Annotated in this window: 107 protein-coding genes, 2 tRNA genes and 1 riboswitch (1 of these 110 only partly in view); of the genes, 43 read left to right on the forward strand and 66 right to left on the reverse strand. The window is 63.8% G+C overall.

What is annotated here, in order from left to right:
• The 6 genes from AC4D2M_RS00005 to fabF form a co-directional block, all read left to right on the forward strand.
• Window positions 1-1,611, forward strand: a 1,611-nt coding sequence (locus tag AC4D2M_RS00005) for a transketolase-like TK C-terminal-containing protein (protein WP_490888861.1), incomplete at its 5' end; no start/stop codon positions are given.
• Window positions 1,612-1,739: 128 nt separating this feature from the next.
• A complete protein-coding gene (locus AC4D2M_RS00010) occupies window positions 1,740-2,978 on the forward strand; it encodes a PucR family transcriptional regulator (RefSeq protein WP_490888863.1) in 1,239 nt (412 codons plus the stop codon).
• Between the two features lie 78 nt (window positions 2,979-3,056).
• The gene (locus AC4D2M_RS00015; protein WP_490888865.1) at window positions 3,057-4,028 is read left to right on the forward strand and encodes an ACP S-malonyltransferase; all 972 of its coding nucleotides are present in this window, start codon (window positions 3,057-3,059) and stop codon (window positions 4,026-4,028) included.
• On the forward strand, window positions 4,025-5,080 hold the full coding sequence (locus AC4D2M_RS00020) for a beta-ketoacyl-ACP synthase III (RefSeq protein ID WP_490888866.1): 1,056 nt from the start codon (window positions 4,025-4,027) through the stop codon (window positions 5,078-5,080). The genes AC4D2M_RS00015 and AC4D2M_RS00020 overlap by 4 nt, the downstream gene beginning before the upstream one ends.
• Window positions 5,081-5,158: 78 nt before the next feature.
• Window positions 5,159-5,404 (forward strand): acyl carrier protein, encoded by a 246-nt coding sequence (locus AC4D2M_RS00025; RefSeq protein ID WP_490888870.1) that lies wholly within the window; start codon window positions 5,159-5,161, stop codon window positions 5,402-5,404.
• Window positions 5,405-5,517: 113 nt separating this feature from the next.
• On the forward strand, window positions 5,518-6,753 hold the full coding sequence (gene fabF / locus AC4D2M_RS00030) for a beta-ketoacyl-ACP synthase II (protein WP_490888873.1): 1,236 nt from the start codon (window positions 5,518-5,520) through the stop codon (window positions 6,751-6,753).
• A gap of 82 nt (window positions 6,754-6,835) precedes the next feature.
• On the opposite strand, the gene AC4D2M_RS00035 is transcribed toward fabF, so the two are convergent.
• From AC4D2M_RS00035 to ffh, 18 genes are all read right to left on the reverse strand, one after another.
• Window positions 6,836-7,339, reverse strand: coding sequence for a DUF3145 domain-containing protein (locus tag AC4D2M_RS00035; protein ID WP_490888876.1), 504 nt, complete (start codon window positions 7,337-7,339; stop codon window positions 6,836-6,838).
• A gap of 193 nt (window positions 7,340-7,532) precedes the next feature.
• Window positions 7,533-8,468, reverse strand: a complete 936-nt coding sequence (locus tag AC4D2M_RS00040; protein ID WP_490888879.1) for a tyrosine recombinase XerC — start codon at window positions 8,466-8,468, stop codon at window positions 7,533-7,535.
• A gap of 125 nt (window positions 8,469-8,593) precedes the next feature.
• On the reverse strand, window positions 8,594-9,160 hold the full coding sequence (locus tag AC4D2M_RS00045; RefSeq protein ID WP_490888882.1) for a methylated-DNA--[protein]-cysteine S-methyltransferase: 567 nt from the start codon (window positions 9,158-9,160) through the stop codon (window positions 8,594-8,596).
• A gap of 78 nt (window positions 9,161-9,238) precedes the next feature.
• Complete coding sequence (dprA, locus tag AC4D2M_RS00050; protein WP_490888886.1) at window positions 9,239-10,444, reverse strand: DNA-processing protein DprA; 1,206 nt, start codon at window positions 10,442-10,444, stop codon at window positions 9,239-9,241.
• Entirely contained in the window at window positions 10,441-11,979 is a 1,539-nt protein-coding gene (locus AC4D2M_RS00055) for a YifB family Mg chelatase-like AAA ATPase (RefSeq protein WP_490888888.1), read from the reverse strand. Before AC4D2M_RS00055 ends, dprA begins: the two co-directional genes overlap by 4 nt.
• Window positions 11,979-12,335: a YraN family protein gene (locus tag AC4D2M_RS00060; RefSeq protein ID WP_490888890.1), complete on the reverse strand. Its 357-nt coding sequence runs from the start codon at window positions 12,333-12,335 to the stop codon at window positions 11,979-11,981. Before AC4D2M_RS00060 ends, AC4D2M_RS00055 begins: the two co-directional genes overlap by 1 nt.
• 104 nt (window positions 12,336-12,439) lie before the next feature.
• On the reverse strand, window positions 12,440-12,766 hold the full coding sequence (locus AC4D2M_RS00065) for a DUF2469 domain-containing protein (protein ID WP_490888892.1): 327 nt from the start codon (window positions 12,764-12,766) through the stop codon (window positions 12,440-12,442).
• Window positions 12,767-12,773: 7 nt separating this feature from the next.
• The gene (rnhB, locus tag AC4D2M_RS00070) at window positions 12,774-13,487 is read right to left on the reverse strand and encodes a ribonuclease HII (protein ID WP_490888894.1); all 714 of its coding nucleotides are present in this window, start codon (window positions 13,485-13,487) and stop codon (window positions 12,774-12,776) included.
• Window positions 13,484-14,290 (reverse strand): signal peptidase I, encoded by an 807-nt coding sequence (gene lepB / locus AC4D2M_RS00075; protein ID WP_490888895.1) that lies wholly within the window; start codon window positions 14,288-14,290, stop codon window positions 13,484-13,486. Before lepB (AC4D2M_RS00075) ends, rnhB begins: the two co-directional genes overlap by 4 nt.
• Window positions 14,290-15,018, reverse strand: a complete 729-nt coding sequence (lepB, locus tag AC4D2M_RS00080) for a signal peptidase I (protein ID WP_490888897.1) — start codon at window positions 15,016-15,018, stop codon at window positions 14,290-14,292. Before lepB (AC4D2M_RS00080) ends, lepB (AC4D2M_RS00075) begins: the two co-directional genes overlap by 1 nt.
• A gap of 15 nt (window positions 15,019-15,033) precedes the next feature.
• Window positions 15,034-15,393 (reverse strand): 50S ribosomal protein L19, encoded by a 360-nt coding sequence (gene rplS, locus AC4D2M_RS00085; RefSeq protein WP_490888899.1) that lies wholly within the window; start codon window positions 15,391-15,393, stop codon window positions 15,034-15,036.
• Between the two features lie 197 nt (window positions 15,394-15,590).
• Complete coding sequence (gene trmD, locus AC4D2M_RS00090) at window positions 15,591-16,385, reverse strand: tRNA (guanosine(37)-N1)-methyltransferase TrmD (RefSeq protein WP_490888901.1); 795 nt, start codon at window positions 16,383-16,385, stop codon at window positions 15,591-15,593.
• On the reverse strand, window positions 16,385-17,023 hold the full coding sequence (rimM, locus tag AC4D2M_RS00095) for a ribosome maturation factor RimM (RefSeq protein ID WP_490890398.1): 639 nt from the start codon (window positions 17,021-17,023) through the stop codon (window positions 16,385-16,387). The genes trmD and rimM overlap by 1 nt, the downstream gene beginning before the upstream one ends.
• 97 nt (window positions 17,024-17,120) lie before the next feature.
• Window positions 17,121-17,363, reverse strand: a complete 243-nt coding sequence (locus AC4D2M_RS00100; RefSeq protein WP_026543804.1) for an RNA-binding protein — start codon at window positions 17,361-17,363, stop codon at window positions 17,121-17,123.
• 1 nt (window position 17,364) lies between these two features.
• Window positions 17,365-17,769, reverse strand: coding sequence for a 30S ribosomal protein S16 (gene rpsP, locus AC4D2M_RS00105; RefSeq protein WP_490888905.1), 405 nt, complete (start codon window positions 17,767-17,769; stop codon window positions 17,365-17,367).
• A 186-nt stretch (window positions 17,770-17,955) separates the two neighbouring features.
• Entirely contained in the window at window positions 17,956-18,840 is an 885-nt protein-coding gene (locus AC4D2M_RS00110) for a VOC family protein (RefSeq protein WP_490888907.1), read from the reverse strand.
• Between the two features lie 74 nt (window positions 18,841-18,914).
• Complete coding sequence (locus AC4D2M_RS00115; protein WP_490888909.1) at window positions 18,915-19,604, reverse strand: alpha/beta fold hydrolase; 690 nt, start codon at window positions 19,602-19,604, stop codon at window positions 18,915-18,917.
• Window positions 19,605-19,668: 64 nt separating this feature from the next.
• On the reverse strand, window positions 19,669-21,252 hold the full coding sequence (ffh, locus tag AC4D2M_RS00120) for a signal recognition particle protein (RefSeq protein ID WP_490888911.1): 1,584 nt from the start codon (window positions 21,250-21,252) through the stop codon (window positions 19,669-19,671).
• A gap of 111 nt (window positions 21,253-21,363) precedes the next feature.
• Between ffh and AC4D2M_RS00125 the strand changes: the two genes are divergently transcribed.
• On the forward strand, window positions 21,364-22,788 hold the full coding sequence (locus AC4D2M_RS00125; RefSeq protein WP_490888914.1) for a glucose-6-phosphate dehydrogenase: 1,425 nt from the start codon (window positions 21,364-21,366) through the stop codon (window positions 22,786-22,788).
• A gap of 91 nt (window positions 22,789-22,879) precedes the next feature.
• Here AC4D2M_RS00125 and AC4D2M_RS00130 read toward each other — a convergent pair whose 3' ends face one another.
• From AC4D2M_RS00130 to ftsY, 3 genes are all read right to left on the reverse strand, one after another.
• Complete coding sequence (locus AC4D2M_RS00130; RefSeq protein ID WP_490888917.1) at window positions 22,880-23,218, reverse strand: P-II family nitrogen regulator; 339 nt, start codon at window positions 23,216-23,218, stop codon at window positions 22,880-22,882.
• On the reverse strand, window positions 23,215-24,522 hold the full coding sequence (locus tag AC4D2M_RS00135) for an ammonium transporter (RefSeq protein WP_490888920.1): 1,308 nt from the start codon (window positions 24,520-24,522) through the stop codon (window positions 23,215-23,217). Before AC4D2M_RS00135 ends, AC4D2M_RS00130 begins: the two co-directional genes overlap by 4 nt.
• Window positions 24,523-24,786: 264 nt before the next feature.
• A complete protein-coding gene (ftsY, locus tag AC4D2M_RS00140) occupies window positions 24,787-25,992 on the reverse strand; it encodes a signal recognition particle-docking protein FtsY (protein WP_490888923.1) in 1,206 nt (401 codons plus the stop codon).
• 66 nt (window positions 25,993-26,058) lie between these two features.
• On the opposite strand from ftsY, the gene AC4D2M_RS00145 reads away from it, so the two are divergent.
• Window positions 26,059-27,321: an MFS transporter gene (locus AC4D2M_RS00145; protein WP_490888925.1), complete on the forward strand. Its 1,263-nt coding sequence runs from the start codon at window positions 26,059-26,061 to the stop codon at window positions 27,319-27,321.
• On the opposite strand, the gene smc is transcribed toward AC4D2M_RS00145, so the two are convergent.
• Complete coding sequence (gene smc, locus AC4D2M_RS00150) at window positions 27,296-30,892, reverse strand: chromosome segregation protein SMC (RefSeq protein WP_490888926.1); 3,597 nt, start codon at window positions 30,890-30,892, stop codon at window positions 27,296-27,298. The two genes, AC4D2M_RS00145 and smc, sit on opposite strands and share 26 nt — an antisense overlap.
• A 271-nt stretch (window positions 30,893-31,163) precedes the next feature.
• Between smc and AC4D2M_RS00155 the strand changes: the two genes are divergently transcribed.
• From AC4D2M_RS00155 to AC4D2M_RS00165, 3 genes are read left to right on the forward strand one after another with little or no spacing between them, the layout of a single operon-like run.
• Entirely contained in the window at window positions 31,164-32,186 is a 1,023-nt protein-coding gene (locus tag AC4D2M_RS00155; RefSeq protein WP_490888927.1) for a 3-oxoacyl-ACP synthase III, read from the forward strand.
• On the forward strand, window positions 32,180-34,780 hold the full coding sequence (locus AC4D2M_RS00160; protein WP_490888930.1) for an alpha/beta fold hydrolase: 2,601 nt from the start codon (window positions 32,180-32,182) through the stop codon (window positions 34,778-34,780). Before AC4D2M_RS00155 ends, AC4D2M_RS00160 begins: the two co-directional genes overlap by 7 nt.
• Window positions 34,777-35,772: an NAD-dependent epimerase/dehydratase family protein gene (locus AC4D2M_RS00165; protein WP_490888932.1), complete on the forward strand. Its 996-nt coding sequence runs from the start codon at window positions 34,777-34,779 to the stop codon at window positions 35,770-35,772. The genes AC4D2M_RS00160 and AC4D2M_RS00165 overlap by 4 nt, the downstream gene beginning before the upstream one ends.
• Window positions 35,773-35,786: 14 nt before the next feature.
• On the opposite strand, the gene AC4D2M_RS00170 is transcribed toward AC4D2M_RS00165, so the two are convergent.
• From AC4D2M_RS00170 to AC4D2M_RS00205, 8 genes are all read right to left on the reverse strand, one after another.
• Window positions 35,787-37,412, reverse strand: coding sequence for an ABC transporter permease (locus AC4D2M_RS00170; RefSeq protein ID WP_490888935.1), 1,626 nt, complete (start codon window positions 37,410-37,412; stop codon window positions 35,787-35,789).
• Complete coding sequence (locus AC4D2M_RS00175) at window positions 37,412-38,332, reverse strand: ABC transporter ATP-binding protein (protein WP_490888937.1); 921 nt, start codon at window positions 38,330-38,332, stop codon at window positions 37,412-37,414. The genes AC4D2M_RS00170 and AC4D2M_RS00175 overlap by 1 nt, the downstream gene beginning before the upstream one ends.
• Before the next feature lie 182 nt (window positions 38,333-38,514).
• Window positions 38,515-39,495 carry a C40 family peptidase gene (locus tag AC4D2M_RS00180; protein WP_490888938.1) on the reverse strand — a complete coding sequence of 327 codons (981 nt, stop codon included), beginning with the start codon at window positions 39,493-39,495 and terminating at the stop codon, window positions 38,515-38,517.
• Between the two features lie 4 nt (window positions 39,496-39,499).
• A riboswitch (cyclic di-AMP (ydaO/yuaA leader) is annotated at window positions 39,500-39,657 on the reverse strand.
• Window positions 39,658-39,796: 139 nt separating this feature from the next.
• The gene (locus AC4D2M_RS00185) at window positions 39,797-40,078 is read right to left on the reverse strand and encodes a YtxH domain-containing protein (protein WP_490888940.1); all 282 of its coding nucleotides are present in this window, start codon (window positions 40,076-40,078) and stop codon (window positions 39,797-39,799) included.
• 77 nt (window positions 40,079-40,155) lie between these two features.
• Window positions 40,156-41,160, reverse strand: a complete 1,005-nt coding sequence (mutM, locus tag AC4D2M_RS00190) for a bifunctional DNA-formamidopyrimidine glycosylase/DNA-(apurinic or apyrimidinic site) lyase (RefSeq protein ID WP_490888942.1) — start codon at window positions 41,158-41,160, stop codon at window positions 40,156-40,158.
• Window positions 41,161-41,175: 15 nt separating this feature from the next.
• Window positions 41,176-41,898, reverse strand: coding sequence for a ribonuclease III (gene rnc, locus AC4D2M_RS00195; RefSeq protein ID WP_490888943.1), 723 nt, complete (start codon window positions 41,896-41,898; stop codon window positions 41,176-41,178).
• 57 nt (window positions 41,899-41,955) lie between these two features.
• A complete protein-coding gene (gene rpmF, locus AC4D2M_RS00200; protein ID WP_056548281.1) occupies window positions 41,956-42,159 on the reverse strand; it encodes a 50S ribosomal protein L32 in 204 nt (67 codons plus the stop codon).
• A 2-nt stretch (window positions 42,160-42,161) separates the two neighbouring features.
• Entirely contained in the window at window positions 42,162-42,695 is a 534-nt protein-coding gene (locus AC4D2M_RS00205) for a YceD family protein (RefSeq protein ID WP_490888947.1), read from the reverse strand.
• A 217-nt stretch (window positions 42,696-42,912) separates the two neighbouring features.
• Here AC4D2M_RS00205 and AC4D2M_RS00210 point away from each other — a divergent pair, with 217 nt between their 5' ends.
• The 4 genes from AC4D2M_RS00210 to AC4D2M_RS00225 are packed head-to-tail and all read left to right on the forward strand — an operon-like array spanning window position 42,913 to window position 45,924.
• Complete coding sequence (locus AC4D2M_RS00210; protein ID WP_490888948.1) at window positions 42,913-43,347, forward strand: TOBE domain-containing protein; 435 nt, start codon at window positions 42,913-42,915, stop codon at window positions 43,345-43,347.
• Complete coding sequence (gene modA, locus AC4D2M_RS00215) at window positions 43,344-44,102, forward strand: molybdate ABC transporter substrate-binding protein (protein ID WP_490888950.1); 759 nt, start codon at window positions 43,344-43,346, stop codon at window positions 44,100-44,102. The genes AC4D2M_RS00210 and modA overlap by 4 nt, the downstream gene beginning before the upstream one ends.
• A complete protein-coding gene (locus tag AC4D2M_RS00220; RefSeq protein ID WP_490888952.1) occupies window positions 44,099-44,890 on the forward strand; it encodes an ABC transporter permease in 792 nt (263 codons plus the stop codon). The genes modA and AC4D2M_RS00220 overlap by 4 nt, the downstream gene beginning before the upstream one ends.
• Complete coding sequence (locus AC4D2M_RS00225) at window positions 44,887-45,924, forward strand: sulfate/molybdate ABC transporter ATP-binding protein (RefSeq protein ID WP_490888955.1); 1,038 nt, start codon at window positions 44,887-44,889, stop codon at window positions 45,922-45,924. The genes AC4D2M_RS00220 and AC4D2M_RS00225 overlap by 4 nt, the downstream gene beginning before the upstream one ends.
• Here the strand turns inward: AC4D2M_RS00225 and AC4D2M_RS00230 are convergent, their stop codons facing one another.
• Together AC4D2M_RS00230 and coaD are read right to left on the reverse strand one after the other, a co-directional pair.
• Window positions 45,925-46,269, reverse strand: a complete 345-nt coding sequence (locus AC4D2M_RS00230) for a hypothetical protein (RefSeq protein WP_490888957.1) — start codon at window positions 46,267-46,269, stop codon at window positions 45,925-45,927.
• 59 nt (window positions 46,270-46,328) lie between these two features.
• Window positions 46,329-46,805: a pantetheine-phosphate adenylyltransferase gene (coaD, locus tag AC4D2M_RS00235; protein WP_490888959.1), complete on the reverse strand. Its 477-nt coding sequence runs from the start codon at window positions 46,803-46,805 to the stop codon at window positions 46,329-46,331.
• A gap of 116 nt (window positions 46,806-46,921) precedes the next feature.
• Between coaD and AC4D2M_RS00240 the strand changes: the two genes are divergently transcribed.
• From AC4D2M_RS00240 to AC4D2M_RS00250, 3 genes are all read left to right on the forward strand, one after another.
• Window positions 46,922-48,148 carry an aminotransferase class I/II-fold pyridoxal phosphate-dependent enzyme gene (locus AC4D2M_RS00240; protein ID WP_490888960.1) on the forward strand — a complete coding sequence of 409 codons (1,227 nt, stop codon included), beginning with the start codon at window positions 46,922-46,924 and terminating at the stop codon, window positions 48,146-48,148.
• Window positions 48,145-48,921, forward strand: a complete 777-nt coding sequence (locus AC4D2M_RS00245; protein ID WP_490888963.1) for a spermidine synthase — start codon at window positions 48,145-48,147, stop codon at window positions 48,919-48,921. Before AC4D2M_RS00240 ends, AC4D2M_RS00245 begins: the two co-directional genes overlap by 4 nt.
• A gap of 113 nt (window positions 48,922-49,034) precedes the next feature.
• The gene (locus tag AC4D2M_RS00250; RefSeq protein WP_490888965.1) at window positions 49,035-49,325 is read left to right on the forward strand and encodes a DUF1540 domain-containing protein; all 291 of its coding nucleotides are present in this window, start codon (window positions 49,035-49,037) and stop codon (window positions 49,323-49,325) included.
• Window positions 49,326-49,769: 444 nt separating this feature from the next.
• On the opposite strand, the gene AC4D2M_RS00255 is transcribed toward AC4D2M_RS00250, so the two are convergent.
• Both AC4D2M_RS00255 and rsmD read right to left on the reverse strand, forming a co-directional pair.
• Window positions 49,770-51,194: a UDP-glucose dehydrogenase family protein gene (locus tag AC4D2M_RS00255; protein WP_490888966.1), complete on the reverse strand. Its 1,425-nt coding sequence runs from the start codon at window positions 51,192-51,194 to the stop codon at window positions 49,770-49,772.
• 136 nt (window positions 51,195-51,330) lie between these two features.
• The gene (rsmD, locus tag AC4D2M_RS00260; protein ID WP_490888968.1) at window positions 51,331-51,897 is read right to left on the reverse strand and encodes a 16S rRNA (guanine(966)-N(2))-methyltransferase RsmD; all 567 of its coding nucleotides are present in this window, start codon (window positions 51,895-51,897) and stop codon (window positions 51,331-51,333) included.
• A 144-nt stretch (window positions 51,898-52,041) separates the two neighbouring features.
• Here rsmD and AC4D2M_RS00265 point away from each other — a divergent pair, with 144 nt between their 5' ends.
• Complete coding sequence (locus AC4D2M_RS00265) at window positions 52,042-52,872, forward strand: hypothetical protein (protein WP_490888970.1); 831 nt, start codon at window positions 52,042-52,044, stop codon at window positions 52,870-52,872.
• Window positions 52,873-53,141: 269 nt separating this feature from the next.
• Here the strand turns inward: AC4D2M_RS00265 and AC4D2M_RS00270 are convergent, their stop codons facing one another.
• Entirely contained in the window at window positions 53,142-54,011 is an 870-nt protein-coding gene (locus tag AC4D2M_RS00270) for a YsnF/AvaK domain-containing protein (protein WP_490888974.1), read from the reverse strand.
• Window positions 54,012-54,295: 284 nt separating this feature from the next.
• Here AC4D2M_RS00270 and AC4D2M_RS00275 point away from each other — a divergent pair, with 284 nt between their 5' ends.
• Together AC4D2M_RS00275 and AC4D2M_RS00280 are read left to right on the forward strand one after the other, a co-directional pair.
• On the forward strand, window positions 54,296-54,556 hold the full coding sequence (locus tag AC4D2M_RS00275) for a hypothetical protein (RefSeq protein WP_490888977.1): 261 nt from the start codon (window positions 54,296-54,298) through the stop codon (window positions 54,554-54,556).
• Window positions 54,557-54,720: 164 nt separating this feature from the next.
• Entirely contained in the window at window positions 54,721-55,038 is a 318-nt protein-coding gene (locus AC4D2M_RS00280; RefSeq protein WP_490888979.1) for an N-acetyltransferase, read from the forward strand.
• A 16-nt stretch (window positions 55,039-55,054) separates the two neighbouring features.
• Here the strand turns inward: AC4D2M_RS00280 and AC4D2M_RS00285 are convergent, their stop codons facing one another.
• Window positions 55,055-57,268, reverse strand: coding sequence for an ATP-dependent DNA helicase RecG (locus AC4D2M_RS00285; protein ID WP_490888981.1), 2,214 nt, complete (start codon window positions 57,266-57,268; stop codon window positions 55,055-55,057).
• An 84-nt stretch (window positions 57,269-57,352) separates the two neighbouring features.
• The gene (locus AC4D2M_RS00290) at window positions 57,353-58,150 is read right to left on the reverse strand and encodes an ANTAR domain-containing protein (RefSeq protein WP_490888983.1); all 798 of its coding nucleotides are present in this window, start codon (window positions 58,148-58,150) and stop codon (window positions 57,353-57,355) included.
• Window positions 58,151-58,338: 188 nt separating this feature from the next.
• Here AC4D2M_RS00290 and AC4D2M_RS00295 point away from each other — a divergent pair, with 188 nt between their 5' ends.
• The gene (locus AC4D2M_RS00295; RefSeq protein WP_490888986.1) at window positions 58,339-58,800 is read left to right on the forward strand and encodes a MarR family winged helix-turn-helix transcriptional regulator; all 462 of its coding nucleotides are present in this window, start codon (window positions 58,339-58,341) and stop codon (window positions 58,798-58,800) included.
• Here AC4D2M_RS00295 and AC4D2M_RS00300 read toward each other — a convergent pair.
• The 3 genes from AC4D2M_RS00300 to thiL form a co-directional block, all read right to left on the reverse strand.
• Window positions 58,797-60,038 (reverse strand): MFS transporter, encoded by a 1,242-nt coding sequence (locus tag AC4D2M_RS00300; RefSeq protein WP_490888988.1) that lies wholly within the window; start codon window positions 60,036-60,038, stop codon window positions 58,797-58,799. The genes AC4D2M_RS00295 and AC4D2M_RS00300 overlap by 4 nt on opposite strands.
• Window positions 60,039-60,156: 118 nt before the next feature.
• Window positions 60,157-61,101: a DAK2 domain-containing protein gene (locus AC4D2M_RS00305; protein WP_490888990.1), complete on the reverse strand. Its 945-nt coding sequence runs from the start codon at window positions 61,099-61,101 to the stop codon at window positions 60,157-60,159.
• Window positions 61,102-61,123: 22 nt separating this feature from the next.
• A complete protein-coding gene (thiL, locus tag AC4D2M_RS00310; protein WP_490890399.1) occupies window positions 61,124-62,128 on the reverse strand; it encodes a thiamine-phosphate kinase in 1,005 nt (334 codons plus the stop codon).
• A 157-nt stretch (window positions 62,129-62,285) separates the two neighbouring features.
• Between thiL and AC4D2M_RS00315 the strand changes: the two genes are divergently transcribed.
• The 4 genes from AC4D2M_RS00315 to AC4D2M_RS00330 all read left to right on the forward strand — a co-directional run bounded on the left by AC4D2M_RS00315 (window position 62,286) and on the right by AC4D2M_RS00330 (window position 65,447).
• Window positions 62,286-63,536 carry an MFS transporter gene (locus AC4D2M_RS00315; protein WP_490888992.1) on the forward strand — a complete coding sequence of 417 codons (1,251 nt, stop codon included), beginning with the start codon at window positions 62,286-62,288 and terminating at the stop codon, window positions 63,534-63,536.
• Window positions 63,537-63,578: 42 nt separating this feature from the next.
• The gene (locus AC4D2M_RS00320) at window positions 63,579-63,893 is read left to right on the forward strand and encodes an MmcQ/YjbR family DNA-binding protein (protein ID WP_490888993.1); all 315 of its coding nucleotides are present in this window, start codon (window positions 63,579-63,581) and stop codon (window positions 63,891-63,893) included.
• Window positions 63,894-63,989: 96 nt separating this feature from the next.
• Window positions 63,990-64,487, forward strand: coding sequence for a DUF3515 domain-containing protein (locus AC4D2M_RS00325; RefSeq protein ID WP_490888995.1), 498 nt, complete (start codon window positions 63,990-63,992; stop codon window positions 64,485-64,487).
• A gap of 36 nt (window positions 64,488-64,523) precedes the next feature.
• Window positions 64,524-65,447 carry an aldose 1-epimerase family protein gene (locus AC4D2M_RS00330; protein WP_490888997.1) on the forward strand — a complete coding sequence of 308 codons (924 nt, stop codon included), beginning with the start codon at window positions 64,524-64,526 and terminating at the stop codon, window positions 65,445-65,447.
• A 3-nt stretch (window positions 65,448-65,450) separates the two neighbouring features.
• Here the strand turns inward: AC4D2M_RS00330 and AC4D2M_RS00335 are convergent, their stop codons facing one another.
• From AC4D2M_RS00335 to leuC, 7 genes are all read right to left on the reverse strand, one after another.
• The gene (locus AC4D2M_RS00335; protein WP_490888999.1) at window positions 65,451-66,446 is read right to left on the reverse strand and encodes a LacI family DNA-binding transcriptional regulator; all 996 of its coding nucleotides are present in this window, start codon (window positions 66,444-66,446) and stop codon (window positions 65,451-65,453) included.
• A gap of 19 nt (window positions 66,447-66,465) precedes the next feature.
• Window positions 66,466-67,608 (reverse strand): D-alanine--D-alanine ligase family protein, encoded by a 1,143-nt coding sequence (locus AC4D2M_RS00340; protein WP_490890400.1) that lies wholly within the window; start codon window positions 67,606-67,608, stop codon window positions 66,466-66,468.
• Window positions 67,596-68,621 (reverse strand): NAD(P)H-dependent glycerol-3-phosphate dehydrogenase, encoded by a 1,026-nt coding sequence (locus AC4D2M_RS00345; RefSeq protein ID WP_490889001.1) that lies wholly within the window; start codon window positions 68,619-68,621, stop codon window positions 67,596-67,598. The genes AC4D2M_RS00340 and AC4D2M_RS00345 overlap by 13 nt, the downstream gene beginning before the upstream one ends.
• Window positions 68,618-69,376 (reverse strand): lysophospholipid acyltransferase family protein, encoded by a 759-nt coding sequence (locus AC4D2M_RS00350; RefSeq protein ID WP_490889003.1) that lies wholly within the window; start codon window positions 69,374-69,376, stop codon window positions 68,618-68,620. The genes AC4D2M_RS00345 and AC4D2M_RS00350 overlap by 4 nt, the downstream gene beginning before the upstream one ends.
• Before the next feature lie 16 nt (window positions 69,377-69,392).
• Window positions 69,393-70,736 carry a UDP-N-acetylglucosamine 1-carboxyvinyltransferase gene (gene murA / locus AC4D2M_RS00355; protein ID WP_490889005.1) on the reverse strand — a complete coding sequence of 448 codons (1,344 nt, stop codon included), beginning with the start codon at window positions 70,734-70,736 and terminating at the stop codon, window positions 69,393-69,395.
• Between the two features lie 206 nt (window positions 70,737-70,942).
• Complete coding sequence (gene leuD / locus AC4D2M_RS00360; protein ID WP_490889007.1) at window positions 70,943-71,542, reverse strand: 3-isopropylmalate dehydratase small subunit; 600 nt, start codon at window positions 71,540-71,542, stop codon at window positions 70,943-70,945.
• 21 nt (window positions 71,543-71,563) lie between these two features.
• Entirely contained in the window at window positions 71,564-73,036 is a 1,473-nt protein-coding gene (gene leuC, locus AC4D2M_RS00365; RefSeq protein WP_490889009.1) for a 3-isopropylmalate dehydratase large subunit, read from the reverse strand.
• A gap of 115 nt (window positions 73,037-73,151) precedes the next feature.
• On the opposite strand from leuC, the gene AC4D2M_RS00370 reads away from it, so the two are divergent.
• Both AC4D2M_RS00370 and AC4D2M_RS00375 read left to right on the forward strand, forming a co-directional pair.
• On the forward strand, window positions 73,152-73,871 hold the full coding sequence (locus AC4D2M_RS00370; protein ID WP_490889010.1) for an IclR family transcriptional regulator: 720 nt from the start codon (window positions 73,152-73,154) through the stop codon (window positions 73,869-73,871).
• Between the two features lie 36 nt (window positions 73,872-73,907).
• On the forward strand, window positions 73,908-74,438 hold the full coding sequence (locus tag AC4D2M_RS00375) for a DUF1697 domain-containing protein (protein WP_490889012.1): 531 nt from the start codon (window positions 73,908-73,910) through the stop codon (window positions 74,436-74,438).
• On the opposite strand, the gene AC4D2M_RS00380 is transcribed toward AC4D2M_RS00375, so the two are convergent.
• The 8 genes from AC4D2M_RS00380 to AC4D2M_RS00415 form a co-directional block, all read right to left on the reverse strand.
• Window positions 74,439-76,097, reverse strand: coding sequence for a GTPase family protein (locus tag AC4D2M_RS00380; protein ID WP_490889014.1), 1,659 nt, complete (start codon window positions 76,095-76,097; stop codon window positions 74,439-74,441). It abuts the gene before it with no gap.
• A complete protein-coding gene (locus AC4D2M_RS00385; RefSeq protein WP_490889016.1) occupies window positions 76,094-77,899 on the reverse strand; it encodes a dynamin family protein in 1,806 nt (601 codons plus the stop codon). Before AC4D2M_RS00385 ends, AC4D2M_RS00380 begins: the two co-directional genes overlap by 4 nt.
• Window positions 77,900-77,993: 94 nt before the next feature.
• Window positions 77,994-78,066 (reverse strand) — tRNA-Glu (locus AC4D2M_RS00390).
• A 132-nt stretch (window positions 78,067-78,198) separates the two neighbouring features.
• A tRNA-Gln gene (locus AC4D2M_RS00395) sits at window positions 78,199-78,270 on the reverse strand.
• A gap of 65 nt (window positions 78,271-78,335) precedes the next feature.
• A complete protein-coding gene (locus AC4D2M_RS00400) occupies window positions 78,336-79,064 on the reverse strand; it encodes an HAD family hydrolase (RefSeq protein ID WP_490889019.1) in 729 nt (242 codons plus the stop codon).
• Entirely contained in the window at window positions 79,054-80,553 is a 1,500-nt protein-coding gene (gene gltX / locus AC4D2M_RS00405; RefSeq protein WP_490889020.1) for a glutamate--tRNA ligase, read from the reverse strand. Before gltX ends, AC4D2M_RS00400 begins: the two co-directional genes overlap by 11 nt.
• A gap of 47 nt (window positions 80,554-80,600) precedes the next feature.
• On the reverse strand, window positions 80,601-81,374 hold the full coding sequence (locus tag AC4D2M_RS00410) for a fumarylacetoacetate hydrolase family protein (protein WP_490889022.1): 774 nt from the start codon (window positions 81,372-81,374) through the stop codon (window positions 80,601-80,603).
• Window positions 81,375-81,473: 99 nt separating this feature from the next.
• Entirely contained in the window at window positions 81,474-81,617 is a 144-nt protein-coding gene (locus tag AC4D2M_RS00415; RefSeq protein WP_490889024.1) for a hypothetical protein, read from the reverse strand.
• Window positions 81,618-81,859: 242 nt separating this feature from the next.
• Between AC4D2M_RS00415 and AC4D2M_RS00420 the strand changes: the two genes are divergently transcribed.
• Entirely contained in the window at window positions 81,860-82,888 is a 1,029-nt protein-coding gene (locus tag AC4D2M_RS00420; protein WP_490889025.1) for a hypothetical protein, read from the forward strand.
• A 107-nt stretch (window positions 82,889-82,995) separates the two neighbouring features.
• Here the strand turns inward: AC4D2M_RS00420 and AC4D2M_RS00425 are convergent, their stop codons facing one another.
• Window positions 82,996-83,256, reverse strand: coding sequence for a hypothetical protein (locus AC4D2M_RS00425; RefSeq protein WP_490889026.1), 261 nt, complete (start codon window positions 83,254-83,256; stop codon window positions 82,996-82,998).
• 236 nt (window positions 83,257-83,492) lie between these two features.
• Between AC4D2M_RS00425 and AC4D2M_RS00430 the strand changes: the two genes are divergently transcribed.
• Genes AC4D2M_RS00430 through AC4D2M_RS00440 form a run of 3 tightly spaced genes read left to right on the forward strand, consistent with a single transcriptional unit; the run spans window position 83,493 to window position 86,468 of the window.
• On the forward strand, window positions 83,493-84,536 hold the full coding sequence (locus AC4D2M_RS00430; RefSeq protein WP_490889028.1) for a hypothetical protein: 1,044 nt from the start codon (window positions 83,493-83,495) through the stop codon (window positions 84,534-84,536).
• A 20-nt stretch (window positions 84,537-84,556) separates the two neighbouring features.
• The gene (locus AC4D2M_RS00435; RefSeq protein ID WP_490889029.1) at window positions 84,557-84,931 is read left to right on the forward strand and encodes a DUF7793 family protein; all 375 of its coding nucleotides are present in this window, start codon (window positions 84,557-84,559) and stop codon (window positions 84,929-84,931) included.
• Window positions 84,921-86,468, forward strand: a complete 1,548-nt coding sequence (locus AC4D2M_RS00440) for a putative bifunctional diguanylate cyclase/phosphodiesterase (protein WP_490889030.1) — start codon at window positions 84,921-84,923, stop codon at window positions 86,466-86,468. The genes AC4D2M_RS00435 and AC4D2M_RS00440 overlap by 11 nt, the downstream gene beginning before the upstream one ends.
• A gap of 79 nt (window positions 86,469-86,547) precedes the next feature.
• On the opposite strand, the gene AC4D2M_RS00445 is transcribed toward AC4D2M_RS00440, so the two are convergent.
• Together AC4D2M_RS00445 and AC4D2M_RS00450 are read right to left on the reverse strand one after the other, a co-directional pair.
• Entirely contained in the window at window positions 86,548-87,654 is a 1,107-nt protein-coding gene (locus AC4D2M_RS00445; protein WP_490889033.1) for a branched-chain amino acid aminotransferase, read from the reverse strand.
• A 118-nt stretch (window positions 87,655-87,772) separates the two neighbouring features.
• A complete protein-coding gene (locus tag AC4D2M_RS00450) occupies window positions 87,773-88,828 on the reverse strand; it encodes a 3-isopropylmalate dehydrogenase (RefSeq protein WP_490889034.1) in 1,056 nt (351 codons plus the stop codon).
• A gap of 192 nt (window positions 88,829-89,020) precedes the next feature.
• On the opposite strand from AC4D2M_RS00450, the gene AC4D2M_RS00455 reads away from it, so the two are divergent.
• From AC4D2M_RS00455 to AC4D2M_RS00475, 5 genes are all read left to right on the forward strand, one after another.
• Window positions 89,021-90,220 (forward strand): sensor histidine kinase, encoded by a 1,200-nt coding sequence (locus tag AC4D2M_RS00455; RefSeq protein ID WP_490889036.1) that lies wholly within the window; start codon window positions 89,021-89,023, stop codon window positions 90,218-90,220.
• Complete coding sequence (locus AC4D2M_RS00460; RefSeq protein ID WP_490889038.1) at window positions 90,221-90,913, forward strand: response regulator; 693 nt, start codon at window positions 90,221-90,223, stop codon at window positions 90,911-90,913. It abuts the gene before it with no gap.
• Window positions 90,914-91,024: 111 nt separating this feature from the next.
• Window positions 91,025-91,792, forward strand: coding sequence for an ABC transporter ATP-binding protein (locus AC4D2M_RS00465; protein WP_490889040.1), 768 nt, complete (start codon window positions 91,025-91,027; stop codon window positions 91,790-91,792).
• A gap of 2 nt (window positions 91,793-91,794) precedes the next feature.
• Window positions 91,795-94,278, forward strand: coding sequence for an ABC transporter permease (locus AC4D2M_RS00470; RefSeq protein WP_490889042.1), 2,484 nt, complete (start codon window positions 91,795-91,797; stop codon window positions 94,276-94,278).
• A gap of 58 nt (window positions 94,279-94,336) precedes the next feature.
• Window positions 94,337-94,846, forward strand: a complete 510-nt coding sequence (locus AC4D2M_RS00475) for a hypothetical protein (protein WP_490889044.1) — start codon at window positions 94,337-94,339, stop codon at window positions 94,844-94,846.
• A gap of 59 nt (window positions 94,847-94,905) precedes the next feature.
• On the opposite strand, the gene metG is transcribed toward AC4D2M_RS00475, so the two are convergent.
• Window positions 94,906-96,474: a methionine--tRNA ligase gene (gene metG, locus AC4D2M_RS00480; protein WP_490889045.1), complete on the reverse strand. Its 1,569-nt coding sequence runs from the start codon at window positions 96,472-96,474 to the stop codon at window positions 94,906-94,908.
• Window positions 96,475-96,572: 98 nt separating this feature from the next.
• Here metG and AC4D2M_RS00485 point away from each other — a divergent pair, with 98 nt between their 5' ends.
• Together AC4D2M_RS00485 and AC4D2M_RS00490 are read left to right on the forward strand one after the other, a co-directional pair.
• Window positions 96,573-97,115 (forward strand): hypothetical protein, encoded by a 543-nt coding sequence (locus tag AC4D2M_RS00485; protein ID WP_490889047.1) that lies wholly within the window; start codon window positions 96,573-96,575, stop codon window positions 97,113-97,115.
• Window positions 97,116-97,303: 188 nt separating this feature from the next.
• On the forward strand, window positions 97,304-98,293 hold the full coding sequence (locus tag AC4D2M_RS00490; protein ID WP_490889049.1) for an AfsR/SARP family transcriptional regulator: 990 nt from the start codon (window positions 97,304-97,306) through the stop codon (window positions 98,291-98,293).
• Between the two features lie 215 nt (window positions 98,294-98,508).
• Here the strand turns inward: AC4D2M_RS00490 and AC4D2M_RS00495 are convergent, their stop codons facing one another.
• The gene (locus AC4D2M_RS00495; RefSeq protein WP_490889050.1) at window positions 98,509-104,226 is read right to left on the reverse strand and encodes a peroxidase family protein; all 5,718 of its coding nucleotides are present in this window, start codon (window positions 104,224-104,226) and stop codon (window positions 98,509-98,511) included.
• A gap of 142 nt (window positions 104,227-104,368) precedes the next feature.
• On the opposite strand from AC4D2M_RS00495, the gene lepB (AC4D2M_RS00500) reads away from it, so the two are divergent.
• Window positions 104,369-104,875 carry a signal peptidase I gene (lepB, locus tag AC4D2M_RS00500; RefSeq protein ID WP_490889052.1) on the forward strand — a complete coding sequence of 169 codons (507 nt, stop codon included), beginning with the start codon at window positions 104,369-104,371 and terminating at the stop codon, window positions 104,873-104,875.
• An 85-nt stretch (window positions 104,876-104,960) separates the two neighbouring features.
• On the opposite strand, the gene serA is transcribed toward lepB (AC4D2M_RS00500), so the two are convergent.
• The 5 genes from serA to ilvD all read right to left on the reverse strand — a co-directional run bounded on the left by serA (window position 104,961) and on the right by ilvD (window position 112,339).
• Window positions 104,961-106,550, reverse strand: coding sequence for a phosphoglycerate dehydrogenase (gene serA, locus AC4D2M_RS00505; protein WP_490889054.1), 1,590 nt, complete (start codon window positions 106,548-106,550; stop codon window positions 104,961-104,963).
• Window positions 106,551-106,753: 203 nt separating this feature from the next.
• Window positions 106,754-107,779, reverse strand: a complete 1,026-nt coding sequence (gene ilvC, locus AC4D2M_RS00510) for a ketol-acid reductoisomerase (protein ID WP_490889056.1) — start codon at window positions 107,777-107,779, stop codon at window positions 106,754-106,756.
• Window positions 107,780-107,867: 88 nt separating this feature from the next.
• Window positions 107,868-108,380, reverse strand: a complete 513-nt coding sequence (gene ilvN / locus AC4D2M_RS00515) for an acetolactate synthase small subunit (protein WP_490889057.1) — start codon at window positions 108,378-108,380, stop codon at window positions 107,868-107,870.
• A gap of 2 nt (window positions 108,381-108,382) precedes the next feature.
• Window positions 108,383-110,272 carry an acetolactate synthase large subunit gene (locus AC4D2M_RS00520; protein ID WP_490889059.1) on the reverse strand — a complete coding sequence of 630 codons (1,890 nt, stop codon included), beginning with the start codon at window positions 110,270-110,272 and terminating at the stop codon, window positions 108,383-108,385.
• A 351-nt stretch (window positions 110,273-110,623) separates the two neighbouring features.
• Window positions 110,624-112,339 (reverse strand): dihydroxy-acid dehydratase, encoded by a 1,716-nt coding sequence (gene ilvD, locus AC4D2M_RS00525; protein WP_490889061.1) that lies wholly within the window; start codon window positions 112,337-112,339, stop codon window positions 110,624-110,626.
• A gap of 234 nt (window positions 112,340-112,573) precedes the next feature.
• On the opposite strand from ilvD, the gene AC4D2M_RS00530 reads away from it, so the two are divergent.
• Complete coding sequence (locus AC4D2M_RS00530; RefSeq protein ID WP_490889063.1) at window positions 112,574-113,050, forward strand: hypothetical protein; 477 nt, start codon at window positions 112,574-112,576, stop codon at window positions 113,048-113,050.
• 3 nt (window positions 113,051-113,053) lie between these two features.
• Here the strand turns inward: AC4D2M_RS00530 and AC4D2M_RS00535 are convergent, their stop codons facing one another.
• Window positions 113,054-114,022, reverse strand: coding sequence for a 2-hydroxyacid dehydrogenase (locus tag AC4D2M_RS00535; RefSeq protein WP_490889064.1), 969 nt, complete (start codon window positions 114,020-114,022; stop codon window positions 113,054-113,056).
• 152 nt (window positions 114,023-114,174) lie between these two features.
• Here AC4D2M_RS00535 and AC4D2M_RS00540 point away from each other — a divergent pair, with 152 nt between their 5' ends.
• Together AC4D2M_RS00540 and AC4D2M_RS00545 are read left to right on the forward strand one after the other, a co-directional pair.
• Entirely contained in the window at window positions 114,175-114,330 is a 156-nt protein-coding gene (locus AC4D2M_RS00540; protein ID WP_490889066.1) for a hypothetical protein, read from the forward strand.
• On the forward strand, window positions 114,327-114,633 hold the beginning of the coding sequence (locus AC4D2M_RS00545) for a PQQ-dependent sugar dehydrogenase (RefSeq protein WP_490889067.1). The gene runs 818 nt beyond the window's last position; only the first 307 of its 1,125 coding nucleotides appear in the window; it begins with the start codon at window positions 114,327-114,329; its stop codon lies beyond the right edge, outside the window. Before AC4D2M_RS00540 ends, AC4D2M_RS00545 begins: the two co-directional genes overlap by 4 nt.

The following is a 114,633-nucleotide window of genomic DNA, read 5'->3' on the forward strand; positions in this document are numbered from 1 at the left end:
TACGCGGCGTACAAGGCTGCCACGGAGTTCAAGGGCAAGCCCACCGTGATCCTGGCCAAGACCGTCAAGGGCTACGGCCTCGGGCCGCATTTCGAGGGCCGCAACGCGACCCACCAGATGAAGAAACTGACCAACGCCGACCTCAAGGCCTTCCGCGACCACCTCCGCATCCCCGTCACGGATGAGCAGATCGACGCCGATCTCTACAACGCCCCGTACTACCACCCGGGTCCGGACGCACCCGAGATCCAGTACCTGCACGAACGCCGCAAGGCGCTCGGCGGCTACCTGCCGGAGCGACGCTCCAAGCACACCGCGGTAACCCTCCCAGGGGATAAAACTTACGAGGTTGCCAAGCGCGGATCCGGGAAGCAGCAGGCTGCCACCACCATGGCCTTCGTGCGTCTGCTCAAGGACCTCATGCGGGACAAGGAGTTCGGTAAGCGAATCGTCCCCATCATTCCCGATGAGGCCCGCACGTTCGGTATGGACTCGTTCTTCCCCACGGCGAAGATCTACAACCCCAACGGACAGAACTACCTATCCGTGGACCGGGACCTTGTCCTCGCCTACAAGGAATCCATTGAAGGCCAAATTCTCCACGCCGGCATTAACGAGGCAGGGTCCGTTGCAGCTTTCACCGCCGCAGGCACCGCCTACGCGACGCAGGGTGAGCCGCTGATCCCGATCTACGTCTTCTACTCGATGTTCGGATTCCAGCGCACCGGTGACTCCTTCTGGGCCGCCGGTGACCAGATGACCCGCGGATTCATCATCGGTGCCACCGCCGGACGCACCACCCTCACCGGCGAAGGCCTGCAGCACGCAGACGGACACTCACCCATCCTCGCCGCCACCAACCCTGCCGTCATCACCTACGACCCTGCCTACGGCTACGAGATCGGGCACATTATTCAGGATGGCCTCGAGCGGATGTACGGGGACGGCCACGCTGTATCCGGGTCTGACCCGAACGTCATGTACTACATCACCGTCTACAACGAGCCCATCATCCAGCCCGCCGAGCCGGAGAACCTCGACGTGGATGGACTGCTTCGCGGCATCTACAAGCTCAAGGACGGACACGCGGCGGAGAACACTCCGAGGTCGCAGATCCTCGCCTCGGGCGTGGCTGTGCCGTGGGCGCTTGAAGCACAGCAAATTCTCGCGGACGAGTGGGGAGTATCTGCCGATGTGTGGTCGGTGACCTCCTGGAATGAACTTCGTCGCGATGCCCTTGCCGCCGAGGAAGAGGCATTCCTCAACCCCGGCGCAGAAACCCACGTCCCGTTCGTCACGCAGCAGCTGGGCGAAGCACCCGGACCGATCATCGCCGTCACGGACTACATGAAGGCCGTACCCGACCAGATCCGGCAGTTCCTCCCCCAGGACTTCGCCACCCTCGGCGCCGACGGCTTCGGCTTCTCCGACACCCGCGCCGCCGCCCGCCGCTACTTCAAGATCGACTCACACTCCGTCGTCGTACGCACCCTGGAACTGCTCGCCAAACGAGGAGAGGTCGACCAGGACGCACCACGCCAGGCGATCGAGAAGTACTCCCTCCTCGACGTCAATGCAGGCACGACGGGTAATACGGGCGGGGAGTCCTAACCAACACCGCCGTAGCAGGACCCGCCGGCTCACGAGATGAGCCGGCGGGTCCTGCTCGGAGTTTAAGCCCACCTTTGTAGCCTTCGTACAAAATGGAGCCAGACGTACCGGAGCCGTATGCTCGATTCATGGCATCGCCCAACCCCCCTCGCGGGACATCCCTGCCCGCTCCGGATCCGGCCACGGTGGACCGGCTGAGGACGCAGATCGGCGCCCTCTCGACGACCACGCTGAAACAGCTTGATTCCTCCCTGCCGTGGTACCGCAGCCTGCGCCCGGATGAAAGATCCGCTCTTGGCCTGGTCGCTCAGAAGGGCATCGCGTCTTTTGTTAACTGGTACCAGAAGCCGGTGTCCCCAGCCTGGGTCCTCAGCGATGTTTTCGGAACGGCTCCGACGGAACTTACCCGCTCCATCAGTCTGCAGAAGGCACTCCAGCTCATCCGCGTCGTCGTGCAGGTGGTTGAAGACCAAGTCCCTGATCTCGCCTCTGACGCCGACCAGGGGCTCCTCCGCGAGGCCGTTCTCAGGTATTCCCGTGAGGTGGCTTTCGCGGCAGCTGACGTCTATGCCCGCGCGGCTGAAACCCGTGGATCGTGGGATACGCGTCTTGAAGCGCTGGTGGTGGATGCGATACTGCGAGGAGAAAGTTCTGACGCTCTTCGGTCCCGGATCGCAGCGGTGGGCTGGAAATCCCAGGCGCCGATCACGGTCATGGTGGGCACCTCACCAGCCGAGTCGAACGCAATGTTCCTCAATGACCTGCGCCGTACCACCGGCAGACTGGCTGAAGACACCCTCGTCGGCATTCAGGGCGATCGCCTCATCCTCGTCCTCGGAGGAGTACAGGACCGCGACAGTTCCTATGCAAGGCTGAGCGAACTGTTCGGACCGGGTCCGGTTGTCTATGGACCGGAATCAGCCTCACTCGTGGCGGCGAGCGGTTCCGCCCAGGCGGCGTTTGCCGGACTCACAGCAGCGCGAGCCTGGCCCTCCGCACCCCGTCCGGTCGCCGCTGACGATCTGTGGCCGGAGCGTGTCATCTCCGGCGACGATACCGCCCGCAAGGCGCTGCTACGCAACATCTACCGTCCTCTCGCCAACGCGCAGAACGGTCTGGAAGAAACACTTTCGGCGTACCTGGCACTTGGTCATTCCCTCGAAGCGACGTCCCGCGAACTTTTCGTCCATGCCAACACCGTCCGTTACCGCCTGCGACGCGTTTGCGACATCACCGGATGGGATCCACTGCTCCCCCGAGAGGCCTTTGTACTTCAGACAGCGCTTGTCATCGGACGCCTGGCACCCCCTCCCAAGGCCGCAGCAGAGCGGTCATCGGCAAGGGTGGATCGGACTGCTTCGTTGTAGACTTCCTACAAAGTGGCTTCGGGAGCTTGGTGCACCGGAACACCCTGCTAATGACCGCCCATTTGGAAAGCTTGATACGTGCTTGCAATTCTCTGCCCTGGACAAGGGTCCCAGTCCCCCGGATTCCTGACCCCATGGCTTGACCTTCCCGGCGTACGCGAGCATCTTGATGCCCTCAGCGAGGCCGCCGGCGTCGACCTGGTGCATCACGGCACCGTCTCCGACGAGGAAACAATTCGTGACACCGCCGTAGCGCAGCCGCTCATTGTTGCCGCCGGATTGGTCGTTGCCCGTGTACTCCTTGGTGATACGCCGCTCACGTCGGCAACCGTCGTGGCCGGGCACTCGGTGGGCGAACTGACCGCGTCGGCCGTGGCCGGAGCCCTGACCGAGCAGGACGCCGTCACACTTGTGCGCACACGGGCGCAGTCGATGGCTGCCGCGGCTGCGGTCACCCCGACGGGTATGAGCGCGGTTCTGGGCGGAGACCCGGACGACGTCGTCGCTACCCTTGAACGCCATGGGCTGACCGCGGCGAACGCAAACGGCGGTGGCCAGATCGTTGCGGCGGGTACGATCGAGCAGCTCTCCGCGCTGGCTGCAGATCCGCCGCAGAAAGCCCGCGTTATCCCGTTGAAAGTGGCCGGGGCCTTCCACACCCACCACATGGCGCCTGCTGTGGAAGCACTCGAGGAGCTACGGCCTTCCCTCACACCGGCCGAGCCCCTCGCCACACTGCTCTCCAACTACGACGGTGAACCGGTGGCATCCGGTGACCTGAATCTCGACAGCCTGATTGCCCAGGTGTCCCGTCCCGTCCGTTGGGACCTGTGCATGCAGCGGCTTCAGGACATGGGCGTTTCGGGTGTGCTTGAGCTTCCTCCAGCGGGTACCCTGACAGGGCTGGCCAAGCGCGGGATGCGCGGGACAGCCAGCCTCGCAGTAAAGACCCCTGAGGACCTGAGCGCGGCACGGGACTTCATGGCAGAACACTCCCGCACCCCTCCCCCGGCCGACGCACCCATTGCAATTGCAGAAGGAAACGCGTGACTACTCCTACTCTTCAACAGTCCCCGCTGCGGGAACATACCCGCATCCACGGCATGGGTATCTTCCGTCCGGAGGTAATCGTCACCAACGAGGACATCTGCCAGTGGATCGATTCCTCGGATGAGTGGATCCGCCAACGCACGGGCATTGTGACGCGACACCGCGCTGACAAAGACACCAGTGTCATCGACATGGGTGAGGCGGCGGCGCGGGCGGCCCTCGCTGACGCAGGCATTGAAGCGTCGCAACTGGGCGCTGTGCTGGTTTCCACCGTCACGCACCCGTATGCCACGCCCTCTGCCGCCGCGCAGCTGGCAGACCGCCTCGGCGCCACCCCGGCCCCTGCCTACGACATCTCGGCAGCCTGTGCCGGCTACTGCTATGGGATCGCCCAGGCCGACGCCCTGGTGCATGCGGGAACCGCTGACTACGTCCTCGTGGTCGGCGTCGAGAAGCTCTCCGATTTCATTGACAACACTGAACGGACCATTTCCTTCCTGCTCGGCGACGGGGCGGGCGCCGTCGTCATCGGCCCGTCCGATTCACCCGGCATCGGTCCCTCCGTCTGGGGTTCTGACGGCAGCAAGCACGAGTCAATCCGTATGTCCCATTCGCTGCTCGATGTGCGGGACCTTTCGCTTGCAGCGCTTGCAGACGGACCGGACGCGCTGTCAACCGCTGCCGAATCCGCAATTTGGCCCACCATGCTCCAGGACGGCCCCACGGTGTTCCGGTGGGCCGTATGGGAAATGGCGAAGGTTGCGCAGCAGGCGCTCGATGCTGCCGGCATCAAGGCCGAGGACCTGGTGGCGTTCGTACCGCACCAGGCGAATATCCGCATCATCGACGAGATGGTGAAGCAGTTGGGCTTGCCCGAACACGTGGCGGTAGCGCGTGACATTGTCGACGCCGGTAACACCTCCGCTGCCTCAATCCCGCTGGCGATGCATCGCCTCCTGTCCGAGAATCCGAACCTCAGCGGTGGTTTCGCCCTGCAGATTGGCTTCGGTGCTGGATTGGTATTCGGCGCCCAGGTGGTTGTCCTCCCTTAGTTTTCCACTTCAGGCCGCAGCCCGCGGCCTGATCAAACGGATCCGGTACGCACCGGAACACAGAGAAAAGGAGCCATCATGGCTAACAATGAAGAGATCCTCGCAGGACTGGCTGAGATCGTTAACGAAGAGACCGGCCTCGCCCCCGAGTCCGTCGAGATGGACAAGTCCTTCACCGACGACCTCGACATCGACTCCATCTCCATGATGACCATCGTGGTCAACGCGGAGGAGAAGTTCGGCGTACGCATCCCCGACGAGGAAGTCAAGAACCTCAAGACCGTCGGCGACGCAGTGGACTTCATCGCCAGCGCCCAGTCCTAGTGGCGTGCGGCGATGGCACGCTGATCCCGCCATCGCCGCCTCATCAGGCACATCTTCCAGCCTCATCAGGCACATCTTCCATACGGAAACAACGACGCATCAGAGAGTGAACCATGGCACGCAAAGTAGTCATCACCGGCTTGGGCGCCACCACACCCATCGGCGGCGATGTTCCCACCATGTGGGAGAACGCATTGAAGGGCATCTCGGGTGCACGCACGATCGAGGCCGACTGGGTGGCGGAGTATGAGCTCCCCGTAACCTTCGCTGCTCAGGTTTCGACCCCGGCAAGTGAGGTTCTGACCCGCGTCGAAGCCAAGCGGATGGACCCGTCCACCCAGTTCGCCGTGATTGCTGCCCGCGAGGCGTGGCGCGATTCCGGAATCGAAGAGGTGGATCACGACCGCTTCGCCGTAGCGTTTGCGACCGGCATCGGCGGCGTTTGGACGCTGCTCGATGCCTGGGACACGCTGAAGGCGAAGGGGCCTCGTCGCGTGTTGCCCATGACGGTTCCAATGCTCATGCCCAATGGTCCTGCGGCTGCCGTGAGCCTGGATCTCGGCGCGCGCGCTGGTGCACATACGCCCGTATCGGCGTGTGCATCCGGCACCGAAGCCCTACATCAGGGGTTGGAATTGATCCGTTCCGGCAAGGCCGACGTCGTCATGTGCGGTGGCGCCGAAGCTGCCATCCACCCGATGCCGATCGCTGCCTTTGCATCCATGCAGGCGCTGTCGCGCCGCAATGACGATCCCGAGCATGCCTCTCGCCCGTACGACATTGACCGCGACGGCTTCGTGATGGGTGAGGGTGCAGGAGCACTGCTTATCGAGGCGGAGGAACACGCCCTCGCCCGTGGCGCCCGGATTTATTGCGAGCTGGCGGGCACCTCGGTCACCGCCGACGCGTATCACATCACGGCGCCTGATCCCGGGGGTCTGGGTGCAACCCGGGCACTGAAAGCCGCGCTGTTCGATGCGCGGGTGCAGCCCTCGGACGTCGTCCATGTCAATGCCCACGCTACCTCCACGCCGGTGGGTGACCAGCCTGAGTATGTGGCACTGAAGACCGCTCTGGGTGACCAACTGGACTCGGTTGCCGTTTCGGCTACCAAGTCGCAAACCGGCCATCTGCTGGGTGCGTCGGGTGCAGTCGAGGCTGTGATGACTGTTCTTGCGGTCCACGACCGCCGGGCACCGCTCACCATCAACCTTGAGAATCAGGATCCGCAGATTCCGCTTGACGTGGTGACGTCGGCTCGTGATCTTCCTTCGGGCGATATTGTGGCGCTCAGCAACTCGTTCGGTTTTGGTGGCCACAATGCGGTCATCGTGGTGAAGAACGTCTAGCCTGCCGACATCCTTCAGACCGTGAATGAGGCCCGGGTACCTGTCGGTACCCGGGCCTCATTCTTGCGTTCAGTGGATGATTCTAGCCAACCTGGTGCAGCCAGCGTACGGGTGCGCCCTCTCCTGCATGGCGGAAGGGCTCCAATTCCTCGTCCCAAGACTCGCCCAGGGCAAGGGAGAGCTCGTGGTAGACCGCTGCCGGGTCGCCGGCTCCGGTCTCATAGGCGTACCTGATGCGGTCTTCGGAAATCATGACGTTGCCGTGAACGTCCGTGGTGGCGTGGAAAATTCCCAACTCCGGGGTGTGCGACCAGCGGCCGCCATCGGCCCCCGCGCTCTGCTCCTCGGTCACCTCGTACCGCAGGTGTGCCCAGCCCCGCAAGGCGGATGCCAGCTTGGCCCCTGATCCCTGTGCAGCTACCCAGGAGAGCTCGGCGCGAAACATTCCGGGCGCGGCAGGCTGCGGGGACCACTGCAGGTCCACACGCTGGTCAATGACCGATCCCACGGCCCACTCGATATGAGGGCACAACGCAGAAGGGGCTGAGTGAATATACAAAACACCGCGCGCCATCACAACAGACATTCCATCCTCCATAGCTGTAGGTACGTCTTCCCCAACGACCTTCAACCCTTGGTGGTACTGTCCCGTTGTTGCTCGGGTACGGTGTGCTCAGTCCTTAGATTTCGAACTACGCTTATTCTGCCCTATGAACGCAAATGGCGCCACTGTAATTACTCCCGCCGTATTCCGCGACTGCGGATAGCCGACGCGACGGTCAGGCGCGGGGGTGGGCCTGCTCATAACTGCGGCGGAGCCGGTCCACGGACACATGGGTATAGAGCTGGGTGGTTGCGAGGCTCCGGTGTCCCAGGAGTTCCTGTACGGCACGCAAATCCGCACCGCCGTCGAGCAGGTGCGTTGCTGCCGTATGGCGCAACGCATGCGGGCCGCTCGCGCCCGTGCCCTCGACTGTTAGAAGGAGTTTCTGGACGATCGACCTCGCCTGACGCTGGTCGAGGCGGTGCCCCCGCGGTCCCAGAAAGAGCGCGGCACCGCTGTCCGGCCTGGCCCATTGGTTCCTGCCGCGGGCCAGCCAGTCGTTGAGGGCTTGAGCAGCAGGCACACCGTATGGCACAGTACGCTCCTTGTTGCCCTTCCCCAGGACACGGATGGTCCGGCGGTCATGATCCACATCGTCGATGTCCAACCCGACCAGTTCACCGACGCGTATCCCGGAACCATAGAGCAATTCCAGCACTGCCCGGGCACGAAGCGTCGCGGGATCGCCTCCTATCGCCGCTTTCTGTGTGGCTACCAACAACGGTTCGAGCTGCGACTCTGACAGGACGTCGGGAAGACCGTTCTGCCGACGGGGTGCCTTCAGCCTGAGCGACGGGTTGTCACCGATGTATCCCTCGCGGGTGGCCCAAGCCAGGAAATTCCGCACGGTCGCTGCACGTCTGGCGATAGTCGCCCTAGATAGTCCCTGCTGATCGAGGGAAGCCAGCCATGACCTGAGACAGCTCAGATCCACTTCCGCAAGAGCCGAAATGCCGTGGGCACCCGAGAAGGACGCAAAGTCGTCGAGGTCACCGCGATAGGCGCGCACCGTGTTGGCGGACCGGTTCCGCTCTCGGGAGAGGTAGCTGATGAATCCGTCCGATTCGCGGACGAAGAGGGACGGAGGGCCGCTGCCGGGCGCTGCACTCATTCCCTGTCTCCCAACTCTTCCGCTGACGCGCCTGAACCTACTGTGCGTCACGATGGGGTGCCCATCAAGGAGGCGCACCGCCGATCCTTCGATGCTGCCGTACAAACTTGCGCCTTGGGAAAGGATCACGCCGCGGCGCCAGCGGTTACCGCGGCTTCCAACTCGAGCAACGCACGCTTCACGGCGACCCCAGCCGCGTAGCCCGTGACTGCTCCGCCCGCACCCACCACCCGATGCCCCGGGATGATGATCGATAGTGGATTGGCGCGCACCGCCGCACCGACAGCCCGTCCCATCGATTCATTGCCCAGGGCGCCTGCGATGTCCTTGTACGTGCGGGTCTCACCGTACGGGATGGCCGCGACCGCTTCCCAGACGGTGTGCTGAAACTCGGTCCCATTCACGAGCTCGTACGGTAACGGCTGGGCAACGGTTCCGCTGAAGTACCGCTGCAGCCAGTCACCCGTCCCACGGAATACTTCGGATGCGCTCTCCTCGTTAGGGGCTGGGGAATCATTCGACCCGCCCTCCGGAAAGCACGTGTTTTGTGATCCTTCTGCAAAGGGCAGCCCGAGGAGAACCGGAGAGGGCTCCGGCGAGTGATACTCATGGTAAAGACCGACCAATTTTTCATTTCGGGCCACAAGCACCAGTCCTCCTAAGGGGCTGTCGACAATCTTGAACGTATTCATAGGTGGTTCCTTTCTTCATGCCGGGTAATGCAGGGATCCTTCCGGCTGAATCTGTGAAGGGTGTCCGGTGGGAGCGGATCAACGTGGATGCTTCCGCCAGCCGCCGTCATCGGTACGTTGCGCAAGGCCGTCGGTCTCCAGGCGGCCGAGGCCTGCAAGGACACCGGGCACGCTGAGGCCAGCGACCACCGCGAGCTTGTCGACTGTGGAGGAGGCACGCACAGGCAGCGCGTCCAGAAGCAGCAAATCCTCCACGGTCAGGCCGTCATGCGGCGCCCGCTGCTCGGGGCGCTCCTCACCGGGCGTCGCTAGGAGGGGACCCGCGAGTTCAACGACCTCAGCAACGTCAGTGACGCAGATCGCGCTGCCGTCGCGAAGCAGTCGATGACAGCCAGCGGAATTGGGTGACTGGACAGGTCCGGGAACCGCTCCGACCGCCCGGCCCAGGTTGGCCGCGTGATGTGCCGTGCTGAGTGCTCCCGAGCGCCAGCGCGCTTCAACCACCACAGTGACTGAGCTGAGGGCGGCGATCAGCCGGTTCCGTTGAAGAAACCTGTAGCGCGTAGGTGATGAACCTGGCGGTACCTCGGAGATCAGCAGTCCGCGCTGGGCGATTTCCCGGAGAAGTCCCTCGTTCCCGGCCGGGTAATACCGGTCGATGCCGCAGGCAAGAACTGCCAAGGTGGGCAATGGATGGTGCTCCCCCGCTATTGCCAGCGCTCCCCGGTGTGCCTGCGCATCGATGCCGTAAGCGCCGCCGGACAACACGGTGTAGCCTCGCCCGATCAGGCCAGCGGCGAGTTCGGCGGTCACGGAAGCTCCGTAGTTGGTGCTATCCCGCGAACCGACCACTGCCACTACCTGCTCCTGTGACGGGATGGCAACGGCATTCTGCCCGCGAACCCACAAACACAGAGGTTCTTCCAACTGGAGATCCTTCAGAGCCTGAGGCCACCAGTCCGATTCGGGGGTGAGCAGGGTTCCGCCGAACCGGCGCACGGTTTCGAGGTCCCTGAGCGGTGCAAGAGTCTCGGCGCGTGTCCGCCATCGATCAAGTGCCTGTGTGAGCGCGTCTGTTCTCATCCGGTGTCCGTTCGCGGCCAGCACGTCGAGGAATGCCCGGTGCAGCCGAGGACCACAGGTTGTGGTGCCCGTAGCTATCTTCAGGGCCTCAACGGGACCTGCAGCGGACACGAGCGCCAGCCCGACATTGTCGGATGGTTCCAACAGGCGCGCGAGAGCTGCACGCGCCACTTGCTCTTCGCTCCACCCGGAAGCGTTCATGCTGCGTCCTCCTGGGTGCGGAAGATCAGCGCTGTTGTGACGTCATCGCAGTTGGGCGAGGCCCTTCCGGCCAGATCAGCGATTGTCCAGGCGACTCGCAGGACCCTGTCGTAGCCGCGTTTGGTGATGGCAGCCTGCTCCATTTTCTTGTCCACGGATTCGGTTGCCTTCCTGGTAAGCCGGAGTTCGTTGTGCAGAAGTCGGGCGGGGATCTCGGCGTTGGTGGACAGTTCCCAGCGGCGTAGCCGCTCGTGCTGCGCCGCTCGGGCAGCGGCAACGCGCTTTGCGACCGCAGCGCTGGATTCTGCCGCGGCAGACCCGGAGAAATCCTTGAGGGACACTCGGTGTACTGCCAGTTGCAGGTCGACCCGGTCAAGGAGAGGCCCGGACAGCCGGTCGAAGTAGCGCCGGCGCTGCTGCGCGGAACACCTGCAATCCATTCCCTTACCGGTGGCCAGCCCGCACGGGCAGGGATTGGCCGCGAGCACGAGCTGGAACCGCGCGGGGTAGGTGGCCGTTCCGGCTGCCCGGTGTAGCACTAATTCCCCGCTCTCCAGGGGTTCCCGGAGCGCATCGAGAATGCGGCGCTGGTATTCCGGCGCCTCATCAAGGAACAGGACGCCACGATGCGCACGTGAGGCTGCGCCCGGACGGGGGATTCCGCTGCCGCCCCCGATGATCGATGCCGCGCTGGCGGTATGGTGTGGGCTCTCAAAGGGCGGCCGACGACGTAATTCCCGGCACGATTCGGCGCTCCCGAGAGAGTGTATGGCTGTCACTTCCATCGCCTGCTTGTCCGAGAGATCCGGAAGTATCCCGGGCATGCGCTCCGCCAGCATGGTCTTTCCCGCACCGGGCGGACCAACCATCATCAGGTTGTGTGCTCCAGCGGCGGCTACCTCCACTGCGAATCGTGCCTCCGACTGGCCCGCCACATCAGACATGTCCTTGGGGACGAGAGCAGCACTCACACGAGACCCTGACGAAAGCTCCGACGCCTGCGGTACAGGAAGATCGACGGAGGCTGGATCCGCTCCGAACGCCAACGCCACTTCGGCAAGGGAGTCATAGCTTCTCACCTCAGCGCTCGGTACGAGAGCCGCTTCCGCCGCGTTCCCGCCGGCAACGACCACGCTGGTGAAACCGGCCGCCACCGCAGCCATCACTGCTGGAAGCACCCCGCGGATGGGCCTGAGGCGCCCGTCCAGACCCAGCTCGGCAAGGAAAACGGTACGGCCGCAGTTGCGGACGTCTCCCGCCGCTGCCAAAGCAGACATAACGATGGCAAGGTCGAAGCCCGAACCTCTCTTGGGCAACGACGCTGGAACCAGGTTCACCGTGATCTTCCGGCGTGTGAGTGGGAGCCCTGCGTTTCTCGCCGCTGCCCTGATTCGCTCCTTTGCCTCGGAAAGCGAAGCGTCGGGCAGCCCGAGGAGGACAAAGGCGGGGAGAGTTTGCCCGATGTCCGACTCGACCTCAACGATGTAGCCGTTCAATCCCACCAGTGAAACGGCGTAGGTGCGTCCAAGTGGCATCAGCTCACCGCCCGCAGGTGCTCGATGGCAGGTTGACCGGTGCCGTCATCCACGATGGCGACTGCGTCCACGCGAAACCCGGAGAACCGGAGATCATGTGCCCGCGCCCAGCGTGATGCCAACAGATACAGCCGTTCCAGTTTCCCGGGCGTGATCGCTTCCAGCGGGTGACCGAATGCCTCGGAGGACCGCGTCTTGACTTCAACGACGACCAGCGTGGCGCCCTCAAGCGCTACAAGGTCAATCTCGCCGATCGAGCACCGCCAGTTGCGGTCGATGATCCGGAGCCCGCCGTCCTCCAGGTAACGGGCCGCAAGGTCCTCGCCCCGCTTACCCAGCTCATCCTTGGTTCTCATAAAAACACCTCCGGTACCAGCGTGTTGCAACTGGTACCGGAGGTGCCGGAGTTTGGGGTCTATGTGGGAAACTGCAGGAAAGCCACCGGGTTGTGGAGCGGCAGTCAGCTGCCCAGCGAGCCGTCCTTGGGAAGCGGGATGTCATCGCTCTTCGCCAGTTCCTCGACGTTCACATCCTTGAAAGTTATGACGCGCACCGTCTTGACGAAGCGGGCGGAGCGGTACACGTCCCACACCCAGGCGTCATTCAACGTGAGATCGAAGTAGATTTCGCCGTCCGCCGAGCGCGCCTGCAGGTCAACGTGGTTGGCGAGGTAGAACCGCCGCTCCGTTTCGACCACGTAGTTGAAAAGGCTGACGACGTCGCGATACTCACGGTAGAGCTGCAGCTCCATGTCGGTTTCATAGTTTTCGAGATCTTCGGCGCTCATGAACCCATCATCCCCCAATTTCTGCGGCAGTCATGCCGGTATCCGCGCTCATGCTGCCAAGGCGCCAGGTCCGCCGATGTTCGACGCAGGGTCCGAGCCCGTCAATTGCAGCCCGGTGGGCAGCGGTTGCATAACCTTTGTTCACTTCCCAGCCATACCCGGGATACTTCTCTGCGAATTCCACCATGAGCCGGTCCCGTTCCACTTTCGCCAGGACACTGGCCGCGGCAACGCTCAGGCACTGCATATCAGCCTTGATCCGGGTATGAACGGGGGCATCGCAGCTGGCTTCTTGGATATCGACGTCGTCGAACAGTGAACCCTGGGAAGTGGGTGCCAGCCAATTGTGGTTACCGTCCAGGATGACCGCATCCGGCCGGACTACCCGTGTGGCCTGTGCCCATGCACGGTTCCCGGCGGACCGCAGCGCCGCCATGAGGCCGACGGCGTCGATCTCCGCAGCGGTCGCGTGACCCACGCCATAGGCCACTGCCCACCGCTGTATTCTCGGCACCAGCGCTTCCCGATCCGGCGCACTGAGCAGCTTGCTGTCCCGGACCCCGCGCAGGCCTTTCACTGCTGCGAGGTCAACGACTACGAGGCCGACAGTAACCGGTCCTGAGAGTGCGCCCCTCCCCACCTCGTCACAACCTGCGAGGAAACGGAGCCCCTCATCAAGGAAGGAGCGTTCATAGCGCAGCGTTGGGGCTTTTCCGGTCACGGCGTCGACTGATCCCGTCCGGTGCTGCTCTGGGGAGCATCAGGAACGTCGGCGAAGACGTCAGGGTAGTTGCCCAGGAAGCCCATGCGGTTCAGGGGCCATGCGATGACGGCTGCCTTGCCCTCGATCTCATCCACGTCGATGAATCCCCCACCGGACTTGCCGGTGTTCGCTCGGGAGTCCGCCGAGGCATTCCGGTGGTCGCCCATGACCCAGATCTTTCCTTCGGGCACGGTCACATCGAAAGGCGTGTCCGAGGGGTTGGCGCCCGGGAACAGGTACGGCTCATCGAGGGGCTCACCATTGACGGTGAGTCGGCTCTCGGCGTCGCAACATATCACCCGGTCACCTTCGAGACCGATGACCCGCTTGACGAGATGCTGCTGGGACTCATCCGGCAGGAGCCCGACGAATATGACGGCGTCCTTGAACCAGTTGCTTGTCGCAGTTGCGGCCGCTGACTCGGGGAGCCAGCCCTCGGCATCGCGAAAGACAACGATGTCGCCGCGCTTCAGCTCGAACGGTTGGGGAACCAGCTGGTTGACGAAGATACGGTCATCGACCTCGAGGGTGTTCTCCATGGAACCCGAGGGAATGAAAAACGCCCGGAAGAGGAACGTTTTGATGAGGAAGGAAAGCAGCAGCGCGACCGCGACAATGATGACGATTTCCTTGGCCCAGCTGCCCAGGCTGCGGACCGCGGACCTGCGAGAGGACGCCTCCTCGGCGGCACCATCGAAACGCGGCGCGCCTGCGGGATCTTCCGCGCCGTCGTTCGGGGTCCCGGAGTGGGCTTTAGCCATTATGTGTGGTTCCTCTGCTGTACGTTCGGTGTAGGACCGGCCGAGGGTGACCGATCAGCGGGGCGCGGGACTATGGTGGAGCGGTCAAGAGGCCAGATCACGTGGGTGGCGCGGCCGATGACCCGTTCCTCGGAGACGAGGCCACCGCCCGGTGCGCCGAGCAGGCCTCGTGAGTCGAAGGACTCCGATCGGTGATCGCCCATGAGCCACAACTTACCCTCTGGGACCACGACCTCGAACTCCGTTTCGCTGGCAGTGTCCATGGGGAAAACGTAGGGCTCCTCGAAGGCGTTCCCATTGACGGTCAGCCTTCCGCTGGAATCACAGCATGCGACCGTGTCACCGCCCATTCCGATTACCCGTTTCACATATGTGGTCTCGGAGGACCCCAGGCCAAAGAAGCGGGCCGTATCTGTCAGCCTCTGCCCGAGTCCGCCGTGACCGAGCGGTGCGAATGATCCCCTGCCATCGAAGACGACGACGTCGCCCCGCCTGATGTCGCCGAACGCATAGTCGGTGCGCGAGACAAGGACCCGGTCGTCTTCCTCGAGCAGTGGTTCCATCGACCCGGACGGGATGTAGAACACGTCAGCCAGGAGCGCACGGACGGCAATGATGGCGACACACACGAAAGCCACGGTAAAGAAGGCGAAGCGCCAACCCGCAATACCGGGCCAGCGCTTCGACGGCTGCCTGGGTGCTTTCCGTGCAACGGAAAATTCAGGCATGAGAAAGGAAAAGAGTTACTTGGCGGTCTTCGGATCGCGCTTTTCCTTGATCTTTGCAGCCTTGCCGCGAAGATCACGCATGTAGTAAAGCTTCGCGCGACGTACGTCACCCTTGCTGACAACCTCGATCTTGTCGATCACCGGAGAGTGCACCGGGAAGGTACGCTCAACACCGACACCGAAGCTGACCTTGCGGACCGTGAAGGTCTCGCGAACGCCGTCACCCTGGCGGCCAAGAACGAAGCCCTGGAAAACCTGAACACGGGTGTTCTTGCCTTCAATGATGTTCACGTGAACCTTGAGGGTGTCGCCCGCACGGAAATCGGGGACGTCGCTGCGCAGCGATGCTGCATCCACATTGTCGAGAATATGCATTTGATTGCTCCTGGTGAACGCCACAGGTCATTCACGTTGGTCACAACGACGAAGACCTGCACGCAGGCAATTGCCGTTGAAGATTAGTACCGGCGCGCCCTTTGGCGAATGCCGGTGTGCCTTCCTGTTGGCTACGCTCCCCCTGTGGCAGGTGCGTACCAGTTGGCACGAGCTTCAATTATGCCACAGGCAGCGCTTCACCTGGAATCGGACGACGGCGGTGCAGCCGGCCGCACCTTTCCTTCGACGAGCGCGTAACCCTCCTCGGAGAGGACTCTCAGGTCGGCAGCATCCAACGTGCCGGCGCCGAGCTTTTCCAGAAGATCCGGCCGGCGGTTTGCCGTCCTGCGCAACTGCTCATCCCTGCGGTACCGCGCTATACGGGCATGGTTGCCGCTGAGGAGCACATCCGGGATGTCCAGGTCCCGCCAGGACGAGGGCTTGGTGTAGACGGGATATTCCAGCAGGCCGTCGGAGTGCGACTCCTCGACGAGGGACTCCGGGTTACCGACCACTCCGGGAAGCAGCCGCGCCACCGCCTCGACCATTGCAAGGACCGCCACCTCACCGCCGTTCAGAACATAGTCACCCAGACTGAGTGGACGCACATCGAACGATTCTTCGGCCCACTCGATCACCCGTTCATCGATGCCCTCATAACGACCGCACGCAAACACCAGATGTTCTTCCCGGGCCAGTTCGTGCGCCATCGCCTGAGTGAAAACTGCTCCAGCCGGTGAGGGAACCACCAGGACCGGGCGCGACTCTCCGCGCACGCTCTCGAGTGCCTGAGCCCACGGCTCCGGCTTCATGACCATCCCTGCGCCGCCGCCGTACGGAGTGTCATCGACCGTGCGGTGCCTGTCGGTCGTGAAGTTCCGGAGATTATGAACGGAGAGGGTGAGCAGCCCGTCCTGCCGAGCCTTCCCGATTAGCGAGAGATCCAGGGCGGCGAGGTACTCCGGAAAGATACTGACGACGTCGATACGCACTAGCTGCCGTCAGCCTTCTGCTCATCGCTGATACCCTCTTCCTGATCGAGCTCTTCCTGATTGTGCTCTTCCTGATTGTGCTCTTCCTGATCGGAGTTTGCCTCTTCGGCGTCTGCCTGGTTGGACCCGGGAAGGTTCAGCTCCAGCAGGCCCTCCGGCGGGGTCAGGAGCACGAAGCCGCCCTCGACGTCGACCTCGGGAACAATTTCCTCGACGAAGGGCACCAGGATCTCCTCGCCGTCGGACCGCTCAATGATGAGCAGATCCTGGACCGTCATGGTGCGCAGCGCGCTGACCCTGCCGACGACCTCGTTTCCAACGCGAGCCTCGAGCCCCACCAGCTCGTGCTCGTACCAGGCGTCATCTTCGTCGTCGGCAGTCTCATCGGACTCGATGAAGAGCTTCGCGCCCCGCAGCACCTCGGCCGCATTTCGGTCAGCAACTTCCTCAAAGCCAAGAACGAGAATTTCCTTGTTCCATCGTGCGCTTGAGACGGTAAGCGGCCCATGCGCTGCCGGCTCGACACGGAAGACAGCTCCGGGTTCGAAGCGCTCCTCGGGTGCGTCTGTGAAGAGCTGGACGGTTACTTCACCCCGAATGCCGTGGGGCTTTCCGATACGGGCGACCTGCAGATCCATGGGTTCTCCGGTGTATAGGTGGCGTGTCAAAACAGTAAAAAAGTCCGGCCCCAACACCTGCGTGGTGGGGCCGGACTTCAGGAATTTGTGCTGCTGATCAGCGGCGGCGGTCAGTGTCCACGACATCGACCCGCACCGGCTCGCCATCCGCGAGGGCGGAAATGACGGTGCGCAATGCGCGTGCCGTTCGACCCTGACGGCCGATCACGCGGCCGAGGTCTTCCTGATGGACGCGCACCTCGAGGGTCTCACCACGACGGTTCGACTTGGAGGAAACCTGCACATCATCAGGGCTGTCCACGATTCCGCGGACTAGGTGCTCCAGCGCTTCAGCGAGCAACTTACTCGGCCTCGGTAGCTTCAGCCTCGGACTCGTCAGCCTTCTTGCTCTTCGGGGTGATGGCCTCAGGCACAATGACTGAGCCCTTCTCAGGAGCCGTGAAGGACTCCTTGGGAGCCTTGGTCTTCAGGGTGCCTTCCTGGCCCTCGATGCCCTTGTACTTCTGCCAGTCACCGGTGATCTTCAGGATCGCGGCAACCTGCTCTGAGGGCTGTGCACCGACGCCAAGCCAGTACTGTGCACGGTCCGACTTGACCTCGATGAACGAGGGCTCCTCGGTGGGATGGTACTTGCCGATTTCCTCGATGGCGCGTCCATCGCGCTTTGCGCGGGAGTCCATGACGACAATGCGGTAGTACGGTGCGCGCATCTTACCGAAGCGCTTCAGGCGAATCTTTACGGCCACTTGTGTGGTCACTCCTTGTTGATCAAAAGGGCGAACTCCGGTTTCTGCTCCCGTGGGGCGGGCCATACATTTTGGAGTCCTAGAGGACACAATGCGCGCAGAGAGAGGGGCTGCGCGGATTGGGTACGGATCCATTGTGCCAGAAGTTCATGCATAGTGGCGACTTCGCGCAGTATCGGTCGCGTCTTACCGCACAGCTACGCGGAGCTTGTTCCGCCACGGGTCTTCGAAGCGCAGCTCCAGACCGGTGTGGTGGTGCCCGATACCGGCGCCCTTCAGGCGCTCGGCAAGCGCCTCGACCTCATCGGTGTGGGGCACCCGGATGAGGACTTCCCCGAGCCCGAGGGTGTCCTTGCGGGGGCCGGCACCGCGGCTGTTCCACACGTTCATTGCCATGTGGTGGTGGTACCCGCCGGCGGAGACGAACAATGCCTGGCCGTGCCAGCCGGCAGTCCGCTCGAATCCGAGTGTGTTGACGTAGAACTGTTCCGCGGTCTGTACGTCACCTACCTGCAGATGAACATGCCCGACGCCGGCAGCCGCCTGCTGCTGATGCGCCACGGACTCTTCAGTGAGGTTGCTTTCGAGGTATTGCCTTGGCGGGAGCGGCGCGTTGTCCATGACGACGGTGCGCCGGCCCTCGCTGATGGTCCAGTCCCAGGTGTCACGCGGCTTGTCGAAGTACAGTTCGATCCCGTTTCCTTCCGGATCCGAGAAATAGAATGCTTCACTCACGAGGTGGTCCGCACTTCCCACATACCGCCCTTCGGCGGACTGTGCTGCCTGTGCGGCGGACGCCACCGTAGCTGCAAGGTCGGCACGGTCGGCGAACAACAGCGCGGTGTGGAAGAGGCCGGCCTCCGTGGGTGCTGGCAGCCTCAGCCCGGCTGCGGGAGCCAGATGAATCAACCGCTCGTTTCCGCGGCCGAGGTAAAGGCCGCCGTCGGATTCGGCAATATCAATGAGGCCGAGCGCGCTTCGGTAGTAGGCGGCCATACGGTCGAGATTTCCAACTTTGAGCATCACGGTGCTCATAGCGGTCTCCGCCGGCATCAGGTCTTGTGCATTCATGGTGTCCTCCAAGCATGTGGTTCATTTACCACAACTACTTGAAGATTAAACTTATTCCCGTTGACCCCGGAATATCAATGGCTGGTGACGAACTCACGGATGAGGGCATTGCCCTCATCCGTATCCTGCGGACGATGTCCGCCTCCAACAACCCTGTGGACGGCACCGGTCCCCGCGAGGTACTCCGCCACCTCTTCATAGAGCGGCTCCCAGCCACCGGTCAGCACGAGAGTGGGCACACCGGGAACAATCGTCAGCGGCGCCGTCCAGGGCGGTGTCTGGAGCCGGAGACGCCGGGCACGGTGACGGTCTTCGGCGGTATTGATCGGCTGCGGTTCCGAATCGAAGACCGCCCGCGCGAACTCGCGGTGAAATTCCTCATCAGTCAGGTCCGCTGCACGGGCGAACAAAGGCTCCACCCGGGCACGGTGCGCCGCTGTTGCAGGCAACTCCTCTGTAAGGGACAGGCACGCGGGTTCCGCAAGAATGAGCGACCGCACCAGCACTGGCCGCTCAACCGCAAGCATCATCGCAGAAACAGCGCCCTGCGACGCCGCCACAAGATGACCGCCCTCCCCCAGTGCGTCCTCGAGGATTCGCAGGTCCGCTGAGAAGTCTGTTGGGAGCGGAGCCGCAACGGGATCAAAACCGTGGCGCCGCACGAAGAGGCAGTCAAACTCGAGCGCCATTCCGTGTTGCCTCGGCCAGGCCGCCGCACCGAAGGTTCCCGCGCCATGCACGAAGGTAACGCGATCGCCTTTCATGACCTCAACCTAGCTGCCGCGCCGGACATACCTGGCCGGCCGGCGTCACGACCGTCGGGACGGTCTATTTCCCGAGAAACTTCTCGAACCCCTTCGGAAGGTTCAATGACGCCGGGTCGAAGTCGTTCTGCTGGCCGAAGGCTGCACCGGTGGGAACGGACGCACGCTGACCGTTCCGGCGAGCCTCCGCGGCAGCAGCCTCCTGAGCGGCCTTCGCGGGATTGCCCGAGCGCGGCTTCTTCTTCCCCTTGGCGTTCGCCTTGCCCTTCCTTGCACCACCATTGAAGCCACCCGGGCCCGGTACACCCGGCATACCGGGAATGCCGCCACCGGCAGCCATCTTGCGCATCATCTTCTGCGCCTGACCGAAACGCTCCAACAGGCCGTTCACCTCGGAGACGTGGACACCGGAGCCGCGCGCGATACGGGCGCGCCGTGAGCCGTTGATAATTTTTGGAGCAACCCGCTCATGCGGGGTCATGGAGCGGACGATTGCCTCGACACGGTCAATCTCGCGCTCGTCGAAGTTCTCCAGCTGCTGCCGCATGTTGGCGGCACCGGGCATCATCATGAGCATTTTCTTCATGGAGCCCATGTTGCGGATCTGCTGCATCTGCGCGAGGAAGTCGTCGAGGGTGAAGTCTTCCTGATCGGCGAATTTCTTCGCCATCCGGGCAGCCTCGTCCTTGTCCCACGCCTGCTCCGCCTGCTCGATCAGGGTGAGGATGTCGCCCATGTCGAGGATGCGCGAGGCCATGCGGTCAGGGTGGAACACCTCGAAGTCCGTCAGTGCTTCGCCGGTGGAGGCAAACATGACCGGCTTGCCCGTGATGGATGCGACCGAGAGTGCGGCACCGCCGCGGGCGTCGCCGTCGAGCTTGGTCAGGACGACGCCCGTGAAGTTGACGCCCTCGTTGAAGGCCTGGGCAGTGTTCACTGCGTCCTGGCCGATCATTGCGTCAATGACGAAAAGCACTTCGTCCGGGTTGACGGCGTCGCGGATATCGGATGCCTGCTGCATGAGCTCGGCATCGATGCCGAGGCGGCCGGCTGTGTCGACGATGACGACGTCGTGGAGTTTGGTCCGTGCCTCGGCAACGCCCTGGCGGGCTACCTCCACGGGGTTGCCGGTGGCGGCCTCGAACTCGGAGCTGACACCCGGATGGGGAGCGAAGACAGGAACGCCGGCGCGCTGCCCGTTGACCTCCAGCTGCTTGACTGCGTTGGGCCTCTGGAGGTCACACGCCACCAGCAGGGGGCTGTGCCCCTGCCCCTTGAGCCATTTAGCGAGCTTTCCCGCGAGGGTGGTCTTACCCGCACCCTGCAGGCCGGCCAGCATGATGACCGTCGGCGGGTTCTTGGCAAGGCGGAGCCGGCGTGTCTCGCCGCCGAGGATGCCGACGAGCTCCTCGTTCACGATCTTGACGACCTGCTGCCCCGGATTCAGCGCCTGGGAGACTTCCAGTCCGAGGGCGCGTTCCTTGACCTGCGCGGCGAAGGCGCGCACCACCGGTACGGCGACATCCGCGTCGAGCAGCGCGCGACGGATCTCGCGGACCGTTGCGTCGACGTCGGCCTCCGACAGACGGCCCTTGCCGCGAAGGTTTTTGAAGGTCGCTGTCAACCGGTCTGAGAGTGAATTGAACACGGTGCGTGAACTGCTTTCCTCGAACGGAGTGGATTCAACTTCTAGGGTATCAACTGGGTTCGCTCCCACGGGCAGCAGACAGCCACCCCCTGGCAGTGGCAGGGTGTAAGGGTGACTACTCATGCGATTGACGAAAAGGCATCCGGGCAACAGTTCCGGGGGCAGACAATTCGTACACTGCTGATTCTTGGGGCCTCAGGCGACCTGACGGGCCGGCTGCTGCTGCCCGGGCTTGCCCGGCTGGTCAGGCACGGAAAGGCCGAAGGCCTGGCCCTGGTGGGAGCAGGATCCGATGTCTGGAACGCGGAAGACTGGCAGGAGCGACTGGCCACGTCATTCGCCGCTGCATCGCCAGACTCCGGCACACGGGACGACGGCGGAGCCCTGCAGCAGATTTGCGCCGCCAGTACCTATCATCAGGTCGACGTCACAGCGAAGGGTGCGCTGGCGGAGCTCATCGCCGGGTTGGAGCCCCCGGTAGCAATCTATTTCGCACTGCCGCCGGCTGTCAGTGAAAGAGCCTGCGCCACGCTCGAGCCGGAAGATCTCCCGGACGGCTCCCGCCTGGTGATGGAGAAACCGTTCGGCACGGACACGGAATCGGCAACCCGGCTGAACACAATCCTGAGCCGGCTGGTACCTGAGGACCATATCCACCGTGTTGACCACTTTCTCGGCAAAGCCACGGTGCTGAATATCCTCGGCCTCCGCTTCGCGAACCGGCTGTTGGAACCGGTGTGGAACAGTCTCCACATCGATTCAGTGGACATTGTGTTCGACGAGAAGCTGACGCTAGAGAACCGTGCACGCTACTACGACGGCGCCGGCGCCCTGCGAGACATGATCCAGAGCCACCTCTTGCAGGTGATGGCCCTTCTCGCTATGAATGCGCCGTCGACCCTGCACGAACGGGACCTGCGGGATCATATCGGTTCCGTGCTGAGGGCCAGCTCGGTGCATCCGGACTTCCGGGCCAGTACCCGGCGTGCCCGTTACACCGCCGGAAGCATCGATGGACGCGACGTCCCGAACTACGTGGACGAAGACGGCGTCGACCCGTCCCGCGGAACCGAGACGCTCGCTGAAATAGTGGTGTCCATCAACAACGACCGTTGGGCCGGGGTGCCGTTCCGGTTGCGGTCAGGAAAGTCGCTCGGCCGGACCCGCAAGGAAGCAGTGATCACTTTCAAGCCGGTCAACCACCTCCCCGATGGCTTCACCGGGGTTGGCTCCCCCACCCGGCTCCGGATCGGATTCGGACCGGACACGCTCGAGCTGGACATCGACGTGAACGGACCCGGTGACGTGTTCTGCCTGGACCGGGCAACTTTGCAGGCAGAGTTGAACGCCTCAGACCTCCTCCCCTACGGAGAGGTTCTGGACAGCGTACTCTCGGGTGACCCCACGCTATCCGTTCGTGGGGATACCGCTGAGGACTGCTGGCGCATTGTGGAGCCGGTACTCGCTGCCTGGGACGCAAACGAGGTTCCGATGGACGAGTATCCTGCCGGGTCCGACGGCCCACCGAACTGGTAAGCAGCGACTCATCGGTTGCGCTGCGCCCCTGTGCAGCAACAAAGGTCAGGCCACGTGCTGAACACGTGGCCTGACCTTTGAGTACGGTTTATCAGAGGGCTGCTTCGCCTCTTTCGCCCGTGCGGACGCGGACTGCGTCCTCAACGGGCAGGACCCAGACTTTGCCGTCCCCGGCGCGGCCTGTGTTGGCTGTCGAGACGAGCACGTCCACGATGTCGGTGACCGAGGAGTCCGAAACCAGTACCTCGACCCGGGCCTTCTGCAGCAGGTCAACGGTGTATTCCGCGCCGCGGTAGACCTCCGTGTGCCCACGCTGGCGGCCATAGCCGCTCGCCTGGCTGACGGTGAGGCCCTGGACTCCGTAGTTCTCGAGGGCTCCGCGAACACTATCCAACTTGTCAGGACGAACGATCGCTGTAACTAGTTTCATGAGTTCACCTTCTGCTCGGCCTGATCGGCGACGGGAGCCTGACTGGTTGCGTGGAACGGGTGGAACTGTCCTCCAACGCCCAGCCCACCGAATTCGTAGGCGGTTTCTGCGTGTTCGGAGAGGTCAACGCCCGATACCTCGTTGTCAGGAGTGACCCGGAAACCAATGGTCTTGTGGATTGCCAGACCGATCAGAGCCGTCATCACCGCGGACAGCGTGACCGCTACGAGCACGGAGACGATCTGTGCGACCAGCTGACCGGCACCGCCGCCATAGAACAGGCCGCCGCCTTCGCCATCAACCGGCATTGCGATGAAGCCGATGGCGATGGTTCCCAGTGTGCCGGCCACCAGGTGCACGGCCACCACATCGAGCGAGTCGTCAAAGCCGAGCTTGTACTTCAGGCTCACGGCCAGCGCGCATACTGCGCCGGACACCAGTCCAAGTCCGATTGCGCCGATAGGGCTGACGCTTGCACAGGCCGGTGTGATCGCAACGAGACCGGCGACGATACCGGAGGCTGCACCGAGGGAGGTGGGGCGGCCATCGCGGAAGCGTTCAGTGACGAGCCAACCGACCATCGCCGCTGCCGGTGCTGCCATGGTGTTGACCCAGATCAAGCCGGCTTCCTCGGCAGTACCCGCGGCACCGCCGTTGAAACCGAACCAGCCGAACCACAGCAGTGCTGCGCCAAGCATGACCAGGGGAACGTTGTGGGGGCGGTGTGCCGGGTCCTTGCCGAAGCCCTGACGCTTGCCGAGGATGATCGCGAGGACCAGGGCGGCAACGCCTGCGCTGATGTGGACGACGGTTCCTCCGGCGAAGTCGATAGCCTCACCGACCGCACTGCCGATGGCGCCTTCGGCGCTGAGCAGGCCGCCTCCCCACACCATGAATGCGAGTGGGCAGTAAACGGCGGTGACCCAGATGGGCACGAAGAGCGACCAGGCACCGAACTTGGCCCGGTCTGCGATGGCACCGCTGATGAGTGCAACTGTGATGATCGCGAACGTTACGCCGTACCCGGCGCCGATCATGTCTTCCGTCCCGATGAGTCCTTCAAGCCCGAATGAGGCGAAGGGATTTCCGAAGAGCTGGGCGACGCCGTCGCCGCCTGTCATCGAGTAGCCCCAGAGCACCCACACGATGCCTACCAGGCCCACAGCGATGAAGCTCATCATCATCATGTTCAGGGCTGCCTTGGCACGGGTCATGCCCCCATAGAAAAATGCCAGTCCGGGGGTCATGAGCAATACCAGGGCGGCGGAAACCATGACCCAGACGTGACCTGCTGTCAGATCCATCTTTACGTCCTCTCGCGAGTGGCGGGCACTTCCCGCTGTCGAAAAGTCTCGCAATGGCGTGTTTCGTCGTCTTGGGAATTGTGTTGCCGGGACGTTACGAGCGCTTCACTGACGTAAAGAGTGCATATCAGTCATGTTTCCTTCGTGTTTCCGGGCTGCAGAAACGGCTCCGGGGCCTGTTAAACGGGTACACCCCGCGTTAGGATCACTTCCTTCGCGGGGCGTACCGGGTGCTGACTGCGGAGTGCACCGGGACTTTTGATGTCAGTTCAGCAGCGCATCCACAAATTCTTCTGCGTCGAACGGAGCCAGGTCATCGGCACCTTCACCGAGGCCGATCAGCTTCACCGGCACACCGAGCGAGCGCTGGATGGCCACTACGATGCCGCCCTTGGCTGTGCCGTCCAGCTTCGTGAGGACGATTCCGGTGATATTGACGACCTCGGCGAAAACCCTTGCCTGGTTGAGACCGTTCTGTCCGGTTGTCGCGTCAAGGACCAGCAGCACCTCATCGACGGTGCCCTGCTTTTCGATGACGCGCTTGACCTTGCCGAGCTCGTCCATCAGCCCAACCTTGTTCTGCAAACGGCCAGCAGTGTCGATCATGACGACGTCAACCTCGCCTTCGATTCCGGCCCTGACCGCCTCGAAGGCAACGGAGGCAGGATCGGCGCCGTCGACGTCGGACTTCACTGTGGGCACCCCGACCCGTTGTCCCCAGGTTGCCAGCTGCTCAGCAGCGGCGGCCCGGAAAGTATCTGCTGCTCCGAGCAGCACGTCCTTGTCTTCGGCCACGAGGACACGCGCGAGCTTGCCGACCGTGGTCGTCTTGCCGACGCCGTTCACGCCGACCACCATGACGATGGCGGGGCGGTCCGCGTGGCGGTGGGTGGCGAGGGAACGGTCCATGGTGGGGTCAACGAGCTTGATCAACTCATCCCGGAGCATGTCCTTGACCTCTTCGGGGCTGCGGCTGCCGGCGATCCTGACCCGGTGACGGAGGGCGTCCACGAGTTCACCCGTCGGTTCGGTGCCGAGGTCGGCAAGGAGCAGCGTCTCCTCGATCTCGTCCCACACGTCTTCGTCTATGCGGTCACGGGAGAGCAGGGCCAGAAGACCCTTGCCTAGTGCGTTGTTGGACTTGGCGAGCCGCGCCCTCAACCGGGCCAGGCGGCCCTGTACCGGGTCCGGAGTTTCGATCGGAACGGTCTCGACACCGATCTGGGTTTCCTCGAGGTCCCGCAGGTCATCGGGGACAACTACATCCGGCCCGGTGTCGAAGTCCGTGGGCCTCTCAAGCGTGTCAGTGCCTACGCGGCGCGCGGCGATACCGCCGTCGTCGTCGGCGTCCCGCGTGGTGGTATAGGTGCCCGGCGGCGTGCGGCGGGAGCGCACGAACAAGGCGGCAAGGGACCCCAAAAGGGCCAGTGCCACGACTACGTAAATTACTATCGGGAGGATCTCATTCACGCTCCCAAGCTTCTCACACGGCCGGCGGACGGACGGGGGGCCAAGAAGCTGGGAGAATCGTGAATCGTGGTTGCTTCTCGAAACTTTCTCCGGCGCGGCAAGCAGGACCCGGATACTGAAGAACGCCCGCGCCTGCCGCGGGAACTGAAGGTCCTCATCGCCGCGGCGTTTGTCATTGCGATCGGCTTCGGGCTGGTTGCCCCGGTCCTCCCCCAGTTTGCGCAGAGCTTCGGCGTGGAGGCGACCGCCGCGGCGGTCATCGTCAGTGCTTTCGCGTTCACCCGGCTGGTCTTCGCGCCCGCCGGCGGCAAGCTCGTTGAGCGCCTCGGTGAGCGCCCCGTGTACGTGACGGGGCTGCTGATCGTCGCGCTGTCGACGGCCGCCACCGCATTCGCTGCCGACTACTGGCAGTTGCTGATCTTCCGCGGACTCGGGGGGATCGGTTCGACCATGTTCACCATTTCGGCGATGGGCCTGATTGTCCGGATGGCACCGGCAGGAATGCGTGGGCGTGTCACAGGCGCCTATGCGTCGGCGTTCCTTCTCGGAAGCATAGGCGGGCCGTTCCTGGGCGGGCTGCTGGCCGGGTTCGGCCTGCGGGTTCCGTTCCTGGTCTATGCCGGAGCTTTGCTGGTTGCGGCCGCCGTCGTCTTCTTCCAGCTCAAGGACACGACGCTGGGCAGCCGGAGAGGTGCCGCAGCGCAGCCGGTGCTCACAGTCCGCGAGGCGGTCCGAGACTCGGCGTACCGCGCCGCGCTGGTTTCCGGGTTCGCCAACGGTTGGGCGTCATTCGGGGTCCGGATGGCCCTTGTCCCGCTGTTCGCGGCGGCCGTACTGGGAGCAGGCCCGGAAGTGGCGGGTATTTCCCTGGCCTTCTTCGCCGGAGGCACCGCGCTCGCTCTCACTGTCTCGGGCAGACTCGCCGATTCACTGGGCCGAAAGCCTCTGGTGCTAACCGGGCTGGCAGTGAACGGTGCCGCCATGGCGTGCCTCGGCCTGACCGGTGACGTGGTGACGTTCCTGGTCGTCTCGGTGGTTGCGGGCATCGGTGCAGGAATCCTCAACCCAGCCCAGCAGGCGGCGGTTGCCGACGTCATCGGGAACGATCGGAGCGGCGGCAAGGTTCTGGCAGCGTTCCAGATGAGCACCGACACCGGAGCAATTTTCGGTCCCATCCTGGCCGGCCTGCTGGTGGATGCGTTCTCCTATGGCTGGGCGTTCGGGCTGACCGGCGTCACGGCCCTCGCGGCTTTCATGATGTGGCTGGCCGCACGCGAAACCCTGGTCGACCCGGGCCGGTCCGTCACGCGTCCACCAGCCGCTGGCTGATCACCGTGGACACGCCGTCGCCCCGCATGGTCACGCCATAGAGCGCGTCCGCGACTTCCATGGTGCGCTTCTGGTGGGTGATGACGATCAGCTGACTGGACTCCCGCAGTTCTTCAAAAATGGTGATGAGCCGCCCAAGGTTGGTGTCATCCAGAGCCGCTTCAACCTCGTCCATCACGTAGAAGGGCGACGGCCGAGCCTTGAAGATGGCCACCAGCAGCGCGACGGCGGTCAGGGACCTTTCGCCCCCGGAGAGCAGTGAGAGCCGCTTGATCTTTTTGCCCGCGGGCCTCGCCTCGACCTCAATGCCCGTGGTCAGCATGTTCTCCGGGTCGGTCAGCACGAGACGGCCCTCACCTCCCGGGAACAGGCGCCCGAAGACCCGCTCGAACTGCTCGGCTGTGTCACGGTAGGCGGCGGTGAACACCTGCTCCACCCGCTCATCGACCTCTCGGATGATGTCCAGCAGATCCTTCCGCGTGGCCTTTAGGTCCTCAAGCTGCGTGCTGAGGAACTGGTGCCGTTCCTCGAGCGCCGCGAACTCTTCGAGTGCGAGCGGGTTCACCTTGCCCAGCGCTGACAGGTCCCGCTCGGCACGCTTGAGCCGCTTTTCCTGCTCCTCACGCACAAACGGCACTCCTTCGCGGATCGGTTTGCCGTCGTCGTCCACAGCCACGCGCAATTCAGCCCACTTGTCCGCCGGTTTGGCGGCCGTGGGAACGGGCTGGTCCGGGCCGTACTCCGCGACAAGGTGGTCCGCGGTGAGTCCGAGCTCGTCAATGGACCGGTTCTCCAACGCCTCGATCCTCAGTCGCTGCTGAGCGCGTGCCAGTTCATCCCGGTGAACGGAGTCGGTAAGCTCTGCCAGCTCGGTCATCAGCGACTCATTGCCGCTGCGGACGGCGGCAAGCTCGGTCTCCCAGGCTGATCGCACCTCTTCTGCAGCGTCCCGTGCCCGGCCGGCGCGGTCAACTGAGACATCAATGAAGGCGAGCGCCTGACTCACTGCCTTCGCGACTGCAGCGGCCTTGGCCGCCTGAAGCCTTCGGATCCGAGCCCGTTCCGCAGCCTGCTCGCGGGCTTTCCGTTCTGTCTGGGCGGCGTGCTCCAGCGAGGCGGCCCGGTTTGAAGTTGCCCTGAGCTGCTCCTCCGCGCTGCGCAGCGCGAGGCGAGCCTCCATCTCCGCCTGGCGGGCGGAGGTGGCGGCGAGCGCGAGCATGTCGCGCGTCCGGGTGTCGGGTTCAACGTCCGCCGGGGCCTCCTGGGCCTGGGCAAGCCGCTGGGTGATTTCCTGAAGGCGCTCCTGCTCCGCAGCGAGGTTTCCCTCCGCGGCCTCAGCCAGCCGGGCCAGGCGCTCCGCTTCGCCCGATGCCGAACGCAACACGGAGCCAAGCTGGCCGAGCTTCTCGGCGACTGCTGCAAGCCGCGCGTCCGACTCGTGAAGCCGCTCAAGCGCGCCATCTGTCCGTTCCTGTGCCTCCTCACGTTGGGCGGTGGCCGCCGAAATACCGAATCGGGCCCGCTCGTACCGTTCAGTGACCATACGAAGGGCTTCGGCAGCCTCGTCGACGGCAGCCTGGACCTCAATGGTCCCGGGAGCTGCGGCGGTTCCTCCCCGCACCGACACGGCCGTGTAGACATCTCCCTCTCGGGTCACCGCAGTCAGTAGGGGGTGCCGCTGCACCAGATCGGCGGCGTCGGCCAGAGAATCAACGACGACGGCGGCGGAAAGCATCGTTCGCACGGCACCTTCCAGTGCCCCCTGGGTCGAGACAAGCGAGGAAGCCGCACGGGCGCCGTCGGGCAGGCCGCCGCTTGCCAGAGCGCTCTGAGCGCCCGCCTCGGCGGCGACCGAATCTGCAGACACGACCAGTAGCTCGACCCGGCCGGCTTCGTCGTCCTTCATCCGGCGAAGGGCGGCACCCGCTGCCTCGAGAGAATCGACCGCTACGCCTTCTGCCACCGTGCCGAGCGCTGCCGCAATGGCGGCCTCATAACCGGACTCCACAGTCAACAGTTCAGCGACAGGACCGAGTACCCCGTCCATGCCGGCATCCAGCAGCGTGCGTGAACCGTCCTTGCGCTCCAACCCCAGCCGCAGCGCCTCGATACGCGCCTGCAGCGCATCGCGTTCCCTCTCGGCGGTCCTCTCTTCGGCGTGGAGTTCCTCGAGGGTCTCAAGCACGGCGTCGAGGGCAGCGCTGGCCGCTTCATAGTCGGCGTCGAGGCTTTCCTCCCCCTCTTCGGCGCCCGCTACCTGGGTTTCCAGTGCCGTGAACTCGCTCTGCGCATGCCGACGGCGATCCGCCACTTCGACGACGGAGTCCCGGAGCCTTCCCAGCTCCGCCTCTGCCGCCTCAACCCGGGACCGCGCTGCCCCGACCTGGCCGGACAGCTTCGCAAGCCCCTCGCGCCGGTCGGCAGCCGCTCTCAGGCGGGACGCGAGGCGCTGCTCCTCGGCGGCCGCCGCGTCTTCGGCTTCCGCACGCTGTTCCAGCGCATCCTCGAGCATGTCGGAACGCTCAGCGATATGTTCCTCCAGCTCGGCCTCCTCTGCCCGGACGAGTGCGGCCTGCCGGTCCAGCTCATCAGGGTCCCGTCCACTCTCCGCTGCCGTATCCGCCGACCCCAGCAGACGACGCCGTTCCTCGGCGAGGCTGCCGAGGGAGCGGAAGCGCTCGCGGGTGGATGAGAGGCGGTACCAGGCATCGCGTGCTGCGTTCAGCCGCGGTGTTGCCTCCGCCGCGAGGCGCTCAAGTTCAGCCTGCCGGGAGCGCCCGGACTCCAGGAGAGCTTCAACCTCCGCCCGGCGTTGTTTCAGGGCCGTTTCGTCGGCAATCTCCTGCTTGAACGTCGTGATTAATTGAACCAGGTCGTCAGCGAGCAGGCGGGCGCGTGCATCGCGTGCCTCGAACTGCACCTGTTGGGCGCGGCGCGCAATGTCTGCCTGCTTACCGAGCGGCGTCAACTGCCGTCGGAGTTCCCCCGTGAGATCGGTGAGACGGGTGAGGTTCGCCTGCATCGCCTCGAGCTTGCGGACAGTCTTTTCCTTGCGCCGACGGTGTTTCAGGATGCCGGCTGCCTCCTCTATGAAACCGCGCCGGTCTTCCGGGGTTGCATGCAGGACGCGGTCGAGCTGGCCTTGCCCCACGATGACGTGCATCTCACGCCCGAGTCCGGAATCGGAAAGGAGCTCCTGGATGTCAAGGAGACGGCAGTTGTTCCCATTAATTGCGTATTCGGAACCGCCGGCCCGGAAAAGGGTGCGGGAGATTGTCACCTCCGAATACTCGATCGGCAGTGCGCCGTCGGAGTTGTCGATGGTGAGCGACACCTGCGCCCGGCCCAGCGGGGGCCTGCCGGAGGTGCCGGCGAAAATGACGTCCTCCATCTTTCCGCCGCGGAGAGTCTTGGCCCCCTGCTCGCCCATTACCCACGCCAGAGCGTCGACGACGTTGGACTTGCCGGAACCGTTGGGACCGACGACGGCGGTGACTCCGGGTTCAAAGTCGAAGGTCGTTGCAGAGGCAAAAGACTTGAAGCCTCGAACGGTCAGACTTTTCAGATGCACGGGTCTCGGGTTCTCCGATCGGGATTGTTACCCCACAATCTACTGTGTTCACGGCTATTTCAGAGGCATTTCACCCGGCACGGGCGCCCCTCGCGTCCGCGAGGCGAGATGCCGTTATCTGCTGGAGGAACTAGGCTTTCTTTAGGATCGTTAGTAACCGAAGTATGCTTATCATTTCCAGATTGGCATTCACTGCCGGCAATGCGCTATCGGTTCCGGTGCAGCAAACAGCGGACCAGCGGATAAATCCGCGGAACACTAGGCAGGAAATTTGACCGGTAATTCTAACTTCCGACATCACAACACCGCGCTCATCGGCGTGGAAAGTGTTGAGGCACCGGTCATTATCACCTCCTCAGAATTCGATCGCATACTCTCTCCGGCTCTCAGACGGCTGCGGCTCTCAAAGGGCCTTCTGCAGCGCGTCGCCGGCATCACCGAGCGGCGTTGGTGGGCCCCCGGTACAGGCTTCGAAGACGGAGCGATCGAGGCAGGCGCAAAGGCGCTGGCTTCTTCCGGCATCGAAGCGTCCCAAATCGGTCTCCTGATCAACACATCGGTTTCGCGCACCAATCTTGAGCCGTCCGTCGCCGTGAAGATTCATAACGGGCTTGGGCTGCCCTCTTCCGCCATGAATTTTGACGTCGCCAATGCGTGCCTCGGTTTCGTCAACGGCATGACCCTGGCCGCCAACATGATCGAAGCGGGCCAGATTCAGTACGCCATGATCGTCAACGGCGAAGACGCTCAGGCCACGCAGGAAGCAACGCTCCGCCGTCTGAATGAACCGACCGCTACGCGGGAGAGCTTCATGCAGGAGTTCGCAACCCTGACCCTGGGCTCCGGCGCTGCTGCGGCAATTCTCGGTCCTGCCGACCTGCATCCGGGTTCCCACCGGATCCTCGGCGGTGTTGCGCGTGCGGGGACCGAACATCATGAACTGTGCGTCGGGGGTATCGACGGAATGTACACCAACGCGCAGGGGCTGCTCGATGGCGGCCTCCAGCTGGTCGTTGAGGCCTGGAACGAGGCGCAGCAGGACTGGCAGTGGGCGGACATGGACCGGTACATTACGCACCAGGTGAGCACCACCCATACAGCCGCCATCATCGACGCCGTCGATCTCGACCCGAAGAAGGTCCCCCAGACCTTCCAGCGATGGGGGAACGTTGGGCCCGCGTCGCTGCCCATGACGCTTGCCGCGGAGGCCCAGACGTTGATCACAGGCGACCGCGTACTGTGCATGGGGGTCGGCTCCGGCCTCAACACCGCGATGCTGGAGATTGAGTGGTAGAACTTCCCGGCGTCGACCCTGCGTGGTCGGCCTACCTCGACGTGCCGTCGACCGCTGGTGTGGACCCGGACGGGACCGTCAACCGCTGGCATTACTTGGACAACCTGCCCACCCTGGACGGTGAGGCGCGCGGCACGCTGCTGTGCGTGCACGGAAATCCCACCTGGTCCTATCTCTGGCGCACCCTGCTTGCCGCCGGTGTCCGGCACGGCTGGCGCGTCGTCGCCGTTGATCAGCTTGAGATGGGCTTCTCCGAGCGGACGGGCCGGATGCGGCGGCTCGCCGACCGCGTACGGGATCTTGAGGACTTCGTGTCCTCGCTCGGACTGAGCGGACCGCTGGTGACCGTCGGCCACGACTGGGGCGGCGTTGTCAGCCTCGGTTTCGCCGACCGTAACCGCGCCCACCTGACCGCCGTCGTGCTCACCAATACGGCAGTCCACCAGGAACCGGGCTCCCCCATCCCAGCACCGCTCCGTCTTGCGCTCAATGGCGCTGTCCACCGGGTGGGAACATCGACCACACCCGCTTTCCTCGAGACAACGCTGGCACTGGCGCGCCCACGCCTCTCCGGTGATGTACGTGCCGCCTATCGCGCGCCTTACCGCACGGCGGCCCGCCGCCGGGGCATTGAGCAATTCGTTGCCGACATCCCCGTCGGTCCGGAACACCCAAGCCACGCGGACCTGATCCGGATCGCCGAGGGCATACGGTCCCTTCAGGTACCAGTACTCATGCTCTGGGGCCCCGGCGATCCCATCTTCTCGGACACCTATCTGGAGGACCTCGCCCGGCGCCTTCCCCAGGCGGATGTCCACCGGTTCGAAGGCGCAAGCCACTTGGTTGTTGAAGATCGCGACATCGCCACGCCGGTTTTCGACTGGCTCGATCAGCCCACCACGAGCCGTGACGCCGGACCGGCAAGTGGTTCCGACGGAAACTTCACGCCGCTGTGGCACCAGATCAGGGAACGGAGCAGCGGTCCGGCCGCGGACACCCTCGCTATCGCCGACATGGGGCACGATGGCGCGGTGGCCAACTCGCTCTCCTGGCGGGACCTGGACGCCCAGGTCAGTCGCCTCGCAGCGGCGTTGAACGGGATTGGAGTGACGACCGGCAGCCGGGTTAGTCTGATGGTCCCCCCGGGCATCGAGCTGACCGTCCTTATCTACGCCTGTCTCCGTCTCGGCGCTGTCATTGTCCTTGCCGACGCCGGACTGGGCGCAAAAGGCCTTAGCCGGGCAGTCCGCGGCACCGTGCCGGATTTCCTCGTCGGCATTGAACGGGCGCTGATCGCCGGAAGAGTCTTCGGATGGCCGGGCGTCCGCATCAGCGTTGGACAGGTACCGACGGCGCGTGCCCACCTGCTCGGGGTGAGCCACCACCTCGAGGACCTTACATCACAGCGCATCACCTACGAGGGCACCGATCCATCTCCTGACTCGGACGCGGCGATCCTCTTCACCTCCGGATCAACAGGACCGGCGAAGGGCGTCGTGTACACGCACCGCCGGTTGTCCGCGATGCGCGATACCCTCGCTGCCACTCTGGATCTGGTACCCGGCAGCGCGCTGGTTGCGGGTTTTGCCCCTTTCGCCCTCCTCGGACCCGCGCTGGGAGCCGCGTCCGTCACTCCCGATATGGACGTCACCGCACCCCGTACGCTGACAGCGCGTGCTCTTTCCGATGCCGCCGCTGCTATCGAAGCCACCACGGTCTTTGCCTCCCCTGCCGCGCTGCGCAATGTCCTCGCCACAGCCTCAGGGATCACATCTCAGGGAAGACAGGCACTGCAGCGGATAAAGGTTCTGCTCTCGGCAGGGGCGCCCATTCCGGTAACCCTCCTCGAGCACCTGCAGCCACTGGTGCCGAATGCCTCGCTGCACACCCCCTACGGAATGACCGAGGCGCTTCCGGTCACGGACATTCATCTGGAGCAGCTCCGGGAGGCTGTCGCTGGATCCGTAACCGGAGCGGGGAACGGCGTCTGTGTGGGCAGGTCCGTGCCGGGGGCAGAGGTCAGAGTCAGTGCACTCGACCATCAGGGTCAGGCCTCAGGCGAACCCTCGGCGGAACCGGGCATCACCGGTGAGATTCTTGTCCGTGCCCCGCACGTCAAGGACCGCTACTACCGGTTATGGGTTACCGAAAGGGAATCCTCGCGTACCGCGGGCTGGCACCGTACCGGCGACGTCGGGCACTTGGACACGGAGGGGCGGCTCTGGGTGGAAGGCCGGCTCGCGCACATCATCACGTCCCCGACCGGCGTCGTCACGCCGGTCGGTCCCGAGCAGACAATCGAACAGCTCACGGAGGTCCGCCAGGCAGCCGTTGTCGGTGTTGGCCCATCGGGCACGCAGGCTGTGGTCGCTGTCGTCGTGACTGCTGACGGAACGAGCGCCGCCGGCCTTGCCCCGAGCAGTCTGTCCAAGAGCATCAGGAAGGCGCTCCAGGCGAGTGGAGTACAACTCGCTGCCGTGCTGACCCTTCCGTCCCTTCCCACGGACATCCGTCACAACGCGAAAATCGATCGGGCAGCCGTGGCGAGCTGGGCGGAGGAAGTTCTGGAAGGGAACAGGAGGAAGAAGCCGTGAAGGTTCTTGTCACCGGTGCCAGCGGGATGCTTGGCAGCGCCGTGGCCTCCCTGCTCGTGCGGAATGGGTATGCCGTCCGAACTTTCCAGCGTCGCCCCTCCGGGGTTCCCGGCGTCGTCGACATATCCGGACAGCTGACTGACCACACGGCCGTAGCGCACGCTGCAGCCGGGGTTGACGCCGTCATCCACCTGGCAGCCAAAGTGTCCTTCACGGGAGATGCCGATGAGTTCCACCGGGTCAACGTACTCGGAACAGATGATCTCCTGAAAACCGCCAGGGCAGCCGGCGTCGAGCGGTTTGTGCATGTTTCCTCGCCATCGGTGGCCCACGCCGGACGGTCACTGTTCGGGGCCGGAGCCGAACCTGCCGACCCTGATCACGCGAGGGGGTACTACGCCCGCACCAAGGCGCAGGCGGAAATCCTTGCCCTGAGCGCAAATAACGAGCGCATGTCCGTCGCTGTCGTCCGGCCGCACATCGTCTGGGGCCCGGGCGACACCCAGTTGGTGGAGCGGGTCCTCAACCGTGCCCGCGCGGGCCGGTTGCCACTACTCAGCGGCGGCACCGCTCTGGTCGACACAACCTATGTGGACAATGCCGCATCGGCCATCGCTGCCGCGCTGGAGCGCATGAAGTGGGTGCGCGGGCTGCCGCTGGTTGTCTCCAACGGCGAACCGAGACCCATCGGCGAACTCCTCGCGAGCATCTGCTCAGCCGGCGGTGTGCCGGAGCCGCGGAGGTCGGTCCCTGGATGGCTCGGCAGAGCTGCGGGTAGCGCCGTTGAGACCCTGTGGCGCGGCTCAAACCCGGACGGTGAGCCGCCGATGACTCGGTTCCTTGCAGAGCAACTTTCCACCGCGCACTGGTTCGACCAGCGGCAAACCAGATCATTGCTCGGCTGGACACCTGAAGTGGGCCTGGACGAGGGCTTTGCCCGGCTGGCAGACCACTACGGAAGCCGTTCCCCCCGGCATCTCTCCGTCCCCTGAGTCTTCGCGAAGGCTCAGGCCGTGATGTCGCGGCGCTGGATCAACGCGGCAGCGGCCCCCGCAAAGCTGACGGCCGCAGCAATCAGCAGCGCGGCACTGATTGGTTCAAAGCGTTCGACGGGCATTGCCGAGGAGTGGCGGAACGGGCTCAGGTCCTGCACCCAGACGGGAAATCCAAGGAGGCCGCCGAACTGACCCAGGATCAGTGCGGCGGTGAGGAAACCCCATCCTGCACCAATACTCACGCGCGGAATTACAGCGTAAGCAAGGGCCGCCAGGGCAGGAAATATGATCGCGGCCGGAGCGTGCGCGAGGCTGGCGCCCACAATGGACATCCCCCGTGTGCCGAGAGACCCTGACAGCGCAAGCCCAGCTGTCGCGGAGCACCCCGCCAGGACGGCGACGGAAAGAACCGATATACCCGCCACCACGAGGTTCGCGGCAACCCATCGGCTTACGGTGGCGGGCGTGGCCAGCAATAACTCCGCCCGTCCTTCCACTTCCTCAGCCCTCAGCCGTAGAACTGCCTGCACACCGGCAGCAGCGGCAAGAACCGAGGAGATACCCAGCAGGGCAGTGAGGAAGAGATCGACAATTCCTGACCCAGAGGCCGTTCCGGGAGCCAGTCGGCCAAACAGGTCCTGCATGGTTGGGTTGCCCGCAATCACATTGGTAACCACAGGAGCCAAACCGCCGGCCAAACCTCCGAGGACCGCTCCGGCTGTGCACCACCCCGCAAGGGTTCCACGCTGCAACCGCCATGCCAGCCCGACCAGAGATTGACCTGCACGCCCGGCCCTTTCCCTTGCCGTCCGTTCACCGAGCAGGCTGGCCCCCAGATCCCGGCGACTCCGGATCAGGAACGCAATCAGCCACAAACCTCCGGCCGCGATGGCCAGTATGAACAACGGCCGGGCGTCGGCTTCCGTGAAGGGCCGAACCCGCTGTCCCCATCCGATGGGTGAGAACCAGGATGGCCATGCCGGATCGACTCTCAGGAGCCCAGCGTCAGGCTCCCCCAAGGCGTCGCCGATCCCCCTGATCAGGTAGGCGAGGCCGACGAGGGCCGCTGAAACACCGTTGGTGCCGCGGGCCGTGGGCATGAGCTGAGCGATGACCGACGCAGCGCTTGCAAAGAAGAGCCCGACGACGCCTATTGCGGCACCCGCCCGCATGGAACCGGCAAGGGGCAGCCCTGCAGCGGCAAACCCGAGCCCCGTGGAAACGGTCAAGACGAGAAAGGCCAGCAGGCTCAGCAGGAGGGTCGCTGCCAGTGCGGCTGCGCGGGAAATGGGAGTGGACTCAAGGATCTCACTACGACCGGATTCCTCTTCCGCCCGAGTGTGTCTGCTTACGAGTAAAACTCCCAGGAGTCCTGCCAGGACAGCCGTGAAGGCGTAACCCTGGAAGAACACTACGGAGCCGAGGCCGGTGCCGTCCGGCAGCCCACGCAGGAACAGGAATGCCGGGCTGGCGGAGGCAATTGACACGATCGCCGCACGCTCATCGGTACCGGTGAACTGGGTGGACACTGCTACGGCCGCAAGTAGCCCGAGCGCACTGATCCCCCCGATCCAACTTGGGAGGAACCAACGATCGCGGACCAGGTGCATCCGCAGCATCAGCAGGACCCCGAACATTAGGGTGATCGATCCGTGGAAGACGCGTCGCCAGCCTCGGTATAGTGCCGAAGGAACAGTTCCTCGAGGGACGGCGGGTTTGCTGTGATCCCAGTCAGTCCGGCCCGTGAAAGGTGGGCCAGCACGGCCGGCAGGTGTGCCTGGTCAGCGTCGAACTGGGTGCCGCCGGGCACCGTATACAGGTCATAAACACCGGGGAGGCCTTCCAGAACATCTGCTGTCTGCGCCCCTGCCACGAGAAAGCGAGTGCGGCGGAGGTGCCGAAGTTCGGACAGGGCGCCGGATTCAACCACTGTCCCGGCACGAATGATGGTGATGCGCTCGCAAAGCTGCTCCACCTCGCTCAGAATATGGCTGGAAAGCAGGACAGTTGCACCCTCCGCGCTTACGCGCTGCACCTGTCGTCGGAACACAGCATCCATGACGGGATCAAGACCCGCGCTCGGCTCGTCCAGCAGGTAGAGGCGCGCGGGCCGCGCGAACGCCGCGATCAGCGCAGCTTTCTGGCGGTTGCCCTTTGAATAGGTCCGTGCCCGGCGTCGGGGATCAAAGTCGAACTCCTCAATAAGCTCGCGGCGCAGTCTCTCGTCCGCGCCGCCGCGGAGGCCGGTAATCAGATCAATCACCTCACCTCCACTCAGGTCCGGCCAAAGATTCACATCACCCGGCACATAGGCAATGTCCCGGCGCGCGTGAATGGGTTCAGTCCACGGGTCCAGACCCAGGACCCGGACGGAGCCGCTGGTAGGACGCATGAGTCCAAGCAACAGCCGGAGGGTGGTGGACTTCCCGGCACCGTTGGGGCCGAGGAACCCGTGAACTTCACCGGCCCGGACGCGCAGGTCAAGCCCCGTCAGCGCCATGACCGAGCCGAATCTCTTGACCAGGCGCGAAGCCCGGATGACGTGTTCCGGTTCCATGGCAGGGCATTACCTCCCGCGCGTCGCACTCTGAGGAGCACAGCCTATACCGAGGTGCAGCGGCACCCGCAGAGTGACAACCCGTCCTTCTGCGTAATCCTCCGAGTGATGTAACCGGCGCTTAAACACCGCTGGGGAGGACCTTTTCAGGTCCTCCCCAGGGAGAAAGGCTAGTCCGAAGACTAGACGCGCACGAAGAACGCGCCGGCGAGGTCGCTCAGCGGGTGCTGCATGGTGAGGTTTGCACCATTCATGCCGCTGCTGATGACCTGGCCACCGCCAGCGTAAACAGCCACGTGGCCACCGGTGATGACGAGGTCACCCGGTGCCGGGGTGCTTACCTGCGCGCCGTAGCCTGCGAACTGCATGGGGCCGAGGTCACCGACAGGCTTCCCGGCTGCAGCCATTGCGATCTCAACGAGGCGGGTGCAGTCCTGAACAGCGCCACCGGCGAGCTGCGCCCGGGCAGAAGCGAGGATCGATGCGCCTGCGCCGCTTGAAGAACCATCAGCCACGGTGATCTTGGAGGACGCGGTGGTGATGTTCATGGTGCTGGTCTCTGCCGGTGCCGGAGCAGCCTGAACCTGCGGTGCAGGTGCGGGAGCCGGTGCCGGAGCGGGTGCAGCAGGAGCCGGAGCGGGTGCAGCCGCGGCAGGAGCCGGAGCGGCTGCAGCAGGAGCGGGTGCAGCAGGAGCGGGTGCAGCCGCGGCAGGAGCCGGAGCGGCTGCGGCGCTGCCGGACAAGCTGATGACCTGGCCCGGGTAGATGATTGACTCCCAGCCGAGGCCGTTCGCAGCGAAGATGGCATCGAGGCTGACACCGTAGTTGCCGGCGATGGCGCCGAGGGTGTCTCCGGCCTGAACGGTGTGGGTCGGAGCGTTCACAGCAGGTGCCGGAGCAGCCGGAGCCTGAACAACGGGGGCCGGGGCGACGGGCGCCACTGCTGCCTGCACGCTTACCTCAGCGGCCGGGACGGTGGCAGAAGTGGTGGTGGTTCCCGCGCTGGCCGGAAGGGCGGCTCCGAACATGATGCCGGAGGCTGCTACAACTACAGCTGCAGGGCGGCCAACGGTGCCAGCGTGCGAGCTGACTGCCTTGGACACGATCTGCATGGTGCTGGGCGGAGTTGCACGGTGGCGCGCGATATGACGGTTTTTGGACACGGAAATAGCCTCTCCCAACGCCTGCGGAGTTAGCTGTCGGATTCGGATGGGAGCCACCCGGACGACCGGCACAGAGCCGGTGCGTCTTCACCCCTAGGACTTCACAGAAGTCCGCTAATCTGGTTCCCCCGCTCCTGCCGCAGTGTGTAGCGAACGGACCTTCCAGCGGCGGCAGGATTAGGCAATCCACCAGAAGGAAGCCGGGCTTTTGAACCCGGCGTGTCCATAACGTTACATACCTTTCATTGAATTGTCACGTTTCGATCACGGAGAGGCTGATCACACGTGCCGCAGAATCCGGTCAGATCTTGTATTCGGCGTTCGGGTCTTTTGAAGCTTCGTTATCGCCGCCACGGTGCATCGCCGACTGGGCCTTCTTCAGTGCCTGCTCAGCCTGCGCCTGAACCTCGGGAGCTTTGGCTTTCACGGTCTCCGACGCCTGGGAAACCTTGCCCTGCACCTTCGGACTGTTCCACAGCTCGTTGGCCTTGACCTTGATCTGCTCATAGCTGGCACGACCGGCCCGGGCGCCCAGAACGTAGCCTGCCGCCATGCCTGCTGCAAAAACCAACTTGTTCTTCATCGCGTTACTCCTGACGTGTCGGATACTGAGATATCGAATCTAATCAGCATACTTACTTTTGTCACGTCAGGGGATACTTACCACCGTCCGTTGCGGGGCCTCGGCTGGCATCGTGGGCAGGTATATGAGGAACGGTTCATGAAGGTGTCGCGCCGGATGCGCGAGTCCAGACCGTCTGCCGAGCATCGCCGGCAAGGGTCGCGTTCCCTGCCATAGGCGTTCAGTGAGCGTTCAAAGTAACCGGAGGCGCCGTTGACGTTCACGTAGAGGGAATCGAAGCTCGTGCCTCCTGCGTCGAGCGCGCGAGCCATCACGTCGCGGCAGGACGTGAGCAGCCGGGCAGCTTCCGCCCGGCGGAGAGTGTCCGTGGGACGCGCATAGTGCAGTCTGGCAGCCCACAGCGACTCGTCCGCGTAAATGTTGCCGACTCCCGAAACCAGAGTCTGGTCGAGCAGTGCACGCTTCAAACCGGTGCGCCGGGCGCGCAGCTTCCGGTAGAACTCCTCGAAGGAAAATGCCGGGTCCAGCGGGTCCCGCGCGATGTGCGCCGCTTCGAGCGGCACCAGTGGCGCTGGACACTCCCCCAGTCCACCCGGAAGCCCGTCCGAGGTGGGCACCATGCTAGTAACGAAGAGGCCACCGAAGATTCGCTGATCAACGAAGCGGAGCTCTTCCGGTAGCGGTTCGCCTCCGGAAACTGTGGACAGCCGCAGCCGTACCTTCAGGTGCTTTTCGTCGGGCTGGGTGTGGTCTTCGACCAGAAGCTGTCCGCTCATGCCTAGATGCGCCATCAGCGCTATCTGTTCCGTGCCGGCCGTGAGGCCGGCCGGAGGCGGCGGGTACGACGACATAGGGTCACCGATGTCGCCGTCATCCGTAGCGAGCGGCAACCAGAGAAATTTCCCACGGCGTACCGCATCTGTGACGCGGGCGCCGACAAGGTTGCCTCTGAAGTCCTCAGTGCCGAGGGCATGACGGCGGATTGAGCGGGGGTCGAGAACGTCTACCGCCTCGATGCGGCGCCCGCTGACCCAGCGTGCGAGCCCCCGGCGTACAACCTCCACCTCGGGAAGTTCAGGCATCACAAGCTCCCGGGATCACGTGGACTGACGTGCCTCCGCGTCAGCGTGCGCATCGACGTTCCCTAGCTGCAGCAGCTTCCAGGAGGCCGCCGCCGCCTCTTGCTCGGCTTCCTTTTTGGAGCGGCCGGAGCCGGAACCATAACTGGTACCGCCGATGACAAGCACCGCTTCAAACCTGCGGTCGTGATCGGGACCGAATCCGGTGACCTTGTAGTCGATGACGCCCATCCGCTGCGCGGCGGCGATTTCCTGAATACTGGTTTTCCAGTCCGTTCCGGCACCGAGCGCTGCAGCGTCTTCCAACACAGGGCCGATGATGCGCATGACCAGGCGCCTCGCCGTCTCCATGCCACTACTGAGGTAGGTGGCGCCGATGATGGCTTCCATCGTGTCGGCAAGGATGGACGACTTGTTCCAGCCGTTGGTGAGCTTTTCGCCCTGCCCCAGCAGGATGTGTTGCCCGAGGCCGAGACCACGGGCAATCTCGGCGAGGGCGCGGGTACTGACGACGGCGGAGCGCCTCTTGGCGAGCTCGCCCTCGGACAGATCCGGATTGTCCCGATACAGGGCATCCGTGACCGAGAGTCCAAGGACTGCGTCGCCCAGGAACTCGAGCCGTTCGTTGGTGGGGATGCCGCCCTGCTCATACGCGTAGGAGCGATGCGTCAGGGCAAGACGAAGCGTCTCGGCGTCAATACTGACACCGAGACGCTTCAAAAGATCTTCAGAACTTTCCACGCGGGCGACGCTTTCGCGATCGTTGCCGGCAGCACCGTGAAGCGGTGCCGTCAGCATTTAGACGTCGGCTACCTTGCGGCCCTTGTACTCAAGGAACAGCTCGGTACCGGCGGAGTCGGTGACAACCTTGGCCTGGTGGGCAAGGCTGTAGGTGACGCGACCGTTCTCCACCGTCTTCACCAGCTTGGGAGCAACAGCCTTCCACTGGGACCGGCGTGCACGCGTATTCGAGCGGGACATTTTCCGCTTGGGAACAGCCACGACTAACTCTCTTCTCTCTTGTCTGACTCTGTCTTAACTTCTGGTTCCGCTGCCTCAGGGCCGGCGGCCGCGCCGGCCAACCCTGTCAGAGCAGCCCAGCGGGGGTCGAGGACCTCGTGCTGGTGTCCGGGATCCTCTTCCAGGCGTGCACCGCATTCAGCACACAGACCCTGGCAGTCCTCCCGGCATACCGGCTGGAACGGCAACGATGTTACTACCGCATCCCGCAGTACCGGCTCAAGATCGACGGTGTCGTTCTCAACCAGGCGCTGCACGTCCTCCTCTTCATCCTCCGCCGACTCAGGGGCGTCGTAGTAGAAGAGTTCCTGCACATCGACACTGCTGCCATAGCTGAGCGGGTCAAGGCATCGGCCGCATTCGCCAGTTACTTCGACGTATACGGTTCCCGATACCAGGATCCCCTCATGTACAGCCTCGAACCTCAGGTCCAACTCCACTTCGGAGCCTTCCTGAACGCCGATGAGCGCCACACCAAAATCCTTCGGTGCGGGCACATGTTCTTCGACTGTTCGCATGCTCCCCGGGCTGCGCCCGAGATCCCTGACACTGAAGACCAGGGGCGAACTGAGATCGCTTCTAATGAAAACTCCTGTAGAACATGTGACCGACGAACCATCTTAGCCCGAAACGAAGCCCCACCCCAAACCGGTGGGTCTCTCGCACGCCTGGCGAATAGGAAATCTGTGGCATCGGGAGAACAATCCTCGCAAATACCACGCTAAGTTTGGAATTATGACTCAGATACGTGTGCGGGATGCTGCACAGTTCCTCGGCGTCAGCTCAGATACGGTGCGTCGCTGGGTAGAAGACGGAACACTGTCCGCCTCGCGATCCTCGGGTGTTCTCTCGGTTGACGGGCTGGGACTGGCCCGGTTGGCTCGGGATCGTGCCGTGCTTCCCTCGGACCTGTCCAGCGTGGCCACCTCTGCGCGCAACCGTTTCGTCGGGCTGGTTACCGAAGTGATCAGCGACCGGGTGATGTCCCAGGTGGAGCTCCAGTGCGGGCCGCACAGGGTCGTGTCCCTCATGAGCAGCGAAGCCGTGCGCGAGCTTGGGATAGAACCCGGCACGGTCGCGGTGGCCGTCATCAAAGCGACCAATGTGATCGTGGAGACAGCCACAGCCGAAACCACCCCGGCAACGCGCCTTCCGGACGGACCGCGATGATGCACCGGCTGCTCCGTGCGGCGAACGGGGCCGTCGTCGTGCTTGTCGTGGCAGCCTGCGGCAGCACGAGCCCTGCAGCGGAGGACACGCTCCATGTATACGCTGCGGCCTCACTGCAGGCGCCCTTCGAGGAGATGTCCTCGGAGTTCGAAGCCGATCATCCCGGGGTGAGTGTCCAGCTGAATTTTGCCGGCTCCTCCGACCTCGCAACGCAGATCATCGCGGGCGCACCCGCCGACGTGTTCGCATCGGCCAATACTGCAACGATGGAGAAGGTTGCCGCTGAAGGGCTGCTGGCGTCCGGATCCCGGACCTTCGCCACCAACGTCCTGACGATCGCAGTGGCAGAGGGGAACCCGCTTGGCATTGACTCGATGGAGTCGCTCGCTGACCCGGCTATTTCGGTGGTGTTGTGCGCGGCGCAGGTGCCGTGCGGCGAAGCGGCCATGAAGGTCCAGCAAGCCGCCGGCGTTTCCATCGAACCTGTCAGCGAGGAAGGTTCGGTCACGGACGTCCTCGGCAAGGTTTCCTCGGGGCAAGCCGACGCAGGCCTTGTCTACGTGACAGATGTACAGGCGGCAGGCGGCGCCGTCGACGGTGTGCCCCTCGATGCTGCCGCACAGGCCCGGAATGCCTACCCCATTGCGGCGACCGGTTCGGGCGGCGCCCTGGCTGCAGACTTCGTCGACCTCGTTGTCGGCCCGCGAGGCCGGCAGATTCTCTCTGGTCACGGGTTCGGGGGTTCAGACCAGTGACCGGGACCTACTCCGGGATCCCGCGATGGCTGCTCGCAGTCGCCGCAACAGGAGCCGTGTTTCTGGTCCTTCCGCTGCTTGCCATTGTGCTTCGTGTCGACTGGCCCCGGTTCGGTGAACTGATCACCTCCGACTCGTCCCGCGCCGCGCTGATACTGAGCCTCCAGACGTCGGGAACGAGTACGGTGCTGTGCGTACTGCTCGGTGTTCCCATGGCCTTCGCCCTTGCGCGGACCCGGTTCAGGGGACAGCGGCTGCTCCGCGCGCTCGTGCTGCTGCCGCTGGTGCTACCGCCGGTTGTCGGCGGCATCGCCCTGCTGTACACCTTCGGGCGTCAGGGACTACTCGGGGAGTCGCTCCAAGTTATCGGCCTGGATATCGCTTTCTCGACGGCCGCCGTCGTGCTCGCGCAGACTTTCGTCGCCCTGCCGTTCCTCGTGTTGAGCCTCGAAGGGGCGCTGCGGTCAGCGGGCACACGGTATGAGACCGTCGCTGCGACGCTGGGAGCACGACCCACCACTGTTCTCCGACGGGTGAGTCTTCCGCTTGTGGGGCCGGGCATTGTCTCCGGCGCCGTGCTGTCCTTCGCCCGGGCCCTGGGCGAGTTCGGGGCGACACTGACGTTTGCCGGCAGCCTGCAGGGTGTCACCCGGACGCTGCCGCTGGAGATCTATCTGCAGAGGGAGACGGATCCGGACGCTGCCGTCGCACTGTCGCTCGTGCTTGTCGCGGTTGCCGTCCTCGTGGTTGCCCTCGCCCACCGGATCCACGAAGGCTCTGCGCCGTGAGCCTTGAATGCAGCGCGCAGCTTGCCGCACGGAACGTCGATGTGCGGTTCTCCCTCTCAGCCGGGGAAACGGTAGCGCTCATGGGCCCGAACGGCGCCGGAAAATCCACTGTGCTGGGCGTGCTGGCGGGCCTGGTTCGTCCCGACCACGGCACTGCGACCCTCGATGGACAAACCCTGTACGACGACGGCACGTGGTTGCCGCCGCATGCCCGTGGCATCGCGCTGCTGGCCCAGGATGCGCTGCTGTTCCCCCACTTATCGGTTCTCGATAACGTGGCCTTCGGGCCGCGGTGCGCCGGCGTCCCGCGCACCAATGCCAGGGAAGCAGCGCGCCGTTGGCTTCGTGAAGTCGACGCCGTGGACCTCGCAGACCGTCGACCAACGAGCCTGTCCGGAGGGCAGGCGCAGCGGGTGGCAGTGGCGCGGGCACTCGCCGCTGAGCCTGCGCTCCTGCTGCTGGATGAGCCGCTGGCAGCCCTCGATATTTCAGTGGCGCCGATGCTGCGCAGGACCCTTCGGCGGGTGCTTGAGGGGCGCAGCGCGATCATTGTCACGCACGACATCGTCGACGCGTTGCTGCTCGCCGATCGGGTGATGGTTGTCGACGGCGGACGGATCGTTGAGGACGGACCGACCCGGCTGGTCCTTGAGCAGCCCCGGAGCTCCTTCGCAGCGGGGCTCGCGGGTGTGAACCTGATGACCGGCACCACGACCCCTGGAGGCCTGCTCACGTCATCCGGGATGCACGTGGCAGCCCTGACGGATCAGGAACTTCCGGCGGGAGAGGAAGCAGCCGCCATCTTCAGTCCGCGCGCCGTCGCCGTGCATCGGGTTCGACCGACAGGCAGTCCGCGCAACGTGCTGGCCGTGACCATCACAGACCTTGAACAGCACGGAGGACGAACAACCGTGCGGGCAGGCCACCTGAGCGCGGAAATTACCACTGCGGCCGCAGCAGAACTGGACCTGCTGCCCGGCGCGGAGGTGTTCTTCGGTGTGAAGTCGGCTGAGGTGAGTATCTACCTGCGCTGATCAGTAGCGTCGATCAGGATTGCGCTCCGGGGCAAGTTCCGGCACTGAGGCTTCGGGCGCTGATGCTTCGGGCACTGCCGCTCCTCCGCCGTCGTCGTTGTAGTCGTCCGAGGATGTTTCGACAGAAGGCCTGATCGAAACTTCCGACAGGAGGTCCCGATCATCGAGTTCCTCGTTGATCTCTTCCTGTCGGTTCTCGGTCTCGGGATGAGGAAGGCCCTCCTCGACATACTCGACCTCGAGCTGACGGTGGACCTTGCTGTTCAGGATCTCGACCTGATCGTCCTCCAACTGATTCAGGTTCTCAGGAAAGGAGTCCTCCGGCTTGATTCGACTCTTGCTCAATGCTGCCCCCTCTGTTCGCCTGCCTCGGAAATCTTGATTGTACTGGCGCAGCCCCAGTTTCAGGAGGTGGTCTCCCGGAGTCTTTTGAGCACCGCCTTCGGGACGAACGGCGAAATGTCACCGCCAAGAGCGGCGACTTCCTTCAGGAGGGTTGACGACAGGTGGGAATAGCTTGCCTCCGCCGGAATGAATACAGTCTCAATGCCGCCCAGTTGGCGGTTCATGGTGGCCATGGGCAGCTCGTACTCGAAGTCGGCGCTGGAACGAAGCCCCTTGACGATCAGGTTCGCTCCGTTTTCGCGACAGAACTCAGCAAGCAGCCCATCCCCCATGGGCAGCACCGAGACGCCGCGGAGGTAAGTGAGGGTCTCGTTGGCGATGTCCAGCCGATCCTCGAGTTCGAACCGGTACTTCTTCGCGTAGTTCGTTGAGACAGCCACGATCACTTCGTCAAAGAGACTGGCGGCACGGGCTATGACCTCGAGATGGCCGTTATGAATGGGATCGAAGGACCCGGGGCAGACGGCGCGACGCATACAACGAATGTACCCTTTTGTTCCCTTCGTTGTTCGCTTTCGCTGTTCCCTCTCGCTCACCGGCCCTTCCGCCGCCGAACTGCATGGCGCCAAGCGCATTCGACATACTGGATGACATGGAATCGAACCAACCCGTCGCCACAGCCCGGCTTTCCGGCTGGCAGCGCACCGCGCAGGGTGCGAACCTCCTCTCCCCCGACGGCCGCCTTGGCACCGTCATCTTCGAGGAGATTACGGCGCTCGCGGCGCAGCACCGTGCGATCAACCTCGGCCAGGGCTACCCGGACGAGGACGGGCCGGACGTCCTCCTGAACAGCGCCCGGGAGAACATCGCCTCGGGCCTGAACCAGTACGCGCCCGGGCGCGGGCTCCCAGCGTTACGGGAAGCGATTGCGGCCCACCAGCAACGCTTTTACGGACTTCCGGTCGACGCCGAGCGGGAGGTTGTGGTCTCCACCGGCGCCACCGAGGCCATCGCTGCGTCAATCCTCGCCTTCGCCGGACCCGGAGATGAAGTGCTGACATTCGAACCGTTCTACGACTCCTACGGCGCCATCATTGGACTCAGCGGAGCCCGGCACACCACCGCGCCGCTGCTCGGACCCGACTTCCAGCCGGACCTGGATGCACTTGAAGACGCCATGAGCGAGCGGACCCGGGTGATCGTGGTCAACAACCCGCACAACCCTATGGGCACGGTCTTCTCAAGGGAGTCACTCGAACGCGTCGTCGAGTTGGCGGAGCGGTTCAACGCCATCATTGTGACCGACGAGGTGTACGAACACCTGACGTTCGACGCGGCACACATTCCCGTAGCGACGCTGCCCGGCGCCCGGGAACGCACGGTCTCGATTTCATCGGCGGGTAAGACCTTCTCCGTGACCGGCTGGAAGATCGGCTGGTTGACCGGGCCGTCAGCCCTCGTGGATGCTGTGCGCAGCGTGAAGTCCTTCCTCACCTACAGCTCCGGCACACCGTTCCAGGGAGCTGTGGCACTGGGGCTGGGTCTGGAGGACGGGTTCTACCGCTCCATTGCCGATTCACTTCGCCACAAGCGGGATGTGCTCGGTGTCGGCCTTCGCGCCGCCGGTTTTGAGGTTTTTACGCCTCAGGCAACCTACTTCACCGTGGTCGACGCAGCTCCCCTCGGCATCACGGACGCCACGGTGCTGGCGAGGCGGTTGCCGGAGCTGATCGGAGTGGCGGCCATCCCCGTCCCCGTCTTCTGCCACGAGGACGGCGCACGCCGGACGCGATCACTACTGCGTTTTGCCTTCTGCAAGAAGGAGGAGGTGCTGGCCGACGCTGCCCGTCGCCTGGCCGAGCTCCAGGACCGGTTATGACCGTTCCGTCGCGTTACCTTCGGGCGGCGGGAGCTCATGCCGAAATCGACCAGGACGCCTTCAACGACGGCGCTTTCATCCTGAGCATCGGCGGAGCTCAGCAATCCCATGTCGATCTCGCCAATCCCCGGAACGTGTTCTACGAGTACCTCCGCAGGATCGCGAACGTCCTCGACGTCTTCAGACCCGGGGCCGAGCCGATTCGCGTCCTGCATCTTGGAGCAGGTGCGCTGACACTTGCTCGTTATGTCCAGGCCACCCGCCCCGGTTCCCCCCAGGTCGCGGTCGAGCGGGAACGGGAATTGCTTGCCTTCGTTGTGGAACACCTGCCGCTACCGCCGGGCACCGATTGCACGCTGCTCGTGGAAGATGCGCACGACACACTCGCTGCCTGCACCCCAGGTTCCTTCGACGCCGTCGTTCTGGATGTTTTCTCCGGCATCGATGGAGCCACGGAACTAGCCGCGCCGGAGGTTTATGGGCTGCTCACCCGGGCGGTCGCGCCGGGAGGCGTGGTGCTCGTCAACGTCGGCGATGATCCCCCGCTTGCTTTCGCCCGCGCGCAGGCGCGCCTACTGCAGGACACCGGATACGACGTCGCCGGCCTGGGTGAGGTTGCCATGTTCACCGGGCAGCACGCAGGCAATATTGTGCTCGCTGCGACCTCGCGCTGGAATCCCGACTGGGAACCTGCTCTGGTAGCTGCAGGACCGCATCCCGCGGCGGTCCTCACCGGCTCTGGCTACGACGATTTCGCCCATCCCGGGCTCTGATTTACGCGCAAATATCATGCGCTATTGAACCCGTGTCATCGGCCGGCACCCGCAGTACCGTTGAACTACAGCACGGATGAAACAGTTTCCGAATCACCACTGACGGAGGAATCATGACTGCGGAAATTACAGAAGTATCCGATTGCAGTGTTCACAGTTGCGCCTTCAATCACGACGGCTGCACCGCGTACGCGATCACGGTCAGCGGCAGTCCCGATCACGCATCCTGTGCCACCTTTATCGACACGTCGGAAACGGGCGGCCTGCCGATGATCCTTGCGCACGTTGGAGCCTGCCAGCGTAACGAGTGCGTACACAACAGCCATCTCATGTGCAACAAACACGATGTGAAGATCGGATCTGGCTCCGACCTCGCAGACTGCCTTTCCTACGATCCGCGGTAGGGTCACTGCCTTCAGACGCTGAATCCACGAGGCGCCCATCCTGCCTGCAATTGTCTCTGCAGGCAGGATGGGCGCTCGTTCTTGCATTGAGGAATCCGGACGGTCGGTTCCACTCTGCGGGGTGAAATGAAGTCCTCCCAACGGGAAGGTTAACCAGCGGTAACGGACCTGTCCCGATTAGCTAACGACACGACGACACATGCAGTAATGGTCAGCAAGCTGTTCAATACTGAGTGCATGGGCACGCAGCAGTTCGAAGAGACAGTCAGGGCAAAAGTGCGTCGGATACTGCGTTGGGATTGTGCACCCGCAGTGATCGTTTTGCTCGGAGTCGCGGTTTTCTGGATCGGGGGGTCCTTGGAATGGTTTGAGATGCTCAGCGTTCCTGAGAACGCAGTGGGTAGCGTGGTGTGGCTTTACCTGATTCTCGCTGCGGTGGCAGGCTCAATCGTGCTGGGAGGCGGCGCTGTCGTCGATCTCGCCCGCCGCATGAACCGCAGGTCCGGACGGGACCAATAGCGGCAGCCCCTTCGGCCGGTTAGCGGTCGGGAACAGCGCCGCGTGTGGACGCCCGAGTGCACGGTAGGTCCAGCCGGCGTCGCGCCAGGTGGCCGGGTCCAGGCAGTTACGGCCATCCACAATGGCCGGACGTGCCACCAGTTCACCGAGCACCCTCGGGTCCAGCGTGCGGTACTGCTCCCACTCGGTGAGCACCAGGACGGCGTCGGCGTTTTGCGCTGCTTCTTCGACTGAGGCCGCGTAGGCAAGGTCGGGAAACCGACGGGATGCGTTTGGGACCGCTTGCGGATCGCTGGCCGTAACCGCAGCCCCTTGAAGCTGAAGCTGGGCGGCGACGCTGAGCGCGGGCGAATCGCGGACGTCGTCGGAATTGGGCTTGAAAGCCAAACCGAGTACGGCGATCCGTTGCCCGAGCAGTGATCCGCCACAGACCTCGCGTGCCAGGTCCACCATGCGGGAGCGCCGCCTCATGTTGATGGAGTCCACCTCGCGCAGGAAGGTCAGCGCCTGATCAGCACCGAGCTCGCCGGCACGGGCCATGAATGCGCGGATGTCCTTGGGAAGGCAGCCTCCACCAAAACCAAGCCCGGCATTGAGGAACTTCCGGCCGATACGCGCGTCGTGCCCCATAGCATCCGCAAGCATGGACACATCGGCACCGGTCGCCTCGCAGACCTCCGCCATGGCATTGATGAAGGAAATCTTCGTAGCAAGGAATGCGTTCGCTGATACCTTCACCAGCTCAGCCGTTTCATAGTCCATCACCAGGCGCGGACGACCCTCGGCAAGCGCCTGCGCGTACACCTCGTCGAGAATCAGCTGGGCTCCGCTGTCCGTATTCCCCAGTCCATAGACGAGGCGGTCAGGCTCGAGGGTGTCCTTCAGCGCGAAACCCTCCCTTAGGAATTCCGGATTCCAGGCCAAAGTCGCTGAGGGACATACCTCTCTGATCCTGGCCGAGATGTCGCGGGCAGTGCCGACAGGAACGGTGGATTTTCCCACCACGACATCCCCGGCGCGTAGATGCGGCAGGAGCGAGTCGACGCTCGCGTACACGTAACTCAGGTCGGCGCCGTTCTCGCTGCGCTTCTGCGGCGTTCCGACCGCGATGAAGTGCACGGTCGAACCGGCAGCGTCGGCGATATTGGTCGAGAAGCGGAGGCGGCCGGTCCCGAGTGCGTCCGCGAGCAACTCGGGCAGTCCCGGTTCAAAGAAGGGAGCCTCCGCTGAGTTGAGGGCGGCGACCTTCGCGCCGTCAACATCGATGCCCACCACCTCGTGTCCCAGCTTTGCCATGCAGGCTGCGTGCACTGCTCCGAGGTAGCCGCATCCGATGACAGACAACCGCATAATGAAAGCCCCTTGCTCCGATATTTCCGTGTTCTGCAGACACGGTACGGACGCTGGGTGGGGCGCAGATGAACTGGAGATGAGAGTTAGATGAGCTCGGGTGGTCGGGCCGGCGCCGGCTACGCTTTCGGAAGCGTCAGAGCGGTTCCAGGTACCAGAGCCGGGTCTCGCCGTATTTCTTCTCCGCGAAGCGCTCAAGCCCGTCCGGCCAGGCCGGCTCCCCGGAGCGGGACGAGCGTTCCAGTACGACGACGGCGCCCTCCGCAAGATGCGGAAGCAGGGCAGAGAGGATCGTCATCAGCGGTGCATCACCCAGCGGGTAGGGCGGGTCCATGAGCACGACGTCCCAGAGGGCATCATCCGGGACCCGGTTCACGTAGGTCTCAACCTTGGATCGGTGCACACGCACGCACGTCCATCCCAGGACCCGGTTCATGGCATCGGCGTTGGCTTTGCAGACCGCGGCTGCGCGGTCCGCGGACTCCACCAGGTCGACAGTTGCTGCGCCCCGGCTCGCCGCTTCCACTCCTAGTGACCCTGACCCGGAGAACAGGTCGAGCACGTGCGCACCGTTCAGGACGTTGTATGCGTCGAGCCGTGAGAACAGTGCTTCCTTCACCCTGTCCGTGGTGGGCCGCGTCGCATTGCCAGGAACGCTGGCGAGGGGAGTTCCTCCTGCGGCGCCGGCGATGATTCGACTCATGAAGAAACACTCTAATCCACTGGCAGAAACAGGTTCCGCATGGTCAAATAAGTGCAGCCGAAAAGCAGCCGCGTCAGCGAAGTGCAAGCGGCGCGCGCCGCTCAAGGGGGACTTGGGGGCTTCTCACGAAAGTCAAAAATACAGATGAATACTCGCTCCTGCCTGCTTACTGTTGGTGTCTCAGCACTTCTCGCCACAGGTACGGTTGTTACCGCTGCGCCGGCATCCGCCGCTCCCGGATCGGCTGGATGTGTCGCTGCGCAGAGCGCCCTGAAGACTCAGCTCGGCGTCGCATCGGTCGATATCAGCCTGGCGAATCAGCTTCGTGACGGGCTCGCGGCTTTCGACGCGCTCTTCGCGCAGCTCGATCCGCTCGTGTTTGAAGCAGAGCTGACCCTCGAAGACGAGTGGGCCACACTGGAGCTGGCCTGGGCAGCCGAAGCAGATGCGGACGCTCGTGTTGCAGCTGCGGAGATTGCGCTGGAGGCAAATACCGCAGACCCCGCGGATTCCGACGCAGTAGCTGCGGCGGAGTTGGAATTGGCGGATGCGCTGGCAGAGCAAGAGAAAGCAACAGAAGCCGTGGCTGTCGCGGATGCAGCCCTTCAAACTGCCACAGATGCTGCACTCGGTACACCGGAGATTGTCGCGCTCGAACAGCAGATCGAGACCGTCTCAATATCCCTGGAGGACGCCTTCACCCGGCTGGGGCTGACTGACGGAACCGACCCTGAGCAGCTCATCGCCCTCGCGGATGACGCGGTTGCGATGTGCTCCGCTTCGGCAGTGCAGGCTCCTGTGGTCCGCGCAGCCGCCCCCCAGCAGCAGCGTGGCTTGAATATCCAGACAGCAGCGCACGACGCCGGTGCCACCGATCCGGCGAACCTTGCCCTTCTCGCGGGGCTGGCAGGATTTGGTGCGGCGGCAGCAACGGGCGCCGTCGTCGTGCGACGGCGGCGCGCAGGACGGGTCTAACACCGTAGAGGTACGCCTACAGCGAGACGATGCCCCTGCTCCCCGACCGCGCTGCGGTCACGCAGCAGGGGCAGCAATGCTTGGCGGCCTGCGAAGAACGGCCTCTAGAACGTGCCGAATCGGCGTCGCTCCGAGTTCAGGTTCTGTATCCGGTCGTTGCGCTCCGGCGAGGACTGGGCACCCGGAAGTGGAACTTCCGGGCGCCCAATGCCGACCCATCGGAGTGCGCGGCGGGGCCAGCGTTCTTTCACTGCTGGATGCCGCCCCGATCAGAGTCCGCGGCGGGTGTCGTCCGTCCCGTCGGTCTCGACCTGTTCCTTGCGAACTTCCTCGCTGACGGTCTGCTCCTCGGTGACGACCTCTTTGTCGAGGCGCACCCGCTCCACCGGCACAGTTTCCTTCTCCACCACGGCGCGCTCCTCGTGAAGCGTCACCTCGTGCTCCTCCTCGCTGAGGGCCGGACCGTCGTATGCGGCGTCGCGGTTCGCATCAGTGATCGGCTCGCGCTCGATTCGTACTTCCTCACGCTGCACCGGAACGGTCTTCGTTACGTTCTCCGTCACCACGTATTTGCGGAGTCGGGCGCGTCCGGTTTCCCGGTTCTCGGTGCCTACGCGCAAGCGCTCCTCGGACAAAGTCATCGCGTCATCCGTGGTGGGACCCGAGGTGTCGTGTCCCACGGTCCGGTCACCGCGATCCGCGTCGTATGGGTCCCGCTCACCGGCGTCGGCAATGCCCGGACCGGAATCACCAAGATCGTCAGAGCCGGTGGTGGTTCCGGCGTAGGTGCCGCGTTCGGCTGCGTCGTAGTCGCCGCCCGACCGGCTCAGTGCGTAGTGGCGGTAGAGTTCCGCTTCTTCCGTCTCGCTCAGGTTTTGGTCTGGATCGACCTTGGGAGCGTCCTTGACCTGGTCCTTGGTATAGGCGATGCGCACGTCGTCGCCCTGCATTGAAGCACCCTGTAGCGGTGCGAAGGATTCAGAGGTGCCGAAAAGCCCGGTCTTCACGGTGACCCAGCTCGGCTCTCCTGTGTGGTCATCCACGTAGACCTGGCCCGCGGATCCGACCTTGTTGCCGTCCCGGTCGACAACGTTGCCATTGCCGTCAAGGATGCGGTCGATGTGTTCCTGCGTGATCATGGTATCTCCTTGAGATTGATAGCAGAGGACTTCTTCCGAAGTATCCGGTGCCACAAGCGTAGGCACACCTGAAGCCAAATTGGAAGCATGCTTATTACTTTCTTGGAAACAGGAGTGGAACAGGCGTAGAACTGTCCTCCGCGCACCCCGTAGACCAAGGACAGACGACACGCTGATGCCAGTATGTGAACCCGTCCCGGTGTTGCCACACGATGTGAGCCGACTAGACTGACAACAGGTTCAGCAGCGAGCCACAGTAAACTACTTGTGGGAGTGCCTCCACTATGGACGCTCAGTTGCGCTCAATATTAGAACCTCATCAAACCTCGCCCTACAGTTTCTCCGTTGATGCTCCTACGCCGGCCGAGATCGACGACGACTTTCCGACAGACCTCTCCTCGACCCCGGAACGCTGCCTCTTCCAGTTGTCCGACACCCTGTTCCTTGAGCTCGATTCGGAGACGCCCGATCTTCGCGCCATAGAGCGCTACCAGACAGTATGCGATGAGCTCACACTTCGCCAGCTCAACTCCGGTGTTGCCTGATTAGGCAAAATACTTTGTCAGCCTACTGATTGTCGCTATAGTTGTTTGTACGGTTCAGCAGCGAGCCTCACCAGCCTCATTTGACTGTGGGAGTTCTCATGGACCTGCGTTCTACAAACGCCTCTTCTACCAATCTGCGTACCGCCGTTCGGGACAATATGAAGTTGAGCCGTTTCGAACTGTACGTTGACGGCGACAATGTCGGTCATCTCCAATATGAGACGCGACAAGGCCAGATCTGGCTCCTGCATACAATCATCGAGCAGCGCTTCAGGCGGTCCCGGATGGACAACTACTTCATCGGGAACGTACTGGAAAACCTCCATAGGAGGCGGCTCGCAGTGATGCCGTTCTGCCCCGCCGTACGCGGTTATCTGGCAGGGCATCCCGAATGGGCACCGTTGATTCCGGCCTCCGAACGATCCCGTTTCCGGCTCCCGACCGCCACAAAGTCACGGAAAACCACGTCCCGCGCTTCCTGACGGGGACCTTCTGTTTCTACCCGCGCTCCAGGAAGGCTTCCTTTTCGGCATTCAGGTAGAGGTCTAGTGCCTCTTCGAGTTCGGGGTGGTCCGCGAGCGTCGGGTCCGCATCGATGAGTTCCTGCGCGTCCGTCCGGGCTTTCTCGATTACTCCGGCATGCTGGATGACTTTGAGGAAGCGTAGAGCCGACCTCCCGCCGGACTGTGAGGCACCCAGGATGTCGCCTTCCCTGCGCAACTCGAGGTCCTTCTGGGATAGCTCGAACCCGTCGGTGGTAGACGCGACTGCATCGAGTCGTTCCCTGCTGGGGTGGTCCGGTTCCAGCTGGGTTACCAACAGACACGTGCCGGGGTGTCCCCCGCGGCCGATCCGACCGCGCAGTTGGTGAAGCTGCGAGATGCCGAACCGGTCCGCGTCCATGATCACCATGAGCGTTGCATTGGGCACGTCCACCCCCACTTCAATAACGGTGGTGGAGATCAGTAGGCTGACAGTTCCGTCATTGAACCCGGCCATGGTCGCCGCTTTCTCTGCCGGGTCCAGCCGCCCATGCAGCGATCCCATGCTCACGCCGTTCAGGGCGGGAACGTCCGAGAAGGCCTCAAACAGCTCGACGACCGATGTCAGCTCCTGCCGCGGCGCCGACGGCCCCTCGTACAGCTCCAGCGCGTCGGCGCTGTCTGCTTCCATCTGGGAGTCCCCGATCTTCGGGCATACAACATAGACCTGCCGACCAGCGTTTATCTCTTCCCGTGCCCGGGCCCACGCGCGGTCGATCCAGCCGGGATTCTCTGAGAGCCCCACCACGTGGGTGGAAATCGGGGCACGCCCGGCGGGCAGTTCCGTAAGCGTGGAAACATCCAGGTCTCCAAACACCGTCATGGCGACGGTCCGGGGAATCGGTGTGGCCGTCATCACCAGCATGTGGGGTGCCGCGGCCGCTTTTGCCCGGAGGGCATCTCGCTGCTCAACACCGAAGCGGTGCTGTTCGTCCACCACGATCAGTCCAAGGTCGAAGAACTGGACGTTTTCGGACAGAAGCGCATGCGTTCCGATCACTATCCCCGCATCACCGGAGGCGGCGGCCAGCAGTGCCTCGCGTCTCTGTGCTGTCGACATTGAGCCGGTCAGAAGCACCACGCGGGTGCCGTCCTCGGCCCCGCCAAGCATGCCCCCCTCGGCCAGCGGACCCAAAGTCCGTGTGATGGATTGATAGTGCTGCGCGGCCAGTACTTCCGTGGGCGCAAGGAGCGCCGCCTGCCCTCCGGCGTCGATGACCTGAAGCATGGCCCTGAGCGCCACGAGTGTCTTGCCCGACCCCACCTCTCCCTGTAGCAGCCGGTTCATGGGGTGCGCGGCTGCGAGATCCGCGGCCAGCTGCTCCCCTATCTCTCGTTGGCCGGCGGTAAGGGTGAACGGGAGCGAAGCTTCGAACCGCTCCCGCAGGCCGCCCGCGCGCTGCGGACGCGACGTAGCTTCCTCCGCAAGCACCTCCGCTCGCCGTCGTGCCAGTGCCGACTGCAAAACGAGAGCCTCTTGGTATCGAAAGCGGCGTTGGGCACGGTACGCATCCTCCACCTCGACCGGGCGGTGGATCATCTCGTACGCCTGAGTGATGTTCATGAGCCGGTCACGGCGCGCGATGTGCGCCGGAATGGGATCGTTCAGTTGCGAGTGGACGAGGCCGTCGAGAAGCTGATCGACGCACTTCTTGATTGTCTCGCTGCTGATCTGCTCGGTTGCCGGATAGATGGGAACGGGCTTCAGGTGCTCATCCACTCCGGCTTCTCCTTCGTTCAGGAGGGAGAACCGGGGATTGGTGAGCGTGAGTTGCCCACGGTAGCTGCCCGTCTTACCGGAGAAGATGGCGCGGGTGCCGACGGTGAGCTGCCGCTCAGCGGCGAAACTATTGAAGAACGTGAGATGCATGGTGCCGAGGCGTCCGGCGTCGTCATCGGTAATCACGACGTCCAGCAGCTTGCCCTTCCGTGTGCGCATACGCCGGGAGTTGGCAGACTGGACACGCGCTATGAGGGTGATCTCCTCGTCAAGCGGAACGTCCGTCAGCGCAGTCAGTTCACCGGCAGCCAGGTAGGTTCGCGGGAAATGGTTGAGCAGTTGACCGACCGTGTGAATGCCCAGGCTGTCCTGAAGTGCCTTTGACGCCTTGGTACTGCCCAGTTTCAGGTGCAAGGGGGCGGCAAGCTCGGGCGTGCGCCTGTTCTCCATATACCTTCCCTGAAACAGCCCTCCTGCGCGGCAGGAACCATCGTCATGACAGTGCGAGCATAGCGGAGGCTTCTGACGATGTTGTTAGTCCTCATAATGGGTTGCGGGGGAAGATCCGGAGACCCGCTGGACGATTTCCGACGCGATGACCCGCAGCTTGACGTTGCGCGTACTCGATGCCCGCTGCAGCATTTCGAACGCTTCGACCTGTGAGCACCGGTTCTGAGCCATCACAATGCCAACGGCTACGTCGATATCCGTCCGCGACTCCATGGCCCGGCTGCGGTTGTCGGCTTCCTCGCTGTAGTGCGCCATCCGCAGCGCAAGCTGCAGCCCCTTCGACGCCTGCCGTGCATACGACTCGGCGAAGTTGATTTCATCATCCCCGAAGGAACGCGGGCGGTATGAGTACAGATTCATTGCGGCCTGCGCGCCCGGCCCGATCGTGAAGGGGGCGGAAAGAATCGAGCGAAGACCGTGTTCCGCGACCGCCCCTGCGTACGCCGGCCACCTTTCGTCGGTGCGGAAGTCCTCCACGATTATGGTGCGCTGATCACGGGCTGCAGTGAGACACGGACCTTCTTTAAAGGCGTACTGCAGCTCGTCCATGGCTTTCGCCTTGTCGGTGTTGTACGCCACAGTTGCGGCACGACGGCGGCGGAGCAACGTGATGCCGCAAAGGATGTCTTCCTCTTTCCCGCTCACGCTGCGGGCTGAAAGCTCCGCAAGTTCGTTGAGGAATTCCTGCATGTCAGAGGTGGACAGGATGAGATCCTGCATCTCCTCAAGGAACGACCGCCGAGCACCCGCAACGGACTGCTCCGCTTCAGGACCGGGTGCGTAGATCTCCTCCTCAGCATCGAAGGAGACGGATTCGCCCACGGTTCCATCCTTTCAATGGTTCAAACGTCAAGTTTCATCGCATAGGATACTTCACTAAGCGCCCTTCTTAATTCAGGAAGATTCCTACCGTCCGTGGGGTGGCGCCGCCGGTGCCGTACCACCGGGTTTGGTTCGAGTGTGCAGTACTACCACAGTGCGCATCTCTTTCGGCGTTAGAAGGTTGAGGCATGGATACTTCGCACTGGTCAACAAGCCGCCTGCTGAGCACAGCGGCTCGGCTGAATGAAAACCGCGACAATGAGCGGCTCCGCAGCATCGGAGTTACACATTCCGGCGTAACCATCCTGAAGGTTCTTGCCACCGTCGGGTCGATGAGCCAGGTTAAGTTGGCGCAGACCGTCCGGGTTCAGGCACAAACGGTGGGAAAGGCTCTGGAGCGCCTCGAAGCGCGCCAACTGGTCACTCGCTCCAAGAGCGATACCGATCGGCGCGTGACCTTCGTCGCACTCACCCCGGCGGGCCTGGCGCTCCTTGACCAGGTGCAGCAGGGTGAAGGGGTACCTCTCGGAGGCGGGGGCTACCTGGAGGAAGACCTGCGTGCAGCGCTCATCAGCGTCATCAACGCCACCCGTGACAATCTCCTCGCCAGCGGTGTCGCCCCCGAGCCGGAGTTGGCTGTTTCCGCCTAGAGTGCTCCCGAGCCGACTGCTGTCTCGCGGCTGATCACCCTCTCTCTACCCGCAAGCACGCCCATCAGCGCGAGTACTGCCATGATGCCCGCGGTGGCGAGGAGCGGAAGCGTCCAATCGCCGCTCACATCACGCAGTGCGCCGAACATCACGGGCCCGGCTGCTCCCAAGCCATACCCGACAGATTGGGCCATACCGGAGAGGGCAGCGGCCTGCGGATAGTTCACGGTGCGGAGGCTGAACAGAGACAGTGCGATCACGATGAGACTGCCGCAGCCCACCGCACCGAACAGCACCCACAACAGCGAGAAGTCCGGCGCAACCGCCAACCCGAGAAAGGTAACGAACGTCAACGCGCTGCTTGTGAACGATACAAGGCGTTGATCCGACCCCCGATTCAGGATCCCCCCGGTCGCAAGGCTCGCGAACACGCTGACGAGCAGGAAAACGGACAGATGCAGACCGGCTGCCGTCGCTGACACTCCTCGGCTCTGCTCAATGGTCGGCAGCCAGGCCATCAGGACGTAGAACGCGATCGACTGCAGCCCCATGAACAGCGTCACCTGCCAGCCCAACGCTGAGCCCCAGGGCGACCGATACGGAGCGGGCGGCGTGACAGCATGCGCGCTGCCCGATGCCTGGCGGCGCACCCATGGCAGCAGAACGGCCATGGCGATCAGCGCAAGTCCCACCCAGATGCCGAGGGCCAGCCGCCATCCTGCCGGCGAAGTCTGTGCTACCGGTACGACGACGGCGGCGCCGATCGCGGCGAAAGCGGCTTGTGTTGCGGTATAACTTCCGGTGATCTGGCTGACCTTCGTCGGGAAGTCCCGTTTCACCAGAGATGGCAGGAGGACGTTGAGGAATGCAATCGCGAGACCGATCAGGGCAGTGCCTACCCAGATGAAACCGGGGACCGGCAATGATCGGAGCACGATACCGGAAGCGAGGATCAGCAGGGAAATCCATAGCGCCCGGTCGAGCCCCAGACGGACAGCAAACCCGGGCGCCACGGGTGAGAAGACTGCGAACGCGATGAGCGGCAGGCCTGTGAGTAATCCGGCTGCGGCGCTGGATAGTTCAAGATCGCTGCTGATGTTCGCGAGGACAGGCCCCACGCTGACGAAGGACACGCGTAGGTTGACCGCAATAAGAAGGACGCCGATGAAGGCGAATCCGAAGCGGGCAGTTCGTTCCGGTGCGTTCCAGGTGGCAGCGGGCATGGTGCGGTCTTCCATCCTTCGAGGCTAGAGGAGCGCCTCACCGCGCATCCTCTTACACCCTAGCGCCGGGTACGCCTCAAATTGCCGTACCGCGGGTCCTGCAGCCAGGCCTCGTGCCGCTGCCGTCGAGTCTTTAGTGGGGGTCCTGGGGCACGACCGCGCCCGCTCCTGCGAGCTGGGTGATCGCGATGTGGCTGGGCTCGCCGGCTTCCTCAATGAACTTCAAGGCCAACGCGGCCTCAGGAACGTGAACGTGCACGCGCCAACGGTAGCCTTCCTCGACTTCTGTCACGGCGCTCATGATCACCGAATCGCCCACCTCGTCCAGGTGCAGGCGCAGGGTCGCGGCGTCGAGGGGGCTGAGGTTTATGGTGCACATCACTTCGACGCCTTCAGCGGGCATGCTGCTGTGGATATGCGGTGCCTGGACGTCGTAACCGTGCAGGCCGTCGAGTAGCTCGTCCTGCAGCTCTTCGCCCAGTGAGGCTGCACGGAGCGCGTCCATGATGAGAAGGAACCCCACTCCTCCGGCATCCACGACTTGCGCTTCGGTGAGCGCTCCGAGCTGGCTTTCGGTGTGCACGACGGCTTCGAGCGCGGCTTCCACGGCGCCCTGCAGGGTCATGGCGAGCGCGTGATTGCTGTCATCACCCTGGTTCGACTGGTCCACTGTTGCCGCGCCGATGGCTGCTGCCTCGAGGACAGACAGCATGGTGCCCGGAACCGGGTCGCTGAGTGCAGACCAGCTTCGGATCTGCGCGCGGTTGAGAGCGGTTGCCAGCAATGGCCCGGACAGTCGGGAAGCACCGTGAAGAGGCTCGGCGATCGCCGCCAGGAAGACGGCGAAAAGCGTGCCGGAATTACCGCGGGCATCCTCCATGGCAGCCTCGCCCGCGATTTTCAGCAGGTCGCCGAGATCGTGTGTGTCGAGCTCCGCAATAGCCTGTGCTGCCGCTCTAACGGTCAGGTAGAGGTTGGTGCCGGTGTCACCATCGGCCACCGGGAAGATATTGATGGCATTCAGCCGGTCGCTGTGATTGCCGAGGGATTCTTCAGCCTTGCCTAACCATCGCTTCATCGCTGTTGCGTTTGCGGTGATTTTAGTCTGCAAAGTGATCCCATCCCACGGTGGCTGGAGACTGTGACCCGACGGTCACTTCGGCAAGTCCGGCCTCTATCGAGCCTACCGCAGTGAAGCCCGCCAGCGGCATAACGTTTGGGTTAACCGCGGCCAGCAGCCCGTGGTCCTCTCCGCCGCCGAGGACCCATTCAAGGGGGTCTATAGCCAGCAGATCAGCGGCCGGTGCCAGCGGTCCGGCAAGGCGTCGGAGAGCTGCCGGGTCGAAGTCGATCCGTACTGAACTGGCGGAGGCGAGGCGATGCGCGTCCCGCACCAAGCCGTCGGAAATATCCATCATCGCGCTTGCTCCGGCGCCAGCCGCGGCTGGGCCCGCGTGCAGCGGCGGACACGGCCTGCACTGCAAGTCGATCAGTTCGCGGTGTTCAGCTCCCAGCGAACCGTAGTCATGGGCGGACTCCAGCAGCGCCAACCCAGCTGCTGCGCGCCCTACCGTGCCGGCGAGCACAACGACGTCCCCTGGTTGCGCGCCGGACCGGACCACCGGGAGGCGCCCATCCAGGGAACCGGTGGCGGCCGCGGTGACTGAGATTTCCGTCCCCCGTCCGAGGTCACCACCGACCACTGCGCAGGTGGAGGCACCCAGTTTACGGATCGCTGCGGTGAGACCGTCAGCGAGATCCTCGACCCAGGAAACCTCTGTACTTCCGGGCAGGGTAAGGCTGACCACCAGGCAGGTGGGGCGGCCGCCCATGGCATTGATGTCGCTGAGATTCTGGGCGGCAGCCTTCCACCCGACGTCGAACCCCGTGGTTCGGTACCCACTGGGCCACTGCAGCCGAAAGTCCATGTCCTGGACCTGGGTGTCGATGGAAACCACCACCCTGCCGTCCGGAGCGGCTATTAGGGCCGCGTCGTCGCCGGGCCCGAGGAGGACCCCCTCAGAACCACTGTGGCCTCCCCCGAGGCGTGGCAGGATGCGCTGCAACAGGGCAGCCTCGCTCAACTGGGCAACGGTGAGTGGCATGGTTCCACCGTACTTGCCGGAAAGGACATTTAAGTGATCATCAGCGGCAGCTTTGAGAGCCACCGGACTGCACGTTCCTCGCCCTGCCACTTCGTCAGCCACCAGCACCTCCAGAAGCCCCCTTGAGTTTCCCCAATCACTGTGGGACTGTTCACACATGGCAAGCGACTCAGTTAAGGTCAACGATCGGGTCCGGGCACCGCTCGGCGCCTCCTACTGGAAGCTGTGGACCTCCTCCGGCCTCTCCAACCTTGCCGACGGCGTCTTCAAGATCGCGCTGCCACTGCTCGCGATTCAGTTCACCCAGTCGCCCACACTGATTGCAGGACTGACCTTCGTCGCTACGCTTCCATGGCTGCTCTTCGCGTTGACGGCCGGCGCACTGGCGGACCGGCTGGACCGCCGCCGGCTCATGCTCGTAGCCAACCTCACCCGCGCCGCGTTGCCCGTCCTGCTCATCGGAGTCATCATCCTTGACCTCGGGTCCATCTGGGCGCTTTACGTCACGGCGCTCCTGGTGGGAGTAGCTGAAACCCTCTACGACACGTCCGCGCAGTCGATCATGCCGCAACTGGTCCACCGCGATCAGCTTTCACGGGCGAACGGACGGCTCTACGCCGTCGAGCTCGCCACCAACCAATTCATTGGCCCTCCTCTGGGCGGACTGCTCGTCGCAGCCGGAGTCATCGGTGGATTCGCCGTTCCCGCTGCGCTGTGGCTGGCCGCCGTCGGCGCCCTGTTCCTGATACGCGGAAGCTTCCGCATCGAACGCGAAGAGAAAACCACCCTGCGGTACGACGTCGCCGAAGGCCTGCGGTTCCTCTGGAACCAGAAGATCCTGCGGACACTCGCCGTGATGACGGGAACCTTCAATTTTGCTTCCAGTGCAGCCTTTGCCCTCTTTGTCCTGTTTGCCGTCGGTCCGTCGTCAGCCATGCAGCTTTCCGAAGTGGGTTTCGGAGTGCTGCTCACCACCTCTGCGCTCGGCGCCTTTCTCGGCTCCTTCATCTCGGAATGGGCCGAACGGAAGCTGGGACGGTCCAGGTCCCTCGGCCTGACGATCCTTGGTGGTTCCTTCTTCGTCGGAGCACCCGCGCTCACCGACAATCCCTACATCCTCGGGTTCGTGTTCTTCATCGGCGGCATGCTGGTCATGCTCTGGAACGTCATCACCGTATCCCTGAGGCAACGCATCACACCGAACCGGCTGTTGGGACGCGTGAACAGCGCGTATCGCCTGCTCGCGTGGGGCACCATGCCGCTGGGCGCCGCAGCCGGCGGCCTTCTTGCGCAGTGGCTGGGACTGCAGGCGATGTTCGGCATCATGGGCGTACTCACGCTTGCCCTGCTGGCCCTTATGCCGATCCTCACAGACAGGGCAATAGACGCGTCCGACGTCGAATCCTGAAGTCTTCTAGCCTTGCGCCTCCCAGCGGTGGGAAAGTAGGGCATGGTCACCGAAACTGACGTGCGGCGGATCTGCCTCTCGCTGCCGGACGTCGTGGAACGACCCAGTTGGGGTCAACCCGCCTGGTTCGCCAGGACCCTGATGGCCCGCATCTGGGAACCGGGAGTGCTGACCGTAAAAGCCCGGGAGCGCGATGCTCTCGCGGGCTCCGACCCGGAAACCTACTTCTGGACGCCGCATCACGAGAGGTCGCCACAACTGGTCCTCGCCCGGCTGCCCCGGCTCCAGCTGGAGGAGCTCAACGACCTGCTTGAGGATTCGTTCCTGCTCGCCGGTGGCCGGCTGGCCAAGAGGTAGTCCCTCGCCTATTGGATGCGGCTCAGGCGTCCGGCGCGTCCTCGCCCCGGTCCACCCGGAACGGGTGCCGCCGCAGCGCCCGCTAGGCTTGAATCCATGCCTTTGAAACTGCACGCTTTCGTCCGCGCCTCCGGCTCTGGTGTGCTGCTCGTGGCATCGCTGAGTGCCTGCTCCCCCATCGTCGATGTTGATGCGGCTCCGGATGCCGTCAACCCGGCGTGCGCCAACGTCATGGTCGCTTTGCCGGAACAGGTTGCGGGAAACGACCTGCGGGAAACGAACAGCCAGGCCACGGCGGTGTGGGGTGACCCGTCGCAGGTGGTCCTCAGGTGCGGAGTCGAGGTCCCCGGGCCCACCACCGATGCGTGCGCCTCAGTGAACGACGTCGACTGGATCATCCAGGAATCCACGGAGACGGAAATCTGGACGGCCGTAACCTACGGCCGCAACCCGGCCGTCGAGGTTCTTTTCGACCCCAACCAGGTCGCTTCCAGCACGGTTCTGGTCGATCTCGGTGGTGCGGTCTCGCAGGTCGAGCAGACAGAAAAATGTTTGAGTCTGAACGACACGGTGGACTTGCCCACGGACAGCTAGCACCGCCGTCGCTCTCACGTTCTACACTGGGGCTCGATGAAAACTACCGATTCCACTCCCCTGTCCGGTACCCAGTACACCCTCCAGCACGGTCCCTACACGGCGTCGATCGCCAGCGTTGGAGCGACCCTGCGCTACCTCCGCCATGAGGACCGCGACCTCGTGGTGCCCTATGACGCCGGAGAAATTCGGCCGTCCTTCCGGGGTGCGGTGCTGGTGCCCTGGCCAAACCGGGTGGTGGACGGCAAGTACTCCTTCAACGGTGAGTCGCATCAGCTCGCGCTGACCGAGCCACAGCGCTCCCACGCCATCCACGGCCTGCTCGGCTGGGTGGACTGGACACTGGTCGATCAGTCTTCTGCCGCGGTCCGTTTGGCGGCCTCGGTCATCCCGCAGAAGGGCTACCCGTTCCGCCTCGAGGTTGAAGTGCTCTACACGCTCGACGACGACGGCCTCGCGACGACGATCACCGCCGCGAACCCAGGACCCTCCGCAGCCCCCTACGGCGCATCGGCGCACCCATACCTCGTCGCCGGCGAGGGACTCGTGGATGACTGGACACTGCAGGTCCCCGCGTCAACGGTCCTGCAGGTGACCGAAGACCGGCTGATCCCCACAGAGCTCACCGGCGTGACGTCGTCGCACTTTGACTTCCGTGAACCGCGTCTCATCGGGGATACTTTCGTTGACCACGCCTACACGGACATCACGTACGACGACGGCGCCGCCACCGTTTCGGTGCACGCAGCAGACGGCCGCGGCGCGGCCATCACCTTCGACGAGTCATGCACGTGGGTACAGATCCATACCGCGGACAAGCCGAACCCGGCGGTGTCGCGGCTAGGCCTTGCAGCCGAACCCATGACGTGTCCGCCGGACGCGTTCAACTCCGGGACAGACCTGATCGTCCTGGAGCCCGGGGACAGCCATTCGGTGGGGTGGCGCATTCACGCGCTATAGCCCCTACGGAGTCCCCGGCGGCGTGTGGCAGGAGCCGCGGACCAGGAACTCGGGACGAAACGAGACCGATGCCGGGACGTCTTCATTCACGACGGACTCGATGGCGGCCGCCACGATGGCCGACTCGTCCCAGCCGAAGGTGGTGAGCCCGGGGCTGACGAGCGGGGCCATCTCGCTGTCATCGAACCCCATGATCGAGACGTCCCCGGGGATGGACAGATCGAGGGACCGGGCCGCCCGGTAGGCACCAAAAGCGAGTGAGTCGCTCAGGCATAGCAACGCCGTCGGACGCTCCGGCCGGGCGAGAAGGACGGTTGCCGCCTCTGCCGCTCCAGCTACCGACGACGTCGACGGCGCCACGGCAACGCTCAGCCCCATGTCCGCGCCCAGTTTTTCCACCAGCAGCTGCGCAGGGCGCCCCGGCGTCGACGGCAACGACGGCGCCAGCAGCCCGACCGAACGATGCCCCAGTTCGGCGAGGTGACCAAGGGCACTGCTGATCCCGAACTCGTTGTCGAAAAGAACAGTACGGGCAACCGGGCGGTGAAGCAGCGCGTCACCGACCGACACCAGCCGGATCCGTTCCGGCACGTCGGCCCAGTACAGGGCGGACGGGTCCACGGGAAACACTATTGCGGCGTCAACCCGGCGGGTCGCGAGCGTGCGCAGCGCGTTCTGCTCACGTTCCGGCGATGTGTCCACGTCAGCGATGGCCGAGAACATGGCCTGGTCGTGCAGTGCTTCCGACAGCATCACCGCGAGGCCCTGCCGCCAGAGGTCTCCCAACGATCCGATGATCGCCACGTTGCCGCTCCGGCCGCCCGCGAGGGCCCGCGCTACCGGATCCGCCGTCCATCCCATCTCCTTGGCAATGGCCTGGACTCGGGCAACCGTCTGCTCCGACCCACGGAGCCCACGCAGCGCGTAGGACGTGGCTGCTTTGGAAAGCCCCGCCGCCCGGGCGATGTCCTGTAGGGTTGCCCGTTTCGGCTCTGTCATCGATTGGTGCCTGCCGCGCTTAACGCAGGCCCGTCCTGCGATGCAGCGCCAACTCGATGAGTTCGTCGATCAGCTCCGTGTAGGTCAGTCCTGACTTGGCCCACATTTGCGGGTACATGCTGATGGGTGTGAACCCCGGCATGGTGTTGATCTCGTTAATGATGAGATCACCGGCAGGTGTGTAGAAGAAGTCGACCCGGGAGAGCCCTTCCGTACCGAGAGAGTCGAAAGCGCGGGCAGCGAGCTCCCGGACCTTGTCCGTCACAGCGGGCGGGAGGTCTGCGGGGCAGCTCAGCTCGGCCGCGGAACCGTCAACGTACTTCGCCTCGAAGTCATACCATTCGTGTTCACCGGGCTGGACCGCTATTTCTCCGGGCAGGCTGGTCCGTGGCGCTTCCGTTCCGCGGCCCTGCAAGACGGCGACCTCGATCTCACGCCCAACAATTCCGGCTTCGACGATCACCTTCGGGTCGAAGGCCCGTGCAGTTTCCACAGCGATCTCCAGTTCCGCCGGTGAGGTCGCCCGGGAGATGCCCATGGAAGAGCCGGCGCGGGCCGGCTTGACGAAGACGGGGAAGCCCAGCTTCGCGGCGCGGTCAAGGCATGCTGAACGGTCACGAGCCCAGTCCCGGTCAGTAATGACCTCGTACGGTCCGACCGTGAGCCCGGCGGCGGCGAACACCACCTTCATGTAGTGCTTGTCCATCCCGACTGCGGACGCGAGCACGCCCGCACCGACGTAGCGCACGTCAGCCATCTCGAGCATGCCCTGCAGGGTGCCGTCCTCACCAAAGGGACCGTGCAGCAGCGGCAGTACAACATCCACCGCGCCGAGGCTGCGGGGCAGCTGCTCGGAACCAGTTGCAACAAGTTCCTGCGCCGTTCCGCCGTCGGACGCCGTCGCCAGTACCACCGGCTCCGATGACACGGGGACTTCCGGAAGCACGGTGGAGCGCAGAGACCACTGGGAGGGGTCGGAGGAGACAAGTGACCACTGGCCGTTCTTCGCGATGCCCACCGGAACGACGTCGTACTTGTTCCGGTCGATTGCGTCCAGCACGCCCGCAGCGGTCACGCAGCTGACGGCATGTTCGCTCGAACGCCCACCGAAAAGCACAAGGACGCGGGGCTTCGCAGATGAGGTCACAGTTAGCCTTCGGATTTCAGTTCGCGGGCCAGCAGTCGCGGGCCAAGGTCATGTACGGACAGGTTTCCCTGAAGTACGGCAACAACACTATCCGTTATCGGCATATAGACATCGAGTTGGCGCGCGAGATCAGCCACAGCCTGCGCGGATTTGATGCCCTCGGCGGTCTGGTTCATGTGGGTTGTGACCTCGTCCAGGGTGAGTCCCTGTCCCAGGAGCCTGCCGGCGGTGTGGTTGCGCGAGAGCGGTGAGGAGCAGGTGGCGATCAGGTCTCCCATGCCGGCGAGTCCCGACATGGTTTCGGGTTCGCCTCCCAGCGCTACGGCCAGACGGGTTGTCTCGGTGAGCCCGCGCGTGATGACAGAGGCCTTGGTGTTGTCCCCCATCTGCTTGCCCTCGCAGATACCTACGGCCAGTGCAATCACGTTCTTCACGATGCCGCCGATTTCCACACCCACCACGTCGGTGTTGGTGTAGGGACGGAAGTACGTGGCGGTGCAGGCCGCGGCAACCCACGTGGCTACCTCGGCGTCCGGGCAGGCCACCACCGAGGCGGTCGGCTCGCGGCGTGCAATCTCCATGGCGAGGTTAGGGCCGGAGACCACTGCGACGCGGTCCGCGGGCAGGCCGAGCTCCTGGGCCAGGACCTGGCTCATGCGGTCATCCGTGCCGACTTCCAGGCCCTTCATGAGCGAAACGACGACGGCGTCAGGCGAGATCAGCGGTTTCCAGGCTGAGAGCTGGGACCGGAGGGACTGCGCGGGAACGGCAATGACCACGAGCTCGACGCCGTCAAGAACCGCCGCGACGTCGGCGGAGCACCGGATGTTGTCCGGCAATACCGTGTCCGCGAGGTAACGGCTGTTGGTGTGGCGGGTATTGATTTCATCAGCGATTTCCTGACGACGCGCCCACAGCCGCACCTGGGTGCCGTAACGCGCACCCGCGTCCGCGAGCACCTTGGCGAAGGTGGTCCCCCAGCTGCCGGCCCCCAGCACGGCAACGATCGCGGGTGGCCGACGCGTCACTGACCCTCACCCGCGGGGGACTCGAAGTTCCGGCCCGTCTGCTTTTGCTTTCGTGCGGTGGGGTCCCACCGCTCCGTGGGCGGCGTTTCGCCGCGTAGCTCGGCAACAAGCTCAGTAAGCGCGTCCATGATGCGGGTGGTCGCTGCGTCCAGCGTGGTGCGCGTTATGGGGCCGCCCCGGAAATCAGACAGGTCTACCGGCTTCCCGACAAGTACGCGGGATCTCTTGCGCGGGAACAGATGCAGCCGTTTCGCGTACCGCGGGAACACCTCCTGCGCACCCCAATGCGCAATGGGCACAACCGGCGCGCCGGTCTGCAGGGCCAGCCGCGCTGCTCCGGTCCGGCCCTTCATAGGCCACATGTTCGGGTCACGGGTCAGCGTGCCCTCGGGGTAGATGATGATTCCGCCGCCGCCCTCAATGGCCTCTTTGGCGACATCGAGCGAGTGGTTAGCTCCCGCCGTCGTGCGTTCCACCGGCACCTGCAGTGTGGCGCGCAGCACTGTGCCCATCACGGGGACCTCGAACAGCGAGGCTTTCGCGAGAAAGTGTGGCATCACCTTGTTGTTGTAAAGGAAGTGCGCAATCACTATCGGATCGATCTCGGTGACGTGGTTGGGGCAGACAATGAAGCCGGTGTCGCGCGGAAGGTTCTCGGCTCCGCTCCATTTCTTGGCCATCAGGGCATTCATGAGCGGCCGGATGAAAGCCGCGAGGACCGCGAACGTGGCGCGGGAGGAGACTGGTTCCGTCATGCTGATGCGGCCGCGCTTAGCGGCCGGTTCCCGGCTCTGAGGATTCGGCGATGTCGAAGTCCGCGCCGAGTCCCTCAAGCTTGCCCTGGAACCGCTCGTAGCCGCGGTTGATCAGCTCGATACCGGTGACACGGGACGTTCCGTTCGCTGCCAGTGCGGCGATGAGGTGGCTGAAGCCACCGCGCAGATCCGGCACGTCGATGTCGGTTCCGTGCAGCTGCACCGGACCGGAGATCACGGCGGAGTGCGAGAAGTTCCGCTGACCGAAACGGCATGGAACACTGCCGAGGCATTCACGGTGCACCTGGATGTTGGCGCCCATGCGGACCAGCGCGTCGGTGAAACCGAACCGGTTTTCATACACGGTCTCGTGGACGATCGATACGCCTTCAGCCTGGGTGAGTGCAACGACCAGCGGCTGCTGCCAGTCGGTCATGAAGCCCGGGTGGACGTCCGTCTCAAGCACCAGCGGCGACAGTTTCCCGCCCGGGTGGTAGAAGCGGATGCCATCGTCGTTCACATCAAACGCCCCACCGATCTTGCGGTAGGTGTTCAGGAAGGCGGTGAGGTCCAGCTGACGGGCGCCTTCAACGTAGATGTCACCACGGGTGACGAGCGCAGCTGACGCCCACGACGCCGTCTCGTTGCGGTCGGAGATGGCCTTGTGGTTGAAGCCACTGAGCTTGTCCACACCCTCGATGCGGATGGTGCGGTCCGTCTGCACTGTGATGATGGCGCCCATCTTCTGCAGCACGGCAATGAGATCCATGATCTCCGGCTCCACAGCGGCACCGCTCAGTTCGGTGATGCCCTCGGCGCGGGTAGCTGTCAGCAGTACCTGCTCGGTGGCGCCGACGCTCGGGTACGGGAGCTCCAGCTTGGCGCCGTGAAGGCCCTTCGGAGCGGAGATGGAGATACCGCCGGGGCGCTTGTCCACGACAGCGCCGAAGTTCCGCAGCACCTGCAGGTGGTAATCAATGGGACGGTCACCGATCTTGCATCCGCCCAGATCAGGGATGAAAGCCTCGCCGATGCTGTGCATGAGAGGGCCGCAGAAAAGAATAGGGATGCGGGAATCACCGGCGTGGGCGTCGATATCCTTGGACGCCGCCATCATGGCGTTGGCGGGATCCATGGTGAGATCGCCCGTCACCGGATCCTTGGCCACCTCGACGCCGTGCAGCTTCAGAAGGCTGGTCACGACGTCAACGTCCTTGATTTCAGGGACGTTCCTCAGCACCGAAGGTGCACTTCCCAACAGCGCCGCAACCATCGCTTTCGGCACCAGGTTCTTGGCGCCGCGGACAGTCACCTTGCCTGCAAGGGGGACACCACCACGGATTGTCAGAACGCTACCCATGAACACCTATTTCCTTCAACGTGTAAGCCCCAACAGCAGATAAGACCCTTGCTAAGCATAGGAGCTACTGTTACCAGACTGAAATACCGACGGCCCCCGAGCGGGATCGTGTTGGATCGTTATGATCCCGACAGGTAGTTCAAACGGCCGGGTTCAGCCCAGAATTCCGGTGTAGCGAGTGATCTTCCTTGCACCGGTGTTGGAGTCTAGGTGCGGACGGGCAGCGTCTTGGGTTTGAAGCTTGGGCGTTCGGCCTCGTAGGCAGTGATGTCCTCCTCGTGTCGGAGGGTCAGCCCGATGTCATCGAGTCCCTCCAGAAGGCGCCAGCGCGTGTAGTCATCGATCTGGAACGTGGCAACGATGGAGCCGCACGTCACCAGGCGGGACTCGAGGTCCACGGTGATCTCTGTGCCCGGGTGGTTCTCGAGCTCTTTCCAGATCAGTTCGATGTCATCCTGGGCCACCTGGGCCGCCACAAGCCCCTGCTTCCCGGAATTGCCGCGGAAGATGTCCGCGAACCGGGACGAGATCACCGCCCTGAACCCGAAGTCCTTCAGCGCCCAGACAGCGTGCTCACGGGAGGAACCTGTGCCGAAATCCGGTCCCGCAACCAGCACGGAGCCGCGGTTGAACGGCTCCCTATTAAGGATGAAGTTTTCATCCTTACGCCACGCTGCGAACAGGGCGTCTTCGAATCCGGTGCGGGTGATCCGCTTCAGGTAGACGGCGGGGATGATCTGGTCGGTATCCACGTTGCTCTGCCGCAGTGGAACACCGATCCCGGTGTGCGTGCTGATCTTTTCCATGGTGTTCTCCTCTTGCCCGAATCAGGCAGCGTGGCTTGTGGAGCCGTTCTCAGCGGGCAGCGCAGCGCCCGGCGGTACGGGATCCAGGTCCGAGGGTGAGCTCAGGGTTCCGCGTACGGCGGTGGCTGCAGCAACGACTGGAGAGACCAGGTGGGTACGCCCTCCTTTGCCCTGCCGGCCTTCGAAGTTGCGGTTCGACGTCGACGCGCACCGCTCCCCCGGGGCCAACTGGTCCGGGTTCATACCCAGACACATCGAGCAGCCGGCGAAGCGCCATTCGGCGCCGAAATCCTTGAAAACCTTGTCCAGGCCCTCTGCTTCGGCTTCCAGACGCACCCGGGCGGAGCCCGGAACCACCATCATGCGGATGTTCGGGTCTTTCTGCCGACCGCGGATGATGTCCGCGGCAAGACGCAGGTCCTCGACCCGGCTGTTGGTGCAGGAGCCCAGGAAGACGGTGTCCACCCGGATGTCCTTCATCTGTGTACCAGCTTCGAGCGCCATGTAGTCAAGCGCGCGCTGGCACGCAGCCTTTTCATTCTCATCGGCGAAATCGTCCGGGGAAGGAATGGCCTGGCTGAGTGACACGCCCTGTCCGGGATTGGTTCCCCAGGTGACGAAAGGCTCCAGCTCATTGGCATCCAGGAAGACTTCGGCGTCGAAGGTCGCGTCGTCGTCGGTACGCAGGGTGCGCCAGTTCTCGACGGCGGCGTCCCAGTCCGCGCCCTCCGGCGCGTGCGGGCGGCCCTTGAGGAATTCAAAGGTGGTCTCATCCGGCGCGACCATGCCGGCACGGGCACCGGCTTCGATCGACATATTGCAGATGGTCATACGTGCGTCCATGGACAATGCCCGAATGGCGGAGCCGCGGTATTCCAGCACGTAGCCCTGCCCGCCGCCGGTACCGATCTTGGCGATGACGGCCAGGATGATGTCCTTCGAGGTGACGCCCGGCTTGAGAGTGCCCTCGACGTTGATCGCCATGGTCTTGAACGGGGTCAGCGGGAGCGTCTGAGTAGCCATGACGTGCTCCACCTCGGACGTACCGATGCCCATCGCCAGCGCTCCGAAAGCACCGTGTGTGGAGGTGTGCGAGTCTCCACACACCACGGTGAGGCCGGGCTGCGTGAGGCCGAGCTGTGGGCCGATGATGTGCACGATGCCCTGCTGTGCGTCACCCAGGGAGTGCAGCCGCACTCCGAACTCCTTGCAGTTCGCCCGCAGCGTTTCGATCTGCGTCCGGCTGGTGGGGTCAGCTATGGGACGGTCGATATCGATCGTCGGAGTGTTGTGGTCTTCGGTGGCGATCGTGAGATCGGGCCGCCGCAGCCGGCGGCCGGCCAGCCGGAGGCCTTCGAACGCCTGCGGCGACGTGACCTCATGGACGAGGTGCAGGTCAATGTAGAGCACATCGGGCTCGGCCTGGCCGTTGACGACCTCACCCTTGCGCACAATGTGCGATTCCCAGACTTTCTCTGCGAGCGTCTTGCCCATGGCCGGTTCCTCCGCGTGCCTTCGATCAGATCTTTCAATAACTGAAGCAGGAGCGCGGCGATCCGCGCTAGTCCAGATACTTGCGTCTCAGATAATGAGACGGCAATATCAGTCTATGGACAATTCTAGTGGTGTCGGCGTGATTGATAAAGCAGCACTTGTGCTTGACGCATTGGAGGCCGGACCAACCACGCTCGCCCAGCTGGTTACCTCAACCGGGCTCGCCCGCCCAACCGTGCACCGGCTTGCCCAAGCACTCGTCCACCACCGTCTCGTCAGCCGGGATATCCAGGGGCGCTTCGTCCTGGGGAGCCGCCTCGTTGAGCTTGCTTCGGCCGCCGGCGAGGACCGCCTGATTGCGTCCGCCGGTCCGGTCCTGCTCCAGCTACGCGATGCGACCGGAGAAAGTGCCCAGCTCTTCCGGCGTCAGGGCGATGCGCGCGTCTGCGTCGCCTCCGCTGAACGCCCGATCGGTCTCCGCGACACCATTCCGGTCGGCACACAGTTGTCCATGAGGGCAGGATCCGCTGCGCAGTGCCTGCTCGCCTGGGAAGACCATGACCGGCTGCTCAAGGGTCTTCAGAACGCCCGGTTCACCCCCACTGTCCTTGCCGGAGTACGACGGCGCGGCTGGGCACAGAGTCTCGGCGAACGTGAGGCCGGGGTTGCGTCGGTCTCGGCCCCGGTGCGCGGGCCTTCCGGACGCGTGATTGGTGCGGTGTCGATCTCCGGACCGATCGAGCGTCTCACCCGCCAGCCCGGCAGAATCCACGCCGAGGTCGTGGTGAACGCCGCCCTGCAACTGACCAACGCGATCAGCAAGTCAGCCGAATAGCAGGTGTTGGTGGACGTCGCCCAATAGGCTGGCCCCGTGACCAGGTACGCGGTATTTCTTCGGGGCGTCAACGTCGGCGGGATCACCATCAGGTCCGCAGACCTACGGGAGACCTTCGGTGCACTCCCGGTGTCGGACGTGCAGACGTTGCTGGCATCAGGGAATGTGGTCTGTAGCAGTGACCTCACGGCGGCCGATCTGAAATCCCAGAGCGAAGATGCCCTGAGGGAGCGCTTCGGATATGAAGCCTGGGTCGTGGTGCTGGAGGCGGACACCGTACAAACCATTGTGGCCGGTTGCCCATTTCCCGCGGACGACCCTGCCACCCACACTTACCTCACGCTCTTCTCGGACCCCGCGGTGCTCACTGAAATGGTCGAATTAGCTCGTTCCATCGACGAACCGATCCACAGGCTGGGAACGATCGCCGCGGCCTGGCAATCACCGAAGGGGAGCACGCTTGATAGCCCGCTCAACGCATTTACCAACCGGGCCCGTTTCAAGAGTGCAACAACCACCCGTAACCTTCGGACACTTCAGAAGGTGCTCGTCGCCCTCCGAGCCTGACTACCGGCGGGAACGTGCAGCCTCAACCGCCCGAACGAAGTTGTCATAGCGCTCGATCTCGGCGGCGGCCGGTCCAACCGCCACAGCTTCCGTGGTCTCCGTGATCGAGGCAACCAGGCGCCGTCGTACGCGTTTTCCTCGCCGGCGGGCGCCGAGGCGGGCCAGGCCGGCGCACAGGATGCCGAGCGCTATGCCCGCGGCCACTCCCCCGACCGCGAGGAGCGTGGGGACAGGGATCCCCTCGACCGTCGGTGATTCGGGAACCGGGAACTGCAGGAATCCGAGGCCGGCCAGCAGCGCCAACCACCCGATGCCAACGACCATCGCAGCGAGGAACAGCCACTGGAGCACACCGGCGACCGGCCACCACCAGGCACGGGATCCGGAGGTGAAATCGGTGCGGGCAACGGCCTCATCCAGGCGCTCGAGCAGCTCCGGCTCGGGGCTCCTCGCTGAATCCCGGATGGCCGTCTGCCACGGTTCCACCGCCCCGCTCGAAAGCTCTTCACCGAACGTCCGCAACGCGCGGTCCACGGACGCCCGCTGGGCGGGACCCGGCTCGGGAAGGGAGGTCCGGCCCACGAAGTCCTGCACATCGCTGCGCCTGAGGTTCAGGCGCCGCAGCGGATCGGCACGGAGGTTCCCGAGCCATCGCGTCACGGGCCACCCTGTCACCGCGTGCGCATCACGGCGATAGGAACGCACGACGGCGTCAATCACCGCATCGGCGCCGGTCGCGCCTGCCAACCGGTCCGAGAGCGCACTGCGCGCCGCTTTCGACGGCGGCGGAAGTTCCGGTCCGGTGAATTCCCGCAGGGACTCGACGGCCACATCGACGTCCGCCGACAAGCGTCCGGTTGCAGCTTCCTTCCGGCGCACAATCGCACGAACTTCCTCCGCCAGCCCAGCCAGCCCGGTACCGGTGACAGCGGAGATCGAGTGCACCACCGCAGAACCGTGCCCCTCCGAGGCAAGGATCTGCTTGAGTGACCCGGTTACCTGCGTGAGGTCCTGCGCGGAGAGGCGGTCAGACTGGTTCAGCGCAACGAGGATGACGGCCTCATGCGTTGCCAGCGGCTCCAGGAACTCGCGGTGAAGCGCGGCATCCGCATACTTTTGGGGGTCTGTGACCCAGAGCAGCACATCCACCTGCCCGGCGAGCCGTTCGACGATCGCACGGTGGCCAAGCGCAGTGGAATCGAAATCAGGAAGGTCGAGCAGGATAAGCCCGCCATCGGCGGAACCGTTCCGATTCGGGCGGTGACCGTTGCTGGACACGGCGAGCAGGGGCGACCCATCCGGCATCACGTGGCGGTTCTGCACCTGCAGCCAGTCGAGCAGGTCTGCGCTGCCGTCCTCGCGCCAGATCACGGCGAGGGGTTCGGCGGTTGTCGGTCGGCGTGCCGCGACGCGGGCAAGGTCGGCGCCCGTGAGCGCGTTCAGCAGGGAGGACTTTCCGCTCCCGGTGGGCCCGAAAATGCCGACAACGGTGTGTGCCGACGAGAGCGATCTGCGTGAGCTGGCGCGGTCCAGCACGTCGTAGACCGCCCCGAGCTGATGTTCATCCACCCGCCCCTCAGCGAGTTCGCGAGCGGTGTTCAGCGCCTCCAGCCGGACCTGCAATCGGGAGGATGATGCCTCCCCGCGGTGACGGCTCACTGGCTGCCCTCCGGCGCAGGAGCTTCATTGCGCAAGTCTTCCGCTACCGAGCGCCGTTCCGTAAGGTTGACTGCCAGCGCGCGCAGATCCTGCGACGACGGTTCGTCCGCCAGAACCTGAAGCCTGTCGGTAAAGCTCCCGCGCTCGGCGGCCATGAGTCTTTCGCACCGCTCCTGTAACTGCATGCGGGCGGTCTTGGTAAGCCGACGGACTGCTTCCTCGCCGAAGATCGCCTCAAGGAGTTTCTGGCCGACAACCGCGGACCCGCCGGCGATGAGCACTTCCCCTCCGGTGAGCCCCGCCGTGGAAGCGAACACCACGATCATGAGCGCCACGGCAACACCGTTGACGCCGAAGGAGAGCATCCGGGCTGCGAATCGCTTGTCTTCGCCCTCGGAGCGGACAAGGTCCAGCAGATCCTTCTGCCAGGCACGGATTTCGCGGGCGACCGTATCGGTGAAGTCCGGCGACATGACCGGAGTTCCAGGTTCCAGCAGTGCGCGTCCGGCGGCCTCGGCACGCCATTGCCGTTCCGTCCGGTCCGCAGCTTTCGCGGCTTCCTCCACGATCACGGTTTGAAGCCCGGTCTCGATGGCGTTTTCCACAGTAACTGCGCGCGGCGGTTTCCCGGTGAGGAAGCCGCCGATGCGGTCACGAATGCGTCCAACCGTTGATTCGAGACCCCGCATGAATTCCCCCGTGCCGACGAAGTCCTGCCAGCGGGCCAGCACCTCTCCGCGCAGCAGGGTGCCGTCCTTGGTTGATTCGAGGACGGCATCGAGGGCGGTTTCGTAAGACTCGTGTGCCGCTCCCTCGAGCCGCGCAGCAGTCTCCGCCTGCCGGTCTACTGCATCTGCCACCTTCGCCACCCTGTGCCCCAGTGCGCGCAGTGCGCCCTCGAGGGTACGCCGGGCGATCTCCCGCCGTCCCTCAGCGTCGGCGGCGATGGCACCCAGCCAACGCCGCAGCGGGTCAACGCTCTCGGGCGGCAACATGCCGAGCGGGTCCAACCGTTCCTCAGGGATCACGAAGATGGGCGCGTGTCCAAGCTCCTCGGCGGCGAGCAGCGTATGCAGATCCGCCCGAATTTCCTCTTCGACGCCGTGTGGAACACGGTCCAGCACGACGGCGAGCAGGATGTCCCGCTGAGCTGCTTCCCTGAGCAGATGCCAGGGAACGGCGTCGGCATAGCGGTTGGCTGTGGTGACGAACAGCCACAGGTCAGCTGCCGCGAGCAGCTGTGAGGCGAGGCGGCGGTTCTCATCAGCAATTGAGTCGATGTCCGGCGCATCCAGCAGTGCCAGCCCAAGGGGAATTGTTGGGTCCGGCTGCAGCAGCAACGCAGCTGCTCCGCCGGCGTCGTTCGAGGAAGAGATCTGCGACGCCGGTACGGTCTGCGCTTCCGCGCTAACGACGACGGCGCGCTGCCGAGCCAGCGACGGCAGCACGCGGTCGCCTGCGAACCAGTGTCCTTCAGCAGGGTGGTGCAGCAGGATCGGTTGCCGGGTGGTGGGTCTGATCGCTCCGGACCGCGTAACCGGGTGTCCTACAAGGGCGTTGACGAGCGTGGACTTGCCGGCTCCGGTGGACCCGCCCACTACGGCCAGCAGCGGCGCGTCCAGGCTCTTGATGCGGGGCAGGATGTAGTCATCGAGTTGCGCTGCGGCGGCGTGCGTTTCACGCCGGGCTTCAGTAGCACCCGGAGACTCCAGGGGGAACGTGAGGCTGGTGAGCGTTTTGCGTACGCTGCCCAGCAGCTCGGCAAGCCCCGCAGCATCGGCGTCGGGCAGCGAGGCATCCATGGTCCCATCATGCCAGTTCCCGAGGATTCGGCGGGGATTGACCGATTAAACGAAAATTCCGCCCCAACCGTGACCGATTGAGGCGGAATCTTTGTGACCCCAGCGGGATTCGAACCCGCGTTACCGCCGTGAGAGGGCAGCGTACTAGGCCGCTATACGATGGGGCCAGTACTATGTTGTTTGCCGGTTTCCCGTCAAACAAGCTAGATGATTCTTTCACATCCGATGCTGTGAGCCAAATTGATTCGAACCATGATGCCGACGTGGCGATCCGCTCAATTTTTGCTGTTTCTACAGCGCTGGGGTACCAGGACTCGAACCTAGAATGTTGGTACCAGAAACCAATGTGTTGCCAATTACACCATACCCCAATGGCACTTTTCGGCGGTTTCCTTGCTTCGCAGCAGGTCAACCCCGTCCGCGCCGAGATACGACTTTACCGGATTCCCTGCACGATTCGCAAAACGTCGTCCAGAGCAGTAATCCGGCGGACTGAGAAACCGTCATCCTGACCGCCGCGACGGTCCAACCAGACACCGATCAGACCGGCTGCGTCCGCTCCCTCAGCGTCCAACACGAGGTTATCGCCCACATAGAGGGTGCACGCAGGGTCGGTGCCAAGCCGCCGGGCGCCTTCCAGGTAAATCGCCGGGTCGGGTTTGGCCACCCCGACCGCATCTATTCCAACGAGCGCTGCAACCCGCTGCAGTCCGGCCTTGTCCAGCTTGGCCCGCTGATAGTCGTGCACATTGTTGCTGACGGCACCGTACGGAATTCCCTGCAGGTCCAGCTCGTCAAGGACAGGAACGACGTCGTCGTAGGGTTCAAAGTGCAGCGGCAGTATGGCCTCGTACGCGTTGTTCCACCGCACTGCAGCTTCACCCTCAAGGGGGTCGGCGATGAACGATGCCTGGGCATGCCGCGCACGGTGGATGCGCTGTTCCGTGAAGGTCAGCTTCCCGGCGAGAAACTGTTCGTAGTAGCCGAGCGGGTCCCGCGTATACAGATCCTTGTATTCGATCCACTCCGCCTCGCTGAGGTGCGCAAGCGTCTCAGCGCCGATGTGATGGAGCGTGCGCCCCATCGCTGTGGCGAGGTCCACCAGCGTGTCGTCAATATCGAACAGCACGCCTTGGATAGCCGGCAGAGCGGACTCACTGTTCACGCAGCGACCTCACCCGAGCCAGCGATGATTCCTTGCCGAGAATGACCATGGACTCGAACAGGGGCGGTGAGATCTTGCGTCCGGAAACCGCTGTGCGCACGGGCCCGAAAGCGACGCGCGGCTTCAGTCCCAGTTCATCGACGAGGGCTGCACGCAGTGCCGCCTGGATGGACTCAGCGTTCCAGTCCTGAACCGGCTCAAGAGCGCGCAGGGCAGCATCAAGGACCTCCTGGTAGTTCGCAGGCAGGCCCTTGCGGGCGTCTTCAGCGACCTCGATCTCGTTGTCCGCCCTGAACAGGAAACCGAGCATCTCGGGAGCCTCCCCGAGCAGGGTGATTCGTTCTTGGATGAGCGGCGCAGCCTCCGTAAGGATCGCCAGTTCGCGAGGGCTGGTCGTCTGGCCCAGCAAACCTGCGGAGTGCAGATACGGAACGAGTCGCATCCGGAAGTCCTCCGGGTCCAGCAGACGCACGTGGGAACCATTGATCGCTTCGGCCTTCTTGACATCGAAGCGTGCCGGGTTGGCGAGAACGTCATGGACGTCGAACTTCTCAACAAGCTGCTCGACGGTGAAGATGTCCTCGTCAGCACTCAGTGACCAGCCCAGCAGCGAGAGGTAGTTGAGCAGACCCTCACGGATGAAGCCGCGCTCGCGGTGCAGGAAGAGATTTGATTCCGGGTCCCGTTTGGACAGCTTCTTGTTGCCCTGGCCCATCACGTACGGGAGGTGGCCGAATAGCGGCATGTAACGGGCGACGCCAATATCGATGAGCGCGCGGTACAGCGCTATCTGGCGCGGCGTCGAGGAGAGGAGGTCCTCACCACGCAACACATGTGTGATGCCCATCAGCGCGTCATCAACGGGGTTCACGAGCGTGTAGAGCGGAGCACCGTTCGCCCGTACTACTGCGAAGTCCGGAACGCTCCCGGCAGCAAAAGTGATATCCCCGCGCACAAGGTCCGTGAAGGTAATGTCCTCGTCCGGCATGCGCAGACGCAGGACCGCCTGCCTGCCGTCCGCTTCATAGGCAGCTTTCTGCTCCTCAGTGAGATCGCGGTCGAAATTGTCGTATCCGAGCTTCACATCCCGTCCCGCTGCCTTGTGCCGCTCCTCAACCTCGTCCGGTGTGGAGTAGGACTTGTAGAGGTGGCCGGCGGAGACCAACCTTGAGATGACGTCCTGGTAGATCCCACTCCGCTGGGACTGACGGTAGGGCTGGTGCGGCCCGCCAACTTCGACGCCCTCGTCCCAGTCGATACCGAGCCATTTCAGCGCGTCGAGAAGTTGCCCGTAGCTTTCCTCACTATCGCGGGCGGCATCCGTGTCCTCGATCCGGAAGATCATTTTTCCGTCAGTGTGCCGTGCGTACGCCCAGTTGAACAGGGCGGTACGGATCAATCCGACGTGCGGCACACCGGTTGGAGAGGGACAGAAGCGGACGCGAACGGGAGTTTCGGGCGTGACGGTGGGGAGATCAGCAGTAGTCATGATGGACCCCAGTCTACTGTCCGGCTGTCAGCGCTCCGGCAGGGAAGCTAGCGGCGGACGGGGTTGGAAAGCCGTCCGATTCCTTCGATTTCCACTTCGTACCGCTGGCCCTCCGTGATAAGGCCGACCCCGGCTGGGGTGCCCGTGAGGATGATGTCGCCAGGCAGAAGCGTGAAGGCCTGGGAGACGTAGGAAACGAGCTCTTTCACGCCCCAGATCATCTGGCTGGTGGAGCCGTCCTGCTTGAGTTCGCCGTCCAGCCAGCCGCGTACGGCAAGGTTCTCAGTGTCGAGTTCCGTTTCGATCCACGGCCCGATCGGGCAGGAGGTGTCGAAGCCTTTTGCCCGGGCCCATTGGTTGTCCGTTCGCTGGATGTCACGGGCGGTGAGGTCATTGGCGCAGGTGTAACCGAACACGACGTCATCGACGCGATCAACAGGCACGTCCTTGCAGATTCGGCCAATGATGACTGCGAGCTCTGACTCGTAGGAGATTTCCTCGGAGAAGGAAGGAAGGACAACCGGGTCCCCGGGACCGACAACCGAAGTGTTGGGCTTCAGGAACATCAGTGGAGCGGGCGGCACCTCATTGCCCAGTTCGGCGGCATGATCGGCGTAGTTCCGTCCAATGCCGATCACTTTGCTGCGGGGAATCACGGGCGCCAGCAGCCGAACGTCCTCGAGCTTGTGGCGCGCACCGGTGGGCTGGACACCCCCGTAGAATGGGTCGCCGCTGATGACGGCTACCTCTTCCTCCCCCTCACGTCCTTCAACAAGGCCGAACGCTGGATCATCATTGAGCACAAAACGGGCGATACGCATGGACCTAGGCTAGTACAGACCCAACCCGAAAACGCCAGAGACCGTTCGAAGGACCGGAGTCCTCCGAACGGTCTTTGAACCGTGCTTCATTGATAACTGTCAGTGAGGCCAATCGTCGATCAGGATGCCATAGGTGACAACGCCCGTTTTCGGTGCGGTCGCTTTGTCCTTGGCTACAGCCGCAGAGCCGCCTCCCAGTGCCAGGGCCGCCGTAAGCAGCAGAACTGCGGAGAGTCTTTTCATAACGGGTTCCTTTGAGTTAGGAGTGCCGAGGCTCTGACACCAGATTGATTCAGTATACGAAGCTAGTGTGATATGCAACACCCTCCGGCCCCGGATCGGTTTCTGTTCTTTGCTTCCGCTTCCTGTTCTTCCACGGCCTCTGTTTCAACCGCGCCTTTACGCATAAACTCAGGGACAGTCACGTCGGATCCGCCGGGAATCTCCCGCTCGTCCGGCACAACCTCAAGGAAAAAGGGGGAAACGTGGCAGCCCAGCAGTCGGGTGAATTGGTGATGCGTGAGCTGCGGGCGCGTGAAGCGTGGAGTCAGCGCGACTACCCTGCTGCGAGACAACTCGCGGCAACCGCCGTGGTTCTCGCGGCGCAGACCGAAGATCACCATGCCTGGTGGAATATGACGTTTCTTCAGGCCGAGTGCCTACGCGAGGAAGGGGCCCTCGATGACTCCCTCCAATACGCTGAGGCGCTCAGCATCAACAGCCTCACGCTGGAATCCGCAGCACTCAAGGCACGCGTCCACACCCTTGCGGCGGTATGCCAGCAGGGCTTGGGACATCTGGACCAGGCAGTGGAAAGCGCCACGATCGCCTTGAAAAGCGCGGCCACCGTCCCCGATGCTCCCGAACTCCAGATAGAGGCGCACCACGCGCTCATTGCCGCTCTGGCCGAGAGTGATCGGCTGGATGAAGCCTGGAGCACCTGCCTTGACCTTTCCACCCACATCACGCCGGGTATCCACAGGCAGACGGCGGGTAAGGCATTCTGGGTGATCGGGAATGTAGCGTTCATGCGACACCAGGTCAACGACGGCACCCGCTTCCACCGGCTTGCAGCGGACCATCTCGCTCCCAACAACGACCTGGATCTGTGGGCGCGGTTCAACCGCGCATCCGCTTCACGGCGTCTGGCCGCTGGTGTTGTGGATGCGCAGACCCTTGAGTGCATCGAACGGGCCGAGGTAGCCAGTTCCATAGTCGGTGGTACGGAACGGGATCAACTGCAGCTTTCACTGACCCGCGCGCACTGGCTTTTCCTGACAGGCCAAATCAATGCCGCCGTTGAACGCCTGCGGCCTATCTGTTCGGAGGGCTCGGCGCTTTCCCGGCAAACCGAGGGAGAAGCAAACCTGCTCCTCGGTCAGGCACTATCAGCACGGGGCGAATGGGTTGAGGCACTGGCCCACTTCGAGACGAGTGAACAGTGCTTCAACGACGCCGGAGCGCCGGACCGGGCAGCGCATGTCCGGGACATTGAGGCCAAACTGAGAGCCTGAGTGAATTCGCTACCGGCATGCAAAAGGCCGTGGAGATGAGATCAGAATTCTGACCCTTCCACGGCCTCTTTGCAGTCCGGAGCGAAGCGGACCCTTGCGGGCAATTGCTAGACAGACTTATACGTGCTGTCCGGCCAGTTGCCGACCTTCGCCGTAGTGGTGCCATCGGGCCAGTTACCGACCTTCGCCGTAGTGGTGCCATCGGGCCAGTTACCGACCTTCGCCGTAGTGGTGCCATCGGGCCAGTTACCGACCTTCGCCGTAGTGGTGCCATCGGGCCAGTTACCGACCTTCGCGGCATGAGCAGCCGTGCCGCCCCCAACCAGAAGCAACGCAGTCAGCAACAGAGTTGCGGAGACCTTCTTCATATCATTCCCTTGTCACTTGATGGACGCAGAAGAACGAATTGCCCTCTGCGTTGCACAGCGTGTCCAGTATATTGACCAGAATCGTCTAATGCAGTGTCCTTTTTCTCATCTTTTCCGCAGTTTTTACACGTAATTGCATAAGCTTCGAAGTTGAACCACAAGGATGAGTGTCAGGGGCGATGATTCTGACAGAATGGTGTCGGGGATCCATCTGAGGAAAGCGTTGAAACGGGGCCATGATTCAATCCCAGCAGCCGGGCGAGCACGTTTTTCTGGAATTGCGTGCGCGCGACGCATGGAATCAGCGCGACTATGACTTGGCGCTTACGACTGCAACCGAGGCCGCGGAGGTGGCGCGGCGCAACGCTGATGACAACGCGTGTTGGAATATGACCTTCCTGCAAGCTGAATGTTTGAAGAAAGCGGGCGCTTTTCACGATGCCCAGGTTGTTGCTGAATCCCTACGGGACGATGCGCTCACCCATCGTTATGCTGATCTGTCTGCCCGGGTTTCGACGTTCCTAGCGGGTACCTTGCAAGGCCAAGGCGATCTGGCGGCCGCCGCAGAAGAAGCAAGGCGTGCAGTTGCAATGGCCGCCTCGGCCGCGGACTCCCCTGATTTACGGATAACCGCTCAACACGCCCTCATCGCTGCGCTCGCGGAGAGCGACCAAATCGATGATGCCTGGAACGAGTGCCTTCGGCTGGCAGAGCTCATCACCCCCGAAGTGAACTCACAGACTGCCGGTAAGGCGTACTGGGTCATAGGAAACGTGGCGTACCTCCGCCGGGATGCGGCTGTCGGAACCGACTACCATCGGCGGGCGGCCAGCCATCTCTCACCCTCGAACGACCTCGACCTGTGGGCGCGGTTCAATCGCGCGTCCGCTGCGCTTCGCCTGGCCGGCGGCGTCGTGGAACCGGAGACGCTGGAATGCATCGAGCGGGCCGAGCTCGCGGCGTCGATCGTCGGAGGAAGTGAACGCGACAAGATTGAGCTGTCCCTGACCCGCGCGCACTGGCTGTTTCTTACCAAGCAGTTCGACGCCGCCGCCGAGCGGCTCAGGCCGATCTGCGAGGCGTCCTCCCTCATTGCAAGCCAGACCGCGGCGGAAGCCTACATGCTCCTGGGTCAAACACTGGCCCGGTCCGGGGACCCGCTTGAGGGCCTGTTCCAGCTTGAGAAAAGTCAGGAACTGTTCAGGCAATCAGGAGCCCCCGACCGGGAGGCTCATGCGGGCGCTCTGATCGACGAGGTCGTTCGAAAGGCAGAGGCCTAGACATCCGGTCTAGGTTTCCCATGAACGCACCCTCGCTGATACCCACCGATGCACCGATGCCTGCCTCCTTCATCCGGCTGGTGCTGCCGCAGGGCGAACACATCACCGCAGAAGTGGCGGGTGCGTTTGCGGAGCAAGCCCATACGGAAGCGGCCGGCGTCCCCCGTCCTGTTCTGCTGGTGATCACCGGGGTGGCATCGCTCAGCCGCGAGGCACGCGGCGTTCTGAGCCGCTCGCGCTCAGCATCGGCGCTTGCGGTGGTTGGAGCGAGCGCTGTGGACAGGGTGCTCGCTAACTTCCTCCTCGGCGGGGAACCGCCGCCGTGCCCAACGCGCTACTTCGGGGACGAAGAGTCCGCCGCTGACTGGTTGACGGGGCGCACGTATGACAGCTGACGACGGCGACCCCCGCCTGGCCATGCTGGTCAACGGCATCGTGCGGCTGTCCCGGGGAGACCTCAGCAGCCGGATGACGCCCTCCCCCGCGCGGGATGACGTTGACGCTGTCATCACCGGGGTGAACCTCCTCGCCGAAGAACTTGAACTGGTCTACCGGCAGTTCGAGAAACGCGTGGAGAACCGCACGGCCATGCTTCACCAGGCACATCTGGATATGAAGCGCATGGCAATGACCGATGCACTCACCGGATTGTCCAACCGCGTGGAGCTCGTCGAGAAAATCGAGGAGTCGCTCACTGCCCAACACGACGGCGCCCCTCCCCCTGCGCTGCTGTTGCTCGACCTCGATTCCTTCAAGAACGTCAACGACCGCTTCGGGCACGACGCCGGCGACGATGTCCTGCGCGAAGTCGCGGAGCGTTTGCGCAGCGTAGTCCGGGCTACAGACACCGTTGCCCGGCTGGGCGGCGACGAGTTCGCCATCCTGGTGACCGAAGCCACCATGGAAATTGCTCTCAGCGTGGCACACCGTGCACTGGAAGTGCTTGAGAAGAGCATTGACGTGGATGAGTTCAGCGTGCACCCCCGCGCGAGCATAGGCCTTCGGCTCGCCACCGGCGAACACACGGCGGCATCGCTGCTGCACGAGGCCGACACAGCCATGTATGCGGCGAAGAACGAGGGCCGCAGCATCATCAAGACGTTCGAGCCCGTGATGCTCTTCAACCGGCAGCTTCGCACGCTCATGGCCTCCGAACTGCGGGACGCCATCGGGACGGACCAACTGTGCGTGCACTACCAGCCGGTGGTCAACCTGGACGACGGATCAGTCAATGGCGTGGAAGTCCTGGTGCGCTGGGACCATCCAACCCGGGGCGTGATCTCGCCGGAATCCTTCATCCCGCTCGCAGAAGAGATAGGCGCCATCTCAGAGCTCGACCGGTGGGTTATGGCCACCGCGCTGCAGCAATACGCGATCTGGCGTGCGGCGCTCCTGATCCCGGAGGATTTCCAGGTACGGGTCAATATCTCGGCCATCGAGCTGCGCCAGATCGACATGGTGGACTTTGTCCGCGGACTCCTCAAACGCATGTCCGTGCCACCGCCCTCACTGGTCATCGAAATCACTGAGTCGGCGCTGATCAGCGGCGGTGAGGTGGAAACCTACTCGTTGCTCAGCTTCAGGCAGTTGGGTGTGTGCATTGAGATTGACGATTTCGGAACGGGTTATTCGTCCATCAGCTACCTTCGCAAGCTGCCGGTCGACATGGTGAAGGTGGACCGCTCCATCCTGCAGGAGCCCGCAACCGGATCCTGGCAGCCCGAGTTTGTGGCCGCCGTCTTCCAGCTCATACGGGCAGCGGGCCTTGGGGCTGTCTTCGAGGGCATAGAAACCGAGGAACAGGCCGAGTTCCTTCGCTCCCTCGGTGAGCTCAGCGGTCAGGGCTACTACTTCAGCAGACCCTTACCCGAACCGGATGTCACCGCGCTGCTGCGCTCGGGCAGTGTCCTTCCGCTGAAGTCCTCCCGCTGACGCCGCGCGGGAGCTGACGAAACCGAAGCCCGGCCCCCGTCTGGGAACCGGGCTCCAACCTGTGCAGTTTCGGAATCTGCTAGACGAGGCGGGTCATCCAGCCATGGGGATCCTCGACCTTGCCGGTCTGGATTCCGAGCAGCTGCTCACGCAGGGACATGGTGACCTCGCCGGCCGACGGATCCGGTGCGCTGATGACCTCGTCGCCGTCCTTGAGCTGACCGATCGGGGTGATCACTGCGGCAGTGCCGCAGGCGAAAACCTCCGCGATGTCGCCGCTGCTGACGCCGTCGCGCCATTCATCGAGCGTGATGACGCGCTCCTGGACGTTCAGTCCGCGGTCCTTGGCCAGCTGAATGATCGAGGAACGGGTTACCCCTTCAAGGATGGTCCCGCTCAGCGCGGGGGTGACGAGCGTGCCGTCCTTGAAGACGAAGAACACATTCATGCCGCCCAGTTCCTCGACGGCGTTGTTGTTCAGCTGGTCGAGGAAGAGCACCTGCTTGCAGCCGTGTGCCTCTGCCTCCAACTGTGCCGCAAGCGAGGCCGCGTAGTTGCCGCCGCATTTCGCGGCGCCCGTACCGCCCCGACCGGCGCGCGCATAATTCCGGGACACCCAGATGGAAACAGGAGCCAGTTCGCCGCCGAAATAGTTTGCTGCGGGTGAGGCGATGACCCGGTACGACACCTCGCGGGCCGGACGGACGCCGAGGAACGCTTCGGTGGCGATCATGAACGGACGCAGATAGAGGCTCTCGCCATCACGCGTGGGCACCCACTCCTTGTCAGCTGCGACGAGCTGGCGAAGAGATTCCAGGAATATCTCCTCGGGCAGTTGGGGAAGTGCGAGCCTTGCTGCTGACCGGTTGAGCCGCGCCGCGTTCGCCTCCGGCCGGAAGGTCCAGATGGATCCGTCCGCATGGCGGTACGCCTTCATACCCTCAAAGATTTCCTGACCGTAGTGCAGCACTGCAGCGGCCGGGTCCATTGCAATGGGCCCGTAGGCTTCAAGGCGTGCGTTTCCCCAACCTCCCTCACCGGCGGCGTCGACCGTGTAGTCGACCACGACGGTGTGGTCGGTGAAGTGGTTGCCGAAACCGGGGTTGGCAAGAATTGCCTCCCGGTCCGCCTCCGGCTTGGGGCTCGCGGATGGGTACTGGGCGAATTCCAGCTGCGTAGCTGTCATGGTTCCTCCACGGTTACCTGGCCGCCGCGTGCACTGCGGACGGACCCTGTCATGCCTCGCGGTGATCCCGAACGGGATGCACTCGGACGGCTAGTTGAGTTAACGCTTCCTAACCAGCTTAGGACACCGCGGCGGCAATCGCATCGCCGACCTGCGCGGTGGCGCGCGACGCGCCGGACCGGGTGGCGACGTCGTTCTCCACCGCCTGCTCAATCCGTGCCGCCTGCTCTCCGAAGCCAAGGTGCTGCAGTAGCAGCGCCGCGGAGAGAATCGCCGCAGTAGGATCTGCCTTCTGCTGTCCCGCAATGTCCGGGGCGGAGCCGTGTACCGGTTCGAACATCGAGGGGGCAGTGTGGTCCATGTTGATGTTTCCGGACGCTGCCAGGCCGATTCCGCCGGTAACGGCTGCGGCGAGATCGGTGATGATGTCACCGAACAGGTTGTCGGTCACGATCACATCGAATCGTGACGGGTCGGTGACCAGGAAGATCATCGCCGCATCTACGTGGAGGTAGTCATGAGTGACCTGCGGGTACTCTGTGGCGACAGCTTCGACGGTGCGCTTCCACAGGTGACCGGCATGCACCAGGACGTTGTGCTTGTGCACCAGAGTGAGGTGTTTCCGGGGGCGTTCGCTGGCCCTACGGAATGCGTCACGGACCAGCCGCTCAACACCATGTGCCGTATTCACCGAGACCTCGGTCGCGATCTCGTGTGGCGTGCCCGTGCGCAGTGCGCCGCCGTTGCCCACGTACGGCCCTTCGGTGCCCTCACGGACCACCACGAAGTCGATCTCGCCGGGATTGGCGAGGGGACTCGTCACACCCCGGTAGAGCCTCGACGGACGCAGATTGACGTAATGGTCGAGGCTGAAACGAAGCTTGAGCAGCATCTCCCGCTCAATCAGGCCGGACGGAATGCGGGTGTCTCCCGGGGCAGCGCCAACGGCACCGAACAGGATGGCGTCGTGTCCGCGCAACCGGTCCAGGGTCTCCTCCGGGAGCGTCTCCCCCGTGGCCAACCAGTGCTCGGCGCCAAGCTTGTACTCGGTGAGGCTCAATTCCGTGTCTGCGGCGGACGTTGCCGCACGGAGCACCTTGACCGCCTCGGTGATGACCTCCGGTCCGATACCGTCCCCGGGGATTACTGCCACATTGATGCTGGATGAAGTCATGGGATTAGCGTAGGCAACTATCCCGCATCACGGACAATTCCGGTTCGTATATTGAGACGGGAGCGCCACACACGGCCGCCTTAACCGCCACCTCCCCTATTCCGGAGGTGGCCCGCGGCGGTTCACGTACAGAGAGAACTCCACCCGTGGGGCGATGCCCGTTGCTCTCAGCCCGCCCTAGAGTTGGTAGCTATGGATGCGCACCACCGGTTGGCCACCTGGCTGCGGGAGAACCACGGAACGGTCGACCTTGTAGTGGCGGGAGCAGCGTTCGTCCTCCTGGCTCTGCCCTTTGTGCTCACTGGATCGCCGGCGGAGTTTGTGGTGTCGACGGCGCTGGTGATTCCTTTGGCATGGCGACGCCGGCGGACCGTCGCTGCTGCCTCCACGGTCGCCGCCGTATCCGTCAGCCAGCTTCTGATCAATCAGCCACCGGTTCCTGCGCAGTTGAGCGTCCTCGTGATGGTGTATACCCTCGCGGCATATGCCCCGCGTTGGGCAAGCCTCGGCGGTCTGGGCATTGCGTGTTTCGGCATGGTAGCCGGCGTGGCGCAGTTCGGGCTGAACCAGTACGAGACCGGCGTTGCTGAGCTCCCGCTGTATGCGCTGTACATCTTCTTCGCCGTGGCTGTGGTGCTGCTCTGCTGGGCCTTCGGCGATCTAGCCCGCAACCGCAGACTCACACTGCAGGCGCTGGAGGACCGAACCCGCAGGCTGGAGATCGAACGCCAGCAGGAACGCGACCTCGCCGCCGCCGATGAGCGCAGCCACATAGCCCGCGAGATGCATGACATCGTTGCCCATTCCCTGTCGGTGATGATTGCCCAGGCCGACGGCGCCCGTTACGCCGCCGCTGCGGATCCCGCCGTCGCAACATCCACGCTGGGAACCATTGCGGCAACCGGGAGGGGATCGCTACGCGAGATGCGCCGGCTGCTGGGCGTGCTGAGGAACGATAACGACACACCCACCCGCCCGCTGCCGACTCTGGCGGAGGTACCTGCCCTGATCGAGACGGTGAGACGGGCGGGGCTCGATGTGGCGCTGACCTACCTCGGCACGCCGCGGCGACAGCTCCCCGCCGGCGCGGAACTCACCGTTTACCGGGTGGTTCAGGAGGCCCTGACGAACGTTCTGAAGCATGCCGGACCCCGGGCGTCGGCATACGTTTCCCTGTCCTGGACGGGGAAAGGCCTCGAAGTGACAATCGACGACGACGGACGCGGCGCCGCGTCCGACGGCATGGGGAATGACACGGGAAGCGACAATTGCGGTCAGGGCATCAGGGGAATGGCGGAACGGTTGAAACTTTACGATGGGACTGTGGAAACCGGTCCGCTCACCGGCGGCGGCTTCCGCGTCCGCGCACAGATCCCCTACACAGAGGCCTGAATGAGCACCCCGCTAACCACCGCAACCATCCGTGTGGCCCTGGTCGATGACCAGCATCTCGTCCGCAGCGGTTTCTCTATGCTCATCAACTCCCAGCCGGACCTGGACGTCGTTTGCCAGGCCGGCACCGGCACGGAGGCGGTGTACCTGCTGGCGTCCACGGCAGCCGACGTCGTACTCATGGACGTGCGGATGCCCGGCATGGACGGGATCGAAGCGACCCGGCGCATCCTGGCGCAAGCACAGGAGCCTGGGCCGCGCATCATCGTCCTGACTACTTTTGATCTCGACGAGTACGCGCTTGCCGCGATCCACGCCGGAGCCAGCGGCTTCCTGCTGAAGGACGCACCTCCCGAGGAACTTCTGGAGGCGGTACGGACGGTTCACCGCGGCGATGCTGTCATTGCCCCGTCCACCACACGCCGATTGCTTGATCACGTGGCGCCGCTGCTGCGGGCACCGTCTGCGGCGAACGAACGGGCGAAAACCGCGGTGGAAACCCTCACTGCCCGCGAGCGCGAGGTGTTCACCCTGATTGCCCAGGGAAGGTCCAATACGGAGATCGCCTCGGACCTGTTCCTGTCGGAAGCGACCGTGAAGACGCACGTCGGGCACATCCTCGCCAAGCTCGGCGCCAGGGACCGGGTGCAGGCCGTAGTGCTGGCCTACGAGGCCGGCGTCGTCCAACCCTGATCCCCTCATCCCGTTCTCCCGTCTACCTCATCCCGGGGTAGGAGGCTGGAGCCTGCAGAAACCTCCCCCCGTCCGATCCGCGGGCACCCACGCGTTTCCTAGCGTGGAACCATGACACCGAATCCTTCAACGGCCACCGCGCCGTCGTCCGTCTCCGCCGCAGCGGTTGCTGCTGAAACCCTGAACAAGTCCTATGGCAGGGACAACACCATCGTGCACGCGCTGCGCGATGTAACGGTTGCTTTTCCGAGCGGTCGCTTCACCGCAATCATGGGCCCGTCCGGGTCCGGGAAGTCCACCCTGATGCATTGCCTTGCGGGACTGGACACAGCGGATTCAGGACGTATTTATCTGGGCGGAGCGGACATCACCGGACTGAACGACGCCGAGCTGACGCGGTTGCGCCGCGACCGCGTGGGCTTCGTGTTCCAGTCTTTCAACCTCATTCCAACCCTCACTGCGGAACAGAACATCACCCTCCCGGTAGCCCTCGCGGGAGGGAAGGTGGACCGCGAATGGCTGGAACAGATCTGCACCATCCTCGGCCTGACTGACCGGCTCAACCACCGCCCGCATGAGCTCTCCGGAGGACAGCAACAGCGTGTAGCGGTGGCCAGGGCCCTGCTGACCAAGCCGGACGTCATCTTCGGCGACGAACCGACCGGAAACCTGGACTCGCGTTCGGGAGCCGAAGTGCTGGCGCTGCTGAGGCGCAGCAGCCTGGAGATGGGTCAAACCATCATCATGGTCACGCACGACCCGGTGGCCGCGTCCTATGCCGACCGGGTGATCCTGATGCAGGACGGCGCCCTGGTCGGGGAGCTGGACCGGAGCACGCCCGATGCGATCCTCGCGGCGCTCTCGCAGCTGGGAGCGTAACCGTGCTCACAGTTGCCCTTTCCCAGGTTGCGAGGCATTCCCGCCGCTACATCGCCCTCGGTCTTGCCGTCATGCTCGGCGTAGGATTCCTCGCAGCGACCCTGATGGTCGGTGGAACCACTACCGCCACCCTGCAGAACAGCATCGGCACCGAGTACGCCAAGGCTGATCTGGTGGTCTCCGACGCAAACGGCAATACGCTTCCTGCCGACGCGGCTGAACGGGTGGAAGCCGTCCCCGGCGTCCAGGATGTCCACGCAGATACGCAGGGGGTCTTTGCCCTAGCCGACTCGTCAAGGACAAACGTCGCCTCCATCGCCACGCTCGCATCGCCTGCGTTGGAATCTCTGAAAGTCGAAGAAGGTCGACTTCCAACATCCGCCGGTGAGATAATCATCGACTCGGAATCAGCTGCGCAGCTGGACCTGGCGGTCGGTGACCTCGTCGAGGGCGCCCCGCTGAGCGAGGGAACGCCCGCAGAGAACGTCGCCTCTGCCGGTGTGGAACTGGCCGTGGTCGGGTTGAGCGAGCCGTCCACACACCCCTTCGCCTCCGGAATGATCCAGGTGCACGCGGTCGGTTCCCAAGTTGCGGTGCTCGCGGTCGACGCTGCTCCTGCGCGGCTCCAGCTGGCCCTGAGCGATAGCGCTGATCAGACTCAGGTCCGCGAAGCCCTGCACCCGACCCTGAACGACGCCGGCGTCGATGCTTTGGTACTCTCCGGTTCAGAGCAGACCGCCGAGGATGTCGCCGCCCTGTCCGGCGGGCAGGACCAGCTGACCATTATTCTCCTGGCGTTTGCGGTCGTCGCCGTCATTGTCACCGCGCTGGTGATCTCGAACACCTTCGCCGTGCTAGTCGCCCAGCGAACCCGCGAACTGGCGCTGTTGCGCTGCATCGGGGCCGGCCGCGGCCAGATCCGGCGCTCCGTACTCATCGAGGCGGCTGTGGTGGGAAGTGTCGCCTCGGCGCTCGGGGTGCTGCTGGCTGCGGGCGTTATGTGGACCCTGGTGTCGATTGCACGTACTGTTCCGGGCAGCGAGTTCGCAACCCTCGCCGTGCCGATGTCCGCCGTAGTCATCGGCATGGTGGTGGGCATTACGATGACTCTTGCTGCTGCATTGGTACCCGCACGGACGGCGACCGCGGTCGCACCCCTGGCGGCCCTTCGTCCGGCGGATTATGCAGGGATCGGTACCCGTCGCGGACGTCTTCGACTACTGTTCGGGGTGACGCTCCTCGTCGGTGGAAGCCTGCTCCTCGCCGTGGGCGCGATCACCGCCAACCTGCTCGTTGCCCTGCCCGGCGGCGCCTTGTCGTTCCTCGGGCTGCTGCTCTGCGCCGGTCTCTTCGTCCCGGCACTCGTCACGAAGGTGGGTGGGCTGGCGAAGCCGCTCGGCGTGCCTGGAACGCTGGCGGCGGTCAACGCGGTACGCAATCCTGCCCGGACCACAGCCACGGCGACCGCCCTCATCGTCGGTGTCACTCTGGTCAGCATGATGATGACCGGAGCGCAGACCTCACGTACCGCCTTCGATGATGCCCTGGCTCAGAACTATCCCGTGGACCTGGCCGTCGTGCTCGAGGGTAGCCAACCGGCGGAGCCCGCGAGCCTGCTGCTGGCAATGGAAGGTGTCGAAGCCGTGGTCCAGCCCACCCCCGTCGCGCAGACCGGCGAGGACAGCGGCGCTCAGGTCGTGTACACGCTCTCGCCAGCTGAGGCGGAAGCAGTCCTGCGTTCCGAGACCGCATACCCACAGGAGGGTGCCGTCATTATGCCCGAGGGCACAGAATCGGTTGCACTCACGGTCGAGGGTTCGTTCTCGGAACAGACGCTTCCAGTGGTGGAGGCTGAGAGCAGTACTCTCGTGCCGCTCATTGCAGAGTCGACGGCGGAGGACCTCGGTGTTGCGCAGGATTCCGGCGGCGCGGCGGACCTTATTTGGCTGAAGCTGGATGATTCCATGAGCTCCGGCGACATCACTCAACTGCGTACGGAGATCGTCAACTCCCTCGGCCTGGCCGAGTATCTCGTTTCAGGAGCGGCACTCGAGCGTGCGACATTCAATCAGATCATCGATGTGCTCCTCCTCGTGGTCACCGCTCTCCTCGCCGTCGCCGTCCTGATTGCATTGATCGGGGTAGCCAATACGCTGTCCCTTTCGGTACTCGAACGCACCCGCGAGTCGGCGCTGCTGCGCGCTCTGGGGCTGACCAAAGGCCAGTTGCGCGGAATGCTGGCCGTTGAAGCCGTGCTGATCGCCGGCGTCGCGACCCTGATCGGAATCGGGCTCGGGATGCTCTACGGCTGGTTGGGTGCCCAAGCCGCACTGGGCTCGGTGGCCGTGGTGACGCCGTCATTCCCATGGCTGCAACTGCTGGGTGTACTCATCGTCGCCACGGTCGCGGGCCTCGCGGCATCGGTGATGCCGGCACGCCGCGCTGCCCGGCTCTCCCCCGTCCAGGGATTGGCCGTAGAGGGCTGACCTGAAAGGATTGCTTCACGGTCCGCGAGTGCGGACCGTGAAGTCAACAGGAGGACCGGTGAAGAAACCTGCCCACGCAGAACCGCAGTGGATGTGCCGCTATCTTGAGGACCATCTCCTCGGAGCGACGGGCGGAGTACGCCTGTTTGATGCAGCCGCACAGACATGGAAGGGTACGCCGCACGGGCGCACCCTTGCCCGTCTCCACGACGAGATCGACAGCGAGCGCTCCGAGCTTCATCGTTCGCTGAAGGCTCTCGGACATCGCCCGAACGTCTTCAAGATGGGCTTCGGGCATTTGGGCGCAGTCGCTGCTCGGCTGAACCCGCTCAACGCACGCAGAACCGAGAAAGGCCCCGGCGCTCAGCTTGAACTTGAAGCACTGCAGAGCCTGGTCCGCGGCAAGCAGGCACTGTGGGAGACGCTCCTGGTCCTGCTGGACGCCGGCTGGTCCTTCCCCGGGTACGACCGCGATCACCTCAGGGAGCTCGCCGAGCGGGCACGCGGACAGCAGCAGGAGGTTGCTGCCATCATGGTGGCAACGGCGGCGGACCGTTTCCGTTCCTAAACTGCGTCGGCTTGGCAGGACACAGCGTGTCCTGCCAAGCCGCTTTTCTGACAGGCCGATCAGGCCTCGGCGGGTTCCTCGTACTTCGGGAAGATCGGAGTAGGCGCCGGCAGTGCGATTCCGACTACGAGCGGTGTGGCGAGCGCATCGAAGCGGCGCGCGGCGTCGTCGTCCTCCGGGCCCTGTCCCAGTGCTGTGAGCAGTTTCGCAGCGCCGTCGGGCATTACCGGCTGCACCAGGATGGATACAATCCGGAGGATCTCCAGCGTCACGTAGAGGACGGTGTTCATGCGGTCCAGGTCCGTCTTTCGCAACACCCACGGCTGCTGCTCGGCGAAGTACGCATTGGTATCGCCGAGGACCGTCCAGATCGCCTCCAGCGCGCGGGACAGTTCCTGCTTCTCGTACGCCGCCCGGCAGGATCCGAGCAGGGTATTCGCGGCCGCCAGAATGCGCTGGTCGGCGTCTGTCAACGACGACGGCGCCGGCACCAGTCCATCGCAGTTCTTCGCCACCATCGACAGGGACCGCTGGGCGAGGTTCCCCAGATTGTTTGCGAGGTCCGAATTCATGCGGCTGACGATCGCCTCATGGCTGTAAGAGCCGTCCGCCCCGAAGGGCACCTCGCGGAGCAGGAAGAAGCGGATCTGGTCGCGGCCGTACTGTTCCATCCAGTCCTTCGGCGCAATCACGTTGCCTAGTGACTTGGACATCTTCACGCCCTTGTTGTGAAGGAAGCCGTGGATCATCACACGCTTGGGCAACTCAATGCCTGCCGACATCAGGAACGCCGGCCAGTAGATGGCGTGGAAGCGGGAGATGTCCTTGCCGATCACATGGACGTCCGCCGGCCAGTACTTGCGGAAGGACTCCGATTCGGTGTCAGGGTACCCGACGCCGGTGAGGTAGTTGGTGAGCGCGTCCACCCAGACGTACATGACGTGCTTGGGGTTGCCGGGCACCGGTACACCCCAGTCAAAGGTGGTGCGGCTGATCGAGAGGTCATCCAGTCCGCGTTTCACGAAGCTGATCACCTCGTTGAACCGTGACTGCGGCGCACCGAATTCGGGCTGGTCCGCGTACAGCGCGAGTAGCCGATCCTGGTAGCTGGACAGGCGGAAGAAGTAGCTCTCCTCCTCCGTCCACGTGAGCTCCGTGTCGGTGTCCTTCGAGTAGCGGATGCCGTCCTCGCGGAGCTCCGTCTCTTCCTCGGTGTAGTAGGCCTCATCCCGTACCGAGTACCAGCCGGCGTACTTGTCGAGGTAGATGTCGCCGTTGGCCTCCATCCGCCGCCAGATGTCCTGGGAGGCGGCGTAGTGGTCCTCGTCCGTTGTGCGGATGAAACGGTCGTAGGTGATCGCGAGGTCGGCGTGAGCCGCCTTGTAGACTGCGGCGTTGCGGTCCACGAGCTCCTTGGGGGTGATCCCCTCTTTCTCGGCCGTCTGGGCAATCTTCATGCCGTGCTCGTCAGTACCGGTCAGGAACATGACGTCGTAACCATCCAGCCGCTTGAACCGCGCGATGGCGTCGGTAGCCACGTATTCATACGCATGCCCGATGTGGGGCACGCCGTTCGGGTAGGTGATTGCCGTGGTGATGTAGAAAGGGGGTTTCTGCGCAGAACTCACCCTAGAAAGTTACCCTGCCGTGGTTGGGTTGTCGCATCATTGCGCCGGCGGTACCCGCGATCATGGTTTTCCCATGGTGGAAACCGAACACTACTTGCATGGCACACCAGCTCGACGACCGCCCCGTTTCCCGCCCACGGGCTGTTCCCCGGCACCGGATACTTGTTCCTGCCGCGCTCCTGATCGGCGTGATGGGCGGGACAACATGGGTGCTCACGAACAGCGTTGAGGAGGAGACGCCCACGATGCTCGGCGCATCGGACACGGTGGATGGCGGACTCGCCCGCATCAACGGAATCCTGCCACTGGAGACGGACGGGTGGGCACCTCCCGGTAACGGCGCAGCATTGCAGACGGAAGTGCCCGACGGCGCTCATCGCGTGCGCGTTCTACTCGAACTGACCGCGCTGGAACCGGACGGCATTACGTTCAGGGCCTCGGACTATTTCATTGACGGTCTTGGCACGGGCGAACCGCGGGTCATCTGGGCATCACCGTCCGAGCACACCGCCGAGCAGGGCGAAACCATCGACGCCACACTGGTCTTCGAAATCCCGAACAATGCACTTGCGCTGGTACTCAGCGACGACGGCGAAACCCGGCTTTCGCTGGGAACTGAGCATCACACAGCGGGTCAGTGAGTACAGTGAGTAGCCGTCTCCGCTACTCAGGAGACCACCCGGATCGATACTCTCGCATTTTCGAGTAGTGCCCCCGAATCCTCTCCGATCGGGGGCATATTTTCGGGTAGACCCTACTCGTGATCCGTGTTTCTCGGGTCCCTAGGTTTGATCTCGTCATCACAAGCAAGAAAGACGAGGTCTCGCTCATGTTGCAGTCAGACACCTTCTCACCGTTTCACTCCGGTATACCTGCGGATGCGCCAGGCGTGCCGGCATTCCTGAGCGTCCAGCTGATCGGCTCCCTTCGTATCCGGCGCGGTGATACCGTGCTGACCGCCCGGACCCTCGGCGGCCCGAAGCCGCGCCAGATCCTGGAGATCCTCCTGCTGAGCCTCGGCACCCCCGTTTCGAAGGACCGCCTCATCGAGGTCCTCTGGGAAGGGCACGCACCGACAGAAGCGCTTCCTACGCTTGAAAGCTACGTCAGTGTCCTTCGGCGGAACATCCAGCCCGGCAGCGGCAAGCAGGGTCCCCTGCGTACCACGACGGGCGGCTATGTCATGGACGCCGCCATGGTGGACCTGGACGTGTTCCGCTTCGACCAGCTCCTTCGCCAGGCACAGCAGAGCGCACCGCAAACGGCGCTTGAGCTGCTCCATGAGGCCCTCGCACTCGCGACAGCACCGTTGCTCGGTGACGAACTGCTCCCGGCATGGGCGGAAGATGAGCGGGAACTCCACAGCTCCCGGGTCCTCGAAGCGACCGTTCTGGCGGCAGAGACGGCCGCAGAGCTCGGTGTCGTGTCCGAGTCGATCGAATGGGCGCAGAAAGCCCTGGGTATGGACGCGCTGAACGAGCGGGCCTGGCTGGTCCGCGTCGGTGGCCTTGAGCGTTCGGGACGATACGCAGAAGGTCTTCAGAGCTACGAGAAGTGCCGGCGGGCCATGATTCGGGAGCTGGGCTGCGCACCCGGACCCGGCCTGAAGGCCGCACACGCACGACTCCTGCAGGCTACCGCCGAGAGCGAAGGGGAACTCTCCGATGTTCTGTCTGCGCTCCTTGTTCTGCACAGCCAGCTCAGCAGGACAGCTGCACCGGTGACGGCAGCAGCATCCCCGCAGGTGGTGCGGCAGTCTCTGCGGGAAGCTACCCACGTCATCAACTCGTTCCTCGTACGGGCGATGTCCGGAGCGTAAAACTTCCCGTCCCGTGCCCGTCCGCGATGGGGCGGGAGGGCGCGGACGGGAAACTGAGAGGGTTTCTGCCCATGAGGGCGGGAACCCTTTCAGTGTGTCCGGGAGGGCCTTTCGGTGTTTCGTTGCCGATGCGAGCCGGCACGAAAGAGAAGGACCATGGCGGGTGGTTGAAGCTACCCGCCATGGTCCTTCCCGGTCGAACCGGTCCTACGCAATCACGCGATCAGGAAGGAACCCCATCCGCTCCCGATCTGCGTCCGGGTTGTGACCCGCCCCGTGCCGGTTCCCGGGTACAGCCACAGCCTTCCTGCGGAGTCCCGCGCCAGGAGATCGGAGCGCGAATCGCCGGTCTGGTCGCCGATGCCGATCAGTGTGTACCCACGCCAGCCGCTGCCGAACTGACTCCTGGACTGGAAGCCGCCGATGCCGTTCCCTGGGTAAAGCCACAGCCGCCCCGTGCTGTCGTACGCGATCACGTCCGAGCGGCTGTCGCCGTTGAAGTCACCGGTACTGTCCATCCGGAAGCCGTTCCAACCACTGCCTGCGAGGACCCGAGACTGGAACCCATTGGCTCCGTTTCCGGGGTAGAGCCAGAGCCTGCCGGACGAGTCCCGCGCGAGCAGGTCGGATCGCTTGTCTCCGTTGAAGTCGCCTGGGGCGGTGAGGGTGAAGCCGCTCCACCCGTTTCCGATCTGAACCCCCCGCTGCAACTTGCCCGCGCCGTTGCCGCGGTAGAGCCAGAGCCTGCCGGTGGAATCGGTGGCGATGATATCCGCGATGGCGTCACCGCTGAAGTCGGGGGTGGCAATAATGCTTCGCATTCCCTGCCAGCCGGTTCCGAACAGTGATCGGGTCTGGAGGTGCCCTGCCCCGTTCCCGGGATACAGCCACAGCCTTCCAACGCTGTCCCGCGCAACCACGTCACCGATTCCGTCCCCGTTGAAGTCTTCCTTCAACTCGGAACTGACGGGCGTAACGGGCTGGGAGAGAGCAGAGAACTCACCGGCGCCGAGGGCGTTTACAGCCCTCACCTGGAAGCGGTACTCCGTTCCGTTGGTAAGGCCGGTAACCTCGAGACGTGTGGCTTCCGCGCCGGCTGCCCGAAGGGCTCCCACCGGCTGTCCATCAGCACCGACCACCTGGACTGCGTAACCGGTAAGGGCAGAACCGCCGTCGGTTTCGGGTGCCGTCCAGTTCACCACTACGGATCCCGCCCCCGCAGTCACCGCTCCGACCACGGGAACGCCCGGAACAGTCACTGGCGTGACCGGTTCCGAAGCCGCCGAGAGCGCGCCGTCACCGTGGGCATTGAATGCAAGGACCCTGAAGCTGTAAGCCGTGCCGTTGGCAAGGCCGGTAACCTCCGTGGTCGTCGCTGTCCCCGTGAGGGGAATGTTCTGGATGAGGGTCTCTCCGACGAGCACCTGCACCTTGTATCCCGTGAGCGCTGTGCCGCCATTGGAAGTCGGCGCGGTCCACGAGAGACTGACGACGCCGTTGCCGCCGACACCCGTCACGTCCGCCGGTGCGTTTGGCACGACGTCCGGGACTACCGGTGCGGACAGGGGCGAGAACGCACTCGTCCCGATTTCGTTGGAAGCGCGTACCTGGAAGCGATATGCCTGCCCGTTGGTCAGCTCGTTCACAACCGTGGTGGTTTCATTGCCGGGGACTTGCCGGAGTGCTCCGACAGGGGCCCCGCTGGCGTCCACCGCGCGCACTTCATAGGTGGTGACGGGAGAAGCCGGTGCATTCCATTCCAGGTTGACGGAGCGGTCGCCCGCGGTTGCGGCCGCGACCTCCGGCACACCGGGTGCCACTGAATCCGCGAACAAGAGCTTTTCGACGTTCCGCAGGGTGTCAACGCCGTCGCCGTCACCGAGTTCCGGCAGGGCATCCGGGTCATCACCGAGGTGGGTCACCGTGGTGACGCTGCCTGGAGCCCCCAGAGCCGCACCCGATGGAACGGTGGTTACGGTGTAGTTCTGTTCGAGGTCCGAGAAGACGGCGCTGTCCACATCACTACCGGTGCCACCGTCGACGATCTCCCGGACAATGACGATGTTTCCGGGATCGACGTCACCGGCGAAGACCGCAGCCTGCAGGGTCCGTGAGCTGCCGGACAGGTACGGCTTGTCCATTGCCTGGGTGCTGCCGATTTCCGTCGCAGGATCCGCAGGGTCGGTACGGACGCTCAGCCGCACGCGCAGTTGCCTGTCCCCATCGAGGATGTCGTTGCCGGCACGGCCCTCAAGGACATCGCTGCCTCCACCTCCCAGGATGATATTGCCTTCGCCCCAGACGCCGCCGTTATCGGTTGCGCCGGCGGGAAGCAGGTCCCCGAGGCCGCTGATCCGTGCCACACCTTGGCCGTCAAGCCAGTTCTTCCCGGAGAAGCCTTCGCCCTCGACCAGCCTCGGGACAACGTTGTCGCCGCGCAGCACATCGTTCTTTCCCGCACCTGAGAGCGCCTCCACCTCCGCGTAACGGTCCCGCAGGACGTCCACGGGCTGCGGGACACCGAGTAGCTTCAGGGCAAGGTCGGCGTTTGCCGCCAGCGGGTCGAACTGGTGACTGGACCAGTCGAACCCGGCCGCGCCCGCATTCCGCTCGATTCCGGGATCGGCAAGCATGATGTCGTCGCCGCCTTCGGCGTCGTAATCGTCGTCGCCGTTCCCGCCGATCAGGACATCGTGGCCGGGATCGTTCGGATCGTCGAAGAACGGGGCGCCGCTGTCGCCCATCAACAGGTCGGCACCTTCGCCGCCCTGCAACCAGTCGCTCCCGGAGTCACCGCGGGCCATATCATTACCACCGCCGGCGATCATGATGTCATTGCCCACGCCGCCGAAGACGTTGTTCGTGTTGGCTCCGCCATTGATGAAGTCCTTTCCGTCACCTCCGAGGATCAGGTCCAGGCCGGGACCTGCGTCGAGTGCGTCGTTACCGGGTCCGCCCTTGAGGACGTCGTCGCCGGCGGAGTCGGTGATGATGTCGTTGCCCTCTCCTCCGAGGGCGGTATCGCCGCCGTCGTTGCCTTCAATGATGTCGTTGCCCTCGTTCCCGAGGAAGGTGTCATTGTCGACGCCGCCCCACACCCGGTCGGCCTCAGCCGTGCCGTTGTAAACGCTCTGGCCATTGATACCGGCCGGATCGACGGAATTGGTGGTTCGGTACCGGATGGTGCCGTCGGGCATCCTGATCAACAGCGACTCTTCGTTGCACTGCGACAGCGGATCGTCCAGCACTGTTGTGCCACTGAATTGCAGCCGGCCGAGCTCGAACTTGCAGTCGGAGGTCCCGAAGACATCAGCCTTCATGGCGGTGGCGGTGGTGTTGCGCATGATGATCTCGGCGAAAGAGTTACCTTCCAGCTGGGAGAGGAGGTTCATGCCGCCGGTTCGTGCCAGGTAGTAGAACCGGTCTCCGCTTTGCAGGTCGAGCATCTGCTGCTCGAAGACGTAGTTGAACGTTGACCCGAGCAACCCGCCGAAAAGATTGGTGCGCTCGGCAAGTCCTCCCACCCACAGATCCACTTTGTCCAGACCCGTCTTTGACGCATCCCCATCGTTCGCCCATGCTCCGGTTGAGCCCATGAAGTCCGCCGCGTCCGTGGGGACTGTGCCCTCCGCAGCGTCGATAGGCGGGTTCACCAGTAGCGTGGCGGCTGCCCGCTTGTCCGCCAATGTCGTGGCGTCGGTGATGGTTGGGTGCTGGCCGTAGGCAGCGACGAAGTTCACCAGCGACTGAGGGTGCTTCAGGTTCAATCCGAAGTCGATCCAGTTGGTGTAGGGCTTCAACTGTCCGTCGTTAGTGGTGTTGTAAAGCTGTTTGCGCAGATTGTTCAGCGATGGGATGCCGGTTTCCCGGGCGCGGCCGATATTGATGGCGGCCAGATCCAGCGGCAGCCCCAGGAGGTTGTTGCGCAGGGTGTCCGTTGTGAACTCGTCGAGCTCGTTACCGACCTGGTCAGACATGCCCATGGCGATGGCTCCCGCTGCCTCCTTGGGCGTCAACTTTCCGGCACTTCCGCCGTCGAAGTATTCCTGCGGATTGAGGAAAGCGTCCAGCAGCGGGACATCGTTGGTTGAGCCGTCGACATTGGTCCGCGAAACGGTGTCGGTCAGCATGGAGTGACCGAAGCGGTAAACCGCGTGGGCGAACTCTGCAGTGATGGCCGGGTTGACGTCATCGTGGTAGGTGCCGAAAGGTTCGATGAGTGGCTGTACCTTGCGGGCGAACTCCTCGAAAGCCAGGTGTTGGTACTCCATCTCGGTCACGAACCGTGCAGCCTGGAAGATACGCTCGCCGTTCCAACCGTCGGCGCCGGCTGCGCTCCTCCATTCGGCCAGGGCAGCTATGCCACGGGCGGAAGTGTCTGCCTCCAACGTGCGCTTGATGTCATGCACCATGCGGTTGTGCTCGGAGTGGAAGACCTGGTGGATCATGGTGAGCGCCACGTTCTCGTTGACGCGGCCGTCACCGGCGACGAAGTGCGCATCCAGCATCTCGTTGTCGTAGGTGCTTCCCGGTGCTCCGGGAGGAGTGATGACATCGTCGGCGTCGGGCGTCAAGCCGGGCTTCGGCACAGCGTTGTGGGCGATGTCGTCCAGGAATGCCTCGTTGATCCGGAGAGCATTGTCCGGAACCGGGACCGGAGCGGCGACATTGCCTTCGACCAGGCCGTCAGCCGTTACATACTGGGGCAGTCCGCGTGCCGGGCCGGGGATGAACTTCCCGTACGGGTCGACGGCGATCATCGGAATGCTCAGTGCATCGGAATCAACCAGTTTCAGGCCCAGCTTTGTTTCCGCTTGCGCCTTGAGCATCGCCCAGGTGCCCATGCCGCCGTCCGCCGATTCGAGGAGGATTCCCGTGGACACCGGCTTCCCATCGACGTTGTTGGCGTACTCCCTCAGGAACACCTGATGGGAGGGGTCGGAGCTGTAGGTCTGTGACTGGTCCACATAGGGGTTGGTCCGGTTGGTCGCCTCACGTACGTCGTCAGCGGTGCCAAGCTGCCCATCCGGGCCCGGCTGGTTGGTTGCCCGGGTGAGCACCATGAAGCGCATACGGGCCGGAAGGTCGTCAGCGGTTCCCAACTGGCCGTCCGCTCCGGGAATCAGCGGATCGTCGTCCTTCAGCGGAATGAAGACAGCACTTCCGGACTTGTTGACCAGGTCCAGGCCATGGTCGAAGAACTGGCCGAAAATGGTGAACAGGGAGTTGTAGGGCGGTGATAGCCCGACGTCGGTGGTGATGTTCGGAATGAAGAGTGTCTCCCCGGCGGGCACGCACCCTGCCGGCAGTCCCTCGGCGTCACACGGGACAACGCCTTCGTTGCCCTGGCTTCGCACTGGATACTGGGCCGCGGCGACGGCTGCGGGATTGGTCGAGGTTTGGTCGACGATCAGGTTGCTGATGACGCGGGGGTGGGAATCCACCACGTTTCCGATGCCGTCATAGGTTGTCTGCCCGGGTTGGCGAATAATCGCTCCGTCTTCGGCGGCGTGAAACTCCGGCGTAGTCATGCGGGGGAACGGGTGGTTCGAGGCACCGAAATTCTCGCGCTCGGCCTGCAGGTTGTTGCAGGATCCGTCCACGGTGCGAAGTCCGTAGGAGACCAGCGGCCCCGGCACCTGGTCGGGTGAGGTGCCGAGCAGCGCGCCGCAGGGTCCCGTTTCTGACGTGGTGTTGCGGACGTGCGCCTCAGAAATCTTGATCTGGCGCAGGATGAACGCCAGGTCCGAGGACGTCACGTTGAATCCCTGTCCGACCGGCGCCGCCTGCGCGGGTCCAGCAATGAGGGGCAGACCAACGCCCGTGAGCATGACAAGCGAGGTGAACGCTGCAAGTGTGCGCCTGAACGGGAACGCCCACGGCCGCGTCTGCGCGGCCGGGTGCTCCTCCGGAGTGTGTGGTGCCTTTCCCATAATTCCTCCCAAGACCTAGTCGACGGACTTCCGCCGGTGCCGCAAGGGTTTCGTACGAGCGTTATGAATACCTTGGGAGGGTCAGGGTTTCCCCAAGCAGACAGGCGGATCATCGAACCAGTCGACGGTTGGAGTTGGATTCATGGGTAACCACGTGGTGATCACCACACGCAGTTCCTCCGGCTCCGCAGTGCATCGCCTGCTGGTGACGCTCACCGCAGCGGCATTCGTGCTCACGCTGCGGCTCTGGGTTATGGAGCCGCTCTGGGTTTCGTCCTCAAGCATGGAACCGACCATCGCCGAGGGGAGCGTCGTACTGCTCTACCGGCACGGCGAAGTCACGGAAGGTTCTTTAGTCTCATTCCAGAATCCCGTCGAAACGGGAACAGTCCTCAAACGGGTTGTGGCCGTAGGTGGGCAGACAGTCGCCATCAAGGACGCACGGCTCTACATTGACGGCACCGCGGTGCCGGAACCGTTCGTTGACCATTCGCGTATCGACGGTACGTACTTCGGGCCTGTCACCGTGCCGGACGGCCACGTCTTCGTCATGGGCGATAACCGTGCAGAGTCTGTGGATTCCCGCGAATTCGGTCCACTGCCTGTGGACGGCGTCGAGGCAACCGTCGTCTGGCCGGACGTGTCCTGAACCCACGGGACGAACCGTGGCTTAAACGACGGGGGCGTCCGCGCGAAGAACGCGCAGACGCCGCCGACTCATGGTTGCGGACCAACTAGTCCTGCAGGTCCACCTCACGGGCAACCGAAGCGCCGATGGCTTCCTTCAGGCTCTCCAGAACGTCCTGGGGCACAGAGCTGTCCACGGTGAGCAGGGAGAGCGCCTGGCCACCCTCCTTGCTGCGGGCAACCTGCATACCGGCGATGTTGATGCCGCGCTCCCCCAGCACCTGGCCGAGGGTACCGATCACTCCGGGCCGATCCTGGTACAGGATCACCAGCAGGTGCTCGCTGATGGGAATTTCCAGGTCATAGCCGTTGACGCCCACGAGTTTCTGGATTTGCTTCGGTCCTGTCAGGGTACCGGCCACCGAAATCTGGGAACCATCGGACAACGCGCCGCGAATTGTCAGTACGTTTCGGTACTCCTCCGAGTGGTCGGTTGTGACTAATCGGGTGTTGATACCCCGCTGCTCGGCGAGAACCGGTGCGTTGACGTAGGAGACCTGTTCGGAGACGACGTCGGTGAAAACGCCCTTCAGTGCGGCCAGTTCCAGCGCCTTCACGTCGAGTGATGCAATCTCGCCCGCTACCTCGACCTCGATCTGCGTGAGCGAGTCGTGGGTCAGGGCGGTGAAAATACGCCCAAGCTTTTCCATTAGCGGGATGCCGGGACGCACGTCCGGCGCAATGACGCCGCCCGCAACATTGACGGCGTCGGGCACGAGCTCACCAGCCAGGGCAAGGCGAACCGACTTGGCGACGGAAATGCCTGCTTTCTCCTGGGCCTCGGCCGTAGACGCGCCGAGGTGGGGTGTGACCACAATGTTGTCCATCTCGAAGAACGGCAGGTCAGTGCTGGGCTCCTTGACGAAGACGTCAACACCCGCGCCGGCGATCTGCCCCTCCTTCAGGGCACTGTAGAGCGCCTCTTCATCGACGAGCCCACCACGGGCCACGTTGACCACGTAGGCGCTGCTCTTCATCTTTTGGAAGGCGGAGGCCCCGAGCATGCCCACGGTCTCCGGCGTCTTTGGCATGTGGATGGTGACGAAGTCCGACTCGGCCAGGAGCTCGTCCAGTGTTACAAGCTGCACACCCAGCTGCGCAGCGCGGGCGGAAGTGACGTACGGGTCATAGGCGAGGATTTCGGTGCCGAAACCCTGCAACCGCGCCGCGACCAGCGCGCCGATACGGCCGAGGCCGATGATGCCGATCTTCTTCTCGTAGAGCTCCGTGCCCGAGTACTTGGAGCGCTTCCACTCGCCGCCCTTCAGCGCGCCGCTGGCCTGCGGGATGTGGCGGGCAAGGCTGAGGATATGACCGACGGTGAGTTCGGCAGCAGAGATGATGTTCGAGGTCGGTGCGTTGACCACCATCACACCGGCCTGCGTGGCGGCCTTGATATCAACATTGTCCAGCCCCACGCCTGCGCGGGCGATTACCTTGAGTTTGGACGCCGCAGCGATCGCCTCGGCATCCACCTGGGTTGCGGAACGCACGAGAATAGCGTCCACGTCAGCGATAGCTGCTAGCAGCTTGGACCGGTCGGCGCCGTCGGTCTGACGGATTTCGAAGTCCGGTCCGAGCGCGTCCACGGTTGCCGGCGAGAGTTCTTCAGCAAGGAGAACTACTGGTTTTTCCACGGGAGATCCTTCGCAGTGCGTTGGGCAGAAAAGTTCGAAGTATGTCGTTCAGGAGTTGCGTTAAGTGTAGTTTGCTGCGCTGGACCACCCACTTTGTTACCCCGATTCGGGGCAGATGAGAGAAGCGCCACACATAGGCGCGGCCGGACCGGCGGAACACTCCGCCGGTCCGGCCGCCCTATGAAGATAATCAGCGCCAACGGCTAGCGGGCGACTGAACCTTCGGTGTAGTCGTCGTTGGTCTTGATCCACGAGAACAGCTTGCGAAGCTCGCGTCCCGTTGCTTCGATCGGGTGATCCTCACCCTGCTTGCGCAGCTTGGCGAATTCGGGAGCACCGGCATCCTGGTCGTCGATGAAGCGCTTGGCGAAGGCACCGTTCTGGATGTCCGCGAGGACGGCCTTCATGTTCTCCTTCACCTCAGGGGTGATGACCCGCGGGCCGGAGACGTAGTCGCCGTACTCGGCCGTGTCGGAGACGCTCCAGCGCTGCTTGGCGATGCCGCCTTCAACCATCAGGTCGACAATGAGCTTGAGCTCGTGCAGCACCTCGAAGTAGGCAACCTCCGGCTTGTAACCGGCCTCGGTGAGGGTCTCGAAACCGTACTGGATGAGCTGGGACGCACCGCCGCAGAGCACTACCTGCTCACCGAAGAGGTCGGTCTCGGTCTCTTCGGTGAAGGTGGTCTCGATGACGCCCGCGCGGGTGCCGCCGATGGCCTTCGCGTAGGACAAGGCCAGCTCACGTGCCTTGCCGGATGGGTTCTGCTCCACGGCAATCAGGTCGGGAACGCCGCGGCCTGCTTCAAACTCGCGGCGGACGATGTGGCCGGGGCCCTTGGGAGCCACGAGGGCAACGTCGACATCCGCCGGCGGCTGGATGTAGCCGTAGCGGATGTTGAAGCCGTGACCGAAGAACAGTGCGTCCCCGGGCTGCAGGTTGGGGGCGATGTCCTCGGCGTAGACATGGCGCTGGACCTGGTCCGGGGTCAGCACCATGATGAGGTCAGCCTCGGCGACGGCGTCGGCAACGTTCAGGACGCGGAGGCCCTCGGCTTCGGCCTTGGCACGGGACTTCGAGCCCTCCTTGAGGCCGACGCGGACGTCGACTCCGGAGTCCCGCAGGCTCAGCGCGTGAGCATGGCCCTGGCTGCCGTACCCGATAACAGCCACGGTGCGGCCCTGGATGATCGAAAGGTCTGCATCGTCGTCGTAGAACAACTCGGTCACTTGTATTTCTCCTGTGATGTGATTCTGCTGCCCACCTATCGTGGACAAGCGTGGTTTCGGGTACTTGATGCTGTTTGTGCGCTACCGGCTATGCGCTTCGCAGCGCCCTGTCACTCATTGACTTGGCGCCGCGGCTGATCGCCAGCGTCCCGGACTGCACTATTTCGCGGATGCCGAACGGCTCGAGCACTGACAAGAGGGCTGTGAGCTTTTCGGCGGTGCCGGTGGCTTCGATGATCAGCGAGTCTGTGGACACGTCAACCACTGAAGCACGGAACAAATCTGCTGCCTGGGTTACCTGCAGCCGTGTTGCGGCATCCGCACGGACCTTGACCAGGATGTGGTCGCGCTGCACGGAAGATTCGGGAACAAGCTCGACGATCTTGATGACGTTGATGAGCTTGTTCAGTTGTTTGGTGACCTGCTCGAGCAGGTCACCCTCTGCTTCGACCACAACCGTGATCCGGGACATTCCGGTCACTTCAGTGGGGCCGACAGCGAGCGAGTTGATGTTGAAGGCGCGCCGTGCGAACAGGCTGGCAACGCGTGTCAGAACGCCCGGGACGTCCTCGACCAGAACGGATAGGGTATGACGGGCCATGGTTAGTCCTCCTGCTCCCAGTCCGGGGTCAAGTTGCGGGCAATCTGGATAAGGTCGTTGCTGACGCCGGCGGGCACCATGGGCCAGACCATCGAGTCCCGGCTGACGACGAAGTCGACGACGACCGGACGGTCGTTGATCTCGAGCGCCTGCTGGATGGTGGCATCGATGTCCTCGTCCCGCTCGCAACGCAGTCCGGCGCAGCCATAGGCGTCGGCCAGCTTCACGAAGTCGGGGACGCGAACCGTGTTGTGCCCGGTGTTCAGATCGGTGTTGGAGTAACGGCCCTCGTAGAACAGGGTCTGCCACTGACGCACCATGCCCAGGGACGAATTATTGATCACCGCCACCTTGATGGGGATGTTGTTGATGACACAGGTGGCAAGCTCCTGGTTGGTCATCTGGAAGCAGCCGTCGCCGTCGATCGCCCACACCACCCGGTCCGGGTCTCCGATCTTGGCGCCCATGGCTGCGGGCACCGCGTATCCCATGGTGCCCAGGCCGCCCGAGTTGAGCCAGGCGTGCGGACGCTCGTACTTGATGAACTGTGCTGCCCACATCTGGTGCTGACCGACGCCCGCCGCGTAGATGCCTTCAGGGCCGGTGAGCTCACCAATGCGCTGGATGACGTGTTGCGGGGCGGAAAGTCCGTCGTCGGGCTGGGTGAACCCGATGGGGTAGCTCTGGCGGAGGCGGTTCAGCACGGTCCACCAGGCGCTGTAGTCAGGAGCACCGGAGGCGGTGAACTGCTCACGCAGGGCAGCGGTGAATTCCGGAATGATTTCCTTCACCGAACCGACGATCGGTACGTCCGCGGTGCGGTTCTTCGAGATTTCCGCCGGGTCGATGTCTGCGTGGATGACCTTGGCGCCGGGCGCGAAGCTCGACAGTACACCGGTCACGCGGTCGTCGAAGCGGGCGCCCAGCGTGATCAGCAGGTCCGACTGCTGCAGAGCGGTCACGGCGGAAACCGAGCCGTGCATCCCCGGCATGCCGACGTGCTGCGGGTGGGAGTCGGGGAACACGCCGCGGGCCATCAGGGTGGTGACAACAGGTGCGCCGACGAGTTCGGCCAGTTCCAGCAGCTCAGCAGCTGCACGTGCCTTGACCACACCGCCGCCCACGTAGAACACCGGTCGTTCGGACGCCATGATGAGCCGGGCCGCCTCACGGACCTGCTTGGAGTGACCCCGTACAACCGTGCGGTACCCGGGGATATCGATTTTCGGCGGCCAGGAGAAGGTCATCGACCCCACCTGGGCATCCTTGGCGATGTCCACCAGCACCGGCCCGGGGCGGCCGGTGGACGCAATGTGGAACGCCTCGGCAAGGACCCGCGGGATGTCCTGCGACTTGGTCACAAGGTAGGAATGCTTGGTGATCGGCATGGTGATGCCGACGATGTCTGCTTCCTGGAAAGCATCGGATCCGATGACGGCGCTGGAGACCTGGCCGGTGATGGCGACCATCGGCACGGAATCCATGTGTGCGTCGGCGATTGCGGTGACCAGGTTGGTGGCGCCGGGACCTGACGTTGCAATGCATACGCCCGGGCGGTCCGTCACCATCGCATAGCCCTGCGCAGCGTGGCCGGCGCCCTGTTCGTGACGAACGAGGATGTGCCTGAGCTTGGTGGAAGCCATCAGCGGGTCATACGTCGGGAGGATGGCACCCCCCGGAAGGCCAAAGATGTCATCTACGCCGAGTTCCTCGAGAGCGCGGACAATCGCCTCGGAACCGGTCATCTGGGTGGGCGGCACCACCCGGTTGGGTCCGAGGACGGGGCTGACGTGCGCAGTCGCAGCGTCCCTACCCGACTGCTGGCCGGGCGCCGCCGGGGCGGGTTGTTTGGCTGCCATCAGCGCTGGGCTAATGGGCGATCCCTTGGACATCCTTGAACTTCCTTTTGTATCCAGCACAGCGTGACCGCTGCGCAAATGTTCTGCGCGTTGTGTTCGGTGGGAACAAAAAAACCCCTCAGCCTGGTGGGCTCTGCGAGGGGTTTGCGCGTGACGTAGAAGTACCAGTCGGGGCTTTAGGCCACGCGCTTGGTAACTAGGACTACGGATACGAGCTGCATACCTGTAGTTTTCACTCCCCCGCGAAGAGTGTCAACAGCGCCTCCCCGCGTCTCACTATATGGACAGGCGTTCCAGTTACTGGACTGTAACTGAAGGCTACGACAGCCGCGCGTGGCCGCCGTCGTAGCCTTCTTCGGTCCTGCTACCGGAACGAGAGCGGAACTAGCCGCAGTATGCGCCCTCGGAAGCCGAGTGCACCAGCTTCGCGTACTTCGCCAACACTCCCCTGGTGTACCGGGCGGGAAGCGGCTCCCAGCCGATCTTCCGGCGCTCCAGTTCCTCGGGCTCGACCAGCAGGTCGAAGGTCTTGTTCGGGATGTCAGCCCGGATCCGGTCGCCGTCCTCGACGAACGCGATAGGGCCGCCGTCCACTGCCTCCGGTGCGACGTGGCCGATGCACAGGCCGGTGGTGCCGCCCGAGAACCTTCCGTCCGTCAGCAGGAGCACGTCCTTGCCGAGGCCGGCACCCTTGATCGCGCCAGTGATGGCCAGCATCTCCCGCATCCCGGGACCGCCCTTGGGCCCCTCATAGCGAATAACGACGACGTCGCCCGCCTTCACTTCGCCGGCGGCGAGCGCGAGGAGGGCTCCCTGTTCGCGCTCGAAGACACGAGCGGTACCCTCAAACACCTCGGCGTCGAAGCCGGCTGTCTTCACGACAGCGCCCTCAGGAGCGAGTGATCCCCGCAGGACGGTCAGGCCGCCGGTCTTGTGGATGGGGTTGTCCAGCGCGCGCAGGATCTTGCCGTCAAGGTCCGGCGGATTGATCGACTCAAGATTCTCGGCCAGGGTCTTGCCGGTCACGGTCATCACATCGCCGTGCAGGAGCCCGGCGTCAAGAAGCGCGCGCATGATGACGGGCACGCCGCCGATCTTGTCCACGTCGGTCATCACGTAACGGCCAAACGGCTTCAGGTCTCCCAGGTGCGGGACCCGGTCACCGATGCGGTTGAAATCATCGAGCGTCAGGTCGACGTCGGCCTCACGGGCAATCGCGAGCAGGTGCAGGACCGCGTTCGTTGATCCGCCGAAGGCCATGGTGACCGCAATGGCGTTCTCAAACGCCTTCTTGGTCATGATGTCGCGGGCCGTGATACCGAGCCGCAGCAGGTTGACAACCGCCTCGCCCGACTTGCGGGCGAACTCGTCCCGACGCCGGTCGGCTGACGGTGGCGCGGCAGAACCCGGGAGGGACATACCGAGCGCCTCGCCGATGCACGCCATGGTGTTCGCGGTGTACATCCCCCCGCATGCACCCTCACCCGGGCAGATGGCGCGCTCGATGCGGTCGAGGTCCCCCTTGGACATCTTTCCCGCTGCACACGCTCCAACGGCTTCGAAGGCGTCAATAAGCGTGACTTCCTTCTCGGTGCCGTCTTCCAGCTTCACCCAGCCGGGCATGATCGAGCCCGCGTACAGGAAAACGCTTGAGAGGTTGAGGCGGGCAGCCGCCATGAGCATCCCCGGCAGGGACTTGTCGCAGCCTGCCAGCAGGACCGAGCCGTCTATGCGCTCGGCCTCCATCACGGTCTCCACGGAGTCCGCAATGACCTCGCGGGACACGAGCGAGAAGTGCATTCCTTCATGGCCCATGGAAATGCCGTCAGAGACCGAGATGGTTCCGAACTGCATGGGGAAACCGCCGCCTGCGTGTACGCCTTCCTTGGCCCCTTGGGCCAGCCGGTTCAGCGAGAGATTGCAGGGCGTGATCTCATTCCACGAACTTGCGACGCCGATCTGGGGCTTGACGAAGTCGTCATCGCCCATCCCCACCGCCCGCAGCATGCCGCGGGCGGGCGCCCGCTCCATGCCGTCTGTGACCGCACGGCTTCTCGGCTTGATATCTGGTGTTGCTTTGGCTTCGCTATCCACGCTCATGGGTAAAAGTCTAGGCCCGCCGCGACACCGCCTCGTGCGTGTGACCCACCTATTACAGGACTCCCGGAAGGCGTCCTGTCTCGCACCCCGGCAAAATTAGCTTCCAAAGGGCTCCGAAGAACGCCGGCCTCTTCATCGGGTAGGGTGGTCGGCGCGGACCTTGTGCGGCCGGCCAACGGCGGCCGCATCCTGACCAGCCGTCCCGCGGGCACATCCCCTATCCAGGCTCATGACATGACCCCCCAGATGCCGCACGCCTCATACAACGAGCCCGACAGCGACGCCCTGAAATCGATACTGAGGGGGATTTTTGATTCCCAGATCCTGAATTACGGTGACTACAACCTGGTCTTCGCCGTGAACGAGCGTCGCGAGGGAAGGGACTCAAATGGGGTCCGGATCAATAAACCGAGGTATTACGTGATCGGTTACCGCTGGCAGCCGGCGGAGATTATGGTGGCGCCCGTCAACGGCCAGACCCTCACCGGCGGCGGCGTCCCGGTGGAGCTGAACATGACCAACCTCTCCCATGCCATTCAGTTGGCGGACGGCGATTACGAGGTCGGCACCAGCACGGGCAGAACGTTCCGCTTCGGAGTTCAGCCGGAAGTGATCTTCAAACCTGCGCCGGACAAGGAACTTCGGCTCGAACAGACGAACGACTGCGCCGACTTCGAACTCTTCATGCACGCTTTCATCGCGATGGCGTAGGCGTTACCCCTCAGTGCGGTCGGCCCCCCACGGCCCCGGCACCACCAGGTTGACCGGCTCCTGACCGGTAGCGAGCGCTTCGAGCTGCTTCCGCAGCAGCCGCACGATCCGCGGCCAGAACGCGCCGGTGTTTCCGCCGTTGTGAGGAGTGATAATCGCATTGTCCGCACCCCAGAGTGGGTGATCGGCAGGGATGGGTTCGGGGTCGAAGACGTCCACGGCGGCGCATAGGCGTCCGCTGACGACCTCCGCCGTGAGCGCGTCCGAGTCCACCACGGGTCCGCGTGCCACATTGACCACGAGGGCGCCGTCGGGCAGAGCTGCGAGCACTTCCCTGCCCACCAGGCCGCGGGTGGAGTCCGACAGCGGAGTAATGATGATCAGCACATCGTGATCTGCCGCCAGTTCAATGAGCTCGTCGCTGCTGTGCACCTGTCCGCGTTCATCCGACCGTGCACTGCTTCCGACCCTCGTGAGCTCAACCTCGAAAGCGTCGAGGCGCCTGGCGATTTCTTCTCCGATACCGCCGACTCCAAGCAGCAGTACCATGCGATCGGCGAGGCCAGGGAAGCGCCCCGGCTTCCACACACCCTCGCGCTGATTGCGTACCGCGACATCAATACCGCGAAGTGACGCGATGGCCAGGCCGATCGCCATCTCCGCGGTGGCCGCCGCATGGACTCCAGCGGCGCTGCACACGGCGACGCCGTCCCCCGCCATTTCCGGCACGCCCTCGTATCCAGTGGACTGGGTCTGTACCAGCTTGAGCGCCGGAGCTGCCTGCAGCTGATCGCTGAGATCGCCCCTGGACATGTACGGCAGGACCGCAACGTCGATGTCCTGCAGGTCCGCACCGACCGGCGGGGTCTGAAAGTCCCACACGGCAAGGTTGATTCCTTCAGGAACAGGCTGAAGGGCTTCCAGGAGATCGTGATCGGGCACTGTGACGGTACGGATAGAAGGAGCTGTCATCCGACCAGCGTATCGACAGCGAAGGACCGCCGGGGCCTGGTGACCACTGCTTCCCGTGTCCCGCTGAGCGGATGCGCTTATGGACAGCCGTTTTCCGCCGTCGTAACGTTCTAGTCATGCGGGCCGCACGGGATGGAAAGCGGGACAGTGGGATGGACCCAGTACTCTGGGCCCTGCTCATCGGCTCCGCGGTGCTGGCTGTCCTGTGGTACCGGAACCGGCCGGAGCCGGCTCAGAGCGCGGCCCGGAATGAGTGGACGCTAACGCCGGCTGAGACCGTGATCCCCTCTACTGGCAGGAAACAGTGACGGTGTGCCGCCCCGGGTGGTCCATCAGACGTGCCGCGGTCATTGCCACAGCATTCGGCATGCTCGCCGGTCTCACTGCGTGCAACGGTGGGCCGGGTTCCGATCCGGTCATCCAGCAACCCGACCCTTCACAGACCACGGCGGGCGCATCCGCCACGGAGTCCGTTCAACCGGAGGCAGACCCGACAGTCACAGCCGAACTGGTGACCGGCCTCGGCAGCCCCTGGGCCATGGCGGTGCTGCCGGACGGAAGCCTCATTGTCACTGAGCGGGATACCGCGGAGGTTAAGCGGATCGTCGACG

The organism is Arthrobacter sp. TJ-270 (assembly GCF_058269075.1).

Bases quoted from the DNA above. Each gene is read 5' to 3' on its own strand.
- AC4D2M_RS00010 (WP_490888863.1), top strand. From the start codon at position 1,740: ATGGCATCGCCCAACCCCCCTCGCGGGACATCCCTGCCCGCTCCGGAT.
- AC4D2M_RS00025 (WP_490888870.1), top strand. From the start codon at position 5,159: ATGGCTAACAATGAAGAGATCCTCGCAGGACTGGCTGAGATCGTTAAC.
- fabF (WP_490888873.1), top strand. From the start codon at position 5,518: ATGGCACGCAAAGTAGTCATCACCGGCTTGGGCGCCACCACACCCATC.
- AC4D2M_RS00035 (WP_490888876.1), bottom strand. From the start codon at position 7,339: ATGTCTGTTGTGATGGCGCGCGGTGTTTTGTATATTCACTCAGCCCCT.
- AC4D2M_RS00040 (WP_490888879.1), bottom strand. From the start codon at position 8,468: ATGAGTGCAGCGCCCGGCAGCGGCCCTCCGTCCCTCTTCGTCCGCGAA.
- AC4D2M_RS00045 (WP_490888882.1), bottom strand. From the start codon at position 9,160: ATGAATACGTTCAAGATTGTCGACAGCCCCTTAGGAGGACTGGTGCTT.
- dprA (WP_490888886.1), bottom strand. From the start codon at position 10,444: ATGAACGCTTCCGGGTGGAGCGAAGAGCAAGTGGCGCGTGCAGCTCTC.
- AC4D2M_RS00055 (WP_490888888.1), bottom strand. From the start codon at position 11,979: ATGCCACTTGGACGCACCTACGCCGTTTCACTGGTGGGATTGAACGGC.
- AC4D2M_RS00060 (WP_490888890.1), bottom strand. From the start codon at position 12,335: ATGAGAACCAAGGATGAGCTGGGTAAGCGGGGCGAGGACCTTGCGGCC.
- AC4D2M_RS00065 (WP_490888892.1), bottom strand. From the start codon at position 12,766: ATGAGCGCCGAAGATCTCGAAAACTATGAAACCGACATGGAGCTGCAG.
- lepB (WP_490888895.1), bottom strand. From the start codon at position 14,290: ATGGCTAAAGCCCACTCCGGGACCCCGAACGACGGCGCGGAAGATCCC.
- lepB (WP_490888897.1), bottom strand. From the start codon at position 15,018: ATGCCTGAATTTTCCGTTGCACGGAAAGCACCCAGGCAGCCGTCGAAG.
- rplS (WP_490888899.1), bottom strand. From the start codon at position 15,393: ATGCATATTCTCGACAATGTGGATGCAGCATCGCTGCGCAGCGACGTC.
- rimM (WP_490890398.1), bottom strand. From the start codon at position 17,023: ATGGATCTGCAGGTCGCCCGTATCGGAAAGCCCCACGGCATTCGGGGT.
- AC4D2M_RS00110 (WP_490888907.1), bottom strand. From the start codon at position 18,840: ATGAATGCACAAGACCTGATGCCGGCGGAGACCGCTATGAGCACCGTG.
- AC4D2M_RS00115 (WP_490888909.1), bottom strand. From the start codon at position 19,604: ATGAAAGGCGATCGCGTTACCTTCGTGCATGGCGCGGGAACCTTCGGT.
- AC4D2M_RS00130 (WP_490888917.1), bottom strand. From the start codon at position 23,218: ATGAAACTAGTTACAGCGATCGTTCGTCCTGACAAGTTGGATAGTGTT.
- AC4D2M_RS00135 (WP_490888920.1), bottom strand. From the start codon at position 24,522: ATGGATCTGACAGCAGGTCACGTCTGGGTCATGGTTTCCGCCGCCCTG.
- AC4D2M_RS00170 (WP_490888935.1), bottom strand. From the start codon at position 37,412: ATGTTCGGGGTCCTGCTGATGCTGCGGATGCACCTGGTCCGCGATCGT.
- AC4D2M_RS00175 (WP_490888937.1), bottom strand. From the start codon at position 38,332: ATGGAACCGGAACACGTCATCCGGGCTTCGCGCCTGGTCAAGAGATTC.
- AC4D2M_RS00185 (WP_490888940.1), bottom strand. From the start codon at position 40,078: ATGAAGAACAAGTTGGTTTTTGCAGCAGGCATGGCGGCAGGCTACGTT.
- mutM (WP_490888942.1), bottom strand. From the start codon at position 41,160: ATGCCTGAACTTCCCGAGGTGGAGGTTGTACGCCGGGGGCTCGCACGC.
- AC4D2M_RS00205 (WP_490888947.1), bottom strand. From the start codon at position 42,695: ATGCGAACAGTCGAAGAACATGTGCCCGCACCGAAGGATTTTGGTGTG.
- AC4D2M_RS00210 (WP_490888948.1), top strand. From the start codon at position 42,913: ATGACTCAGATACGTGTGCGGGATGCTGCACAGTTCCTCGGCGTCAGC.
- modA (WP_490888950.1), top strand. From the start codon at position 43,344: ATGATGCACCGGCTGCTCCGTGCGGCGAACGGGGCCGTCGTCGTGCTT.
- coaD (WP_490888959.1), bottom strand. From the start codon at position 46,805: ATGCGTCGCGCCGTCTGCCCCGGGTCCTTCGATCCCATTCATAACGGC.
- AC4D2M_RS00240 (WP_490888960.1), top strand. From the start codon at position 46,922: ATGGAATCGAACCAACCCGTCGCCACAGCCCGGCTTTCCGGCTGGCAG.
- AC4D2M_RS00245 (WP_490888963.1), top strand. From the start codon at position 48,145: ATGACCGTTCCGTCGCGTTACCTTCGGGCGGCGGGAGCTCATGCCGAA.
- AC4D2M_RS00250 (WP_490888965.1), top strand. From the start codon at position 49,035: ATGACTGCGGAAATTACAGAAGTATCCGATTGCAGTGTTCACAGTTGC.
- AC4D2M_RS00255 (WP_490888966.1), bottom strand. From the start codon at position 51,194: ATGCGGTTGTCTGTCATCGGATGCGGCTACCTCGGAGCAGTGCACGCA.
- rsmD (WP_490888968.1), bottom strand. From the start codon at position 51,897: ATGAGTCGAATCATCGCCGGCGCCGCAGGAGGAACTCCCCTCGCCAGC.
- AC4D2M_RS00265 (WP_490888970.1), top strand. From the start codon at position 52,042: ATGAATACTCGCTCCTGCCTGCTTACTGTTGGTGTCTCAGCACTTCTC.
- AC4D2M_RS00270 (WP_490888974.1), bottom strand. From the start codon at position 54,011: ATGATCACGCAGGAACACATCGACCGCATCCTTGACGGCAATGGCAAC.
- AC4D2M_RS00275 (WP_490888977.1), top strand. From the start codon at position 54,296: ATGGACGCTCAGTTGCGCTCAATATTAGAACCTCATCAAACCTCGCCC.
- AC4D2M_RS00285 (WP_490888981.1), bottom strand. From the start codon at position 57,268: ATGGAGAACAGGCGCACGCCCGAGCTTGCCGCCCCCTTGCACCTGAAA.
- AC4D2M_RS00295 (WP_490888986.1), top strand. From the start codon at position 58,339: ATGGATACTTCGCACTGGTCAACAAGCCGCCTGCTGAGCACAGCGGCT.
- AC4D2M_RS00300 (WP_490888988.1), bottom strand. From the start codon at position 60,038: ATGGAAGACCGCACCATGCCCGCTGCCACCTGGAACGCACCGGAACGA.
- AC4D2M_RS00305 (WP_490888990.1), bottom strand. From the start codon at position 61,101: ATGAAGCGATGGTTAGGCAAGGCTGAAGAATCCCTCGGCAATCACAGC.
- thiL (WP_490890399.1), bottom strand. From the start codon at position 62,128: ATGCCACTCACCGTTGCCCAGTTGAGCGAGGCTGCCCTGTTGCAGCGC.
- AC4D2M_RS00315 (WP_490888992.1), top strand. From the start codon at position 62,286: ATGGCAAGCGACTCAGTTAAGGTCAACGATCGGGTCCGGGCACCGCTC.
- AC4D2M_RS00320 (WP_490888993.1), top strand. From the start codon at position 63,579: ATGGTCACCGAAACTGACGTGCGGCGGATCTGCCTCTCGCTGCCGGAC.
- AC4D2M_RS00325 (WP_490888995.1), top strand. From the start codon at position 63,990: ATGCCTTTGAAACTGCACGCTTTCGTCCGCGCCTCCGGCTCTGGTGTG.
- AC4D2M_RS00330 (WP_490888997.1), top strand. From the start codon at position 64,524: ATGAAAACTACCGATTCCACTCCCCTGTCCGGTACCCAGTACACCCTC.
- AC4D2M_RS00335 (WP_490888999.1), bottom strand. From the start codon at position 66,446: ATGACAGAGCCGAAACGGGCAACCCTACAGGACATCGCCCGGGCGGCG.
- AC4D2M_RS00350 (WP_490889003.1), bottom strand. From the start codon at position 69,376: ATGACGGAACCAGTCTCCTCCCGCGCCACGTTCGCGGTCCTCGCGGCT.
- murA (WP_490889005.1), bottom strand. From the start codon at position 70,736: ATGGGTAGCGTTCTGACAATCCGTGGTGGTGTCCCCCTTGCAGGCAAG.
- leuD (WP_490889007.1), bottom strand. From the start codon at position 71,542: ATGGAAAAGATCAGCACGCACACCGGGATCGGTGTTCCACTGCGGCAG.
- leuC (WP_490889009.1), bottom strand. From the start codon at position 73,036: ATGGGCAAGACGCTCGCAGAGAAAGTCTGGGAATCGCACATTGTGCGC.
- AC4D2M_RS00370 (WP_490889010.1), top strand. From the start codon at position 73,152: ATGGACAATTCTAGTGGTGTCGGCGTGATTGATAAAGCAGCACTTGTG.
- AC4D2M_RS00385 (WP_490889016.1), bottom strand. From the start codon at position 77,899: ATGGATGCCTCGCTGCCCGACGCCGATGCTGCGGGGCTTGCCGAGCTG.
- gltX (WP_490889020.1), bottom strand. From the start codon at position 80,553: ATGACTACTGCTGATCTCCCCACCGTCACGCCCGAAACTCCCGTTCGC.
- AC4D2M_RS00410 (WP_490889022.1), bottom strand. From the start codon at position 81,374: ATGCGTATCGCCCGTTTTGTGCTCAATGATGATCCAGCGTTCGGCCTT.
- AC4D2M_RS00415 (WP_490889024.1), bottom strand. From the start codon at position 81,617: ATGAAAAGACTCTCCGCAGTTCTGCTGCTTACGGCGGCCCTGGCACTG.
- AC4D2M_RS00425 (WP_490889026.1), bottom strand. From the start codon at position 83,256: ATGAAGAAGGTCTCCGCAACTCTGTTGCTGACTGCGTTGCTTCTGGTT.
- AC4D2M_RS00430 (WP_490889028.1), top strand. From the start codon at position 83,493: ATGATTCAATCCCAGCAGCCGGGCGAGCACGTTTTTCTGGAATTGCGT.
- AC4D2M_RS00435 (WP_490889029.1), top strand. From the start codon at position 84,557: ATGAACGCACCCTCGCTGATACCCACCGATGCACCGATGCCTGCCTCC.
- AC4D2M_RS00440 (WP_490889030.1), top strand. From the start codon at position 84,921: ATGACAGCTGACGACGGCGACCCCCGCCTGGCCATGCTGGTCAACGGC.
- AC4D2M_RS00445 (WP_490889033.1), bottom strand. From the start codon at position 87,654: ATGACAGCTACGCAGCTGGAATTCGCCCAGTACCCATCCGCGAGCCCC.
- AC4D2M_RS00450 (WP_490889034.1), bottom strand. From the start codon at position 88,828: ATGACTTCATCCAGCATCAATGTGGCAGTAATCCCCGGGGACGGTATC.
- AC4D2M_RS00455 (WP_490889036.1), top strand. From the start codon at position 89,021: ATGGATGCGCACCACCGGTTGGCCACCTGGCTGCGGGAGAACCACGGA.
- AC4D2M_RS00460 (WP_490889038.1), top strand. From the start codon at position 90,221: ATGAGCACCCCGCTAACCACCGCAACCATCCGTGTGGCCCTGGTCGAT.
- AC4D2M_RS00465 (WP_490889040.1), top strand. From the start codon at position 91,025: ATGACACCGAATCCTTCAACGGCCACCGCGCCGTCGTCCGTCTCCGCC.
- AC4D2M_RS00485 (WP_490889047.1), top strand. From the start codon at position 96,573: ATGGCACACCAGCTCGACGACCGCCCCGTTTCCCGCCCACGGGCTGTT.
- AC4D2M_RS00490 (WP_490889049.1), top strand. From the start codon at position 97,304: ATGTTGCAGTCAGACACCTTCTCACCGTTTCACTCCGGTATACCTGCG.
- AC4D2M_RS00495 (WP_490889050.1), bottom strand. From the start codon at position 104,226: ATGGGAAAGGCACCACACACTCCGGAGGAGCACCCGGCCGCGCAGACG.
- lepB (WP_490889052.1), top strand. From the start codon at position 104,369: ATGGGTAACCACGTGGTGATCACCACACGCAGTTCCTCCGGCTCCGCA.
- ilvN (WP_490889057.1), bottom strand. From the start codon at position 108,380: ATGGCCCGTCATACCCTATCCGTTCTGGTCGAGGACGTCCCGGGCGTT.
- AC4D2M_RS00520 (WP_490889059.1), bottom strand. From the start codon at position 110,272: ATGTCCAAGGGATCGCCCATTAGCCCAGCGCTGATGGCAGCCAAACAA.
- ilvD (WP_490889061.1), bottom strand. From the start codon at position 112,339: ATGAGCGTGGATAGCGAAGCCAAAGCAACACCAGATATCAAGCCGAGA.
- AC4D2M_RS00530 (WP_490889063.1), top strand. From the start codon at position 112,574: ATGACCCCCCAGATGCCGCACGCCTCATACAACGAGCCCGACAGCGAC.
- AC4D2M_RS00535 (WP_490889064.1), bottom strand. From the start codon at position 114,022: ATGACAGCTCCTTCTATCCGTACCGTCACAGTGCCCGATCACGATCTC.
- AC4D2M_RS00540 (WP_490889066.1), top strand. From the start codon at position 114,175: ATGGACCCAGTACTCTGGGCCCTGCTCATCGGCTCCGCGGTGCTGGCT.